The organism is Marinobacter oulmenensis, assembly GCF_014201735.1.
Taxonomy (GTDB): Bacteria; Pseudomonadota; Gammaproteobacteria; order Pseudomonadales; family Oleiphilaceae; genus Marinobacter; species Marinobacter oulmenensis.
Genome location: NZ_JACHFE010000004.1, coordinates 110,883 through 226,225, shown reverse-complemented (window position 1 = coordinate 226,225; position 115,343 = coordinate 110,883). Strand labels below are relative to the sequence as shown.

Here is a 115,343-nt window from a genome sequence, read left to right as displayed (position 1 = left end):
GGCTCAGGGCGACCACTTCGCGGGTCTGTGCCGGGTCGATGACACCGTCGTCCCAGAGCCGGCCACTGGCGTAGTAGGGGTGGCCCTGGTGCTCGTATTTCTCGGTGATCGGTTTCTTGAATTCGGCCTCTTCCTCTTCGCTCCAGGTCTGGCCTTTACGTTCCATGCCTTCGCGGCGTACCTGTGCCAGTACGCCGGCGGCCTGCTCGCCCCCCATCACGGAGATGCGGGCGTTGGGCCACATCCACAGGAAGTCCGGGCTGTAGGCCCGGCCACACATGCCATAGTTGCCGGCACCGTAACTGCCACCGATCAGTACGGTGATCTTCGGTACCTCGGCGCAGGCTACAGCCATGACCATTTTGGCACCGTGCTTGGCGATGCCTTCGGCCTCGTGTTTCTGGCCGACCATGAAACCGGTGATGTTCTGCAGGAACAGCAGTGGAATGTTGCGCTGGCAGCACAGTTCTATGAAGTGCGCGCCTTTCTGGGCGGACTCGCTGAACAGGATGCCGTTGTTGGCAATGATACCGACCGGGTAGCCGTGGATATGGGCAAAGCCGGTGACCAGGGTCTGGCCGTAGTAGCGTTTGAATTCGTCGAACTCGGAACCATCGACGATGCGGGCAATGACGTCACGCACATCGAACTGTTTGCGCAGGTCGGTGCCGACGATGCCGTAGATTTCTTCACTGTCATACAGGGGGGCTTTGGGCTTCTGGACCTCAACCGGCACGGGTTTGCGGCGGTTGAGGTTGGCTACGCTGCGCCGGGCGATCTCCAGGGCGTGGGCGTCGTTTTCCGCGTAATGGTCGGCGACACCGGAGACCTTGCAGTGGACGTCAGCGCCCCCCAGGTCCTCGGCACTGACTACTTCGCCGGTGGCGGCTTTCACCAGGGGCGGGCCGGCCAGGAAGATGGTGCCCTGGTTGCGCACAATGATGGATTCGTCGGCCATGGCCGGAACGTAAGCACCGCCGGCGGTGCACAGGCCCATGACCACGGCAATCTGCGGAATGTCGTCGGCGGACATGCGGGCCTGGTTGTAGAAGATGCGACCGAAGTGGTCCCGGTCCGGGAAGACTTCGTCCTGCTGGGGCAGGTTGGCGCCGCCGGAATCGACCAGGTAGATGCACGGCAGGCGGTTAGCCATGGCGATTTCCTGGGCCCGCAGGTGCTTCTTGACCGTCAGCGGGTAGTAAGTGCCGCCTTTAACCGTGGCGTCGTTGGCAATGATCATGCATTCGGTGCCACTGACGCGACCGATTCCGGCGACCACGCCGGCGGCCGGCACTTCTTCGTCATAGACGTTGTAGGCGGCAAACTGACCGATTTCGAGGAAGGGGGAGCCTTCGTCGAGCAGTCGGTTGATGCGTTCACGGGGCAGCAGCTTGCCCCGGTCAGTGTGGCGCTTCTGGTAGGAAGGGCCGCCGCCCTGATGGATCTTGTCGACTTTTTCCCGGAGGTCTTTGACCGCGTCCGCCATGGCCTGGTGGTTAACCTGGAATTCGTCGGACCTCGGGTTGATTTTGCTTTGGAGTATGGTCATTTTCCCTGCCTTCTATTCGGGGGCATTCGGGGCGCTCGGTTCTGGTGGGGGCGCGCTTTCCGGGAGACGCTACGAGCACATCCCTGTGCGCTTGACTGTGGCCGTCCATGGCCACAGACACTCCCGGAAAGAGCACCCCCACCAGCCCCTCGTCATACATTGGGTGCTGGTTTCCGCGCTTCAGCGTCTTACTTGTTCAGGAACAGCTCGCGCCCGATCAGCATGCGGCGGATTTCGGACGTGCCCGCACCGATTTCGTAGAGCTTGGCGTCCCGCAGCAGGCGGCCGGTCGGGTACTCGTTGATGTAGCCGTTGCCGCCCAGCAGCTGGATGGCATCCAGGGCCAGCTTGGTGGCCATTTCGGCCGAGTAGAGGATGGCGCCGGCGGCGTCCTTGCGGGTGGTTTCGCCCCGGTCGGCGGACTGGGCCACCATATAGACGTAGGATTTGGCGGTGTTCATCCAGGTGTACATGTCTGCCACTTTGCCCTGGACCAGTTCGAACTCGCCGATGGCCTGGCCGAACTGTTTGCGTTCGCGGATGTAGGGAACCACCACGTCCATGGCGGCCTGCATGATGCCCAGCGGGCCACCGGAGAGCACCAGGCGTTCGTAGTCCAGGCCGCTCATCAGTACGCGAGCGCCATTGCCTACGCCGCCCAGGACGTTCTCCTTGGGCACCTTGCAGTCCTCGAACACCAGCTCACAGGTGTTGGAGCCGCGCATACCCAGCTTGTCGAGTTTCTGGTGGCGGCTGAAGCCGGGGTAGTCACGCTCGACAATAAACGCGGTAACGCCCTTGGAATCGGCGGAGGTGTCGGTCTTGGCGTAGATCACATAGGTGTTGGCATCCGGACCGTTGGTAATCCACATCTTGTTGCCGTTGAGCAGGTAGTGGTCACCGGCGTCTTTGGCGGTCAGTTTCATGGAGATGACGTCGGAGCCGGCGTTGGGCTCGGACATGGCCAGGGCACCCACGTGCTCGCCGCTGACGAGTTTTGGCAGGTACTTCTGTTTCTGTTCCTCGGAGCCGTTGCGGTGAATCTGGTTCACGCACAGGTTGGAGTGGGCACCGTAGGACAGGCCAACGGAGGCGGAGGCCCGGCTGATTTCTTCCATGGCGATTACGTGCGCCAGGTAGCCCATGTCGGATCCGCCGTATTCTTCTTTCACGGTAATACCCAGCAGGCCCATATCGCCCATTTTCCGCCAGAGGTCCATGGGGAACTCGTTGTTGCGGTCGATTTCCTCGGCGCGGGGGGCGATTTCCGATGCGGCGAAGCTGTTGATCTGCTCTCGCAGCATGTCCAGGGTTTCGCCCAGTCCGAAATTGAGCTCTGAGTATTGTGATTTCATTGTTGGCTACCTTTTTTCTCGGAACTTGGTTGTCTGGTGGTCGTCAGCCCTCGCCGACGACCTCTCCGTCTTTTGTCGCTGCCTGCCGACGCTGTTTCTTGCGTTCCAGTTCGGCCAGGGCTTCACGGCAGCGGGCCTCGGCGGTGTCCATTTCCATCTCCGCCTGGGCAATGTCGTTTTTCTGCTGCTCCAGTTGCTGGCGCCGGTCCGTGAGGATCTCGAGCATTTTCAGCAGCTGTTTCTCGTTACCGGTCGGGGTTTCATCCCACAGGTCGAAAAGCTCCTTGGTCTCGGCCAGGGTGAAGCCCATGCGCTTGCCCCGGAGGATGAGCTTCAGGCGTACCCGGTCCTTGGTGCTGAAAATCCGGGTCTGTCCACGCCGGGTGGGGCGCAGCAGTCCCTGATCCTCGTAGAAGCGAATGCTCCGGGTGGTGACGTCGAACTCCTGAGCCAGTTCGCTGATTGTGAATGTGCGTTTTTCGACCATGACCCTATCCTTTTTGCTCAAGGTTAGATGAAGTTTACGTAAACGTAAAGGGTGTTTTGTTCCAAGAATCGTAAAAGGTAACGGATATGGTAACAGAGGCGATGTGCCGGCGTTGGCGGTAAGGTGAGATCGGTGACGGGGCGGCTCCTCCCGCCGGAGCAGGACGCTACGGCGGGAGGGCAGGCTCAGGCTTCAGAGTGTGGGAAGGCCTGGCGCAGTTTGCGCTTGAGCAGTTTGCCGGCGCTGTTCTTGGGAAGCGCCTCGATGAACTGGATGTGCTTGGGCACCTTGAAGGCGGCCAGCCGGGTGCGGGCGTGTTCCAGGAGCTCGTTGGCATCCTGGGGGTGCCCGTCTCTGACGACCACGACGGCGCAGATGGCCTCGATCCATTTCTCGTCGGGCACACCGATGACGGCAACTTCTGCCACGGCGGGGTGCTGATACAGTGCTTCCTCCACATCCCGGCTGGCCACCAGAACGCCGCCGGTGTTCACGACGTCCTTGATCCGGTCGACGATGTAGAGGTAACCGGCTTCATCCTGGTAACCCAGATCGCCGGAGTGGAACCAGCCGTTCCGGAAGGCTTCGTCAGTGGCACCGGGTTTGTCCCAGTAGCCCACCATGAGCTGTGGCGATCGGTGCACCAGTTCGCCCTGTTCACCGGGTGGACAGTCCTCGCCGCTGACGGGATCGACGATGCGGGTCTGCACTGTTTGCAGTGGCCGGCCAGCCGAGGTGGGGCGGTCCCGATGCTCCTCAGGTCGCAGGACGGTGGCCAGCGGCCCAATTTCACTCTGGCCATAGCAGTTGTAGAGGCCGGCGTTGGGTAGCTGTTCGCTCAGTTGCTGTACCACCTGGCCGGGCATGATGGAGGCCCCGTAGTAGATTTTGGTCAGGTGCTGGAGTCTTTCCGGAGCAAACTCCGGGTAGTGCAACAGGGAGATCCAGACCGTCGGGGGTGCGAAGGAGGCATTGAGCTGTTCGCTGGTCAGCAGGCCGAGTATCGCCTCGGGTGTCGGGGTGCTGATCAGGCGGGTGTAACCGCCGGTCAGCAGCATGGGCATCATGAATACGTGCATCTGTGCCGAATGGTACAGCGGCAATGCTGCCAGGCAGCGGTCCGTCGGCAGGATATCCAGGTGATACTGGGCAGCGGCGTATTCGGTCAGCAGGGAGCGGTGGGTGTGCATCGCGCCCTTCGGGTCGGAAGTGGTGCCGGAGGTGTAAAGGATCTGCACCACGTCGGTGTCGGCCAGTTCCAGTTCCGGTGGCGTGTCATCGCCCTCGGCCCGGGCCATGGTCAGTATGTCGGTCTGGTGGGCTTCGCCGTGCAGCGGCACGCGGATGTCAAAGCAGACCTGGTCGGCCACGGCGTCCACCTGCGAGGTGAGCCCGGTATCGTAAAACAGCGCGCTGGCGCCGGACTGGTTCAGTACATAGGCCAGTTCGTGTTCGACCAGTGCGTAGTTCACCGGAACATGGATCAGGCCGGCTTTCGCGCAGGCCAGCCAGAGCAGGATGTAGGCATCGGAGTTTTTGCCATAGGCTGCGACCCTGTCACCCGGGGTCAGGCCAAGGTCCAGCAGGCGGTGAGCAAGCCGGTTGCTCGCCTGCTCGATCCCGGCAAAGCTCCATTCCCGGTCGGCGAAGGCCAGGGCCGTCTGCTCACCATGGGTTGCGGCCGATCGGGCCATGGCATCGCCAATGGTGTTTCTTCTGGCCCGCTGAATGCCGGCACTGGCCGTGAGTCCAGCTTGGCGTGCTGAGTCTGGCATGGGTCACCTCGTCTGTTTGTTGTTATTTCCCTGTGCCAGTCATTAATGCAGAGCCTGAGGATTGACGGGAATGACCGGTCCGGTCGAAAAAATTGTCTCAAACCGCCAGGGCGGTGCCCCGGGTTAGTGGTTTCGGCTCTGGAGCCAGCGGGCAGGGGAGGTGCCGGTCCAGCGCTTGAACGCCCGGCAGAAGGAAGCCGTTTCCGCAAAACCTACGCGCTCACCCACGTCGGCGATGCTGAGGTTTTCCCGTACCAGCAGGCGCAGGGCGTGTTCCCGGCGCAGGGATTCCTTGATCCGCCGCAGGGAGGTGCCTTCTTCCTGGAGTTTCCGGCCGATGCTGCGCGGGGTCATGTGAAGCTGGTCACCCAGGGCGTCCAGCCCGGGCATATCCCGGTAGTCGTAGCGGGCGAGCAACGACCGCACGCGGGTGCGCAGGGTCTCGTCCTGGCTGGGCCGGTGCAGGATGTAAGCCGGTGCCGCCTGCAGGAACTGCGTCAGTTCTTCTTCGCTGCGCACGATGGGCAACTGCAGATACCGCCGGTGCATGTAAAAGCCGCATACCGGGGCTTCGAAGTCGAGTTCGCCGGGGTACATGGCCCGGTATTCCCGGGCGTGGGACGGAGGGGCGTAATTGAACTGGGTGCGGGCGAAGGGGATCTGCTGGTCCACCAGCCAGCATGCCAGCCGCTCCCACATCAGCAGCAGGAATTCCTGTAGCAGGTGATCGGTGTCGTTGCAGGCGTCCCGGAGGTTGAGCCGGAAAAAGACCAGTCGATCACTGTCAGCCGGCTCCTCAAGCTCAATGTCCAGGTTTGCGCAGATAATCCGGTAGAAGCGGGCACTTTTGCGCAGCACCGCGCCAAGCGTGGCGGAATCCAGGCAGTACTCGCACATGAGCGCAAAGGTGCCGTTGCGGCAGGGGCTGGAGGATAGCCCCAGAAACTCGTCGCGGGTGGCTCGCCAGACCGCTTTGACCAGTGCGGTCAGTTGCGCCTCGGTGATCAGTTGGCCAGGGCGGTTCAGCCAGTTTTCGGGAATGTCCGCCCGGGCCAGCAGTTCACTGGCCCGGTGACCCTGGCGCTCAGCACCACGAACGGTGGCCTGCAGGTAGTGGTTGGCGATGTGGGCCTTGGCCATGACGGGTCCGGGCAGATGCGTAAAGGGTCAATTATTTCGGCAGGAAGGGTCATTCCCGCCCCGAAAAGTAAGGGGTCTAATGATGGTCCATCTTACTCAGTGAATTCAATTGCGAGGCCATAAATGTCAGTCGAGCAGCCGGATATTGACCTGTTCCAGACCATGATCAACCGGGCGCTGGAGCAGGAAGTGGCACCCTGGTATGAGCAGTGGGAGGAAGCCGGGGAAATTCCCAGACAGCTATGGAACATTCTGGGGCAGGCCGGCATGCTCGGCATCGATATGCCAGAGGCCTATGGCGGGGCCGGGGCAGCGTTCGAGATTTCTCAACTGGCTATCGAGGAAATTGCACGTCAGGGGTATGGCGGGCTGGCCTCCGGGTACAACATTCACGCCAACATCGTCATGCCTTATATTCTGCATCTGGGATCCGAGGCGCAGAAGCAGCGTTACCTGCCGGCCATGGCCTCCGGGGAGGTGCTGGGTGCCATCGCGATGACCGAGCCTGGCGCAGGCAGTGACCTGGCGGCCATGCGCACATCCGCGGAAAAGGTGCCCGGGGGCTGGCGGATCAATGGTGCCAAGGTCTTCATCACCAACGGCCTGCATGCCGATCTGGTTATCGTCTGCGCCAAGACCGACCCCAAAGCCGGTGCCCGGGGCGTTTCCCTGTTCCTGGTGGACGCATCGTTACCCGGGTTCAGTCGTGGTAAAGGCATAGCCAAGATCGGCCAGCACGCCAGCGACACCGCCGAACTGTTTTTCCAGGACCTGGTTGTGCCGGAAGAGTTGTTGCTGGGTGAAGCGGGCAGGGGGTTCGCCTACCTGATGCAGGAGTTGCCCCGGGAGCGCCTGGGGGTGGGGGCCCAGGCTGTGGGTGCCAGCGAGGGAGCCCTGGCGCTGACCCTGGAGTATGTCCAGGAGCGTCGGGCGTTTGGTCAGCGGGTGGCGGATTTCCAGAACACCCGTTTCAAGCTGGCCGAGGCCCGGGCCCGCCTGGATATGGCACGGGCCTACCTGAACCAGTGCATGGACCGGTATCACCGGGGCGACATGACAGCCACGGACGCGGCCGTCCTGAAGCTGATGCTGACGGAAATGCAGTGCGACATTGCCAATGACTGCCTGCAGTTGTTTGGCGGCTATGGCTACACTCGCGAATACCCGATTTCGAGGTTCTTTGTGGACGCCCGTGTACAGACCATCTATGCGGGCACGTCGGAAATCATGAAAGAGGTCATTGCCCGCTCCATGCTGGGCAAGGCCTGAAGCTTTAACACGATCGTTGCAAGAGGACAGGAATATGAGCATTAAAGACGTTGTCATTCTGGACGGCGCCCGCACCGCCATCGGTGGTTTTGGCGGCTCTCTGAGCAGTCTGGCCCCGGCGGATCTGGGCACCTGCGCGGCGGCCGAGGCGATCCGCCGCTCCGGCGTGGCGCCGGAGGACCTGGATCACTCCGTGTTTGGCCACATCATCACCACCGGCCCGCAGGACGCCTATGTTGCCCGCCATATTGCGTTGAACGTCGGCATGAAGCCGGGGTCTGCCGCATTCAACGTCAACCGGCTGTGTGGCTCCGGCGTCCAGTCGGTGATCAGTGCCGCGCAGATGATCGCCATGGGCGACAGTCGCCTGGCGCTGGCCGGCGGCGCCGAGAGCATGAGTCAGGGCGCCTATGTGTTGCCCAACGTCCGAAAGGGGCTGCGCATGGGGGATGGCCGGGCGGTGGACCTGACCCTGGGTATCCTGAGTGATCCCTTTGGCAGTGGCCATATGGGCATGACCGCCGAGCGGGTGGCCCAGCGCAACGGGTTTACCCGCCAGGAGCTGGATGCGTTTTCCGCAGAAAGTCACCGGCGTGCCGCCCGGGCCATCGAGCAGGGCCATTTTGATAGCCAGATCGTGCCGGTCACCGTCAGGCAGGGGCGCAAGGAGCTTGTGGTCGAGCGCGATGAGCATGTGCGGGCAGACACCACGGCCGAAAGTCTGGCCAGCCTCAAGCCGGCGTTCGACCCGAACGGCATTGTCACGGCCGGTAACGCCTCGGGCATTAACGATGGCGCAGCCGCCATGGTGCTGACCAGTGCCCGGGAGGCTCAGAATCGGGGCCTGAAGGCCAGGGGGCGCCTGCTGGGTTACGCCTTCGCCGGTGTTGATCCGGAGGTCATGGGTCTGGGGCCGATTCCTGCCGTACGCCGGGTGCTTGAGCAGACCGGCCTGTCGGTTGCGGACCTGGACGTGATTGAATCCAATGAAGCCTTTGCCGCCCAGGCGATGGCGGTCTCGCGGGAACTGGGGCTGCCGGAGGACAAGGTAAATCCGAACGGTGGCGCTGTCGCCCTTGGCCATCCGGTGGGTGCTACCGGTTCCATCCTGATTATCAAGACCCTGGCAGAGCTGGAGCGGACCGGTGGCCGCCATGGCCTGGTCACCATGTGTATCGGGGGCGGTCAGGGGATTGCCCTGCTGGTCGAGCGCCTGGACTGATTTGCTGCCGGTTTCCCTTTTTGATAGGAATTGGTTAAAGTTTACGTAAACGTAAAAGTTAACACCTGAGGGCCCTGTGGTGCAGGGCCCGTTATTGGGAGAGAAATCGATGGAATTCAAAGAGGTGCCCGCCATTGTCTCAGGTGGGGCGTCCGGTCTGGGCGAGGCTGTTGCCCGGAAGCTGGCCACGTCAGGTTGCAAGGTGGCCATTCTGGACATGAACGCCGAGCAGGGTGAGAAAGTGGCCGGAGAGATTGGCGGCCTGTTTCTGTATTGTGACGTCAGTTCCGCCGACAGCGCCGATGAGGCGGTGAGTGCCGCGCGTAAGGCTCATGGCCCCTGTGGGATCGCCGTGAACTGCGCCGGTATTGCGCCGGCCGGAAAGATTCTGGGTCGTGAAGGCGTTATGCCGCTGGAGAAATTCAGCAAGGTGGTCGAGGTCAACCTGATTGGCAGTTTCAACATTCTGCGTCTGGCGGCCGCCGACATGGCCGAACGCGAGCCCAACGCCGATGGTGAGCGGGGCGTCATCATCAATACGGCCTCCATCGCCGCCTATGAAGGACAGATTGGTCAGGCGGCCTACAGTGCCTCCAAGGGTGGCATTGTCTCGCTGACCCTTCAGGCTGCCCGGGAACTGGCCCGGCAGGGTATCCGGGTGAACACCATCGCACCGGGCATTTTCATGACACCGATGATGGCCGGCATGCCGGATGAAGTGCAGGAGAGCCTGGCCGCCACGCTGCCGTTCCCGAGCCGGATGGGCAAACCTGACGAGTTCGCCATGATGGTCGATCAGATGGTCAGCAACCCGGTGCTCAATGGTGAGGTTGTCCGTCTCGACTGTGCCCTGCGCATGGCCCCCCGATAACCCGAACAACAGCCATGAGGTGGTAATCATGAGTGAGCCTGTTGATCAGGAAGAACTGTCACTGTTCCGGGATTCGGTGATCCGCGCCCTGGAGACAGAAGTGGCTCCGCACTATGAGGCCTGGGAGCAGGAGGGGATCGTGCCCCGGCAGCTCTGGCAGACTCTGGGCCAGGCCGGCATGCTCTGTGTGGATGTGCCGGAGGAGTGTGGCGGCTGTGGTGCGCCTTTCCAGTACTCGGTGGTGGTGAGCGAGGAAATGTCGCGGATGGGGTTTGGTGCCCTGTCCACCAACGTCATGGTGCATTCGGACATCGTGGCGCCTTACATCAGCCATCTGGCCAACGAGGAACAGAAGCAGCGCTGGTTGCCGGGAATGGTCTCCGGTGATCTGGTTGGCGCCATCGCCATGACCGAGCCGGGTGCCGGCAGCGACCTGCAGGCCATGCGGACCAGTGCGGTAAAAGACGGCGGGGATTACATCCTCAACGGATCGAAAACCTTCATCACCAATGGCCAGCACGCGGATATGGTGATCGTGGCAGCCAGGACCGATCCGGCAGCCGGTGCCCGGGGCATCAGCCTATTCCTGGTCGATACCACACTGCCCGGATTCAGCCGGGGTCGGAATCTGGACAAGATCGGTCAGCACAGCGGCGATACCTCCGAGCTTTTCTTCTCGGACATGCGCGTTCCGTCTTCGGCTCTGTTGGGTGAGGAAGGCCAGGGCTTTGTTTACCTGATGCAGGAGTTGCCCCGGGAACGGCTGGTTATCGGGGCCCTGGGCGTTGCCGCCGCGCGCGGTTCCCTGGATATGACCATCGCCTATGCCCAGGAGCGGGAGCTTTTCGGGCAGAAACTCGCCCAGTTGCAGAATACCCGGTTCGAGATTGCCCGGATGGAAACCGACTACCGGGTCAACAAGGCTTTCGTGGATCAGTGCATCCGGCAGTATGAAGCGGGTGAACTGGATGCCCCCACCGCCTCCATGGCCAAGTACAGCGCCACCGAGATGCAGTGCCGGGTGGCCGACGGCTGCCTGCAGCTGTTCGGCGGCTACGGCTATACCTCCGAGTACCCGATCTCCCGGAACTTTGTGGATGCTCGTGTACAGCGGATCTACGGCGGTACGTCCGAAGTGATGAAGGAAATCATCGCCCGCTCCGTGCTGGGCAAGGTCTGAAGCGGATAAGCAAACTCACAACTGGATAGCCGAGTGGCGGATGGTCTCCCGGGACCGTCCAAAACAGGGATGTTTTGGTCGAGCGTACAGGGACGTATTCACCGCGTGTCCCGGGAGACCATCCGCCGCTCGGCTGGCACCGAGATTTGAGAGGACATTAAGATGAGTAACAACGACGTCGTTATCGCAGGTTCCGCCCGGACGCCCATGGGCGGCATGATGGGCTCACTGAGTTCGGTACGTTCCCCGGAACTGGGCGCCACCTCCATTCGGGCGGCCATTGAGCGGGCAGGACTGCAACCGGCGGATGTGCAGGAAGTGATCATGGGCTGTGTACTGCCGGCCGGGCTGGGCCAGGCACCGGCCCGTCAGGCCTCCCGCAGTGCCGGTATTCCCGATGGTTCCGGTTGTACCACCGTCAACAAGATGTGTGGCTCGGGCATGCAGGCGGTGATCATGGCTCATGACCAGATCAAGGCGGGCACCAACAACATCATGATTGCCGGCGGCATGGAAAACATGAGCCAGGCGCCTTATCTGCTGCCCAAAGCCCGGGGCGGCATGCGGATGGGGCACGGCCAGGTGCTGGACAGCATGTTCCTGGACGGCCTGGAAGACGCCTATGAGGGCGGCCTGATGGGCGTATTCGCCCAGCGCACGGCCGACAAGGAAAACATCAGCCGCCAGGCCATGGACGATTTTGCCATTCGTTCCCTGGCGCGCGCCAACGAGGCCATCAAGGCAGGCTGGTTTGATGCAGAGGTGACGCCGGTGACCGTCTCCGGCCGTGGTGGCGACACCCTGGTGGAGATTGACGAGCAACCGGGCAATGCCCGGCCTGACAAGATCCCCAACCTGAAGCCGGCGTTCGCCAAGGATGGCAGCGTGACCGCGGCCAACTCCAGTTCCATCAGTGACGGTGCCTCTGCCCTGGTGCTGGCATCGGCTGCGGAGGCGGAAGCAAGAGGGCTTCAGCCCCAGGCCCGGATTGTTGCCCATGCTACCCACGCCCGCTTGCCGTCGGAATTTACGCTGGCACCCATCGGGGCGATCGAAAAGGTACTGGAAAAAGCCAACTGGTCGGTCAGTGACGTGGATCTTTTCGAGATCAACGAGGCGTTTGCCGTGGTGACACTGGCGGCCATGAATGCGCTGGACCTGCCGGCTGACAAGGTCAATGTCTATGGCGGCGCCTGTGCCCTCGGGCACCCGATTGGTTCCTCTGGCTCGCGCATCATGGTCACTCTGATCAATGCGCTGAAGCAGCGCGGGCTCAAGCGCGGTGTGGCGTCTCTGTGCATCGGCGGCGGCGAAGGTACTGCGGTGGCCATTGAATTGCTTTAACCCCTGTCTTCAGGGCTCTGGCCAGGAATGCCGGATATCAGAGGTGTCAGGGAGTCGCCCCTGACACTCTCAGGTAGGCTCGCAAACAGGCGTCTCATGCACTCCGGGTCTGAGACGCCCCTTCATCAAGAACAACCCCCGCTACCGAATGCAACTTTTCCAGTTGTGACTGCAACATCCCGATAGGACGCGAGCCCTCCAACGTGAGGGCTATGTCCAGTTGCCCGTCCGTGCTTTGCAGGTTCATTCGGGTGATCCGGAAGCCGCGAATGCGTACCACCTGACACAGCCGTTCCAGCGCCGCAGCCTCGTGAGCCATGCGACAGGTCAGGGTATAACCGGGCAGTGAGGTTTGGGTCTTGGGTTTCATGCAACGTGTTCCTTTTGGGCGGTGGTGCGTTTGGGTTCATCCATCATTTCGTGGTTGCTGGCTCCAGGTTTGACGATCGGCCAGACGTTTTCCTCGCGGCTGATCGAGACATGCAGCAGCATCGGGCCGGCGTAGGCCAGGATGGTTTCGATACCCCGGCGGATCTGGTCGGTGCGCTCAATGTGCAGGGACGGGATATCGAAGGCCCGGGCCATGGCCATGAAATCCGGGTTGTCGTCCAGATCAATCTGGCTTTCCCGGTTCTGGTAGAAAAGCTCCTGTTGCTGGCGGACCATGCCCAGGCACTGGTTGTCGAGAATGATGATCTTCACCGGCAGCCGGTAGCGGCGGATGGTGGCCAGTTCCTGGGCGTTCATCATGAAGGAACCATCGCCGGCAACATTGATGACTGTGGTGCCGGGGTCGCTGAACTGGGCGCCAATGGCCGCTGGCAGTCCGTAACCCATGGTGCCCAGTCCGCCGCTGGTCAGGTGATGGCGGGGATGATCAAAGTGGTAATGCTGGGCCACCCACATCTGGTGCTGGCCCACATCACAGGCAATGACTGTGTTGTCGGCGGTGATTCGGGAGAGCTGGCGGATAAAGACAGGGCCGGTAATTGGGGCCAAGGGTTCTTCGTTATCGGCAGCCTGGAAGCCTCCGGTGGTGCGCCAGGTCTGGCATTGGCTCCACCAATCGTCGATGGTCAGTGGTTGTCGTTCCAGTTCGCGGGTGAAGGCGGCCAGAATGCCGTTCAGGTTACCGCGCAGGGCCACATCTGCTGCCCGCAGTTTGCTGATTTCCGCCGCATCTGTGTCGATGTGGATGGTGCGTGCATTGGGCGCGAAACCGTCCAGTTTCCCGGTGGCGCGGTCGTCCAGGCGTGCGCCGACAATAAACAGCAGGTCGCACTCTTCAACGGCCCGGTTGGCAGCCCGGGAGCCGTGCATCCCGAGCATGCCCAGGTCGTTCGGGTTGTGCTTGCCGGCATTGCCGATGCCCTTGAGCGTGGCCACGCCGGGCATGGCCGAAGCATTGGCAAAGGCGCGGAAACGGTCTTCGGCATTGGCCAGGGACACCCCTCCGCCGCTATAGAGCAGGGGGCGTCTGGCTTCTCGCAGCATGGCCAGGGCTTCGGCGATGTCCGGAGTGCCGGGTTCCGGTGTTGAGCTCTGTGACGGCGCCAGGGCTTTTACCTCGGTTAACAGGATGTCCTTGGGGATGTCGATCCAGACCGGACCGGGCCGCCCGCTGGTAGCCAGTGCCATGGCCTCCTCCATGATCTGAGGCAGGGCCTCCGCGTCATCCACCAGGTAACTGTGTTTGACGATGCCCAGCGTCATTCCCAGAACGTCGGTCTCCTGGAAGGCATCGGTGCCGATCATGCCCGACGCCACCTGGCCGGTGATTACCAGCATGGGGATGGAATCCCGGTGGGCGTTGGCAACGCCGGTGATCAGGTTGGTAGCGCCGGGGCCGGAGGTGGCGATGCACACACCCAGCTTGCCGCTGGCACGGGCGTAGCCATCGGCCGCCAGGGCGCAGGCCTGTTCATGGCGGCACAGCACGTGGTCCACACCGACATCGTCCACCAGGGCATCGTATAGCGGCATGATGCAGCCGCCGGGATAGCCGAATACGGTACCAATGTTGTGGCGGTGGAACGCGTCAAGGATGTGCTGTGCGCCGTTCATGGTCGTTTTCCCTTTTTCTTCGGTGCAAAAAAAAGCCCCCGGGACCTTTCGGTGCCGGGGGCTTCTGGTGTCTTGTCAGGTTGTCGCTATCTCACCCGTTCATCCACGCAAAAGCCCCCGGTTGGCACCACGACCACCAGGACAAGCTTCACAAGGACGACTACCGCGTTGAGATTCATAAATTCGAGATGCTGCTCTGCATGAATTCGGACAATGTGTAAAATCTACCCCACGTCCTGATAAGGATGCAACCTTTTTGATCGGGCCGGCTGTCAGCCGGAGCCAACCAGTGAGCAGTCGACAACGGACAGGCAATGACAAAAGCAAGGTGGAGTTCCCTCGGATTATCTCTTCTGGTCATCGTGATTCTGGTGATCTGGATGGCAACCGGTGAGGTCAAGGAAGCGAGGGAGCAGGCGCCGGAGGAATCCACTGCCGCTGAGACGTCACCAACGCACGTTCAGGTGCGGGCACTGGCGGCCGAAACCTATCAGCCGATGCTGCGTTTGCAGGGACAGCTCGAACCCTGGCAGTCGGTCGATGTGGGTGCCAGAGTGGCGGGCACGGTGGAGCAATTGCATGTGGCTCTCGGGGACCGGATAGAGGCGGGGCAGCCACTGCTGACCCTGTCGACGGACGGGCGTGATTCCGTGGTCACCCAACGGCGGGCCCGTGTCCGGAAACTGGCAGCTGATCTGGACGCTGCCCGTAGCCTGGGGTCCCGGAACCTGGCCGCAAAAACCGACATCCTCGGTCTGGAAAGCGATCTGGCCGCCGCCCGGGCGGAGCTGGAGGCGGCGGAGCTGGCTCTGTCGCATCTGGAGCCGGGAGCGCCGATTGCCGGCATGATCAACCGCCGGGAAGTGGATGAGGGCACTCTGGTCCAGGTGGGCACGCCGCTGTTTGAGATTGTCCAGGTGGCCCGGCTAAAAGCGACCGGGCACATTCCCCAGCAGGAGGTGGCGCAGGTGGCGGTTGGCCAGACCGTGACGGTGACCCTGCTCGATGGCACCGAGCTTGCGGGACAGGTGAGTTTTGTGGCCAGCGCCGCTGACAGCAGTACCCGTACCTTTGCCGTGGAAGTGGATGTCGACAACCCTGAACGCCACCGCACGGCGGGCGCCTCGGCAACCCTGAACATCCACCTGCCGGAGCGTCAGGCCATGTTTGTGTCACCTGCCTATCTGGCCCTGGACGATGCCGGACGGCCCGGCCTGAAATACGTGAACAGTGAGGATCGGGTGGTGTTCGGCCGGGTCCGCCTGCTCAATGTGTCCAGTGAGGGCGCCTGGGTGACCGGTCTTCCGGATGAAGTCCGGTTGATTACCCGGGGCGCCGGGTTTGTGTCCGAGGGCGACACCGTCGTCGCCGTTGATGCCACCGACGGGCAGGGCTGAATCATGAGGGCGCTGATTGCTGCGGCGATGGACCGCAGTCGCACCACGCTGCTGACGTTCGCGTTCCTGATTCTGGGTGGTCTGGCCGCTTACCAGGCCATCCCCAAGGAATCGAATCCGGATGTCACCATCCCGATGATCTATATCTCCATGACCCTGGAGGGCGTGAGCCCGGAAGACGGGGAGCGTCTGCTGATCCGGCCCATGGAACAGGAACTGCGCTCCCTTGAGGGCATCAAGGAAATGCGCAGTACCGCCTCGGAAGGGCATGCCTCGGTGATGCTGGAGTTCGATGCCGGTTTTGATCCGGACAAAGCCCTGCAGGATGTTCGGGAAAAAGTGGACACCGCCCGCACCAAGCTGCCCTCGGAAGCGGATGAACCCAGCGTCAACGAAATCAATGTCTCCCTGTTTCCGGTGCTTTCGGTGGGCCTGTCCGGCCCGCTCTCGGAGCGGGAGCTGATCACCATTGCCCGGCGCCTGCAGGATGAGATCGAGGCGATCCCCGAGGTACTGGAAGTGGAGATCGGGGGCGACCGGGAAGACCTGCTGGAAATCGTTGCTGATCCCCAGGTGCTGGAGAGTTACGGACTGGATTTCGACCAGCTCGCGTCCCTGGTGAGCCGGAACAACCAGTTGGTGGCGGCTGGCTCCCTGGATACCGGCAATGGCCGGATGGCGCTGAAAGTGCCGGGCGTGATTGAAAACATCGAAGACGTGATGGCCATGCCGGTGAAAGTGGACGACGACACGGTGGTGACCTTCGGCGATGTCGCCATCCTGCAGCGGACCTTCAAGGATCCCACCGGCTTTGCCCGCATCAATGGCGAGCCGGCGGTGGTGCTGGAAGTTTCCAAGCGCTCCGGGGCCAACATCCTCGAAACCGTGGAGCAGGTGAGGGCTCTGATTGACCGGGCCAGTGGGCACCTCCCGGACACCCTGGATATCCGCTACATCATGGATCAGTCTGATGAGGTCCGGGATATCCTGTACGACCTGCTCAACAACGTACTGACAGCCATCGTACTGGTGATCATCGTAGTGATTGCCGCCATGGGGCCCCGATCCGCCCTGCTGGTGGGACTGACCATCCCTGGCGCCTTCCTGACCGGCATTCTGGTGATCTGGAGCATGGGGGTGACCCTCAACATCGTGGTGCTGTTCAGCCTCATTCTGGTCGCCGGCATGCTGGTGGACGGTGCCATCGTGGTGTCCGAGCTGGCGGACCGGAACCTGAATGAGGGCCAGCCGGTCCGTACCGCCTGGGTGGAGGCCGCGTCACGCATGGCCTGGCCGGTGATTGCCTCCACCGCCACCACGCTCTCGGTGTTTGTGCCCCTGCTGTTCTGGCCCGGGGTGGTGGGTGAATTCATGCAATACCTGCCGATGACGGTACTGATCTGCCTGCTGGCATCCCTGGCCATGGCGCTGATCTTTCTGCCTGTGCTGGGCAGTGTCAGTGGCGGGCGACGGACCCGGCTGCCTTCGGAAGGTGGGCGCTTTATGGCTCTGTACCGAAAGGTGCTATCGGCCCTGCTCGCCAGGCCGGTGCTGACCCTGTTGGGCGCACTGGTGGTGATTGCGCTGATCTACGCCGCTTACGGCCGGTTCAATCACGGGGTTGAGTTCTTTCCCAGTGTCGAGCCGGATTCCGCCCAGGTCCAGGTGCGCGCCCGTGGCGATCTGTCCGTCTACGAACGGGATGCCATTGTCCGGGAGGTGGAGCGTCGTCTTCAGGGCATGGCCGAGGTCAAGGCGCTCTATGCCCGTTCAATGCTGACCACCAGTAGCCAGATGGCGCCGGATGTGATCGGGGTTCTGCAGTTCCAGTTCAATGACTGGTTCACCCGGCGGCCTGCGAGCGCGATCCTGTCCGATTTCCGGCAACGCACGGCGGATATTCCCGGTATCGAACTGGAATTCCGTGAGCAGGAGGGTGGGCCCAATACGGGTAAGCCGGTGGAAATACTGGTCAGCAGTCTGGACAGTCGCCTGATAGACAGTCATGTGGAGCAGATCGAGCAGGCCATGCGTGACATGGGGGGCTTTGTCGATATCGAGGATGACCGCAGTCTGCCCGGTATTGAATGGCGCCTGGAAGTGGACCGGGAGGCCGCCGCGCGGTTTGGAACCGATGTTCTGAGCATCGGCAGCGCGGTACGGCTGGTCACCAACGGCCTGATACTGGCGACCTATCGACCGGAGGATGTCCGCGACGAGGTGGACATTGCCGTGCGCGTGCCACGGGATTGGCGGGAACTGGACCAACTGGAACGCCAGACCATCAGCACCAGCCGGGGCCAGGTGCCCCTGTCCCAGTTTGTGAGCCTGGAGCCTGGCGACAAGACGGCCACCATTGTGCGGGTGGATGGTCAGCGTACCGTCACCATCAAATCCGACGTGGGCCCCGGTGAACAGGTGACCCAGTTGCTGCAGTCGCTTCAGCAACAGATGCCAGAGGTCCCGGAAGGCGTAACAGTGCGTCTGGCTGGTGAGAACGAAGACCAGCAGCAGGCCGCAACCTTCCTGATGACCGCGTTCGTGGTGGCCCTGGGCTTGATGTTGCTGATCCTGCTGACCCAGTTCAACTCGTTCTACCAGACCCTGCTGGTGCTTTCGGCCATCGTACTGTCCACGGCTGGCGTGCTGCTGGGGCTGCTGTTCAATGGCCAGCCCTTCGGCGTGGTCATGGTGGGGATGGGGGTGATTGCCCTGGCCGGAATTGTGGTGAACAACAACATCATCCTGATTGATACCTTCAACCAGATGAAACAGGACGGGCTGGGCGCGTTTGAGGCGGCGCTGGAGACCGGCTGCGTGCGGTTCCGGCCGGTACTGCTGACCGCCGTGACCACGGTGCTGGGGCTGCTGCCCATGGTGTTGGGAATCAACGTGGATCTGCTGTCGCCGTCGTTCGGGCTGGGAGCGCCGTCCACCCAGTGGTGGACCCAGCTTTCCAGCGCCATTGCCGGCGGACTGACCTTTGCCACCCTGCTGACGCTGCTGGTAACACCGGCCCTGCTGGTGCTGGGGGACAGAGCCGGACAACGCCTGAAGGCCTTATCCGGCTCCGGTGAGGATCACTGACGGATACGGCCGGCCAGTTTCTGGGCTTTCTGGGCCATATCCTCCAGTTCCGGCACGGTGCGCCGGTTGTCCTCGGCGGCCTTGTGCATGGCTTCGGAGATATCCGCCACCTCGGTGACGTTGCGGTTGATGTCCTCGCTGACGCTGGTCTGTTCCTCGGCGGCGGTGGCCACCTGGGTGGTGGCGTCGTTGATGGCGACCATACGTTCGGTGATCGCCTCCAGGGTGTGCCGGACCGTGTTGACGATATCGCTGCTATCCCTGGCCACAATCTCGGAGGCCCCCATGAATTCGGTGGCGTCCCGGGAACCGGTCTGGATGCTGGCGATGATCTCGTCAATCTCGACCGTGGCTTCCTGGGTCTTGGCGGCCAGGTTACGGACTTCATCAGCCACCACCGCAAAGCCGCGGCCTGCGTCGCCGGCCCGGGCCGCTTCAATGGCGGCGTTCAGGGCCAGCAGGTTGGTCTGATCGGCGATTTCCCGAATCACTTTCATGACATCACTGACCCGCATACCGCTTTCGGCGAGTCCCTTGACGGTTTCGGATGAACTGCGGATCTGGTCGGTCAGACGATCCATGCTTTCAACCGCCTGGTGGATCTGGTTGTCTGCCTCACGGGTCTGATTGGTGGTGTCATCCACCTGGCCCGCCACCGATGAGGCGTGCTGGGCGACCTCCTGGGCGGTCGCGGACATTTCATTCATCGCCGTTGCAATCTGGTCGATGCGCTCGTGGGCCTGGTCCGACTGCCCGGACACCGTGTCGGCGTTGTCGCGGATGGTGGCGCCCATGCGGCCCAGTTGCTCGGCGTCATTTTTCATCATGGTGCCGGTTTCACTGAGGAAGGCGTGCAGGGCCCGGGCGGTATCGGCCAGTTGTCCCAGCTCATCGGAGCGCTCCATGGTGACCGGATCGGTCAGGTCGCCCTCGCCAATCTTGCGCAGCTTGGCAATCAGCTCCTTGGCGGGAGTGATCACCGATTTGATCAGCACCAGCACACAGGCCAGCGTGCCCAGGGCAATGGCGGCCAGCAGCAGTGCGCCCATGAAAGCGGTATTGGCCGTTGCGCTTTCTTTAAGGCCGGTGGACCGCTCGGTGGCGTGGTTCCGGATCAATGCCGAGGCTTCCTCGATAAGCTGAGCCGGTTCCCGGTCAATACCCGCCACCGCCTGATCGCCGGCGCTGTGTTCGTAGCCGGAAGCGACGAAAGCCCGGAAACCTTCGCGGTAGGCCTTACCCATCCGGTTGTGTGCTTTCTGAAAACGGGTCATCAGGTCGATAGCATCCCGTGCGACCAACCGTGGAATGAGCGCATCCAACTGGTCCTGGATAGCCGCTTCGGTGGCCTGAAACCGTTGCCAGTATTTTTCCCTCTGATCGTCATCCGACCCCCGGATCAGGACGTTTTTCCATTCCTGGACCTGAGTCTTGAACTGGACCAGAATCTCCTGGGCTTCCAGAGCATGCGCCACCCGTTTTGACACCAGTTCGTCGTACTGCTCCTGGGTGCCGAGGGAGTTGCTGAAGTAGGTGCCGGCAACCACTGCAATCAGCAGATTGACGACAACAATGATTGTGAGAATGCGGTTGAGGATGCTTTTGGTGTACCAGCGCATGAAGTGCACCTGTCTGAAACGGTCATCGGAATGTATGATTCAGGATCCTGACGGCTGGCCGCCCGGAATCCTTATACCTGTCTATCGGCCGGGATGATTGATGCTGAACCCCCTGACCACTCTCTATTACGATGATTACTTACTGGCGGTCCACAAACCGGCCGGATTGCTTGTTCATCGCAGCCCCATCGACCGACACGAAACCGAGTTCGCGCTGCAGTACGCCCGGGCACTGAATGGCGGGAAGCATGTCTATCCGGTACACCGCCTGGACCGCCCGACCTCGGGGGTGCTGCTGTTTGCCCTGGACCCGGACACCGCGCGACGGCTGGGGCAGGCCATGATGGCCGGGCTCATGGCCAAGACCTATCAGGCGGTGGTGCGGGGCTGGCCGCCGGAATCCGGTGTGATTGACCACCCGCTGCGGGAAGAGCCGGAAGACCGGCGCCGGAAACACGAGGAACAGCCGGTCCGCGAGGCGCTGACCCGGTATCGCCGTCTTGCGACCACCGAAATTCCCGTCGCGATTGAGCGCTACCCGACGAGTCGCTACAGCCTGGTGGAGCTGTTTCCGGCAACCGGCCGGAAGCACCAGCTCCGCCGTCATATGAAGCACATCAGCCATCCCATCATCGGGGATGCCAATCACGGCCGTGGCCGCCACAACCGGTATTTCGCCGAGCGTTTTGGTGAGGGTCGCCTGATGCTGGCGGCAACCCGGCTTGAGCTGATTCACCCGGTGACCGGCGATCCCCTGATTCTGGAGGCGGAACCCGAGGCAAGTTTTCAGCGGGTGCTGTCGATCTTCCCCGGGATGGGGAATGATTGAGCCACATCACTTTCAATGCCGCCGGGGGCGCACTAAGCTGAAGTTCAACTCCTTGAACTGGAATGGGTAATGGACATCGTGGAGCCCGTCGTCCGCGTTTTTCTTGGTATATTTTTCCTGATGATCGGCCTGCAGTTTACGGCCCGCGCCCTGGGGTTATACGCCCGCCTGGGCTTTTCCCACATTCACTATGGTGCCCGTGGCCAGGCGACCTGGTGGCACCGGCACATCTTCAATCTTTTCCGGGCGGCCATACTGCTGGTGTGCGTGGTTCGGATCGGTGTGGACATAGACCCGTGGCTGGGGCAGTTCCCGGCACTTTACCAATGGCCGGTGCTCGCAGTGGGAGCCCTCTTGCTGCTGCTGTCATTTACCCTAGTGAACTATGTGCAGGCCTATATGCATGCCAACTGGCGCTCGGGCATTGATCGGCAAGAGAGGGAAGGCGAATTGCTGACTTCGGGCCCCTTTGGCCGGAGCCGGAACCCTGCATTCCTGGCGGTGATGATGGGCCAGTTGGGATTTTTCCTGGCACTGCCCAGTGTTTTTTCGCTGGTGTGTCTGCTGGTTGGTGTCGGGGTGATTGTGCGCCAGGCCAGGGAGGAGGAAAAAGCTCTGACCGAACGCTTTGGTGAGCCGTATCAACAATACTGCCAGCGGGTGCCCCGCTGGCTATAGCGTCCCACCCTGAGGATTCCCGGCGGGACGCCGTTCACGTTACTGGGATTGTTTGCGTGCGTCCTTGATGACGTCGTAGGCGTGGCTGATTTCCCGGGTCCGTTCCTCCGCCATTTCCCGCATGCTTTCCGGCATACCCCGTCCGGCCAGCTTGTCCGGGTGATTCTCGCTCATCAGCTTGCGGTAAGTCTTCTTGATCTCTGCGTCTGAGGCGTCTGAAGATACGCCCAGTACCTTGTAGGCGTCATCCAGTTGTTGCCCTGTGGTATAGCCGCCTGCACCACCGGCCTGGCCGGCATGGGCGCCCCGGAGCATGGCTTCGAGCTGGTCCACCTGGCTTTCCGGCAATCCCAGGCGGCGGGCGATGCGCACCAGCATTTCATGCTCGGCCGGATGCACCTGGCCATCGGCCGCTACCGCAGACACCTGAACCTGCAGGAACATCTGCAGGAAGGCTGGCTGGCGGCCGCATCGGCGCAGGAAGTCATCAAGCTCGGCGTCCAGGTCGAAGTCCGGGGCTTTGCCACGATTGAAGGCGGCCTTGGCGGTGGCTTTCTGGGTTTCGTTCAGCCGGAAGCGGGCAAACATGGCCTCGGCCATGTCGATCTCGTCCTGGCTGACCACACCGTCGGACTTGCACAGGGCACCCATGACGGCGAACACCGATTCGATAAACCCGTTCTGGACATCCTGTAGCCGATTGATCAGTCGGCTTTTGAGGCGATTGAACAGAAAGGCGCCAATGGCTGCGCCGATCAGAAACCCGGGAAAGCGGCCAAAGGCATAGCCGATCAGGCCACCGATAAAGATTGCGAACAGCATTCAGAGATCCTTGGCTAAAACATCAGTCCGTGAACTATACGGTTTTTTGCTCAGGGCTGCATGAACAGGCTTTCATCCACGGTATCGATCTGCTCCGGCCGCAGGTGCTGTTCGGCATAGCGCCGGTAGGTGCCGGAGCGGACGAACAGTTCAAAGACCGAGCGGTCAATGTGTCCCCTCCGTACCATGTCGTGCATCAGTCCGAGGGCTTCACTGAGCGTTTTGCCCCGCTTGTAGGGGCGGTCAACGGCGGTCAGCGCCTCGAACACATCCGCCACTGCCATGATTCTTTCGGGGATGCTCATCTCTTCTCCCGGCAGTCGCCGGGGGTAACCCTGGCCGTCCATTCGTTCGTGGTGGGTGCCGGCCAGTCTTGGCACATTGGTGAGATGGTCAGGCAGGGGCAGGGCATCGAGCATACAGATGGTCTGGACGATGTGTTCCTGAATACGGAAACGTTCTTCCGGTGTCAGGGTGCCGTAGCGGATCGTCAGGTTATGCAGTTCGCCCCGGTTGTAGGCGTGGGCTGGTGGTTCCATGTCAAAGCCCCAGCGGTTGGCCGGGTTGTCCCGCTGCACTGGCGGTTTCTGGTTACCCCATTCCCGGCGATGTTCCGGCCGGTCTGCCAGCAGTGGCTCAGGCGTCGGTAGTGACGGCTCCGTCTGACCGGCGATGGCCTGGCGTTCGTCTTCGGACAGCCCCAGGCGGTCGCTGAAATGTCGCAACCAGCTCTGGGCGCCGATCTGGCGGATTCGCTCGGCTGCGTCATCGGGCATGCGTTCGCTGCCTTCGTTGTGTTTGGCCAGAAAAGCGAACTGTTCCTGTAGTTCCCGATGTCTGCGCTGGCGTTCATCGGCGGCCAGGTGTTCGTTTTCCCCTGCCAGGCAGGCCGTGAGATAGCGAATGTCCGCATCGCGATGCAACACCTCAAATCGGGTGCGTATTTCGTGGATCCGGTTGTGAATGGTCTCGAGTTTGACGGCCTTGTCCACGACGTATTCGGGAGTGGTGATTTTGCCGCAGTCATGGAGCCAGGCGGCCAGATGGAACTCATAGCGCTCGTCCTCTGTCATCCGGAAGTTGCGGAACAGTCCTTCCCGGGACTTCTCGGCCTCGTCGGTCAGCATCTGGGCGAGCCGGGGCACCCGTTCGCAGTGGCCTCCTGTATAGGGGGATTTGGCATCAATGGCGTTGGCGACCAGGTGAATGATGCCCTCCAGAAGAGCCTGCTGGCTTTCAATAAGCTCCCGGGTTTCGATCGCCACCGCGGCAGACCCGGCGATCTTGTCCACGAATACGATCAGGTCATTGCTGAGGCCGGTCTGCTCACCTTTTTCCATTTCTATGAGCAGGACGCCGATCAGTTTGCGACTACGGTTGCGCAGGACAGCAAAGACCGGATGCCCGTCAACGTGGCGGCGCAGTTCCCGGATCAGTCCATTGTCGTCCATGCCCGCGCTGACAGTGGTTATGGTGGTGGGACAGTCCAGTTCCTGGGCGACAGCAAGCTTCAGTTGACTTTCGTGCTGGCTGAACAGGTAAATTGCGCCACGTTCCTGGCCGACAATGCGAATCAGTTGGCTGAGAATGTCGCGTAGCAGTTGATGCAGATCCTGTCCCCGGTTAAGGGCTGTCGCGATGTTCTGGAAGCTTTCAATCGTGTGGGCCATATCATCCAGGGCGATGCTGAGCCTGGAGGCTTCCCGGATACGGGAATCGGTACGAATCCGGGTGTCGAAGCGGAACCGGGAAAGCCGGCTGACGCGCTCTGCGAGCTGCTCCAGTGGTTTCCCCACCTGGCGGCTGACAAACCAGCCGAACACCAGGAGCACCAGAGCAATCAGGCCAGCGACCAGGGTCTGGCGCGCAAGGACCGACCAGACATCCGCCAGCAGCTCGTCGGAGGGAATGCCAATAACCGCATACAACTGCTGGTTGGGCAGGGCATCAAGCGGTGCGGAAAACCCGTACCAGTCTTTCCCGTTGCTTTCGAGCTGGACGACGGCGCCACTGTCGCGCTTGTCCAGAACCCGGAACAGAATAGTGTTGTCGGACTCCTTCGCCAGTGAGCTGGCCAGGACATCCCCCTGACGGTTAATGATGGCCAGACGGCTGCCCGGGGTCTGGTTCAGATCAGCGAGCTGGTCGTCCAGGTCATCCATGGTGACATCAATACCCAGAACGGTTCCGGGTTGGTTCTTCGCGCGCCAGGAAAGGGTTAGCCCGGTTTCACCAGTGGAAAAGAACACATAGGGTGAGGACAGCTGCATACCCCCAATTTTATTGGCGGCCTGGTACCAGGGGCGTTGTCTGGGGTCGTAGTTGTAGTCTGGCAGGGGCCGGTTTTCCAGGAGGCGAAGCTGGCGGTCATAAAAGCGCCAGAGACCAACCGGCTGGCCTTTCTTCCAGACCAGGCTCTGAAGCAGGTAGCGGCTGCCCTCGGGGACATCCGGGAACCGTCGGCTACTGTCGCCGGTAATCTTGCGCAGCAGGAAAAAGTCGCCGTCGTCATATCCGGCGTAGACAGCACTGACGATCTCGCTGCTGTCCAGAACATCTGCGATAACCGGCAGTCGCTCCAGGCGATCAGGCAGTGTTTGGGCCTTGGTGAGTGGCCCATGGCGGAGCACCGCCAGGGCTGTCGCCGGTGGCTGGGTGATGGAATTTATCCGGTCATTGACGCTGATGACCAGTTGGTGGACGGTGGTCCTTGCCGCAGTGACCCTGGCCTGTTCCATGCCATGAAAACTCTGCCCCAACAGAACGCCGGTAAGGATCACCATACCCAGGGTGATAGTGGCGGCAATCAGAAAGGCTAGGGATACTTGAGCGGACTGGCGATTGAAATCCATGGAGCGCCTTGTTGTAGAATTTGCGGTCTCCGTAATGTGAGTGTAGCCGCTTGAGGCGGGTTTGCCTGAGTTTGTCGGCAGAGCAGGGGGAACGGTATTGGAACTTTTTGATACAGCTGGCGAATCGCCATGGCTGGAACCGATTGCGGATGGTCTGGTGGTACTGCGTCGCCACGCGCTGGAGCCGGCTCAGGCGCTACTGTCGGCTATTGACCGGGTGACGGCGGAGGCTCCTCTGGTTCATCGGATGACGCCGGGTGGCCATCCGATGTCGGTGGCCATGACCTGCTGTGGCGAGTTTGGCTGGGTGACTGACCGACAGGGGTATCGATACCAGAGAACCAGCCCGGAAACGGACTTTCCCTGGCCTCCCATGCCCGCTGTATTCCGACAACTGGCGCAGAACGCTGCCGTCGAGGCCGGTTACCCCGGTTTTGATCCGGATGCCTGCCTGATCAACCGCTACGCCCGCGGTGCAAAAATGGGCCTGCATCAGGACCGGGATGAACAGGACTTTCGCTGGCCTATTGTCTCGGTGTCACTGGGGTTGCCCATCAACTTCCAGTTTGGCGGTCGGCAACGCAATGAGCGGCCCCGGAAGATCCTGCTGGAGCACGGCGATGTCGTGGTCTGGGGTGGCGAATCCCGGCTTAACTATCATGGCGTGCTGACGCTGAAAGCCGGAGAGCACCCCTTGACCGGCCCCTACCGTTATAACCTGACCTTCCGTCGCGCCCGCTAGCCTTCGCCCCCGCCGTTACTGTAGCCAGGCGACCAGTAGACCGGCGGCCAGTGACAGCACCATGGGGCCTGCCACCATCACACCCGCCTGCCGGGTGCCGATCCCCCAGGCCATGCCCGACTTGACTAGGTTGTTGACCGCCGCTGCGAGAACGATGCCAATCACCGCAGTGCCCATGGCCAGGCTGTCGTTCGACATGCGGGTCAGTGACAGGGTAATGGCGTCCACATCGGCCACCCCTGAGGTGGCAGCCAGCGCGTAGATGCCGGCATCGCCAAACGCCCCCTTGAGAAACTGGCCCAGTAACAGGATGGCGGTCAGCAGGGCGCCGAATATCAGGGCCGAGGACAGATCAAGCGGGTTCTGGGACAGGTTGGGCTGGCTCACGGTAAAGGCCCGGGAATGCTTCTGCCAGATGTAGAGGGCCGGGCCGTAGAGCAGCAGCGTCATGACCACCACGGGCCAGACCAGGTGCGGCAGCAGGTCGGCATTGATGATCAGGCAGTAAACCAGAATGCGCGGGAACATGGTGCCACAGGCAATCAGGATGCCGGCGGCAAACTGAGGGCTGAACTGGGGGTTGTTCCGGGCCTGACGGGCGAAATGCAGGGTCAGTGCGGTGGACGAGCTGAGTCCCGCAAACAGGCTGGTGAACAGTATCCCCTTGCGGGCGCCGGCTACACGGATAGCAAAGTACCCGACGAAAGAGATGGAGGCGATCATCACGACCATCCACCAGATCTCCCGGGGGTTCAGTGCACCTTCAGGCCCCATCCGCTCATTCGGCAACAGGGGCAGCATCACCACGGAAATCAGCAGCAGCTTGAGGGCGGCATCCAGTTCATTGGCCTGGAGTTTATGGACCAGGCCATGAATCTCGGCTTTGTTGTCCAGAATAATGGCGGTCACTACCGCGGCTGCCGTGGCCATGACCGGGTCCACGGCGACGGCAAGGGCGCCGAAGCAGAAGGTGAGCAGCATGCCGACCATGCCGGTGATGCTGAAATTGCGGATGTGCTCCATGCGCTCGCTGTAGGCCACCAGGCCCATGGCACCGACACTCACCAATAATACCGGAAACGCCCAGACGGTGATTTCCCGGGACAGCACCGCCGACACGCCGCCGAGCAGACCGATCAGGGCGAAGGTCCGGATGCCGGCAATACGCTCGCCGGCTTTCTGCTCCCGGGCGTCCCAGCCCCGCTCCAGACCGATAATCGCCCCCAGTAACAGGGCCACCGCCAGGTTAACGGTGGTCTGGTTGGCGGCCAGGAACTGGCTGGCGACATCATCCATGGGCAGTATTCTCCGATACGGGTTGGGCCGGCCGGTTATGCCGGATAGACTGCATGGGGGGCTACCTATCGCGGCAGGCCCGACAATCCGGCATTATAGGGGAGTGAAAACTCCAAATGAAAATACCCGTATCGCCAGAGCGTCCCTGCTGCCGCTGTTGTGGTTGCTGCTCGTGCCACTGATGGCTGGCTGTTCCGCCAGTCTGCCGCCGGTCGACCATGGGCCTGATCGGATGACGCCCGTCACGGACTCAACGGCTCTGTCTGAGCTGAGTGATCAGCAGTTGGGCGCTGATAGCGGCCAGCCCGGCTTTTTGATGCTCGATTCCGGGCGGGATGCGCTGCTGGCCCGTGCGGCCCTGATTGAAATGGCCGATGAGCGGCTGGACGCCCAGTATTATATCTGGGACGACGACCATAGCGGCCGGTATCTGGCCTCCCGGCTGGTGGCCGCGGCCAACCGGGGCGTGCAGGTACGCCTGTTGCTGGATGACATCAACGTCTCCGGCAAGGAATCCCTGTTCTCTGTTCTGGATGCCCACCCACGGATCAACGTGCGCATATTCAATCCGGCCAAATCCCGCGATGGCGTTGGCCGCTGGCTTTCCTACATTACCGAATTCGACCGCATTAACCGCCGGATGCATAACAAGACTTTCGTGGTGGACGGGGCTTTTGGTATCACCGGCGGGCGCAATATCGGGGATGGTTATTTCGACGAGCATCCGGCCATCAACTTCCGTGACCGGGACATGCTGGTGCTGGGCTCTCTGGTTTCCGACATGACTGGCAATTTTGAGGCCTACTGGCACAGTCGCTGGTCTTATCCTCTGGAGCAGTTGTACCCGCAGCCGAAGACTCCGGAAACTGCCCGGGCCGAGCTGGTGCAGGCGCATCGCCAGGCCAGTGGGCTCCGGGCCAGCCCGCCACTCGACCGGGCCTCTGCCCGGGCCCTGCTGGAAAAGTCGCTGGCTGGACTGGTCCGGGCTCCGGGCCGGCTGGTGTTTGATCCGCCGCCGGAAGACCCGGAAGCGCCGGCCGATAACGTCAGTGCGACTGCTCGGGCCCTGTTTGAGGTTGTGGAGTCGGCCGAGTCGGAAGTTCTGATTGAATCGGCTTACCTGATCCTGGCCGATGACCAGTTAATGAAACTGGACACCATTGGCAGCCCGGACGTGAAAGTGGCAGCCCTGACCAACTCCCTGGCCACCAATGATCTGGTCACCAACCATTCCGGGTATGTCCGCTGGCGCCGGGAAATGCTGGAGCATGGGATGGAACTGTACGAACTCCGCCCGGACGCTCCGGCCTGTCAGCGCTGGGTGGAAAACGCCCCAGCCTGCAGCAACGGGGCTGTCAGCCTGCATTCCAAGGCGGTGGTGGTGGATTCAGAAACCCTGTTTGTCGGCTCTTTCAACGTGAATCAGCGTTCCATGTACCTGAACGGTGAAACGGTGCTGATCATACAGAGCCCGGAGTTAGCCAGTGCTGTTGCCCGGGACCTGCGCCGGGCCATGAAGCCGGAAAACAGTTGGCAGGTAACCATTGATGAGGGGGGCGACCTTAAATGGAATGGTGGCGATCAGGTTAGCTCCCACGAACCGGAAACCGGATTCTGGCGCCGGGCCATGGCCAGGGTGCTGTCCTGGCTGCCGATTGAGAAGTATCTCTAGGGGCTCAGGCGACGTTCCCTGCCGCCACACCGGAGGCCCAGGCCCACTGGAAGTTGTGGCCGCCCAGATGGCCGGTCACATCCACCACCTCGCCGATGAAAAAGATATCCGGGCGGTCTGCCACAGCCATGGTTTTGGATGACAACTGGCGGGTATCCACACCGCCCAGGGTGACTTCCGCCGTTCGGTAGCCCTCGGTGCCGCCGGGCTTGACCCGCCAGCCTTCCAGTACCTCTGCCACCTGCTCGATATCACTGTTGCGATAGCCCTGGAGCGGGCCCTGCCAGCCTTGCAGGTCATTGAATGCCTGGGCGAACCGGCGCGGCAGGTGCTGGTTCAGGTAATGCGCGACGGTAGCCTGGGGCCGCTCGTCCCTGAGTGCCATCAGGTCGTTGAGAATGCTCTGGCCTGGCAGCAGGTTAATGGCCAGGGTATCGCCCGGGTGCCAGTAACTGGAAATCTGCAGCATGGCCGGCCCGCTCAGGCCCCGGTGGGTGACCAGCATGGGCTCGCGGAAGGACTGGCCGTTGCACTGGGCCTCTACCGGATAGCTGACACCGGACAGTGGCGCCAGTTGCTCTTTCAGGGGCTGGGGCAGGGTGAAGGGCACCAGTCCGGCCCGGGTGGGCAGCACCTGCAGCCCGAACTGCCGGGCGATGTCATAGCCGAAACCGGTGGCACCCATGGTGGGAATGGACAGACCGCCGGTGGCGATAACCAGGGACTGGCATCTCAGGGGGCCGGCATTGGTGGTGATCCGGTAGCCGGGGTGGGCCTCCTCCACGGCCGTGACGGTGGTCTTCAGGCGAATCTCAGCGCCTGACCAGTCGCATTCGGTAAGCAGCACATCCAGAATATCTTTGGCGCTGTGCTGGCAGAACAACTGGCCCGGTGCCTTTTCTTCGTATTCCACGCCGTGACGGTCCACCAGGTCCAGAAAGTCCTGGGGCGTGTACCGCTTGAGGGCCGAAATGCAGTAATGGGGGTTGTCGGACAGGAAATTGGCGGGGGTGCTGTTCATGTTGGTGAAGTTGCACCGGCCGCCGCCGGACATGAGGATTTTCCGGCCTGGTTTCTTGGCGTGGTCCAGCACCAGAACCCGCCGGCCCCGGTAGCCGGCGGTGGCGGCGCACATGAGGCCCGCCGCGCCTGCGCCGATGATGATGACGTCGTAGTCTGATGCCGGATCTGCCATGCCTGTTCCACTGCCTGAACAAAAGCCGGCAGTATACCAGCGTCAGGGCAGTTGTACGGAACCTTCCATGAAGAACGCCGCCTGCCCGGCGATGGCTACCCGGTCACCGCGCAGTTCGCAACGCAACTCGCCACCCCTCTCTGACAACTGGCGGGCTTCCAGTCGATCGCTGCCGAGGATCGAGGCCCAGTAGGGCACCATGACACTGTGTATGGAGCCGGTGACCGGGTCCTCATCGATACCGGAGCCCGGGGCGAAATAACGGCTGACAAAGTCGCAGTCGTTCCCGGGCGCGGTGATGATCAGGCCCTGATTGCCCAGCGCCGCCAGTTTGCGCAGATCCGGATCGGCCTGGCGAACGTCGTTCTCGGAATCCAGAACCACCATATAGTTAGGATCTCGGGAGACGAAGAATGCCTGGTCCGGCACGCCGGGAAGCGCCTCCTTCACCAGTGTCGGTGTCTGGCAGGGCGCAGCCGGCAGGTTAGGGAAGTCCAGTTCCAGCCAGCCATCGTCCAGGCGTTCAACCGCGAGTGGGCCGCTTTGTGACTGCAGGCGAATAGACTGGCCTGGCCATCCCAGTTTGTTGAAGAGTACCCAGGCTGACGCCAGGGTGGCATGGCCACACAGGGGAGCCTCGACCGTGGGGGTAAACCAGCGGATTCGGAAGTCGCCGTCTTCGTCGTTTTCAAGTGGAACCAGAAAGGCCGTCTCTGCCAGTTGGTTTTCCCGGGCGATGGCCTGCAGCAGGTCATCCGGCAGCCAACGTTCGAGCGGCATGACGGCCGCGGGGTTGCCACCGAACAGTTGGCTGGTAAAGGCATCAACCTGGTAGATCGGGGTATTCATGGCGTTCCTCCGGTTGTGTCATGCCGTAGTGCCGGCCTTTGAGGCGGGCAAAGCGAATGATTTCGCGTTCACTGTAGCAATGAATCTCGGGCAGCGGTGACTGGCTGCGAATGATCCAGTGTCCCGGCCCGCGTTGGTGAATGGCCAGGCCAAAAGCAGCCAGCTGGTCGATGGCCTGGCTGAACCCGGTCGGTCCCAGTGGCCGGTCGTCTGACAGTCCGAACAGGTCCTGGCGGGTGCTGGCCACAACGGCACAGGCGTGCCGGGTGGCGTGATCGGTCAGTGCGGTACCCATGGTGAAACTCCTTCGTCCTGAGTGGTTATCCATTGTCATAAACCACGGCGAGCCATAACAGAATCAGTTAATCTCTTATTGAAACGGTACAGTTGTTCGGGATTGGTAACTGTGATGCTTACAAACCGGGGCATCTGTACTGCTGTCAGGACACCGATCTCTGGTGCAATGGCTGACAGGTTTGCTGACAGACGGGGATGGCCATGGGGGTTCTTTACAATCAGGTGGCGGATCAGCTGCAGGAACTGATCCAGGACGGCGTCTACCGCCAGGGTGAGCGATTGCCCGGTGTTCGGGCACTGGCCCGCCAGTTCAGTGTGAGTATCTCGACGATACTGCAGGCGCACCAGACCCTGGAGGCTCGGGGTTTCCTGCAGGCCCGGGAGCGCAGCGGCTACTTTGTGCGCCTGCCGGCAGCCGATGTGCCCGAGCCGCGTATGTCGGAACAGCGCAGCCGGCCACTACCGGTGTCGGCCCGGGAGATGACGCTGGATCTGTGCGCCGATGAGCAGAAACGCATGGTGCCGCTGGCGACCGCCATTCCACACGCCGACTACCTGCCGCTTCGACAGATACAGCAGAGCACCCTGTGGGCGGCCCGGCGGGGTCTGGAAACCCTGGATTATGCCTTTCCCGGCAAGGAGTCATTCCGGCGCCAGATCGCCCAGCGCATGGCGACGCTCGGGGTGCCCGTGGCGCCGGACGATGTGCTGGCAACCAACGGTGCCCAGGAAGCGATCATTCTGGCACTGCGGGCGGTCACCCAGCCCGGGGATATTGTGGCGGTGGAGTCACCGTCATTTCCCGGGATTCTCCAGGCGCTGGAGGTGGTGGGCCTTCGGGTGATTGAAATCCCCACCCATCCTTCCGAGGGGCTCAGCCTGGAAGGGCTGCAACTGGCGCTGGAGCAGTGGCCGCTGAAGGCCTGTGTGGTGGTGCCCAATCACAGCAATCCGATGGGGGCGCAGATGTCGGATCTGCGCAAGCAGCAACTGGTTTCCATGCTGGCCGCGGCGGATGTGCCCCTGATCGAGGATGATATCTACGGGGATCTGTTTCACACCGGTGAACGCCCGCGGCCCGCCAAGGCCTTCGACCACGCCGACAACGTGATCTACTGCAGTTCATTTTCCAAGACCATTTCCCCGGGATTGCGGCTGGGCTGGATGATTCCCGGCCGGCACATGGCCAGTGCCCGGCAGCACAAGTATTTCGTGAATCTGGCCACCTCCTCCATTCCGCAGCTTGCGGTGGCCCATTTTCTGGAGCAGGGCGGCTATGACCGTTATCTGCGGGGCGCTCGCCAGCATTATCGGGAGGCCACCGCCCGGCTGCGGTCGGCCGTGGCCCGGGCCTTCCCGAAAGGGACGGCAGTCAGTCGGCCTCAGGGCGGGTTTGTTCTCTGGGTACAACTGCCGGACGGGGTGTCCGGCACCGAGCTGTTCCGCCGGGCCCGCAGTGAAAATATCAACGTGGCGCCCGGGCTGATGTTCTCAACCACACGCAAGTTCGAGAACTGCCTGCGCCTGAACGGGGGCAACCCGTGGACCGAACGGATCGACCGGGCGGTTATCCGGCTGGGCGCGCTTGCCCACGAACTGCAGCAGGCGGATTAGTCCCCGTCCCTGAGTGACAGTGGATCCAGCAACCCCGCAGCAATTGCCACACCGGTGACATCTGGCAGCCGCTGCACGCCCAGGCGCTTCATGACCCGTGCCCGGTACAGGTCGATGGTTTTAACGCTGACATTGAGCTGGCTGGCAATTTCGCGGCTGGTATAACCCTGGGCCAGAGGCAGGAAGACATCCCGCTCCCGCCGGGTGAGGGTGTCCAGACGGGCATCCGGATGGCTGGGGGCAGGAGCCCCGGTTTCCTCTGCCGGGGTTTCCTGCAGGGCCTGCTGGACGCTGTCCAGCAACAGCTGCTCATTGAAGGGCTTCTCGATGAAGTCGAAGGCGCCGGACTTGAAGGCACGGACCACAATCGGGACGTCGGCGTGGCCGGAGACGAAGATGATCGGCATGTCCAGCTGGCGTTTCTGCAGCTCTTCCTGAACGTTCAGCCCGCCCAGGCCGGGCATCCGGATATCCAGTACCACACAGCCGGGTTGCTGATCGCTCAGCGCTTCCAGAAACTGGCGGCCATCGCTGAAGGCTTCAACCTGCAGGCCTACGGATTCCAGCAGCCATTGCGTGGATTCCAGCATGCCGGCGTCATCGTCCACGACATAAACGGTGTTGGAGCGGGAGTGGGGCTGATCGGATTGCAAAACTTACTCCTGGCTGGTCGGTTGTCCGACACGGTTGTTGTTGGGCGGGAAGCGGCAGGTCAGGGTCAGGCCTCCGGTCTCGGCACGGGAGGCATCCAGAAAACCGCCAAATCCCTCAATGATGGAACGGCTCATGGACAGTCCCAGTCCCAGCCCTTTGCTCTTGCTGGTGTAGAACGGCTGGAACATCTGGCGGATGCCCTCATCGTCCAGTCCCGGCCCCTGGTCTGTCACGCTGAGCAGGGTTTCGTCCCGGGCGCTGGTGTGGGTGCGGATCACAATCTCTGATGCCGGCGCGTTCGGGCTGTCCGGGCTGGCCTCGGCATTGGCTTCGATGGCATTTCGGATGAGGTTGATCAGCACCTGTTCAAGCAGAACCGGGTCCGCCGTGAGCGTGGGCAGGTGATGCGCCAGTTCGGTGTTCAACTGGACGTTGTTCTTCTCGGCCTCCCACTGACACAGGCGAATGACGTCATCAATCACGGTATTGAGGGCAATGGGCGCAGATCGTTTCTGGCCTTTGCCCAGAAACGCCCGCAGCCTGCGTATGACCTCGGAGGCCCGGTTGGCGTGATGAATGATTTTCTGCAGCCCGTCGTCCACCCGCGACAGTCGGTCCGGGTGGTCTCCGGCCTCCCGGAGAAAGCGCTGGCTGGCACTGGCGAAGTTCACGATGGACGCCAGCGGCTGGTTCATTTCATGGGCGATGCTTGAGGTCAGCTCACCCAGGGTGGCCAGTCGGGCGGCGTGGGCGAGTTCATCGGCCAGGCGCCGGTTCTGGGCTTCGGATTCCACCCGGGCGGTGATGTCCCGGGACACGCTAACCACTTCCACCACGGTGCCGGTATAGGTCTCGCGGATGGCACGGCTGGAAATCTCGAACCAGCGGCGGCTGCCATTGCGGTGGCGGATTTCCAGGGTCAGTGTGGCATAGCCTTCGTCCTGCAGCCGCTCCCGGGCCAGGGCCAGCTGGGTTGTGACGTTCTGGCCTTCAAATACCTCTTCCAGTGGCTTGCCCCGCAGCTCTTCCGGCCAGTAGCCCAGCAGTCGCCAGGACGCTGGCGTGGCATCAATAAAGCGGCCGTCCGGCGCATGCCGGGAGATCAGGTCGGTGGTGTTCTCGGTAATCAGCCGGTAGAGCCGGCTGGAGCGGATCGCCTCATCCCGGGCCCGAGTGTCGCCGGTGGCGTCCCGGCCCCGGATAAGCACCTGACCGGCGGGGGTGTCGGGTACAAAGCACCACAGCAGGATGGTGTCCGCCAGGCGCGATTCGACGTCGCTGATTGGCCGGTCCTGCTCGAGTGCCGAGCGGATAAGCGCCGGGGTGTTGACGGGCAGCAACTGCGCCGCATGAACCAGAGCGTGGTCCTGCATCAACCGGTGACAGGCAGCATTGGTTTCAATCACATCCAGTTCTGCCGAGACGATCAGCGTTGGCTGTGGGTCGCCTGGGAGAAGGCGAGGTGTGCGGGCCGGCGCGTCAGGGCTGGTCATAAAATATAGTGGATACCCTATAATACAATGGTGTAATTTATGGTAGTTTTACCATTCTCTACGATGCTTGCCAGACAGGAGTATGGCTACTATAGCGATTCTCCAGAAGCAGCTACAACAAAAACACCCGTTAATGAGGGGCACAACAATGACGTCTATCTTTGATCAGGGCCTGGACCCGCGCGATGCCAACTACGCGGTGCAATCGCCCATCGATTTCATCGAGCGCACAGCCAGCGTCTATCCGGATTTTCCTTCCATCATCCACGGTGAAGTCCGCTATAACTGGGCACAGACCTACCAGCGCTGCCGTCGCCTGGCGTCAGCCCTGAAAGGCCGTGGTATCGGCCGGGGCGACACCGTGGCCGTTATGCTGCCGAACATCCCGGCCATGGTGGAATGCCACTTTGGCGTGCCCATGATCGGCGCGGTACTGAACACCCTGAACGTGCGTCTGGATGCCGAGGCCATAGCCTTCATGCTGGAGCACGGCGAAGCCAGTGTGGTAATTGCGGACCGTGAGTTTGGCCAGGTGGTCAATGATGCGGTGCGTCACCTGGAGCACAAGCCGCTGGTGATCGACGTGGACGACCCGGAATACGGTGAGGGCGTGCAGGTCAGCGATCTGGATTACGAAGCCTTTCTGCAGGAAGGGGATCCGGCGTTTGAATGGAGCTTCCCGGCCAACGAATGGGACGCCATTTCCCTGAACTATACCTCCGGTACCACCGGCAATCCGAAAGGCGTGGTCTACCACCACCGCGGCGCCTACATCAATTCTCTGGGTAACCAGGCGGTGTGGTCCATGGACATGCACCCGGTGTACCTGTGGACGCTGCCGATGTTCCACTGTAACGGCTGGTGCTTCCCCTGGACTATCACGGCCATGGCGGGCACCCATGTCTGCCTGCGCCGGGTGGACCCGGAAAAAATCCTGCAATTGATCCGCGATCACCAGGTCACGCATATGTGTGGCGCGCCGATTGTCCTCAACGCGCTGCTGAACGCTTCCCCCGAGGCAAAAGCCGGCATTGACCATGAAGTGAAGTCCATGACTGCCGGTGCGGCGCCCCCGGCGCAGGTGATCGGAGCCATCGAGGAAATGGGCATTCGCGTCACTCACGTTTATGGCCTGACGGAAGTCTACGGCCCGGTGACGGTCTGTGCCTGGAAGGCGGAGTGGGATGAGCTGCCCCTGCAGGAGCGGGCCAAGCTGAAGGCGCGTCAGGGGGTGCGCTACCACACCCTCGCCGGCACCATGGTGGCTGACCCCAACACCATGAAACCGGTGCCCAGGGACGGCAAGACCATGGGTGAGATCTTCCTGCGTGGCAATACCGTGATGAAAGGCTACCTGAAGAATCCGTCGGCGACGGAAGACGCTTTCCGGGGTGGCTGGTTCCATACCGGTGACCTCGCGGTGTGGCACGAGGATGGCTACATGGAGATCAAGGACCGTCTCAAGGACATCATTATTTCCGGTGGCGAGAACATCTCCACGATTGAAGTGGAAGACACGCTCTACCGTCATCCGGCGGTTCTGGAAGCAGCCGTAGTGGCAAGGCCGGACGAGAAATGGGGCGAAACACCCTGTGCGTTCGTGACTCTCAAGCCGGAAGCCGATGACGTGTCCGAAGAAGACATCATCAGCTTCTGCCGCGAGCATCTGGCCCGTTTCAAGGTGCCCAAGACGGTGGTCTTCTCTGAACTGCCAAAAACCTCCACGGGCAAAATCCAGAAGTTTGTCCTGCGGGATCAGGCCAAAGGCATGAACTGATCCCACAACCCCGGCTGCGCCGGCCGGCGCAGCCGTTTTCCTGAACAAAAACAAAACATGCGGCACCTGAAAGACGTGTGCCTATAGGTCCCCTTTATGCAAATGTTCCACAGAAAGAACGGAGAAGAACAACCTTACTGGCCGGCCGGCCCCTTCAAGATCCGGTTGCCTTTTGTGCATTATCGCTGGGAATTCGCGGAGATGGTGCAGGCGTTGATCATGTTCGTCGTCAGCCTCGCCATGATCCCGCTGCTGGAAAAATACCTGGGCGTGCCCTACGACGTGGCCCTGGCCTATGTCGTGATCTGCGGTATCGGTTTCATGCTGCCAGCCCTTCTGGGCGTGCCACTGGTGCCGGGCTGGATTACCCCGGGTATCCCGGTTGTGTTGCTGTTTCTTTCGGATTATGAGCCCGGGCCGGAGGCCATTCAGGCGCTGTTCGCGCTTCAGTTCCTGGTGTTCCTGATTTTCCTGATTCTCGGGGTCACCCGCCTGGGCAGCAAGCTGGTGAACCTGATTCCCCGGTCCATGAAGGGCGGCATCATCATCGGGGCCGGTATTGCGGCTCTGATGGGGGAAATCGAAGCCGGCGGCCGTCTGGCCAACACGCCCATCTCCCTGATTGTTGGTGGGCTGGTCTGCCTGTACCTGATGTTCTCCATGTCGTTCAAGGGCTTCGTGGACCGTAACGTACTGGCCCGCAAGATCGCCAACTACGGCATGGTGCCGGGTATGGTTGTGGCCATTCTGGTGGGTTTTGCCACCGGTGAGTACGCAGTCCCGGATGTGGAGTGGGGCATCACCCGACCGGCGTTTGACCAGTTGTGGAACTACCTGCCGTTCACCGTCGGTTTCCCGGATATGGAAATCTTCCTGTACGCCATTCCGACTGCGGTTATTGCCTACGTCATCGCGTTCGGAGACATCGTGGTGGGGCAGTCGCTGATGAGCCGGGTGGATCATCTGCGCAAGGACGAAGACATTGATAACAGTGTGGACCGCGTGCACCTGGTCACCGCCATCCGTAACGGTGGCCATGCTTTCTTCGCACCCTATCCGGGTCTGGCCGGTCCGATCTGGACCGCGGTAACCGCCACCATGGCCGAACGTTACAAGTATGGCCGCAATGCCATGGATTCCATCTACAGCGGTGGTGGCACCTTCTGGATTACCGGTTTTATCGCCCTGTTTGTGCTGCCGCTGGTGAGCTTCTTCCAGCCGGTATTGCCGATCGCCCTGTCCCTGACCCTGCTGCTGACCGGCTATATCTGTCTGATGGTGGGGCTGGAGCAACTGGAGAACAACACCGAGCGCGGCATTGCCGGCACCATGGGTGTAGTGCTGGCGGTCTACGGCGCAGGCTGGGGCCTGGCGACGGGGGCTGTGCTGTATTTTCTTATCGAGCGCACCCACATTCTCGGGTTCACTCCTGATCCGGAAGCGCCGGGCGCAGATCCGGTCCGGGAAAACTGATTCCGGGGCCTCCGTTTGGGGAGGCCCCGACCCCTGTGTGTCCTTGGGAGGCTGCGTGCCTCCCTTTTTTATGATGCTGCCTGAGGCTGTTCTCTGGCGGTATGCGCGCCATACCGATAGAATGAAACCCGTTTCAGTTTATGTAAGACTACCGAGTCTGAACAACGACAATAACGAGGGCGCCCCGGTTGAGGGCCGCCCCGCATCCGGAGATTTTCAGTATGCGAGTTGGTCTGATCGTGGATTCCGCCTGCGACCTTCCCCATGAGTTCGCCAAAAAGCACGACCTGTTCGTGTTGCCGGTAACGGCCATCGTTGATGGCCAGACCTATACCGATACCCATGACCCCGCCCTGACCGAGCAGTTTTACCAGAGCGGCTTCATGGACAAGGGCCGACAGGCCGAGACCCGGGCCTATACCGCCGAACAGATTCATGACCTGTTCATGGAAAAGATCGTCAACGAGTATGACGTGGCAATCTGTGAAACGGTGACCCGCAGCCGCAGCCTGATCTACGAGAACGCTGCCGAGGCCATGAATACCATCATGGCCAAGGCTGAAGAAGCCCGTAAGGCCGCCGGGAAGGGCGGGCGATTCTCCATGCGGGTGATCGACAGCAAGCAGATTTTCTCCGGCCAGGGCCTGTTGGCGGCCCACACTCTGCGGCTGATTGATCAGGGTGCGTCCAAGAATGCCCTGCGTCACGAAGTGGAGGCATTCACTGACAAGATCTACACCTGCGTTATTCCCCGGGACCTTCACTACATCCGGGAGCGGGCCCGTCGCCGCGGTGACAAGAGCGTATCGGCCGTGGCCGCGTTCCTGAGCAAGACGCTGAACATGATTCCGGTGATTTTCGGCCCTGCAGAGAATGCCAAGGCGGTTGCCAAGACCCGCAGCTTTGATGCGGCGGTGGAAAAAGTCATGGATTACGCCATTGGCCGGGTCGAAGCCGGGGTGCTGACGCCTTACCTCAGTATTTCCTGCGGCATGAGCTGGAGTGAGATTGAGGCCTTGCCGGGCCTGGACCGGTTGCGTGATGCCTGTGAGCGTAACGGTGTGGAGCTTCTGCTGTCCCAGATGGGCATCACCAGTTCCATTTATGTGGGCCCCGGGGCCATCTGCCTGGCGGTTGCCGCCGAGCCGCACGCGTTCAGCGACTTTCAATGACACAAAAAAGGCCGGACGGGTTGCCCCTCCGGCCTTTTCCTTCCCCCGGCGCTTAGCGCTCCAGGTACTGCAGCTTGTCCGGCTTGCCATCCCACTCTTCAGCGTCCGGCAGCGGATCTTTCTTCTCGGTGATGTTGGGCCACTTGCCCGCCAGGTCGGCGTTGATCTCAACGAACTGTTCCTGGCCTGCCGGCAGCTCATCTTCGGAGAAAATCGCTTCGGCCGGGCATTCAGGCTCGCACAGGGCGCAGTCGATACACTCGTCCGGATCAATCACCAGAAAGTTGGGGCCTTCGTAGAAGCAGTCCACCGGGCAGACTTCCACGCAGTCGGTGTATTTGCACTTGATGCAGTTATCAGTAACGATAAACGCCATAGTCAGATCCCTGGTTGGTAAACTCTCAATCTCATCAGGAGCCCGGAAACACGGCCCCAGCTATAATTTTGTGCGCGATATTGTAGGGAGCGGGCCCCGCAGCCGCAAGCATTGGCGCGCTATATCCATATTACACAGATCAAGTCTGGCGCATTTCTCCCTCAATTCCCCAGCATCCCCTTGAGCTCGTATAGCCGATCCAGGGCTTCCCTCGGGGTCAGTCCGTCCGGGTCCAGCTTGTCCAGGGCCTGTTCAATCCGGCTGGGCTCCAGGCTGGCAAACATATCGCCCTGAAGCACGGTTTCCCGGTTCTCCGTGGCTTTGGTTTTGCCTGTTGCGCTGGCCGGTGCGGCGCTGGCGGGCACCTCGGTTTCCACCGCCCGGGCCGGCCTGCCTTCCAGTTGCGCCAGCTGGGTTTTGGCATTGCGGATCACGTCCTGGGGTACGCCGGCGAGCTTGGCTACCTGCAGGCCGTAGCTCTGGCTGGCCGGGCCGTCGTGGACGTTATGCAGAAACACGATGCTGTCGTCGTGTTCGGTCGCCGTCAGATGCACGTTGACGGCGTGTTCCAGATCCTCGGCCAGTTGCGTCAGCTCAAAGTAGTGGGTGGCAAACAGGGTGTAGCAGCGAATGTCCCGAGCCAGGTGTTCCGCGGTTGCCCAGGCCAGGGACAGGCCGTCGAAGGTGCTGGTTCCCCGGCCCACTTCGTCCATCAACACCAGGCTGTGTTCGGTGGCGTTGTGCAGGATATTGGCGGTTTCGGTCATTTCCACCATGAAGGTGGAGCGGCCGCCGGCGATATCATCGGAGGACCCCATGCGGGTGAAAATCCGGTCGACCGGGCCAAGCACGGCCCGATTGGCCGGGACGAAACTGCCGGTGTAGGCCAGCAGGGCAATCAGGGCCGCCTGGCGCATGTAGGTGGACTTACCGCCCATGTTGGGGCCGGTGATCACCAGCATCCGCCGTTTGTTGTCCATCAGCAGGTTGTTGGGGACAAAGGGCTCGTCCATCAGCTGTTCCACCACCGGATGGCGGCCTTCATCGACATCGAAACCGGGCTGATCGGAGAATTCCGGCGCGCTCAGGCGCAGGCTGGTGGCGCGCTCGGCGAAGTTGCTGAGCACGTCCAGTTCCGCCAGGGACTGGGCGGCGTCCTGCAGGGGCGCCAACTGTTCGGCAACGGATTCGAGCACCTGATCGTACAGGCCTTTTTCACGGGCCAGGGCGCGGCTTTTGGCGCTCAGGGCCTTGTCCTCGAATTCCTTGAGTTCCGGCGTGATGAAGCGTTCGGCGTTTTTCAGGGTCTGCCGGCGAATGTAGTCCACCGGTGCCTGATCGGCCTGGGCCCGGCTGATTTCGATGTAGTAGCCGTGGACCCGGTTGTAGCCCACTTTCAGGGTGCTGATTCCGGTGCGCTCTTTTTCGCGGGTCTCCACATCCAGCAGGAACTGGCCGGCGTTTTCGCTGATGTTGCGCAGGTCATCGAGTTCTTCATCAAAGCCCTCGCGGATCACGCCGCCGTCACGGACCACCACCGGCGGGTTGTCGATGATGGCGCGCTCCAGCAGATCCGCCAGTTCCGGGTATTCGCCGATGGTGGTGGCCAGTTTGACCACATGGTGGGAGTTGACCGGCTTCAGGGCTTCCTGGAGTTCCGGAAGGGTCTGGAATGCATCCCGCAGGCGGGCCAGGTCCCGGGGCCGGGCTGAGCGCAGAGCGACCCTCGCCAGGATGCGTTCAATGTCGCCCACGCGTTTGAGCAGGTCGTGTACCGGCTCATAGTGAAAACCCTCCAGCAAGGCGGATACGGCCTGTTGGCGCTGCTTGACGGTGTCCACGTTGCGTAGCGGGCGGTTGAGCCAGCGCCGCAGTTCCCGGGCACCCATGGCGGTGGCGGTGCGGTCCATGACCCAGGCCAGGGTGTACTGGCTGCCGCCGGTCAGGTTGGTGTCGATTTCCAGGTTGCGGCGGCTGGTGGCATCCAGAATCACCGCGTCTTCCCGCCGTTCCCGGCTCAGCTTGCGGATGTGGGGCAGGGCAGTGCGCTGGGTTTCCCGGGCATACTGCAGCAGGCAGCCGGCGGCACAGATGGCCAGATGCAGGTCTTCGCAACCGAACCCGGTCAGGTCCTTGACCTGCAATTGCTGGGTAATGATCCGGTGCGCGGAATCCGACTCGAACAGCCACGGCCCCTGGCGCCGGACACCGGTAAAGCCTTCGAGAATCTCACCGTAGGGAAAATCCTCGCTGATCAGGATTTCCGCCGGCCGCAGGCGCTGGAGTTCGCCCTGCAGCGCTTCCAGGTTGTCCAGTTCGGACACGGCAAAACGGCCACTGGAGATGTCCAGTGAGGCGAAGCCGAACTGTTCCCGGTGGCTGTGAATGGCGACCAGCAGGTTGTCCCGGCGGTCTTCCAGAAAGGCTTCATCACTGAGAGTGCCGGGGGTGACAATGCGCACCACCTGCCGCTCCACCGGCCCCTTGCTGGTGGCCGGATCACCGATCTGCTCACAAATGGCCAGAGAATGCCCACCGCGTACCAGGCGGGCAATGTAGTTCTCGGCCGAATGGTAGGGAATGCCCGCCATGGGTATCGGGTTACCACCGGACTGGCCCCGGGCCGTCAGGGTAATGTCGAGCAGCTCCGCGGCTTTCTTGGCATCGTCATAGAACAGCTCGTAGAAATCGCCCATGCGGTAGAACACCAGCTCGTTGGGGTGTTCACCCTTGATCTTCAGGTACTGCTGCATCATCGGGGTGTGCTTGGACAGATCGGTCTGAGCTGCTGGCATTGGTGTATCCGGTCAGGTAAAGCATTGGGTTGAAGGGCGGAATTGTAAGAAAATACCGCGTAGGATGAAACGTAGCTTTTCCCGGAGGTGTCTGTGCAGGCAAATGATGAGCAGTTGAATCTGGCCGGTGAACAGTTGGCAGCGGAACTTGAGCAGCAGGGGCGGACCATCGCGACCGCCGAAAGCTGTACCGGCGGCTGGATCGCCAAGGTGCTGACGGACCGTCCGGGCTCCTCGGCCTATGTGCAGGCGGGGCTGGTCACCTACAGTAACCGCGCCAAGCAGTCTGTGCTTGGGGTTGATCCGGCGACCCTTGAAACCTGCGGCGCGGTTAGCGAGCCCGTGGTGCAGGAAATGGTGATCGGCGCCCTGCGGGCCGGCGAAGCCGATGTTGCCGTGGCCACCAGTGGCGTTGCCGGCCCCGGCGGTGGCAGTGCGGACAAACCGGTTGGTACGGTCTGGATGGCCTGGGGGACCGGGCCGGATCACCTGGAAACCGCCATCTGCCATTTTGAAGGCGACCGGGAACAGGTGCGTAGGCAGACGGTTCTTTATGTGCTTCAGGGAGTTACCCGTTTCCTGCAGGGGCGCTAGTACTTTTCAACCCGGTGGGGGTTGGTCTGAGACCTCTGCTGTGATTTAATACTGTTCAAATATACAGGAAAGCTGGGTTCCGGCTTTTCAGGCATTCCGCTACTGGCATCCGGGACGTTCCAGTGGCCAGGTGACGAGGGTTTTGATAATGGAAGACAATCGCAAAAAAGCACTCAACGCGGCGCTGAGCCAGATTGAGCGTCAGTTCGGCAAGGGCGCGGTCATGAAAATGGGGGATCAGCCCCGCGAGGCGATTCCCGCCGTATCCACTGGCTCCCTTGGCCTTGATGTGGCGCTGGGCATCGGCGGCCTGCCTTACGGTCGGATCGTGGAAATCTACGGGCCGGAAAGTTCCGGTAAAACCACACTGACGCTGCAGGTGGTGGCGGAAGCCCAGAAACAGGGTAAAACCTGTGCCTTTGTGGACGCCGAACACGCTCTGGATCCGGTCTATGCCGAAAAACTGGGGGTTAACGTGGACGAACTGCTGGTGTCCCAGCCGGACACCGGTGAGCAGGCACTGGAAATCGCCGATATGCTGGTCCGCTCCAATGCTGTTGACGTCATCATCGTGGACTCGGTTGCCGCATTGACGCCGAAAGCGGAAATCGAGGGCGAGATGGGCGACAGTCACGTGGGCCTTCAGGCCCGTCTGATGTCCCAGGCTCTGCGTAAGCTGACCGCCAACGTCAAGCACGCCAACTGCATGATGGTCTTCATCAACCAGATCCGGATGAAGATCGGTGTCATGTTCGGCAGCCCGGAGACCACCACCGGTGGTAACGCACTGAAATTCTATTCCTCGGTGCGCCTGGATATCCGTCGTATCGGTTCCATCAAGGACGGCGACGAGGTCGTGGGTAATGAAACCCGCGTCAAGGTGGTCAAGAACAAGGTCTCCCCACCGTTCAAGCAGGCGGAATTCCAGATCATGTATGGCAAGGGCATTTACCACATGGCCGAAGTGCTGGACATGGGCGTGAAGGAAGGCTTTGTCGAAAAATCCGGCGCCTGGTACTCCTACAACGGGGACAAGATCGGGCAGGGCAAGGCCAACGCCTGCAAGTTCCTGGAAGAGAACATGGAGATCGCCAATGAAATCGAAGCGGGTATCCGTGACAAGCTGATGCCCAAGCCGGTGAAGAAGGACGAAGAAGCACCGGCCGAAGCCAACGGCGAATTGCTGTAACCGGGCGTTTTTTGCCTGTGTCCGCTGGTGCTCTGGCATGGCGGGCGCAGGCTGAAAACCGGGCATAGCCGGCAGTCGCCATATCGGGAGGGGACATGACAGGCAAGAAGCGGTTGCTCGTTGTAGCCCACGCCCCCTCGGACAACACCGCAAAACTCCGGGATGCGGTGATGGCCGGCGCCCGCCATCCGGATGTTGATGGAGTGGACGTAACCCTTCGGACGCCCCTTGATACCGGGCCCGAGGACGTCCTTGCCTGTGACGCCCTGATTCTGGGAACCACGGAAAACCTGGCCTATATGGCCGGGTTGACCAAAGACTTTTTCGACCGCTGTTACTACCCCTGCCTGGAGCAGACCCAGGGCCTGCCTTTTGCTTTTTACCTTCGCGCCGGTCACGATGGCACCGGCACCGAACGCGCCATTCGCAGCATTACCACCGGCCTGCGCTGGAAACTCGTGCAGGACCCTCTGATCTGCCGTGGCTCCTACGACACCCGGTTCGAGGAACAGTGTCGGGAACTGGGCCTGTACGTGGCCGCCAGCCTGGATGCGGGCGTGATCTGACAAAACCCCGTGGATAGGCGACAGGCCGGCTGTCAGGCACTACAATGGCCGACTTATTGCCCCTTGCAACAGAACTCGACGGGAACCGAATTTGAAGTCACTGCCGCTGCAACAGTTGTACAAATCCTGCGTCCTGAAGGACCTGCCCTTTAAAACCACGCGACAGCTGGAGCCGCTGGCCGAGATTGTTGGCCAGAATCGCGCCCAGGAAGCCGTCCGGTTTGCCCTCGCCATGCCCCACGGCGGTTATAACGTCTATGCGGTTGGCCGTAACGGTCTGGGCAAGCGCACCATGATGCTGCGCTACCTTGAACATCACGTGGATACCGAGCACCAGAGCCACGACTGGTGTTATGTGGCCAATTTCGAGGAGCCGCGCAACCCCCGTCTCCTGAAGTTGCCCGGCGGCGATGGCACCCAGCTCAAGCAGGATATGGAAAAGCTGATGAGCCGCCTGATGAAAGTGATTCCCCAGACCTTCGAGGGGGACAGCTTTCTGGAGCGGGCCGAGCAGTTGAAGAATGAGTACGCCAAAAAGCAGGAAGACGAGCTGGAGAAGGTTGCGGCCCAGGCGCGGCGCAAGAAAGTCAGTCTGACGGTGACCACTCCTGGCGGCTACCGGCTGGTGGCCATGAACGGCGAGGAGCCTCATACGGCGGAAACCTTCGAGGCCCTTTCCGAGGATAAGCGGGAGAAGTTCGAGGAAGACATCAACAAGCTGGAGAAAAAGCTGCGTCAGGCCCTGCGCAAACTCGCCGACTGGGAACAGGAATACGCCGAAAAACAGGAAGCCCTGAACAAGGAAACCCTGGAAGGCATCGCCGGTCACCAGATTGATGAATTGATCGCGAAATATTCGGCGCTGCCGGATGTCGTGAGTTATCTGGAGGCGGTACGGGAAGACCTGGCTGAAAACCTGGACATCTTCCTGGACGACGAGGACGAGCAGGTTGCCATCGCCTACGCCTCCCTGGACAAGAAAATGCCCCGCCGGTATCTGGTCAACCTGCTGGTGCACCAGAAAACCAATGAAGTGCCGGTGGTAGTGGAAGATAACCCCACGTATCACAACCTGTTCGGTTACGTGGAGAATGTGACATACAAGGGCACGGTGTTCACCGATTTCTCGCTGATCCGGCCGGGCAGCCTGCACCGGGCTAATGGCGGCTACCTGTTGATGGATGCCATCAAGGTGCTGGAGCAGCCGTTTGTCTGGGACGGGCTGAAACGCGCCCTGCGTTCACGATCCATCCAGATCAATTCCCTGGAGCGGGAAATGACGCTCTCTGGCGCCATCTCCATCGAGCCGGAAGCGGTGCCGCTGGACGTAAAACTGGTGCTGTTCGGTGATCGGGAAACCTGGATGCTGCTGCAGGAATACGATGCCGAGTTTGCCGAATTGTTCCGGGTGACGGCGGATTTTGAAAACGAGATGTACCGCTCCGATGCCAGCCAACTGATGTACGCCAAGTTTATTGCCAGCCTGGTGGTGGACAAGAAGCTGCTGCACTGTGACCGTAAGGCCGTGGCGCGTATCATTGAATACAGCGCCCGGATTGCCGAGCATCAGGACCGTCTGTCGCTGCATGCCGCGGATATTGCCAATCTGTTGCGGGAGTCTGATTTCTGGGCTCGCCAGGCCCAGGCGAAGCTGATCACCGATGTCCATGTGGAGCGGGCCCTGGAAAGCGCCCGGTACCGCAGCAGCCGTATCCGCGATCAGTTCTATGACTCCATCCGTGACGGTAGCACCCTGGTAACAACCACCGGCAGCTGTGTTGGCCAGGTCAACGCGCTGTCTGTATTGTCCACCGGCGGCTTCGAATTCGGATTGTCCAACCGCGTTACGGCCAGTTGCTACTATGGCGACGGGGCCGTGATGGATATCGAGCGGGATGTAAAGCTGGGCGGCAACCTGCACTCCAAGGGGGTGATGATCCTCAGCTCCTGGCTGGCTTCGCACTTTGCCGTGAATGATCCGATGCATCTGTCTGCCAGCCTGACCTTTGAGCAGAATTACGGGGAAGTGGATGGCGACAGTGCCTCCCTGGCAGAACTGTGTGCCCTGGTATCGTCCCTGTCGGGGCTGCCGGTGCGACAGGATCTGGCCATCACCGGCTCGGTCAACCAGTTTGGCGAGGTCCAGCCCATTGGCGGGGTAAACGAGAAGGTGGAGGGTTTCTTCACAACCTGTGAACTCAAGGGCGGACTGAGTGGTACCCAGGGCGTCATTATCCCGACCACCAACGTTCAGAACCTGATGCTGGACAGTGAAGTGGTCAAGGCGGCCCGGGCAGGGGACTTTTCTGTTTATGCGGTTGCCAGGGTGGAAGAGGCCATTACACTGTTATTGGGCAAGCCCGCCGGAAAAGCCGATGACAAAGGGCGGTACCCCAGGCAGAGTGTTTTTGGCATTATCCAGCAACGACTTGAAAAAATGCGTGAGCACGAGCGCCAGGAACATGCCCGGGACGAGCCCTCCAAGGACCCGTCCATTCACTGACTGGCCCGATAATAAAACGGACAGGAGATTGCACATCCATGACTGACATCCAGCAGACTGTATATGTGGTAGAGGACGACGAGGCCGTTCGTGACTCACTGGAACTATTGCTGAAATCCGATGGCAAACCGGTGAAAACCTACGAGAGTGCCAATGGGTTCCTCCAGGATTACTCTGACGAGATGGCCGGCTGCATCGTGCTGGATATCCGCATGCCGGGTATGGATGGCATGGAGCTGCAGAAAGCCCTGAATGAAAAACACTCCATCCTGCCTATCATCTTTGTGACTGGTCATGGCGATGTGCCCATGGCGGTGGATGCCATGAAGGAGGGCGCGGTCGATTTCATCCAGAAACCGTACCGTGAGGAAGCGCTCCTGGAGAAGATCGAAGCGGCCCTGGAGCAGGATCGTGAGCAGCGCCAGTCCCTTACCGAAAAGCAGGAAATCATCCGTCGGGTGAACAGTCTGACTCCCCGTGAGCGGGAAATCATGGACCGGATGATTGCCGGCCAGGCCAACAAGGTCATCGCCATCGAACTCGAGATCAGTCAGCGTACCGTGGAGATCCACCGGTCGCGGGTGATGCACAAGATGGGGACCCACTCACTGGCACACCTTGTGCGTATGGTACTGTCCGTAAAGGACCTTATCGACTAGGTCGCTGGTTAACGCCATTATTGCATGACGTTTTCAAACGACCGTACTTCTATGACTGAACTTGTCAGTGACAACGCCGAGGTGACGGTTCTGCTGGTGGACGACAACCCGCAGAACCTGAAAGTCCTCTATGAGACCCTCAAGGACAAAGGCTACCGGCTGCTGATCGCCAACGAAGGCGAAAAAGCGCTGGACCTGGCCCACCGTCATCGCCCTGAAGTGATCCTGCTGGACATCATGATGCCGGAGATGGACGGCTATGAGGTGTGTGAGCGCCTGAAAGCCGACCCGGAGACGTCGGATTGTGCGGTCGTGTTCCTGTCGGCACTGGACGACCTGCAGGCCAAGGTGAAGGGCTTTAACCTTGGGGGCGCAGATTACATCTCCAAGCCGTTCCAGTCCCAGGAAGTTATCGCCCGGGTCAGGACCCATGCGCGGGTCATCCGTCTGGAGCGCGAGCTGCAGGCACGTAATCGCGAGCTTCAGGGTGATCAGACGCGGATTCTCAATGCCATTGATGAAGGCATCTACGGTCTGGACGAGGCCGGTATCATCGAATTTGCCAACCCGGCGGCGGCGGCCATCATGGGCTGTCCGGTGGAGGACCTGGTTGGCCGGAACTTTTTTGATCTGCATTTCTCAACCGCCTCGGCAGCCCGGGACAACCTGCCGGTGATGGCGACCTGCCGCCAGGGCGTGGCAGAAAACCAGCGCAACATCCGGATGCTTCGGGCTGACGGTTCCGGCTTTCCTGCCGAGTACCGCTCTACGCCGAAACTGGAGGACGATGAGCTGCATGGTGCGGTGGTGGTGTTCTGGGACATAACCGTGGAACTGCAGAACGAGCAGGCGCTGGAAGATGCCCAGGCGCTGGTACAGGAGCAGCGTGACCAGTTGGCCCACACCTCCCGCCTGACCACCATGGGTGAGATGGCGGCCGGGTTTGCCCATGAGGTCAACCAGCCGCTGACGGCGATTACCAATTACGCCCGGGTTTCAAAGCGCATGATTGCCGGCGAGACGCCGGACCTGGATCTGCTCCGTGAGACGCTGGACAAGATCGAGGCCCAGTCCCATCGGGCCAGTGAAATCATCCGCCGGATCCGCCGGTTCGTCAAAAAGCCGGCCACTGGCAAGGAAGTGCTCTCGGTGTCGGTACTGCTTGAGGATACCCGCCAGTTCGCGGAAGTCGATATGCGCAACAATGAGGGCGGTATCCAGCTGGATGTGGCCGAAGACCTCCCGGAGGTCGCTGCAGACCCGATCCAGGTCCAGCAGGTGGCCCTCAATCTGATTCGTAATGCCCTGGAGTCCAGCCGGGCCGCGGCGGCCTCGGAGCCTGTCCGGGTCACTGCCAGTCGCTGTGGCGACAAGTGTGTGCGGGTTGCTGTGGTGGATCACGGGGTGGGAGTGCCTGAAGAGGCCGAGGAAAAGCTGTTTCATCCGTTCTTCACCACCAAGGACGATGGCATGGGAATCGGTCTGGCAACCTGCCGGTCACTGATCCAGGCCCAGGGCGGCGATATTGGTTATGAGCGCCCTGAAGCTGGCGGTGCCTGCTTCTTTTTCACGCTGCCGGTCGCGGGTGTGGAAGGGCAGCCCTGCACCGAGGAACCGGCTTGATCGGCGGGAGAGAACTCCCTTCAAATCATCGGGTTCGAAACAAATTCGAAAAACTTTTTAAAAACCGTTGACATGTGTGAGGGCGTCTATATAATGCGCCCTCGTTGTCACCAAGCAGTCACGCACTGCTCGGTAAGACTACGCGGAGCGGTAGTTCAGTTGGTTAGAATACCGGCCTGTCACGCCGGGGGTCGCGGGTTCGAGTCCCGTCCGCTCCGCCACTTTTTCCTCCCTTTCGGTGTTTCCTGTTTTTCCTTTTCTGACAAAGCTTTCGATGTTCTCCCGGACTGATGCCGTGCCATCTCTGGTAGGCCCGATGAAACGCCGGTGGATTCGCAAAGCCCAGTAGCCAGGCAATTTCCGACAGCGAACTTTCCGTTTCCCGCAGGTAGTCGGTGGCCAGGGCCTTTCGGGTCTCGTCCAGCAGTTGCCTGAACCCCGTCCCTTCCTCCGCAAGGTGTCGTTGCAGTGTCCAGGGCGTGGTGCCCATGCGTTCCGCCAGGGTCTCCAGGCTCGGGGTTGTGCCCCGCAGCAGCGGGGTCATCAGGTGCCTGGCCCGATCTGCCACGCGCCAGCCACGGTGAATTCGGCCCAATTCCTGTTCGCATACCTCCAGCAGTTTGCCGTGCATGCCTTCGTGGGCCTGCATGGGCCGTTGTTGCCAGATTGTCTCCCGGAAACGTACCCGGTTCTCGCGTGCACCAAATTCCACGGGACACCGGAACCAGCTCTCGAACAGGTCATCCAGGCCGATGGATGGGTATTCGATCCAGACCCGGTCCAGTACGTCGTAGTGGCCGGTAAGTTGCCGTGCCATCTGGGTCCAGGCCGCCAGAACCGAGTCCACCACAAAGTAGTTGTAGGCGTTATAGGGGCTGATGGAATAGAAGCAGAGGCTGCGCTGTTCCGGCTGGGCCGATGGCTCCCCCCGGGAGTTCCGGCTGGTGAGCAGGGAAAAGCGGGGCAGCAGGCTTAGGCCATGGCCCACACGGTCTGCCGTTTCCGCAGCCAGGCCGGCAAACCCCGCGTCTACCGGCCGGCTGATGGCGCCCATACGCAGACCGAGGGCCGGATTGCCGGTCTCTGCGATGGCGGCCTGTCCCAGGCGCATGAACCGGGGGATGCTGATTCTCACATCCGGTGAGGCCAGCGCCTTCTGGCTCAGGTTGAAACGATGGCGAAGGGCATGGACATCGCCCCCCTCTGCCTCGACGGCTCGCAGCAGAACCGAGACATAAAGCAGGCTGATGTCGCCCAGTGAATTGTCGGGCTGTTGGTTGGTATTGGTCATACCATTATTATGCGTGTTGTTCAGGGGTAATAAAATGTCATTAAGGGGTATTGTTGGCTGGCGCTATGCTGGCTACTGTTGTCGCATAACAATCGCGGGTAATGATCCCGGTAGCAAGAATTCGATGAGGAGCAAAGCGATGACCAACACAGCGGCTGCCAGCCAGTATCCGAACCTTCTGAAACCTCTGGATCTGGGGTTCACGACCTTGCGCAACCGGGCTCTGATGGGCTCGATGCACACCGGCCTTGAAGAGGTGAAGGGCGGGTTTGACCGCCTGGCGGCATTTTATGCAGAACGGGCCCGCGGCGGTGTTGGTCTTATTGTCACCGGCGGGATCGGGCCGAACACGGAAGGCGCGGTGTTCCAGCACGCGGCCAAAATGAGCACCGAGGAAGAATCGGATCGGCACCGGGTCATTACCAACGCCGTGCATGCGGCCGAGGGCAAGATCTGTATGCAGATCCTGCATGCCGGCCGCTATGCCTACTCCCCGGAACTGGTGGCGCCGTCGGCCATCCAGGCTCCGATTAATCCGTTCAAACCCAAAGAGCTGGACGAGGAAGGCATCGAGAAGCAGATCGAGGACTACGTGAACTGCGCCGCACTCGCCCAGAGGGCCGGTTACGACGGCGTCGAAATCATGGGGTCCGAGGGCTATTTCATTAACCAGTTCATCGTCGCCCGGACCAACCACCGGACCGACCGCTGGGGTGGCAGCTACGAGAACCGGATTCGCCTGCCGCTGGAAATCGTCCGCCGTGTACGGGAGCGGGTTGGCGATGAGTTCATCATCATTTACCGGCTTTCGATGCTGGACCTGGTCGAGGAGGGCAGCACCTGGGACGAGGTGGTGCATCTGGGCCGTGAAATCGAGAAAGCCGGTGCCACCATCATCAATACCGGCATTGGCTGGCACGAGGCCAGGGTGCCGACCATCGCCACCTCGGTGCCCCGGGCCGCCTTTACGGAAGTCACCGCCCGCATGAAGCGGGAAGTCAGCATCCCGCTGGTAACCACCAACCGCATCAACATGCCAGACGTGGCCGAGAAGGTGCTCGCAGAGGGGCAGGCAGACATGGTTTCCATGGCCCGGCCGTTCCTGGCGGACGGTGAACTGGTTCGCAAGGCCGCCGAGAACCGTGCGGATGAAATCAATACCTGTATCGGCTGCAACCAGGCCTGTCTGGATCACACTTTCAGTGGCAAGCTCACCTCCTGTCTGGTCAATCCCAGAGCCTGTCACGAGACCGAGCTGACCTACGTGAAAACGGCCCGGCCGAAATCCCTCGCGGTGGTTGGCGCCGGCCCCGCTGGCCTGGCATTCGCCACCGTTGCTGCCAGCCGTGGTCACCGGGTTACCCTGTTTGACGCCGGCAGTGAGATCGGCGGGCAGTTCAATGTCGCCAAGCGCATTCCCGGCAAGGAAGAGTTCCACGAAACCCTGCGCTATTACCGGGTCATGCTTGACAAACTGGCGGTGGATGTCCGCCTGAATACCCGGGTGTCAGCTGAAGATCTCAGGGCCGGCGGCTTCGACGAAGTGATCCTGGCCACCGGCGTGTCCCCCCGGACACCGGACATCGAGGGTATCGATCATCCCAAGGTTATTGGTTATCTGGATGCCCTGCTTGAGCGCAAGCCGGTTGGCCAGAAGGTGGCGGTGATCGGCGCCGGCGGCATCGGCTTCGACGTGTCCGAGTTCATTGTTCACAAAGGGGAATCCCCCTCCCTGGATACCGGCCACTTCATGGAGGAATGGGGTGTTGACCTGACCGTTTCCCATCGGGGTGGTATTGAAGGCGTCGAACCCCAGGTGCCGGCCCCGGCCCGCGATGTCTTCCTGCTGCAGCGCAAAACCTCGAAAGTGGGTAAAAACCTGGGCAAGACCACCGGTTGGATCCACCGCACCTCACTGCGCCATCGCAATGTGCAGATGATTCCCGGGGTGACTTACCGGAAGATCGACGACGAAGGGCTGCACGTTACCATCACCCCCAAGGACGCCGAGCAGGGCGAGGACCGGGTACTGCCGGTGGATACCATCATTATCTGTGCCGGCCAGGAGCCGCTGCGGGAGCTGCAGAGCGATCTGGAAGCCAGTGGGCTGCCGGTGCATCTGATCGGAGGCGCGGACGTGGCGGCCGAGCTGGACGCCAAGCGGGCCATCGATCAGGGCAGCCGTCTGGCGGCGGAGTTGTAGTTTCAAACTTTGCGGTTATTCTCTGTGTTTTGAATCGTGTGAGACTAGACTGGGGGCAGGGGCATCGGTTAGCGGTGGCCCTGCCCCTGGTGCCCCGGATCAAGACCGGACGGGGTGCCCAGTCACAGGCTTTTGAAGCATGGAGTTCCCTGATGGTTGAAGCCGGTCAGGCAGCCGAAGGCCATTCGGCGATTTTTTTTATGGAGGGCGGTGGTGTGGCCCGGCAGATGCGACTGTCGGAGTTCGGTGCCTTTCTGGATGGTTATGTCGGGCTGACCGACCTTGCCGAGACCGATGTTCATGCCGTACTGGTGAACCTGGGGCCGGACCTCGGGATTACCTCGCTGGTGTTTTTCCGCATCTGGTTTGACGACGAAGGGCGCGCCGACACCCACTGGAACGTACCGGTGGAGTCACTTGCAGGCAAAGGTGCCAAGGGGCCGGACCTGGGCGCCGGTCCGATCCGCCTGGTCTGCCGCAGCCAGTGCCCGGACCCGGATTACGCCAGCGAGCTCTGGGATCCGGACATGACCCCCGGCAGCAACCACTTCCAGGCGATCCGTAAAGCCGTTGAAGCTAACAGCCTGCGCTTCCGGAAGGCGGAGCCGGCGGAAGAAGATATCCCGACCCTGAAAGCGACTCCGGTCGCACCGGAACAGGACGAATCCGGTAACAGGGCGAGGGTGGCCCAGTTGCTTCGTGAGCAACGGCTGAGGATCAAGACGCTGCAGGGGGCGCATCGGGAGGCCATGGCCGAACTGCAGCGGGAGCATCGGCTTGAGATGCAGGCGCTGCGTGGCCAGTTGACGGATCTTGAACAGAAGCATGAACGCCTGCGCATTGCCAATGAGCAGATCAAACAGCGTCTGTCCCGTCGCAATGAGCAATATCTGGCCCTCCAGGACAAACTGGCTGACGATGACAGCCAGGGGCGGGATGACGCCAATGCCGGTGCGGAAACGGTCCTTCTGCGCGAACAGCTTGAGCGCAAGCAGCGGGAACTGGAATTGCGCGAAGAGCGTATCCAGTCTCTGGAGTCGGAAAACCGGGATCTCCAACAGCAGGAACCGGCGGAAGGCTCGCTGCTGGAGCAGTTGAGGGATCAGGCGGTCTTCCTGGTGGCCTACCATCCGGGCGTCGGTCATATCACGCTGCCTTACGGCGAGCTGGACACCTACTTTGCCAACCCGGTGGCCTACGCGGCTGAGCGCTGCGGCCTCAATGAACCCGCCTACCGGCAGTGGCTGGCCCACTATGAGCACCCGGTCTGCAATCATGTCGATGAATCCGGGGAAGCCTGCGCCGAGCCGATCCTGAGAATCACCCAGCCCGCGGATTTCCGTGCCGGGGGCGATGACCGCTGCGAGCAGCACCAGGCCCGCTGACCGGCTGTTTTCCGTATCCGCTCAAGTTTCGTTAAACTGTCGGCCTGTTGCCTGCCGTGCGCGCAGCGCAAAGGTCGGCATCGCGTCATTCAGACACCACGGGATATTGCATGGACCAGTTCAGGAATATCGGAATCGTTGGGCGGATGGGCAGCGTCAAGGTGGTTGAGACCCTGAGGCTGCTCAAACAGTATCTGGCCGCCAACGACTATCAGGTCATTATCGAGGAAGGCACGTCCACCATGATCCCGGGGCACGGGCTACAGGTGGCCAGCAAAAAGCTGCTGGGTGAGATCTGTGATCTGGTCATTGTCGTGGGTGGTGATGGCAGTCTGTTGGGCGCAGCCCGGGAACTGGCCAAATCGAAGATCCCCATCCTCGGCGTCAACCGGGGGCGGCTGGGGTTCCTCACGGACATTTCCCCCTCGGACCTGGAAGAGCGCCTGGCCGAGGTGCTGGCAGGCAATTACATCGAGGAGTCCCGTTTCCTGCTGGATGGCAGTGTCGAGCGCAACGGGCAGCCGGTGGGGTTCGGTTCGGCGCTGAACGACGTAGTGCTCCATCCGGGGAAGTCCACCCGTATGATTGGCTTCGATCTGTTTATCGACGGTCACTTTGTCTATAGCCAGCGCTCGGACGGCCTGATTGTCTCCACCCCGACCGGCTCCACGGCCTACGCACTGTCTGCCGGTGGCCCGATTATGCACCCGAAGCTGGATGCTATCGCGCTGGTGCCCATGTTCCCGCACACTCTCAGTAGCCGCCCGATCGTGGTGGATGGCAAGAGCGAGATCAAACTGGTCATCGGCGAGACCAACTCGACCTATCCCCAGGTGAGTTTCGATGGCCAGATGAACATTTCCTGTGCGCCCGGCGACATCATCCGTATCACCAAAAAACCGTTCAAGATCCGTCTGATTCACCCGACTGATCACAATTTTTATGCCACCTGCCGCGACAAGCTGGGGTGGGCAAGCGAAATCTCAGCGAGTTGATCATGGTGGCAAAGACTTCAGTCGCGCATCGCGGTTACGACATCATCGGCGATATCCACGGATGCGCCCACACGCTCGAACGCCTGCTGGACCAGATGGGCTATCGCAAGGTCGCCGGTGTCTACCAGCATCCGCGCCGGCAGGCCATTTTTATCGGTGACATCATCGATCGTGGTCCTCGTATCCGTGAAGCCCTGCATCTGGTGCGGGACATGGTTGAACACGGATCGGCCCGGATTGTCATGGGCAACCATGAATACAATGCCCTGGGCTACTGCACCCGGGCCCGTCCGGGTAGTGGCAAGACCTTCCTGCGGGAGCATAACGCCCGGCACGACCGGCTGATCCGGGAAACCCTGGAGCAGTTCGAGCCCTATCCCCATGAGTGGAACGAGTTTCTGGAGTGGTTCTACACCATTCCGCTGTTCATTGAAGACGAGGATTTCCGGGTGGTGCATGCCTGCTGGGATCAGGACCTGATCGACAAATTCCGGGACATCCGCCCGGATGGCTGTATTGATGATGATTTCATGCACGCCTCCGCGGCCATTGAGTCCTTCGCCGGCCAGGTGATGGACACTCTGCTGAGGGGAACGGACCTGCGACTGCCCGAGGGCATGTCGATTACCGGCCGGGACGGTTACGTACGGGAGTTTTTCCGCACCAAGTTCTGGGCGGACAATCCCCGGACCTATGCCGACGTGGTGTTCCAGCCGGACCCGCTGCCGCCAGAGGTGGCCCGCATGGAACTTTCCGAACAAGAGCGCGCCCAACTGATCATCTACCCATCCGACGCACCGCCGGTGTTCGTAGGTCATTACTGGATGGAGGGCCGCCCGGCCCCGCGCAAACACAACGTGGCCTGCATCGATTACAGCGCCGTCAAATACGGCAAGCTGGTGGCTTACCGGATGGACGGCGAAAAAGTGCTGTCGCCGGACAAGTTTGTGTGGATTGATGTCGAGCGGCCGGAGCAGCCGACCTCCCCGGGTAGCGAAGACAGCCTGGCCCGATAGTCCTTTCAGCGAGGTAGAATTGGATACTCAGACCCCTTCACCGATCACCCCGGGTGGCCGATGGCAGCCCACTCCCCGCCATGCGCCGTTTGTAATCGGGATCATCGCGGTGGCGGTGGTGCTGGTGTGGTTCACCGGCATGGGGCAGAACGCCTTCGCCGCCGGCCTGATGATGGTCGATCCCCGGGCCTTCTCCTGGGACGCGTTCAGTACCCTGGCCGGGCGCATTGAAGCGCTGTCTGCGACCCTGGCAGGCGGTCAGTTCTGGCGTCTGATCACGCCGGATTTCCTGCATTTCAGCTGGAGCCACATCATCTTCAACTCGGTCATGCTCTGGTTTCTGGGCAGCCAGGTGGAGTGGATGGACGGGCGAGGGCGGTTGCTGGTGCTTTTTGTGGCCACCAGCCTGGTGTCCAATGTTCTTCAGTACCTTGTGTCGGGGCCGCTGTTTGGTGGTCTGTCCGGCCTGGTGTACGGGATTCTGGCCTATTGCTGGCTTAGCCAGAGACGCCGGCCACGCTTTCAGTTTCCACCGGCACTGGTGACCTTTGCGGTGATCTGGATCGTGATTGGCTTTACGTCGATTCCGGAGTTGATCGGGGTGGGGCGAATGGCGAACGCGGCCCATCTCGGTGGTTTTTTGGCGGGTGCGCTGGTTGCGGTAATTATGCCGCCGGGCAGGGCAGCCGGATAAAAAAAAGCCCCATCGAAAGATGGGGCATAAATGAGCTTATAGCTCCTGATGAGAGAGACCAAATGATACGACCGTCGTCATTTGGTGAGTTAATGATAAGCGTTATCATTTTCAATTGTCAAACGGATTTGCCGTTTTTTGTGAATTTTTACGGGAGAGCATCCTATGACCTACCAAGAACTGATCGAGCGGCTGGATCCGGAGGTTTATCAGAACCTCAAGCGTGCCATTGAGCTGGGTAAATGGCCCGATGGCCGGGCCATAACCCCGGAGCAACGGGAAATCAGCCTGGAGGCGGTGATTTATTACGAGGATCGCCATAACATCCCGGAGGACCAGCGCGTGGGCTACCTGGACCGTGGCGAGAAGGCCGGCACGGCCTGCGACCCGACAGTCAGACGCCAGCAGAACAACCAGGCAACACCGGACCAGTTTACCGAGGTCAAGGTTTGACGGGTACGGTTGACGTCACGGGCCGGTTGCGCAAGATGCCGGCCGAGGCGGCCAACCCGGTGGCCTATAACCTGGCCGTAGGGGACACCCGCATCCCCATGAATGAACTGGTTGGCCACCGACTGCGTTTTGACTTTGACGGAGTCATCCGGTGCATTCATTGTGACCGGAAGACCAAAAAGAGCTTCAATCAGGGCTTCTGTTATCCCTGTTTCCGCAAGCTGGCGGCCTGCGACAGCTGCATCATGAGTCCCGAGAAATGCCACTATCACCTGGGCACCTGCCGGGAACCGGAGTGGGGCGAGCGCCACTGCATGGTGGAGCATGTGGTCTATCTGGCGAATTCCAGCGGTCTGAAAGTGGGGATTACCCGGGGCACCCAGGTACCGACCCGCTGGATTGATCAGGGCGCGGTGGATGCCGTGCCCATGCTGCGGGTGGCCACCCGTTATCTGGCCGGCCTGGTGGAAGTGGCCTGCAAGCAGCACGTGGCCGACCGGACCAACTGGCGGGCCATGCTCAAGGGGGATGTGCCGGAGCTGGACCTGGTCACTGAACGCAGCCGGATACTGGCACTGATCGAGGATGACCTGACCGGGCTGCGACAGCAGCACGGCGATGACAGCCTGCGGGTGGTGGATGAGGCGGCCCTCGGGCTGGCATATCCGGTCGAGACCTGGCCTGCCAAAGTGAAACCCCATAATCTGGACAAAACACCGGAGGTCGAGGGACGGCTGGAAGGGATCAAGGGACAGTACCTGATGCTGGATACCGGCGTTATCAATATCCGCAAATTTACCGGTTACGAAGTCCGGTTCCGGGTCCTTGACTGACCGGCCCGGAAAGCAGCTTTCTGGAGAACTTCATGCGAACCAATCAACCGCAAACCATCTATCTGAGCGAATACACCGTACCGGCCTACCTGGTCGATCACGTGGATCTGCGTTTTGAACTGTTTGAAGACGGGGCGAGGGTGCATAGTACCCTGACCATCCGGCGCAATCCGCAAGGCTCGGAGCTGGCCCAGCCACTGGTTCTGGACGGCGACAGCCTGACTCTGGAGGCGGTGCATCTGAATGGCGATGAGCTGGCACCGGATGCCTACGAGGAGCACGATGGCCAGCTTGTTGTTGCCAATGTTCCCGAGGCCTTCACGCTGGGCGTGGTCACCTGGATTGAGCCCCAGAACAACACCCGGCTGGAAGGTCTGTACAAGTCTTCCGGGATGTTCTGTACCCAGTGTGAGGCGGAAGGGTTCCGCTGCATCACCTACTACCCGGATCGTCCCGATGTGATGGCCCGGTTCCGCACCCGCATTGAGGCGGACCGCTCCGCCTACCCGGTGCTGCTGTCCAACGGCAACCCGGTAGAGCAGGGGGCGCTGGAGGACGGTCGCCATTTTGTGACCTGGGAAGACCCGTTCCCGAAACCCTGTTACCTGTTCGCCCTGGTTGCCGGCGACTTGGTGGAGAAACGGGACAGCTTCACCACCGTGTCCGGCCGGAACATCGACCTGCGCATGTATGTGGAGCCACGCAATGCCGAGAAGTGCGACTTTGCGATGGATTCGCTCAAACGCGCCATGCGCTGGGACGAAGAGGTCTTTGGCCGGGAATACGACCTGGACATCTTCATGATTGTCGCGGTGGATGACTTCAACATGGGGGCCATGGAAAACAAGGGCCTGAATATCTTCAACTCATCATGTGTCCTGGCCAGCCAGGACACGGCTACGGATGCTGCATTCCAGCGCATTGAAGCCATCGTTGCCCACGAGTATTTCCACAACTGGTCCGGTAACCGTGTGACTTGCCGTGACTGGTTCCAGTTGAGCCTGAAAGAAGGTTTCACGGTATTCCGTGATGCCCGCTTCTCGGAAGACATGGGATCGCCCACGGTCAAGCGGATCGAGGATGCCACGCTGCTGCGTACCGCGCAGTTCGCCGAGGACGCCGGCCCCATGGCGCACCCGATCCGCCCGGCGTCGTACATGGAAATTTCCAACTTCTACACCCTGACCATCTATGAGAAGGGGGCGGAAGTCGTCCGCATGATCTACAACCTGCTGGGCCCGGCAGCCTTCCGTGAGGGCAGCGATCTGTATTTCCAGCGCCACGATGGCCAGGCTGTGACCACGGACGATTTTGTCCAGGCCATGGAGGATGCCTCCGGCGTGGATCTCGGTCAGTTCCGCCTGTGGTACGAGCAGGCGGGCACGCCGGTGCTGACGGTATCGGACGACTTTGACGAGGCACGGGGTATCTATCGGCTGACCGTTGAGCAGGCCATCCCGGATACACCGGGACAGACCGACAAGAAGCCCCAGCATATTCCGTTCGCGCTCGGACTGCTGGGCGCCGGGGGCGAGTCGCTGCCGTTGCGCCTGAGTGCCGACGATGAAGCCCCGCAGACCGAGCGGGTACTGGATCTGCGGGAGCCGACGCAGTCCTTCGAGTTCCATGGTCTGTCGGAGAAACCGGTGCCGTCCCTGCTGCGTCATTTCTCCGCGCCGGTGAGGGTTAACTACCCGTGGACCCGGGAGCAGTTGTTGTTCCTGATGAGCCATGATCCGGACGGATTCAACCGCTGGGATGCCGGCCAGCGCCTGGCCGTTGATGTTATCCAGTCGCTCATCGGGCAGCCCGACAGTGCGGAAATTGAACCCCGGCTGGTGGATGCCTACCGGCACCTGCTCAACGATACCGACCTGGATCAGGCGCTGGTGGCGAAGATGCTGCAACTGCCCTCGGAAGCCTACCTGGTGGAGTTGTCGGAAAGTGCCGATGTGCCGGCCATTCATCACGCCCGCGAGCGGGTGCTGAATCACCTGGCCGTGGCTCTGCGGGACGATCTGCTCGCCTGCTACGAGCGCAACCAGGGCGGTGGAGATTACCAGCTCACGCCGACCGCGATTGCCAGTCGCAGCCTGCGCAACACGGCACTGGCGTGGCTGCTGCACATTGATGATGAGCGGGGCCGTGAACTGGCCAACAGCCAGTTTGAGCAGGCCGATAACATGACCGATCGTCTGGGCGCCCTGCGGGCGCTGGTGAATTCCGGTTTTGACGAGGATCGCACACGCGCCCTTGATGCCTTCTATGAGCGGTTCAGTGACGACCCCCAGGTGGTGGAACTCTGGTTCTCGGTGCAGGCGTCCAGTAGCAAGGCGGGACAGCTGCCGCAGATCCACCGTCTGCTGGAGCACCCGGCCTTTGACTGGAAAAACCCGAACAAGGTGCGCTCGGTGGTTGCCGTGTTCGCTGGCCAGAACCTGCCGGCGTTCCACAACCCGGATGGCAGCGGCTACAACTTCCTGGCGGAACAGGTACGTCGTCTGGATGACAGCAACCCGCAGATTGCCGCACGTCTGGTGACGCCGCTGACGCGCTGGCGGAAATTTGCACCGACCTACGGGCAGCAGATGAAGGCGGCCCTCGAAGGTATCCGGGACAAGCAGTCGCTGTCGCGTGATGTCTATGAGGTGGTGCACAAGAGTCTGGCGGACTGAGCGCCAACGGACTGATTCCCGGCAAAATCGCACTTTCGGTCGATAGACATTGTTGCCGGGTTGGCTAATCTGGAAGTAAGTTTGCCGGGGCACCGGGCCATAACAAGAACACCGGGCCCCGGCGATCAACCACTTCCGCAGTCAACCATAATAAAGGCAACCTGAATGGCTAGACGGTTCATGTGCGAGACGTTGGTGTGTGCCTGTCTGGGTCTGAGCATGACGATGCTGGCTCCGGCGGCAGGCGCGGTTACCGATGTCCTGGAAACCCCGGCAAGGGCCACCGAGCTGGCTCCTCAATCCCTCCTGAATGACGCAACCCGCACCGGCGACCGCATTGTGGCGGTTGGTGAACGGGGCCATATCATTTACTCCGATGACCAGGGTGAAACCTGGACCCAGGCGGATGTGCCGGTATCCGTCACCCTCAATGCTGTTGACTTCGGGACTGAGCAGCATGGCTGGGTGGTTGGCCACAGCGGCGCCGTTCTGCATTCCTCCGATGCCGGCGAGACCTGGCAGTTGCAGTTTGATGGCCTCGACGCCGGTGAGCTGATCATCGAGAGCAGGCAGCAACAGATCGCCGATATGGAGGCCCGCATTGAGCAGGCCCCCGAGGAAGAAAAGGGCGACCTGGAATGGGCTCTGGATGACCTGCTGTTTGCCCTGGAAAACGCCCAGGCGGACCTGGATATTGGCCCGGTCAATCCGTTTCTGGATGTCTGGTTTGAAGACGACAGTCACGGCTTTGTGGTCGGCGCCTACGGCATGATTTTCCAGACCCGTGATGGTGGTGAGACCTGGCAGGACTGGGCTCCCAGACTCGATAATCCCTGGAATCTTCACTACAACGCCATTACCCGGATCGAAGGGGGCGCGCTGGTGCTGGTGGGTGAATCCGGCCAGATCCATGTCTCCGAGGACAATGGCAATACCTGGACGCGCCGTGAGAGCCCCTATGACGGTTCGTTTTTCGGGGTGACGGGTACCGGCCAGCCGGACGAGATCTACGCCTTTGGCCTGCGTGGCACCATTCTTCACTCCGCCGATCTGGGCCAGAGCTGGGCCCGCATCTCCGGCAACAGTAACGCTACCCTCAACAGCGCCTCCCTGGCCGGCGATGACCGTCTGGTGCTGGTCGGTAATGCCGGCGCAGTACTGGTGAGCAACGACGGTGGTGACACCTTCAGTGCCAGTTTCCGCAATGACCGGCAGGGGGTGATGGCGGCCATTCCGCTGGCGAACGAGCATCTGCTGCTGGTTGGTGAGGGCGGGGTCAAGCACGCCGGCCCCGCCGGTAAAAACACGGACTAACGCCCTGTTGTGGCATCAACGAGTGAATGGGAGCGAGGTTTTTCATGTCTGACCCGATGCATGACAGGGGCGAACACTACCTGACAACCCCCAAGGCGGAGCCGTTTCTGGAACGCCTGATTTTCAACAACCGGGCCCTGATTCTGGTGGCCTTTCTGATTCTGACGGTTTTCCTGGGCTACAACGCGGTGCGTATCCAGCCGGATGCCAGTTTCGAACGAATGATTCCGCTCGAGCACCCCTACATCCAGAACATGCTGGAGAACCGGGAAGACTTGGCGAACCTGGGGAATTTCGTCCGTATCGCGGTGGAGTCGGAAGAGGGCGATATTTTCAACGCCGAGTATATGGAGACCCTCAAGCAGATCACCGACGAGGTTTTCTATCTCAATGGCGTCGACCGTTCCGGGCTGAAATCCCTGTGGACACCGAACGTGCGCTGGGTGGAGGTTACCGAGCAGGGCTTTCAGGGCGGCACGGTGATCCCCGAGGATTATGATGGGTCCGAGAAGAGCCTTGAGCAACTGCGCCAGAATGTGCTGCGCTCCAATGAGGTCGGGCGCCTGGTCTCGGACAATTTCCAGTCCGCGATCATTTACGCGCCCCTGTATGAAAACAATCCGGAAACCGGCGAAGCGCTGGACTACGCGGCCTTCTCCAGTCAGCTGGAGCAGCAGATCCGGGACAAATACGAGGCCCAGAATCCGGATATCGACATCCACATAGTCGGCTTTGCCAAGAAAGTCGGGGATCTGATCGAAGGCATCGGCTCCATTGCCTGGTTCGCCGGCATCACCATTGTGCTGACGACCCTGCTGCTGTTCTGGTACTCGCGGTGCATTGCCGGCACCCTGGTGCCGATCATTACCTCCATTATCGCCGTGTTCTGGCAGTTGGGTGCACTGCGCCTGCTGGGCTATGGTCTGGACCCGTACTCTGTGCTGGTGCCGTTCCTGGTGTTCGCCATTGGTATCTCCCACGGCGTGCAGATTGTCAACGCCATGGCGGTGGAGGCTGCCAAGGGCTTTGATGCCACCACGTCCGCCCGGCTGGCGTTCCGGTCACTGTATATCCCGGGCATGCTGGCACTGATTTCCGACGCCGTGGGTTTCCTGACCCTGATCTTTATCGACATCGACGTGATCCGGGATCTGGCCGTGGCCGCCGGTCTGGGGGTTGCCTTTGTCATCATCACCAATCTGGTGCTGCATGTGCTGATCATGTCCTACATCGGCATATCGAAAGGTGGCGTTCGCCATGTCCAGAACCATGGCGAGAAGCAGGACCGCAAGTGGCACCTGATGTCGCGTCTCTCCAGCCCGGCTGTGGCACCGGTGTCGCTGCTGATCGCCGCCATCGGCCTGAGCGTGGGGCTGTACCTCAAGCAGGACCTGAAAGTGGGGGACCTGGATCAGGGGGCGCCCGAGCTGCGGGCCGATTCCCGGTACAACCAGGATAATGCGTTCATTATCGACAACTACTCCACCAGTGCCGACGTTCTGGTGGTGATGGTGGAGACTCCCGAAGAGCAGTGCACCCAGTACAGCGTGCTGCGTGCCATGGACCGGTTGCAGTGGGAGCTGCAGAACACCCCGGGGGTGCAGAGTTCCGCCTCCCTGGCGGATGTCTCCAAGATGGTTACCAAGGCCCTGAACGAGGGCAACTGGAAGTGGTATGAGATTTCCCGCAACCAGACCATCATCAATGCGTCGATCCGGGATGCGCCGTCCGGGCTGATCAACACCAACTGTGACCTGACCCCGGTGCTGGTTTTCCTGGAGGATCACAAGGCAGAGACTCTGCGCACCGTGGTTGAAAGGGTGGAGCAGTTTGCCGATGTCAACAGCAATGAAGACCACACCTTCCTGCTGGCGGCGGGCAACGCCGGCATTGAGGCGGCCACCAACGAGGTGATTTCGAACGCCAAGGACATCATGCTGATGCTGGTCTACAGCGTGGTCAGTATCCTGTGCTTCCTGACCTTCCGCTCGATCCGGGCGGTGGCCTGTATTGTCATCCCTCTGGGCCTGACCTCGGTTCTGTGTGAGGCGATCATGACGGTCTCCGGGATCGGCATCAAGGTGGCCACCCTGCCTGTTATCGCCCTGGGTGTCGGTATTGGTGTGGACTATGGCATCTACATCTACACCAAACTGGAGAAGTACCTGCTCGAGGGAATGTCGCTGCAGGACGCCTACTATGAAACGCTCCGGTCCACCGGCAAGGCCGTGGTATTCACCGGCGTAACCCTGGGGATTGGTGTGGTGACCTGGATCTTCTCGCCGATCAAATTCCAGGCGGATATGGGATTGCTGTTGTTCTTCATGTTCCTGTGGAATATGGTAGGCGCCATCTGGCTGCTGCCAGCTCTGGCCCGTTTCCTGCTGCGGCCGGAAACCATGCTGGCCAGGGCGCGAGCCGCCAAGTCCAAGTAACGGCGGATGCCCGGAAAAGCCCGCAGAACGCGGGCTTTTTTTGTTGGCATCTCAGCCGTTTAGCGAACCGATCCCGGCTTTATTTATGCCGGTAAGTGTTCTATGTTCTAAGACGAACCGGATGTTTGTCGGACACTGCGTCCGGGCATTCAACGATAATGATCACGATAAAGAGGAAGAGCACACATGACACTGAAACTCAAAGCATCCGCCTTTGCCGTTGCCGCCGCTGTCAGCCTGGGTGCAGCGTCGTCTGCGGTTTCCGCCCAGGAGCAGCAATTTGTCACCATCGGTACCGGTGGCGTAACCGGTGTTTACTATCCGGCTGGTGGTGCCATCTGTCGTCTGGTGAACATGGACCGCAAGGAGCACGGCATCCGCTGTTCCGTTGAAAGTACCGGTGGCTCTGTCTACAACCTGAATGCCATCCGTCAGGGCGAGTTGGACCTGGCCGTGGCCCAGTCCGACTGGCAGTACCATGCCTATAATGGCACCAGCCAGTTTGAAGACGACGGCGCCAACGAGGACCTGCGGGCGGTCTTCTCCCTGCATCCGGAACCGTTCACAGTAGTAGCCAGCAAGAGCTCCGGCATCAAGAACTTCGAGGATCTCGAAGGCAAGCGTGTGTCCGTGGGTAACCCGGGCTCTGGCCAGCGCGCCACCGCCGAGGTACTGATGGACGAAATGGGCTGGACCATGGACAAGTTTGCCCTGGCGGCCGAAATCAAGGCGGCTGAGCAGTCCCAGGCCCTGTGCGATGGCAATATCGACGCCTTCTTCTACACCGTTGGTCACCCGTCCGGCGCCATCAAGGAAGCCACCACTTCCTGTGACAGCGTGATCGTGAATGTGGACAACGACGCCACCGAGACCCTGATCAAAGAAAACCCGTACTACCGTGAAGCGGTTATCCCGGGCGGCATGTACCGTGGCACTGATGAAGACACCACCACCTTCGGTGTGGCCGCAACCTTCGTGACCTCCACTGACGTCCCGGAAGATGTGGTGTACCAGGTGGTCAAGGCTGTGTTCGAGAACTTCGACAGCTTCAAGCGCCTGCACCCGGCCTTCGCCAACCTGAAAAAAGAAGAAATGGTCTCTGACGCCCTGAGTGCTCCGCTGCACCCGGGTGCGGCCAAGTACTATCGTGAAGCCGGCCTGATCGACTGATCGGTCGCGTTGAGGAGCAGGAGCGGGCAGAATTGCCCGCTCCTTTGGTTCTGGTAAGAGAGTTTTTTACTACAGGTACAGTCTATGGCGAAGAATGAATCCGGCGCCGATGCAGGCGTGGACCCATCGAAGGTCCAGGAGCTACTGCAGACGGAAACCGGAGGTCGGGCGCTGACCGGACCTGCGTCTGTCATCCTGTTTATCGTCCCCGTTTGTTGGTCGCTGTTTCAGATCTGGATTGCATCGCCTCTGCCGTTCATTCTGGATTTCGGCATCTTCAATTCCACCGAGGCGCGCTCCATTCACCTCGCGTTTGCGGTTTTCCTGGCCTATTCCGCCTTCCCCATGATCAAGGGTGTTCATGCCGACAAGGTTCCGTTGTATGACTGGATACTGGCGTTGGCGGCGGCATTCACGGCCTCCTATCTCTATGTGTTCTATGACCAGCTCGCCCAGCGACCGGGTGCGCCCATCACCATGGATCTTTGGGTGGCCCTGTGCGGGCTGGTGCTGTTGCTGGAAGCCACCCGGCGGGCGCTGGGGCTGCCCCTGACCATTGTGGCCGCGGTGTTTATCACCTATTCCCTGGCCGGGCCTTACATGCCCGATGTGATTTCGCACAAGGGCACCAGCCTGAACAAACTGGCGTCACACCAATGGCTGGGTACTGAGGGCGTCTTCGGGGTTGCTCTCGGGGTTTCGACCAGTTTCGTCTTCCTGTTTGTGCTGTTCGGTGCGCTGCTTGAGCGAGCCGGGGCCGGCAACTACTTCATCCAGGTGGCCTACGCCATGCTGGGGCATATGCGGGGTGGTCCGGCCAAGGCGGCCGTTGTGTCCAGTGGCCTTAGCGGTGTGGTCTCGGGCTCCTCGATTGCCAACGTGGTTACCACCGGTACCTTCACCATTCCGCTGATGAAGCGGGTGGGCTTTCCGGCCACCAAGGCCGGTGCGGTTGAAGTCGCCGCTTCCACCAATGGCCAGCTGACGCCACCCATCATGGGCGCGGCGGCGTTCCTGATGGTGGAATACGTGGGTATTTCCTATCTGGAAGTGATCAAGCACGCGATCCTGCCGGCGATGATTTCCTACGTGGCGCTGATCTATATCGTGCACCTGGAAGCCTGCAAGCTGAACATGAAAGGCATTGAACGGCTCAATCGGCCGACCCTGGCTCAGCGTATGCTGAACTGGGTGGTTGTCCTGCTTGGACTGTGTGTGCTGACTCTGGCTGTCTACTACGGTGTCGGCTGGCTCAAGGGCGCGCTCGGAAGCGCGGCTCCCTGGGTGCTGACGCCATTGCTGATCGCCGCCTACGTGGCTTTGGTGGGCTACGCGACCCGGTTCCCCGAGCTGGAGGAGGATAACGCCGACAGCGAGATGGATCAGTTGCCGGAAGTGGGCCCCACGGTCAAGACCGGTCTGTATTTCCTGTTGCCTGTGGTGGTGCTGGTCTGGTGTCTGACGGTCGAGCGGTTCTCGCCGCAACTGTCGGCTTTCTGGGCGACGTTGTTCATGATCTTTATCGTGATCACCCAGCGCCCGCTGAAAGCGTTTTTCCGCAAGCACGGCCATCTGGCATCCGAGCTCAAGGGTGGGGTGGTTGACCTGTTCCACTCACTGGCCACCGGCGCCCGCAATATGGTCGGCATCGGCGTTGCGACGGCAACCGCCGGCATTGTCGTGGGCACGGTAACGCTCACCGGTATCGGTCTGGTGATGACCCAGTTCGTGGAATTCCTGTCCGGCGGCAATCTGCTGCTGATGTTGCTGTTTACGGCGCTTATCAGCCTGATTCTCGGTATGGGGCTGCCAACCACGGCGAACTACATTGTGGTTTCCACGCTGATGGCGCCGGTGATCGTGAATCTGGGCGCGGAGAATGGCCTGATTGTACCGCTGATTGCGGTGCACCTGTTCGTGTTCTACTTCGGCATCCTGGCGGATGATACGCCACCGGTGGGGCTGGCGGCCTATGCCGCCGCGGCCATATCCGGGGGCGATCCGATACGAACGGGCGTGCAGGGTTTCACCTACGATATCCGCACGGCCATCCTGCCGTTCATGTTCATCTTCAACACCCAGTTGCTGCTTATCGGCCTGACCGGCTGGTTTGACCTGCTGGTGACGGTGTTCAGTGCGGTGACGGCCATGCTGGTGTTCTCGGCGGCGACCCAGGGCTACTGGTTTACCCGGACCCGCTGGTGGGAAACCGTATTCCTGCTGCTGATCACCTTTACCATGTTCCGGCCTGGTTTCTGGTGGGACATGGTGTACCCGCCAACCCAGGATCGTCCGGCCTCGGAGTTGTTCCAGTACGTGGAGGATATTCCGGCGGATGGTGCGATTGTGGTACAGGCATCGGGCATGTCGATTGATGGTGATGAGGTATCCAAGTACCTGCGCCTGGATCTTCCAGCCGGTGAAACGCCGGAACAGCGCGTTGCCCAGTCGGGTCTGGAAATGTCGCCCCAGGGGGACAGGATGGTGGTCGATTTTGTCGACTTCGGCAGCATTGCCGAGCAGGCCGGCATCAGCTTTGGCTGGACCATCGATACGGTTCTGGTGCCACAGGACCGTCCGCCCAAGGAGCTGATGTTTATCCCGGCACTGCTTCTGCTTGCTGCTCTGGCTTATGGCCAGTTGCGACGACGAGCCCGGGAGCAGCTCGAAACGTCGCCTGCCTGAGGGCGGCGTTTCGCCAAGTGCCTATAAAACCCGGCGTTGCTGCCGGGTTTTTTTCTGTTAGACTCGCCCTCACACCGGATCGCGGTTTGTATCGCGGTGCCCGGCCACCATGTGATCTCTGGTATAGATCACCGCTGAACGTTCCATGAGGAGTTTATCCATGCCCGTCGTAACCCTGCCGGATGGCAGCCATCGCAGTTTTTCCGAAGCCGTTACCGTTCATGACGTTGCCGCCGATATCGGCGCTGGTCTGGCCAAGGCCGCCCTGGCCGGCAAGGTCAATGGTCAACTGGTTGACACCAGCTACCGCATTGAAAAGGACGTTGATCTCGCCATCATCACCGACCGTGACGACGAGGGCGTGGATGTTATTCGCCACTCCACCGCGCACCTGATGGCCATGGCCGTGCAGGAGCTGTTCCCGGAAGCCCAGGTTACGATTGGACCGGTCATTGATAACGGCTTCTACTACGACTTCAAGTATGAGCGGCCGTTCACCAACGAAGACATGGCCAAGATTGAGAAGCGCATGGAGGAACTGGCCAAGCAGGACATTCCGGTGTCCCGCTCTGTCATGTCCCGTGAGGATGCCATCAAACTGTTCGAGGACATGGGCGAGGAATACAAGGTCCGGATCATCGAGGACATCCCGGGCGATGAGGATCTGTCCTTTTACCGCCAGGGTGACTTCATCGACCTGTGCCGCGGCCCGCACGTGCCCAGTACCGGCAAGCTCAAGGCCTTCAAACTGACCAAAGTGGCCGGCGCATACTGGCGTGGGGACACCAGCAATGAACAGCTGCAGCGTATCTATGGCACAGCCTGGGGTAACAAGAAGGACCTCAAGGCCTATCTGCATCGCCTGGAAGAAGCCGAGAAACGGGATCACCGCAAGATCGGCAAGAAGCTGAACCTGTTCCATATGCAGGAAGAAGCGCCGGGCATGGTGTTCTGGCACCCGGATGGCTGGTCACTGTACCAGGAGATCGAGCAGTACATGCGGGGCATACTGCACAAGCATGGCTACCGCGAGATCAAAACACCGCAGGTGGTGTCCCGTACCCTGTGGGAGCAGTCCGGGCACTGGGACAAGTTCCAGGACGACATGTTCACCACCGAGTCCGAGAAGCACGATTACGCCATCAAACCGATGAACTGTCCCTGTCACGTGCAGGTGTTCAACCAGGGCCTGAAGAGCTACAAGGATTTGCCGCTGCGACTGGCGGAGTTTGGCTCCTGCCACCGCAACGAGGCTTCCGGTGCGCTGCACGGGCTGATGCGGGTGCGTGGCTTCACCCAGGATGACGCCCATATCTTCTGTGAGGAGGATGCCATCCAGGAGGAGGTCTCCGCCTTCATCGATCTGCTGCACGAGGTGTACCAGGATTTCGGCTTTACCGACATTCTGTACAAACTGTCCACCCGTCCGGAAAAGCGGGTGGGTTCCGACGAAGTCTGGGACAAGGCGGAAGCCGCTCTGGAGGAAGCTCTGAATCGGGAAGGTGTGGACTGGGAGCTGCTGCCGGGTGAAGGTGCCTTCTACGGGCCCAAGATCGAGTTCTCTCTGAAAGACTGCCTGGGACGGGTCTGGCAGTGCGGCACCATGCAGGTGGACTTCTCCATGCCCGGTCGCCTGGGCGCCCAGTATGTCGCCGACAATTCCGAGCGCAAGACGCCGGTTATGCTGCACCGGGCGGTTCTGGGCTCCTTTGAGCGGTTCATTGGTATACTGATTGAGGAGTATGAAGGGGCGTTCCCGTCCTGGCTGGCACCAACCCAGGTGGCGGTGCTCAATATCACGGATAAACAGGGCGAATACTGCCAGAATCTGGCGAAAAAGCTCGATTCTTCCGGTTATCGGGTAAATGCTGACTTGAGAAACGAGAAGATCGGCTTTAAAATCCGCGAGCATACCTTGAACAAGGTTCCCTATCTGGTCGTTGTTGGCGACAAAGAAGTCGAAAACAACGCCGTCGCTGTAAGGACTCGCAAGGGCGAAGATCTGGGAACCCTGTCGGTCGACGAGTTTGAACAACTGTTAGCAAAAGACGTCGAACGAAAAGGCAGAACCAAAACGGAGATCTGACTATCAAACAGCGAACGAATCGGGGTGGGCGTGCGCCCAAAGCGCCTATTAATGGCAACATTGACGCAACTGAAGTCCGTCTGATTGACGCCGAAGGCAATCAGGTGGGGGTCGTTCCCATTGAGGAAGCGCTGAAACACGCAGAAGAAGCGTCTCTTGACCTGGTTCAGGTTACGGATTCCGATCCGATCGTCTGTAAGATAATGGACTACGGCAAGAAGGTCTTCGACGAGAAAAAGGCCAAGGCGGCTGCCAAGAAGAAGCAGAAGCAGACGCAGGTTAAAGAAGTCAAGTTCCGTCCAGGAACTGAAGAAGGGGATTATCAGGTCAAACTACGCAACCTGGTACGTTTCCTTGAGAATGGGGACCGCGGCAAGGTCACTATCCGCTTCCGGGGCCGTGAGATGGCACACCAGGAAATTGGTATGAAGCTCATGAACCGGGTTGAGGAAGATGTGGCCGAGCTGGCCCAGGTAGAACAGCGGCCGAAAATGGAAGGCCGCCAGATGACCATGGTTGTGGCTCCCCGCAAGAAGAAGTGAACCTGATCCAATGACGGGTCCCCCGCAATGGCGGGGGATTTGTCGTTCAGGGGCACATTTGTTTTTAAAAATAGAATGCGGAGTTTTAAAAAATGTCCAAGATGAAAAGCAAAAGCGGAGCCACCAAGCGGTTCAAGAAGACCGCCAACGGCTTCAAGCACAAGCAGTCCTTCACCAGTCATATCTTGACCAAGAAGAGCCCCAAGCGTAAGCGTCAGTTGCGTGGCACCAAGCTGGTTGCCAAGTCTGATGTGGCCTCCATCAAGCGTATGATCGCCAACTAAGCACTCACTGGTTAAGAAGGATTGAAGTATGGCTCGTGTTAAGCGTGGCGTAATCGCCCGTCGTCGTCACAAGAAAATCATGGATCAGGCCAAGGGTTACTACGGTGCCCGCAGCCGTGTTTTCCGGGTTGCCAAGCAGGCGGTTATCAAGGCTGGTCAGTATGCCTACCGTGACCGTCGCAACCGCAAGCGTGCGTTCCGTGCGCTGTGGATCTCCCGGATCAACGCCGGCGCCCGCGCCAACGGTCTGTCTTACAGCCGTCTGATCGCTGGCCTGAAAAAGGCAAACGTTGAAATCGATCGCAAGGTTCTGGCCGATCTGGCCATGAACGAGCAGCAGGCGTTTTCTGCTGTTGTAGAGAAAGCCAAAGCGTCCCTGTGATCGCTTAAGATCTCTCAATCGATTGCTGATCGATCCGGCGTCCCGTGGCATCATGGTGACGCCTCCTGATAGGGGAAGGGCACGCTCTTCCCCTATTTTTGTTTTAACACCCCCATTTCTGGTTTGGAGCAGGGTCAATGGAAAACCTGGAGCAACTGGTTCAGGAAGGGCTCAAGGCGGTTGAAAGCGCCGACAGCCTGCAAGCGCTTGATCAAATTCGTGTGGAGTATCTTGGCAAGAAGGGAACGATTACCCAGCAGGCCAAGACCCTGGGCAAGCTGTCGCCCGAGGAGCGCCCCGCTGCAGGCCAGAAAATCAACGAGGCCAAAGGTCAGGTAGAGCAGGCCATCAACGCCCGCCGGGATGATCTGGAGAAAGCGGCCATCGAAGCGAAGCTGGCCAGCGAATCCATTGACGTGACCCTGCCGGGCCGAGGCCAGGATCTGGGCGGTCTGCATCCGGTGACCCGTACCCGCCAGCGTATCGAGGATATCTTCTCCCGGGCAGGCTACAGCGTCGAGCAGGGCCCAGAGATCGAAGATGATTACCACAACTTCGAGGCGCTCAATATTCCGGGGCATCACCCGGCGCGCGCCATGCACGATACCTTCTATTTTGACCCCGGTACCCTGCTGCGCACCCACACCTCACCGGTCCAGATCCGTACCATGGAAAAGGGCAAGCCGCCGTTCCGCATGATCTGCCCGGGCCGGGTTTACCGCTGTGACTCCGACATGACCCACACCCCCATGTTCCACCAGGTTGAAGGCCTGCTGGTGGAAGAAAACGTCAGCTTCGCGGATCTTAAGAGTACCGTCGAGGAGTTCCTGCGGGTGTTTTTCGAGCGTGACCTGAAGGTGCGGTTCCGCCCTTCCTATTTCCCGTTCACCGAGCCGTCCGCGGAAGTCGACATCGAGTGGGGCCGGGAGGCCGACGGCAGCATCAAATGGCTGGAGATTATGGGTTGCGGCATGGTGCACCCGAAAGTATTTGAACACTGCGGGATTGATGCCGAGAAATACCGTGGCTTTGCTTTTGGCCTTGGCGTTGAACGCATGGCGATGCTTCGCTACGGCGTGAACGACCTGCGGATGTTTTTCGAGAACGACCTGCGCTTTTTGCGCCAGTTCCGTTAAGCACTCCGAACACGCATTACGGCAATCAATCAACAGGCAAACCGCATCAGGACAAGGCATAAACCATGAAATTCAGTGAACAGTGGCTGCGCGAGTGGGTAAACCCGAACATTGGCTCCCAGGAATTGATGGACCAGATCACCATGGCCGGGCTGGAAGTGGACGGCTTTGAACCCGTTGCCGGCGAATTCAGTGGTGTGGTGGTCGGTGAGGTGGTGTCCGTGGAACCACACCCGGATGCTGACAAACTGCGGGTCTGTCAGGTCAGCGATGGCCGGGAAGCTGTGCAGGTGGTGTGCGGTGCACCTAATGTCCGTGAAGGACTGAAAGTGCCTTTTGCCGTGGTCGGCGCTGTCCTGCCTGGGGATTTCAGAATCAAGAAGGCCAAGCTGCGTGGTCAGCCGTCCCAGGGCATGCTCTGTTCGGAATCGGAACTGGCCCTGTCCGAGAATCACGATGGCCTGATGGAGCTGCCCGAGGATGCGCCGGTGGGGCAGGACATGGCCGAATACCTGAAGCTCAACGACATCACCATTGATGTGGACCTGACCCCGAACCGCAGCGACTGCCTGTCCCTGAAGGGCCTGGCGCGGGAAGTAGGCGTGCTGAACAGCGAAAAAGTGACCGCTCCGGCAATTAAGCCGGTCGAGGCGGTTCACTCAGAGGTGCCGGATATCCGGGTAGAGGCGCCGGAAGGCTGCCCCCGCTATCTGGGCCGCATCCTGCGCAATGTGAACCTCAGCGCGGCCACGCCGCTGTGGATGCAGGAGCGCCTGCGCCGGTCCGGTATCCGTTCCATAGATCCGGCCGTGGATGTGACCAACTACGTGATGCTGGAGCAGGGCCAGCCCATGCATGCGTTCGACCGTGACGAAATCAGTGGTGGTATTCTGGTGCGCTGGGCAAAATCGGCCGAGAAGCTGGTGTTGCTGGATGGCCAGGAAGTGGAACTGACCGAGGATACGCTGGTAATCGCCGATCACGACAAGCCCATCGCCATTGCCGGCGTGATGGGTGGGGAGCATTCCGGGGTCAGTGAGAAAACCCGCGACCTGGTTCTGGAAGCGGCCTATTTCGAGCCGATCGGGTTGGCCGGCAAGGCCCGGCACTACGGTTTGCACACCGATGCCTCCCACCGCTTCGAGCGGGGCGTGGACTATAACCTGGCCCGGGACACCATGGAGCGTGCCACACGGCTGCTGATGGACATTGTCGGCGGTGAGCCCGGAGAGATTGTTGAGGTGGCTTCCGACGCCCACCTGCCCACCGCGCCTGTGATCGAGTTGCGGGCCCAGCGTCTGAATGACGTTCTGGGTCTGGACATCGACCGGGAGACCGTTGAAGAGATTCTGACCCGACTGGGTCTGGGCATCGATAAACTCCACAAGGATGGCTGGCAGGTTGGCGTGCCCAGCTTCCGCCCGGACCTGGCGATTGAAGAGGACCTGATCGAGGAAGTCGGGCGCATCTATGGTTACAACAATCTGCCGGTCACCGAACCGGTGGGTTCGCTTGGACTGAGCGTTCGGGAGGAGGCGACACGCCCGGTATCAGCGATCTGCAACTACTTTGTGGGCCAGGGTTATCAGGAAGCCATTACCTACAGCTTCGTGGACCCGAAGGTTCAGGAACTGGTGGACCCGGAGCATGAGGGCATTGCTCTGGCCAATCCGATTTCCTCGGACCTGTCGGTTATGCGCACGTCGTTGTGGAGTGGTCTGCTGAAAACTGTGAACCACAACCAGAATCGTCAGCAACCGCGTATCCGTCTGTTCGAGACCGGCCTGCGTTTCGAGCAGACCAACGAAGGCATCGACCAGCAGCCAATGCTGGCAGGTGTGGTTGTTGGTAATCAGAATCCGGAAAACTGGGTAAACGGTCGCAGAACCTCGGATTTCTTTGATGTAAAAGGGGAACTGGAAAGCCTGTTCCGTCTGCTTGGTATTGAAGTGGATTTCATTGCCAGCGCCCACCCGGCACTGCACCCGGGGCAGACGGCGGAACTGATGCGCGATGGCGAGCATGTCGGCTGGTTGGGCACTCTGCATCCGCAAGTTCAGAAAAAGCTTGAACTTAATGGCACGATCCTGATGTTTGAGCTATTCTTGAATTCGATCGTTACCGGATATGTGCCTAATTTCAAAGCTATTTCGAAATTCCCGGAAGTTCGCCGGGATTTGGCTATCATTATCGGGAGCGATGTGGCGTTCGCGCAGGTTGAGCATGTAGCGCGCAAGCATGCTGGCGAACATCTCACGGCGCTACGTGTGTTTGATGTCTACGAGGGCGAAAATCTGGGTGAGGGCAATCGCAGCCTGGCGCTCAGTCTGTTCTGGCAGCATCCGGAACGCACACTTGGCGAAGACGAAGTGCATGAACGATTCAACGGGGTAATCGACGCCCTGGGTGAAGAGCTCGGAGCAACACTGAGGAGTTGAGACATGGCGGCTTTGACGAAAGCGGACATGGCAGAGCGCCTGTATGAGGAATTGGGCCTCAACAAGCGCGAGGCAAAGGAGATGGTGGAAGCTTTCTTCGACGAGATCCGGGGAGCCCTGAGTCATAACGAACAGGTCAAACTGTCCGGGTTTGGCAATTTTGATCTGCGCGACAAGAAACAGCGTCCCGGGCGGAATCCGAAGACCGGTGAGGAAATCCCCATCAGCGCCCGGCGCGTGGTGACCTTCCGGCCCGGTCAGAAACTGAAACAGAAAGTGGAAACCTATGCTGGAACCCAGTCATAACAACGAGCTGCCTGCGATCCCGGGTAAGCGTTATTTCACCATCGGTGAAGTGGCGGATCTGTGCGCGGTCAAGGCTCACGTGTTGCGGTACTGGGAGCAGGAGTTTCCCCAGTTGTCGCCGGTCAAACGCCGCGGAAACCGCCGCTACTACCAGCGGGCGGACGTGATCACCATCCGCCAGATCCGCAGCCTGCTGTATGACCAGGGTTATACCATTGGTGGTGCCAAGCAGAAGCTGAGCAGTACCGAAGTCAAAGACGATACGTCCCAGTACAAGCAACTGATCCGACAGATGATCACCGAACTGGAGGATGTCCTGGAAGTACTCAATACGCCATCCAGGTGATGTGAGGGGACGTGGAAATAAAAAAAGCCGGGGTGGAAAACACCCCGGCTTTTTTTGTGCCAGTTGGCCGACGACGCCGGTTTACTGGCCTTTCTTGCAGGTCTTGATGCCCAGAAGGCTGTAGGCCGGGCAGATGCCAACCAGCGCTGTTACCAGCGGGATAACACCTATCCAGCCCCAGGGTGTTTGCGGGCCGACAAACACCAGAGCAATCAGCACAACCCCCACGATGGCGCGAATGCCCCTGTCCACTGAACCCATATTGACTGTCATTGATGAACCTCCTTTCCCATGTAAGGTATGGTGGTACTTTAACCCGCCAGATTCGCGGCTTCAGTGATAAAGTCACAGAGCCCATGGCAGATATTCCAAGTAATGGTGTTTTCAGGATAACCAACATGGCCACTCACAGTATTTTCGATACCCTGGGCGACAGCCTGAAACAGGAGGCGCTGTCCGGTATCGGCGTCATGCAGTTTCCTGCCGGACAGGTGCTGTTCAGTGCCGGCGACCACTGTCGGGGGCTGCCTCTGGTTCTGAGGGGAACTGTGAAGGTTCAGATGACCGGCGTTTCCGGCCACAGTATTGTCCTGTACCGCATGGGGGCGGACGATATCTGCACGCTCTCGATTGGCTGCCTGATGACCGGGCGCGGGTACCGGGCGGAAGCCGTGGTCGAAGAAGACGCTGAGGCGGCCATGATTCCCCGGCCGCTGTTTGATGAACTGATGGGGCAGTCGGCCCGGTTCCGGCTAGCCATCATGGAATCCTACGGCCGTCGGCTCGACGATCTGATGCTGCTGGTGGAAGAGGTGGCGTTCCGGCGCATGGACGAGCGTCTGGAAGAATGGCTTCTGGCCCGTGCTGCGAAAGGTCAGCGAGTACTGACTGTGACTCATCAGGACGTGGGGGTTGAGCTGGGAACAGCCCGGGAGGTGGTCAGCCGCCTGCTCAAGGAGTTGGAGCGTCGACATCTCGTGCGACTCGCCCGGGGGCGAATTGAGCTGACCGGATTGATCGAGCGGTCAGTCACCTTGTAAGCCGTGCGTCGGGTGTGGTGACAATGCGCACTCGGTCCTCCCGACGATCACTGGGGGCGGGATTACAGGCCCCGGTCCTTGACGCTTTCCATGACCACGAAGGTGCTGGTCTGAAGAACATGGGGCAGGCTCGATATCTGTTCACCCAGTACCTGCCGGTATTCTGCCATGTTCCGTGTCCGAATTTTCAGCAGGTAATCGAAGTTCGCGGCCATCATATGGCACTGTTCAACTGCGGATATCCGGTTAACGGCTTCATTGAACGCGGTTAGCGCTTTGCTGCTGGTGTCGTTCAGGGTTACCTGCGCGAACGCAACGTGGGACAGGCCCAGCTTGGTCTGGTTGACCATGGCAGTATAGCCGGTGATGTAGCCCTGTTCCTCCAGGCGCCGCATCCGGACCTGACAGGGCGTTTTGGACAGGCCCACTTTGGACGCCAGGTCCGTCACCGTGATCCGGGCATTTCTCTGCAGTTCCCGGATGATGGAAAGGTCAATTCTGTCCAGCTCTGCCATGGCTGCTATCCTTTAGGGGTAGTCGGTCTGATTCTTTTTTTTCAGGAAATTTATCCAATTTTATAGAAATCACAGCCACATTGATATTTGGTTTTCTGAAAATAAAGGAAAATTGGTAATCCTATAGCTCGTTAAGAGGAAAAAGGTATAGGAGGGCTTGGCTAGAATGTGTCGGATATTCCAACAATCAGGAGGGTAGACCCATGACTCTGCACCCGTCTTCGGTACCGGAGCTTCAGGACCTGCGACAGGCCATTCGTGATAACTACCTGGCGGATGAGCATGACACCATCCATCGGCTGATTGCCGAGGCCCAGCTGTCCGAAGAAAAGCGCAAGGCGATTTCCGCCACGGCTGCAGAGCTGGTCCGCAGCGTTCGCGAGAACGCAAAACCCACGATTATGGAAAAGTTTCTTGCCGAATACGGCCTGACCACCAAAGAAGGGGTCGCCCTCATGTGTCTGGCCGAAGCGCTTCTTCGTGTGCCAGATAACCTGACAATCCATGACCTGATTGAAGACAAGATCACCTCCGGAAGCTGGGGGGATCACGTCGGTAAGGCCAAGTCCGGCCTGATCAATTCCGCCACGGTGGCCCTGCTGATGACCAGCAACCTGCTCAAGGACTCCGAGCGCCAGAGCGTGGGTGATACCCTGCGCAAGATGGTCAAGCGCATGGGCGAACCGGTGGTGCGCACAGTCGCTGGCCAGGCCATGAAGGAAATGGGCCGCCAGTTCGTGCTCGGCCGCACCATTGAAGAGGCCCAGGAGCGGGGCAAGGCCCAGGAAGAGCGGGGCTACACCTATTCCTACGATATGCTGGGCGAGGCCGCCCGGACAGACGCGGATGCCGTTCGTTACTTCGAGGCCTATTCCGAGGCCATCGACAAGATCGCCAAACGCTGCGAGGGCGATGTCCGCACCAATCCGGGCATCTCGGTGAAACTGTCAGCCCTGCTGGCCCGTTACGAGTATGGCCAGAAAGAGCGGGTAATGAACGAGCTGATGCCCCGCGCCCTGAAACTGGCGAAGAAGGCGGCGGCAGCCAACATGGGCTTCAATATTGACGCCGAGGAACAGGATCGCCTGGATATCTCGCTGGACGTGATTGAGGCCATCCTCAAGGATCCGGAGCTCGCCAACTGGGACGGTTTCGGCGTAGTGGTCCAGGCCTTCGGTAAGCGTGCCTCTGAGACCCTGGACTGGCTCTATGCGCTGGCTGAGAACCTGGATCGTCGCCTGATGGTGCGGCTGGTAAAAGGTGCCTACTGGGATGCCGAGATCAAGCGCGCCCAGGTCATGGGCCTGACTGACTTCCCGGTATTCACCCGCAAGGTCTGCAGTGATGTGTCCTACCTCAGCTGCGCCCGCAAGCTGCTGGCCATGACCGACCGCATCTATCCGCAGTTCGCCACCCACAACGCCCACTCGGTGTCGGCGGTGCTGGAACTGGCGTCCCATCTGGATCGGTCCCAGTTCGAGTTCCAGCGTCTGCATGGTATGGGTGAATCCCTGCACGATCAGGTGATTGAGGACAGCGGTGTGCCCTGCCGGATCTACGCGCCGGTGGGGGCCCACAAGGATCTGCTGGCCTATCTGGTGCGTCGCCTTCTGGAGAACGGAGCCAACAGTTCCTTCGTGAATCAGATTGTTGATACCAGCATTACCCCGGAGGAAATTGCCCGCGATCCCATCAATGCCGTGGTGGAGTTGGGCGATAACCTGTCCAGCAAGGCGATCGTGCCGCCGGCGCAGATTTTTGGCGAGCAGCGTCGTAATTCCAAGGGCTGGGATATTACCGACCCGGTCACCATCGCCGAAATCAACGAGGGCCGCGATCGCTATCGCAACCACCAGTGGCAGGGCGGCCCCGTTATGGCCGTGGATTCGGTCAGTGACCAGACCCTTGAAGTTCGCAATCCGGCCAACCCTGACGACCTGGTGGGGCGCATTACCCACGCCTCTGAAAAGGATGTGGATGCCGCGCTGGATGCCGCCCAGGACGGTTTCCGGGAGTGGTCGGTCATGCCGGCGGAAGAGCGCGCCCGGATTATTCGTCGGGTGGGCGACCTTTATGAAGCCAACGCCCACGAGTTGTTTGCCCTGACCACCCGTGAGGCGGGCAAGTCCCTGCTGGATGCGGTTGCCGAGATCCGCGAGGCAGTGGACTTCGCCATGTACTACGCGAACGAGGGTATCCGCTACAGGGATGCCGGCGAAGCCTATGGCGTGATGTGCTGTATCTCTCCATGGAACTTCCCGCTGGCCATCTTTACCGGACAGATCCTGGCCAACCTGGCGGCGGGTAACGCGGTGGTGGCCAAACCGGCCGAGCAGACCTCCCTGCTGGCGGTTCGCGCGGCCGAGCTGATGCACGAAGCGGGCGTACCCAGGGCCGCCATGCAACTGCTGCCGGGTGACGGCGGCACCGTTGGCGCAAGGCTTACCTCGGATTCCCGGGTGGCCGGCGTCTGCTTCACCGGCGGTACCGATACCGCCCAGATCATCAACCGTTCCATGGCGGAAAACATGGAACCGGACGCGCCCCTGGTGGCGGAAACCGGCGGCATGAACGCCATGATTGTCGATTCCACCGCGCTGCCTGAGCAGGTGGTCCGGGATGTGTTGGCCTCCTCGTTCCAGAGTGCCGGCCAGCGCTGTTCTGCCCTGCGCATGCTGTACGTGCAGAAAGACATTGCCGACGGGCTGCTGGAGATGCTGTTTGGTGCCATGGAAGAGCTGGGCATTGGTGATCCCTGGGAGCTGTCCACGGATGTTGGCCCGGTGATTGATGAGGAGGCGCATCGGAAGATCACTGAGCACTGCGAGAAATACGAACAGCAGGGCAAACTGCTGAAGAAAATCGACGTTCCGGGGGAAGGCCTGTTTGTCTCGCCGGCGGCACTGAAGGTGTCCGGCATTGAGGAAATGCAGGAGGAAATCTTCGGTCCGGTACTGCACATCGCCACCTTTGAGGCGAAGGACATCGACAAGGTGATCGACGACATCAACAACAAGGGCTATGGGCTGACCTTTGGCCTGCACAGCCGTGTTGACCGTCGGATCGAGCACATCTGCAGTCGTATCAAGGTGGGCAATGCCTACGTCAACCGTAACCAGATCGGTGCCATTGTCGGTTCCCAGCCGTTTGGCGGTGAGGGGCTCTCGGGCACCGGTCCCAAAGCGGGCGGCCCGCAATACGTGCGCCGCTTCATGAAAGGCGACCGTGTCGAGAAGCCGGCCCAGTCCAGCGACCAGGTGCTGAGTGCCGACAAGGCACAGACACTGATTGATCAGGTGGCCGGTATTGCCGCACCGGAGGCCGGCAATCGCAAGGAGTTGCTGGAGCAGTACTTCGGCCCCGTGCCTGATCCGCTGGATGAGGGCTACGAGGCGATGCCCGGACCGACCGGTGAGCAGAATCACCTGTCCTGCCATGCCCGTGGCGTGGTGCTGTGCCTGGGACCGGATGTGGATGCTGCCCTTGAACAGGCGGGCACGGCGTTGTCCCAGGGCAACCAGGTGGTTGTCATGGCGCCTGGGGCAGAAAAAGCCCTGGCGGCTGCCAGCAAGGCCGGCCTGCCGGTCGCTGCTGCCGATGGCGTGCTGGACCCGGACGCCCTGGCCACGCTTTCGGGCTTCACCGCCGTAGTCAGTGTGGCTGAAAAGCCCCTGCTGCGTCAGTACCGTCAGGCCCTGGCCAAGCGGGATGGTGCTCTGCTGCCGATCATCACTGAAGCCACACTGGATCAGCGCTTTGTGATTGAGCGTCATCTGTGTATCGACACCACCGCCGCCGGTGGTAATGCGAGCCTGATCGCTTCCGCGGAATAACGCGGGCCAGGCTTGAAAAGGGCGCCTTCGGGCGCCCTTTTTTTTTCAGGTTCAGGAAAACTGAACAAAGTCTGCGAAAACCTTCGTTTTCTTTTTCGTGAGCCTGGGGATAGAGTAAATGCACTTTCCAGAACACAGGGCATTGGGTCCCTGTGGCGAGAGTTCAGGACAGCCAGAGAGGATGCCAGACCATGTCGCTGAAGCTTCAGACCGTTATCTGCAGTACCCGGCCGGGAAGGATCGGCCCTTCCATCGCGCAGTGGTTTCATGACTACGCCACAGAGCAGGGCGGTTTTGACACCGAACTGGTCGACCTGGCGGATTTCCACCTGCCGGTGTTCGATGAGGCCAACCACCCACGTGCCCAGCAGTACGAGCATGACCATACCAAGGCATGGTCGCGGAGCGTGGACAGCGCTGATGCCTACGTATTCGTGATCCCGGAATACAATTTCTGCCCACCGCCCTCGTTCGTAAACGCCCTGAACTATGTCTACTTCGAGTGGAACTACAAGCCCTGTGCGTTCGTGAGTTATGGCGGTGTCTCCGGTGGTCTTCGTTCGGCCCAGACGGCCAAGCAGTTGGTCACTACGCTGAAAATGATGCCCATGGTCGAGGGGGTGATGGTTCAGATGCCGTGGAATCTGATGGACGACAACGGCCGGTTCCAGCCTGAAGGTGTACACACAGAGTCAGCTGACGGGACGCTCAAGGAGTTGGCCAAGTGGGCCGACGCGCTTAAAGCCATGCGTTAAACGCTGCATTCCGAACGTTCCCCAAAAAAGCCCGGGCCGAAAGGTCCGGGCTTTTTTTGTTCAGGCGATTGCCCTGGACTATGGTCGGCATAAAAAAGATATTACAGATGGGTATATGGTTATTCCCTAAAGTATGGTGTAGTGCATCTCCAATCAGCAAAGGCCACCTGTGGTGGCTTAATTCAAAGCAGGAGACGCATCATGTCCATCAAACTTGGTTCCACCGCACCGGATTTCAAAGTCGATACCACAAAAGGGGAGATCAGCTTCCATGACTGGATCGGCGATTCCTGGGTGTTCTTTTTCAGTCATCCCGCGGACTTTACCCCGGTCTGCACCACTGAAATGGGCCGCACTGCCCAGTTGGCCGAGGAGTTTGCCAAGCGGAATGTGAAGCCGTTGGGGTTGTCCACGGATTCCGTTGACGAGCACCTGAAATGGATCGACGACGTCAACGATACACAGCACTGTGACCTGCAGTTTCCGATCATTGCAGATCCGGATTTCAAGGTTGCCGGGCTGTACGAAATGATCCACGAAGGCGAGAGTGATTCCGCGGCGGTGCGCAGCGTATTCATCATCGACCCGAACAAAAAGGTGCGACTGACCATGACCTATCCGATGGCGGTTGGCCGCAACTTTGACGAAATCCTGCGGGCCATCGATGCGCTGCAGACGGGAGATGAAAACAGCTGCGCCCTGCCAGCGGACTGGCGCAAGGGCGGGGATGTGATTATCCCGCCATCCATCTCCGACGAAGAGGCCAAGGGTATGTTCCCGAATGGATGGGAAGAACTGCGCCCTTACCTGAGAATGACCCGGATCTGATCCGTTGTTCCCGCCCCGGCCAGCATGGCCGGGGTTTTTTATGCCGTTCCATGTGCCGGCCGGTTGCGGACAAACAGCAGTATCACCGCGCAGCCCACGGCGGCCATCGTGGCGTAGCCGCAAAGTATCTGCACCAGACTGAAGGTCTCGGACAGTTGACCGGCGATCAGTGTGGGCACTGCCGCCCCGGTATAGGAGGTGGCGTAGATCAGCCCCAGCACGTTTGCCCTCTGCTCGGCCGACACCCGGGAAACCACCGACTGGATGCTGCTGCTGAGAACCGCCCCCTGGGAAATCCCGGCACAGACACTGGCGACCAGGAACGGCACCAGCAGGCCCATGCTCAGCGTGATCACGATCCCGGTGACGGACAGGGTAAACGCAATCATGCCAACCCGCTGGCCATTGGCGGTGGAAAGCCGGCCCGCTAGATAGGCTCCGATGGGGCTGGGAGCCATGGTGGACGCAAATACAAGTGCGGCGGCAACGGCACTGGGGGAATTCAGGTATTCCATGGCCATGACCGGCCCGAAAGCCTGGTAGAAGCCGCCGATCCCCCAGGTGGGTACGAAGGTGAACACGCCCAGGCGGAAGGCGCGCCGGGCGGTCTGCGGCAGGCCGATTCTCGGTTTCAGGGAAGACAGTACGCCGGGCTTGGATGGAACGGTTTCCATACTCCGAACACACAATGCCAGACATACTGCAAGTACCCCCATGATCGCCAGATACGGTACCAGGCGGGGGTGGTTGCTCAGTTCAACCAGGGTGCCGGAGGTGAGCCCACCCAGGGTCAGCCCGGTCATGGGGCCGCAGCTGAGTATGGCAGGGGCTACCCAGGCGGGACGTTTTGGCTCGGTGTCGACCACCCAGGCTGCCAGAGCGGTTGACGCCAGGCCGCACGAAAGCCCCTGAAGCAGGCGGCCGATTAGTAGCGGCATAGCGCTGTGTATGGTCATGAACGATGCGGCGGCGAGCACCATCAGAGAAATGGTGAGGACGGCGCCGACCCGCCGGCCCAGATGGTCTGAGATGCGCCCGAAGAACAGCAGCGACGACACGGCACCGACGAAGTAAACCACCGAACTCAGGGACAGGTCCGTATAGGTCAGCCCATCCGCCGTGCGGTAAAGGCCGTACAGGGGAATAGGGGTGGCGGAGGCTGCATAGACGGCAATCAGCGAAACGGCCGCTGCGACAAAGGCTCCGGTTCTGCCAAAACGCTTCAACGGGGCGACTCCTGTCAGGGTTCGGTATGGAATGTGTCTGTCTGGACTGATGTGAAGATTGCTATATTGAAGCGACAGGCAGGGTAAACGGTAGAATAAACCTGCCTGTTTATTGCCTGATGCTATAGGTTTGGCGTTTTTCGAGTGATCCGGCGTGCCAGTGCTTAATCTGCCAGCGCCAGCACCGGACCGTTAAGCAGCGCCATAAGGTCGCCGAAATAGCCTGCTGACCGAGCGGGGCGTTCGGGATCGGAGGTGATCGCCACCGCCAGGTTGCGTTGGGGATGGGCGGCAATCACCTGACCTCCGTAACCACGGGCCAGCACGTAGCCGCTGTCGGTGATAAACCAGCCATAACCATAGCCCATGCCGGAATAGGGTGATTCTCCGCGGGGCACTATGGAGGCTTTTACCCAATCCTCGGGAATGATCTGTTCATCTCCATAACGACCCTGGTCCCGCATCATGACCGCCAGTGACAACATGGCCCGGGGCGTCAGTGCCATGCCGTTGCCTCCGAGATAGTACCCCTGTGGATCCCGGACCCAGGGCGGAACACGAAAGCCCAGTGGTTCGCCCAGTCTCTGGCGTGTCAGTTTCAGCAGGCTCAGTCCTGACGCCTCTGTAATGGCCGCACCCAGGACATGAGTCGTTCCGGTGGAATAGATCATGCGGCCACCGGGATCGGCAACCATCGGGCGGGTCAGTGCGTCTGCCACCCAGTTGGATGAGTTGACCCAGGCGCCGTAACGTTGGCCGGACGTGCTTTCAAGGCCCGCCTGGAGGGTGACCAGGTCCTGCATGGTCAGTTCGCCTACCCGGTCGGTGGCATCAGAGGGCACAATAGACGGCGCGACATCGACCAGGCGGCTGTGGACGGAATTGATTTCGCCCCTGGCAATGCAGGTGCCCAGTAATAGCCCGACCAGACTCTTGGAGCAGGACTTGATGTAGGCCAGCTCGTCCAGTCCCGGGCCGCGCGGGGCCTGCGCGGCCAGCGTCCGATCACCGAGCTGAACCTGGATCGAGTGCAACTGGCCAAATGACGTCAGTGCCCGCTCAATGGTCAGATCGCGCTGTGCTAGCGAGAAGGGCGCAAACGGAACAGCCAGGCCGGCAAGGGCCAGTCGGGTGAAGGAACGGCGGTTCATCATTGGGGCGATACCTGTCCGGTTTGAATACTGGGGTGGAGGGGAGCCAACGAGGGCAAGCCCCCACCGCTGATCACATCATCAATGGTGGCAGGCGTTGCTTCAAGTCCCGGGAAAGGCGCGGGACCGAGAGTATTGACGTTCGGTCTGCTATGTTGGAGCTTTGTGAGTCGTACCCAAGGTGTTGGAGCGGTCATCCATTGGATAATTACCTCCGGAAAATTCTGAATGGTGTGCCCATCAACTATGAGGCTTTCCTAAAGAGGCTGCCCAAGCGATTCAGGAACCGGCAGAGGGATATCTTTACCGCCTGCAAGGTTAGCGCCAATCGGTGGGTTGTAACCATTGACGACGAATCCGCCTTTGCTGATTTGTTGCATCTCGCTGAGGCACCGGTTGATCGGGTGGACGCAGCCAAGAAGGGGAACTCCCACCGCCAGGGTACGGGTGTGAGCTTTGTCCTGGCGTACCATCGAAGGCTCCGTTCGCCTCGACCGGATGTAGTGGTGATCACTGGTGAGTCAGTGGATATAGGGTTTCAGCCAGCATCACGGGTACTTGTTGTCGAGAATGAGCAGAACTTCTATCGGTACGTCCAAACACTGACGTATGTCAGCCGGATGCTTGGTCAGCATCTAAATTTGACTGATTGTGATGTGGTTTTTGGCGCCGGCAACCGAATCACCAGGGGGGTGGTTCTCGACTGGCTGGCAGGTTACCAGGAAGTACTGTGCGCTTTTGATTACGATGCCGGCGGATTACAGATGTTCAGCACGATCTCGGCCAGGCTCGGTGAGTCGGCTCACTTTGTTCAGCCGGACGATTGGAGCCCCTGGCTGGAGAGTTTTCTCAGGGTTCCCGATTCCACGGATCGGTACGTAACTGCTTTGCGCCTCGCTGATAGCCTTGGTTTTGTTAATCTGGCAAAGGCTTTTCGCAGTACGGGAAAATTTATGGAGCAGGAGGTGCTACTGGCGAACTGACGGTGGTTCTGGATGCCTGGATACAAAAAAGCCAACCCCGAAGGATTGGCTTTTTCGTTTTCTGATTGGTCGGGACGGCAGGATTTGAACCTGCGACCCTCTGCACCCCATGCAGATGCGCTACCAAGCTGCGCTACGCCCCGTCAACTCGCTAACCACCGGGAAAACAGGTTTGTCTCAGTGGCTTAGCGGGAGCGAAGTCTACACGAGCCCACCGTAAAAATAAACAGGCCAGTGGTGTTTTTGCGCTGAAAATCAGCGCAGCTTGGTCTCCCGCAGGTTAAGGATGAACTCGGGCGGATTGAAGCTGCCGGGTTCCGCGTCGTGCCAGTACTTGTCGTAAAGGTCCAGGCCGGTTTTTCCCTCCAGCAGGGCGCCCGGTTCCAGGAACGGGAACAGGTCCATGTAGGAGTGCACTTCGGTTTTCGAGACCCGGCGGATGATGTGTTCCGGGCCCAGTTCCGAGGGGTGTTTCAGCCCGGAGGCCTGCAGCAGGTTCTGCAGGGCATCAAGGGTGTTGCGGTGGAAGTTGTAGACCCGCTCGCTTTTCAGCGGTACGTCGAGCTTCTCGCCCCGGCGCGGATCCTGGGTGGCGACGCCACTGGGGCATCGGCCGGTGTGGCAGTTCATGGCCTGGATGCAGCCCAGGGCAAACATGTAGCCGCGAGCCGCGTTGCACCAGTCCGCGCCGAGGGCCAGGGTGCGGGCAATGTTGAAAGCGGAGGTGATCTTGCCCGCAGCGCCAATGGCGATGTCTTCACGCAGGTGCGTGCCCACCAGGGTATTGTGTACCAGTACCAGCGCTTCGGTCATGGGCATGCCCAGGCGGTTGATGAATTCCAGGGGGGCGGCCCCGGTGCCGCCTTCGCCGCCGTCGACAACGATGAAGTCCGGTTTGCGACCGGTTTTCAGCATCGCCTTGACGATGGCGAACCACTCCCAGGGATGGCCGATGGCCAGCTTGAAGCCGACGGGCTTGCCGCCCGAGAGATCCCGCAGGCGGTCAATGAACTCAAGCATTTCAATCGGCGTGGAGAATGCGGAATGGCTGGCCGGGGAGACGCAGTCCTCTCCCGCGTCGACGCCCCGGGCCTCCGCGATTTCCGGTGTTACTTTGGCACCGGGCAGAATCCCCCCATGCCCCGGTTTGGCGCCCTGGGACAGTTTGAGCTCTATCATTTTTACCTGGTCGAGGGTCGCATTCGCCTGGAAACGCTCGGGATTGAAACTGCCATCGGGGTTGCGGCAGCCGAAATAGCCGGAGCCGATTTCCCAGACCAGGTCACCGCCGGGCTGGCGGTGGTAGCGGGAGATAGAGCCTTCGCCGGTATCATGGTAGAAGCCACCTTTTCTGGCTCCGGTGTTCAGCGACAGGATGGCATTGGCCGACAGGGAGCCGAAACTCATGGCAGAAATGTTGAAGACGCTGGCCTTGTACGGTTTTTCACAGTTCCGGCCGATTTCGATTCGGAAGTCGCTGTCCTGAATATCAGTGGGCGCCAGGGAATGGTTGATCCATTCAAAACCTTCTTCATACATCTGCAGCTGTGAGCCGAAAGGGCGCTTGTCCAGAACATCTTTGGCTCGCTGGTAAACAATGGAGCGTTGCTCCCGGGAGAACGGGCGCTCTTCGGTGTCGGACTGAATGAAGTATTGTCGGATTTCCGGCCCGACGGCTTCGAACAGATAACGGAAGTTGGCCATGATCGGGTAGTTACGTCTGACCGTGTGCGGTCTTTGAAACAGGTCCCAGGTGCCCAGCGCAACAAGGGCGGCAAAGATCAGCGGGAGGGCGTACCAGCCGTCAAGCCAGAGGGCGAGTGGCAGTGTCACTAACAGCCCGGCAATGCTGATGACGTAGGCAGTGTAGCGAAGGGGAACGGTGGTGGTCTTGGCCATGTGCACTCCTGTGCCGTTGGTCGTACTCGATATTGTCAGGGCGCCAGTATAACCGCCAGAACCGGCCAGGTGACCACCCGTCGGATTTTCCGGAAATTTCCCAATTCCCTAAACTTGGCTATCTTGTCTTTTGAGAATGATATCTCTAATCAACTTTGATGTTTTGAGGTCAAAGCAATAGACTAACGCGTTCTTAACGTTGGAATTTGCGTTAAAAAGTCCTAAATCCGAATCCGTATTCGGCGAAATGAGTCGAAATCACACCATAATGGAGGCGCCAAACGTGGGCGAGGTAGTGAAAGACGAATATCAGACGGATTACGTCGCAGGGCAGGATAATATCCAGGTTCTGGGTATGGACCTGCACAACTGGGTGTTCCCGGTGTCGGCATTGATCGTCATTGCCTTTGTCATCGGTACCCTGATTTTCCCGGGGCAGTCCAAAGAACTGCTCGACGGTGCGAAATGGGACATCATTGCCACTTTTGACTGGTTCTTCCTGATCAGTGCCAACATCTTCGTGGTGGTCTGTCTGGCCCTGATTTTTATGCCGGTGGGCAAGATTCGCCTGGGCGGCCAGGATGCCAAGCCGGAGTTCTCCACCATGTCGTGGTTCGCGATGTTGTTCGCGGCGGGTATGGGTATCGGCCTGATGTTCTGGGCAGTTGCAGAGCCGACCGCCTACTATACCGGCTGGTACAAGACGCCTTTCAATGTTGCGGCTAATTCGCCGGAAGCGGCGGACCTGGCCATGGGTGCAACCATGTACCACTGGGGTCTGCATCCCTGGGCGATCTATGCTGTGGTTGCTCTGTCACTGGCGTTCTTTGCCTTCAACAAGAACATGCCGCTGACCATCCGCTCAGCCTTCTTCCCACTGCTGAAAGACAAGGTCTGGGGCTGGCCGGGACACATCATTGATGTGCTGGCGGTTGTGGCGACCATTTTCGGTCTGGCGACCTCTCTGGGCTTTGGTGCCCAACAGGCGGCTTCCGGTCTGGATTACCTGTTTGGTGTTGGCTCCGGCATCAATGTGCAGATGGGTATCATCGTGGGTGTGACCGCGGTTGCCCTGATCTCGGTGGTTCGCGGCCTGGACGGCGGCGTCAAGATTCTCAGTAACATCAACATGTCCGTGGCAGCCATTCTGTTGCTGTTCGTGGTGTTTGCCGGGCCAACCATGTCCATTCTGGAAACCCTGTGGGTGACGTCCTCCAGCTATGTGACTAATGTTCTGCCACTGAGTAACCCGTTCGGTCGTGAAGACGAGGCCTGGTTCCAGGGCTGGACTGTCTTCTACTGGGCCTGGTGGATTTCCTGGTCACCGTTCGTTGGCATGTTTATCGCCCGGGTTTCCCGTGGCCGTACCGTTCGCGAATTCATCACTGCTGTTCTGGTTATCCCGACTGTGATCACCGTGGTGTGGATGAGCACCTTTGGCGGTACTGCTCTTGAGCAGATTCAGGATGGTATCGGTGCGCTGGCCGAGGAAGGTCTGACAGACGTTTCCCTGGCCATGTTCCAGATGTTCGCCAACCTGCCGCTGACTGGCATCATCTCGTTCGTCGCGATCGTGCTGGTCATGGTGTTCTTCGTGACGTCTTCTGACTCCGGCTCTCTGGTGATCGACAGCATCACCGCTGGTGGCAAGACGGACGCACCGACTACCCAGCGTGTGTTCTGGGCGGTGATGGAAGGTGCGATTGCCGCGACACTGATCTTTGGCGGTGGTTCTGATGCCCTGGGGGCGATTCAGGCCACGGCTATCAGTGCAGGGCTGCCGTTTACGGCCATCCTGCTGGTCATGACCTGGGGGCTGCTCAAGGGCCTGAGTCATGAGCGTCGCCTGCTGCTCGCCAGAGGCGAGATGAGCTAAGGCAAAATGCCATGATTGGCAAAAAAACCGGGGCTTCGGCCCCGGTTTTTTTATGGCTGAAGATTGCCCTCGGAGGCGGCAAAGGTGCTCATGGCGTAGCGCACCCGTTCCATGGGGCTGAAGTGAGGGCGCTTGAGGGATTCGATGTTTTTCAGTCGCGGCAGCAGGCCGCGGCCGTTGGCCATCTGGATGGCCAGCCCGGGCCGGGCATTGAGTTCCAGCAGCAGCGGCCCCTCATTTGCGTCCACCACCAGGTCCACCCCCATGTAGCCCAGGCCTGTTGCTTCGTAACAGCGGGAGGCCATTTCCAGCATCTGCTCCCAGGCGTCAATGTGGATGTTATCCAGCGGCAGCCCGGTGTCCGGGTGCAGTGTCGCCGGGCGGTTGAACTGGACAGCATTCAGGCTCTTGCCGGTGCCGATATCCAGGCCCACGCCGACCGCCCCCTGGTGCAGGTTGGCCTTGCCGTCGGAGTCGGTGGTAGCCAGTCGGAGCATGGCCATCACCGGGTACCCCTGAAATACCACAATCCGGATGTCCGGTACGCCCTGGTGGGAATACCGGGCCAGGTCCGGAGAGGACTGGACCAGGCTTTCGACAATGGCTACATCGGGTGAACCGGCGAGTGAATACAGGCCGGCCAGAATGTTGGTCAGATGGCGTTCCAGAACGGAAACGCCAACCCTGGCGCCCGACGCTTTGACGTAGTCTTCGTTTTCCCGGCCGGTAACCACGGTGATGCCCTTGCCGCCGGAACCCTTGGCCGGCTTGATGGCAAAGCCGGGCATGCCCTCGACAATCTGGCGGAAGTGGGAAATTTCATGCTGCTGGCGAACCACCTGCAGCAGCTTGGGCGTGGTGACGCCGTATTCGCGGACCACCAGCCGTGTCTTCAGCTTGTTATCCACCAATGGATACGAGGAACGGTCGTTGTACCGGGCAATGTAATCAACATTGCGCCGGTTCATGTTGAGCATACCCAGACGTTTCAGCTTGCGTGGAGAGATCCAGTCCATGTCAGTCGTAGGCCTTCATGGGAGTGAAACGGTGCAGCTCGCTCAACTTGTAGCCGGTGTACTGGCCCATCAGCAGAATCAGCCCCAACACCACCAGGTGCAGCTCGGGGAAGTTGAACGTCAGGTGGCCAGCCAGTGGCGCACTCATGACCAGGTAGGCACAGATGGCCACGAACAGGCTGCCAGAGCCCTGCACGAGTACCTCGCGGGCCCCTTCCTCTTCCCAGAGGATGGACATGCGCTCAATGGTCCAGGCAATGATGACCATCGGGAAGAAGGTGACCGTCATGCCGGTGTTAAAGCCCATCTGGTAGCCGATGATGCTCAGCCCGGCGGTGATGAAGATCACCAGTATGATCAACGCCGATATTCGCGATACCAGCAACAGGTTCAGACTGGACAGATAACCACGCAGCAGCAGCCCGATGGCCACCACGGACAGGAAAGCGATCAGGCCCGGGACCAGGGTTGTCTGGACAAAGGCAATGGCAATCAGCACCGGCATGAAGGTGCCGGAGGTCCGGATGCCAATGACAATGCGCATGAAGGCCACGATCAGCGCCCCCAGAGGCAACAGCAGAAGCATCCGGAACATGCTCTGTTCTTCTATGGGCAGTTGATAGAAGCCCAGGACGCCCAGGCCATTGCTGCTGGCTTCCAGGGTGGCCAGCTGCAGCGCCGGTACGGTCTGACGCATCATCGAGAAACTGACCCGGGAGTTGTCACCCCCGACGACGTCCAGCAGGGATTCCGAACCCTGGCGCCAGAGCAGCAGGTTTTCCGGCACACCCTGCTCACCGGTACGGGGATTGAAGGTCAGCCAGCGGTCGCCATTGTAGATCTGCAGGAAGGGCACCAGTTGCTGGCGGCGGCGGGCATCCTCCAGTCTCAGGGCATCGGCGGTCCGGGCCGCAATACCGGCGTGATTGAGCATGCGAACGAGAAGGGTCAGGTAGTTTCCTTCCGATACCAGCAGAGTGGTGTTCTGGACGCTGCTGTCGGGCTGCATCAGTCGAATCAGTTCGCGGGTCATGCTCTCCGGGGTGCTCGATCGATCCCGTGCGCGGGCCAATAATTCGTCCACCGCCGTGGCTTCGGGTTCTTCCCAGAACTCGGTCCTCGGTTGCGGCTCGGTATCCGGACGGTGCTCCATCGAGCTGTCGTCCGGCACGAACTGGGCCTTGAAATACAGGGTCTGGGGACCGGATACTTCCCGTTTGGTCCATTCCGCCCGACGGGTGCCGGACTCTTCGACGATCGAAAAGCCATAACCGGGGGAGGCGGCCTGTTCGGTCAGGATACGGAAGCCGGGTGGTTGCTCGGGAATGTGCAGGCTGGCCATGGCCGACTCGCCAAGCCCATCAAAGTCAAGACGTGCCTCAATCATCCAGACTGGTCGCTGCTCGCCGGTCAGCCACGGGGTGCCCAGAGCCATGTGCCGCCAGGTGGCGACGGCAATGCCGGCTGCGATCAACAGCAGGACGAAACCGTAGAACGGAATCCGGGATGGCTTGCTCATTGGCCCTCTCCGTCAGCGGCTTGCTTACGGGTATAGGACTCCGGGAGTTCCGTGGCAAACTCCTTGCCCACGTCAATTAGCATGACATCCCTTAGGATGTTGCGGCCAACCAGGGCGTCGTAGGTCAGGTTTTCCCGGTCTGCCAGTGTGAATTCGGCGGTTTGATGGTGGTCACCGATGGCAAACTGCAGATCCACCACGAAACGGCTCTCGCCCTCGTCAGTGCTGGCCTGAATGATTCGGACCCGGCGAGCGACTTCTTTTTCCATGGGTACCCATTCCTCGCCTTCGGTACCCGGCACGGGCACTTCAAAGCGTACCCAGCTGTTGCCGTCGCGTTCGAACTCCTTGATGTCGCGGGCGTGCATGGAGGAGGTTTCGGCGCCACTGTCTATCCTGGCGTTATATACCAGCCCCGGCCCCGCCAGATAGAATTTCTCCAGTTCTCCCACGATCAGCTTGCCTTTGAGGCGGTCGGCCCGGCCCTTGTCGGTTTCCTGAGCCGGGCATTTCGGGGCCGCCTCCGGTGGTGGGCAGTTGGGCTTGGTAACTTTTGTCTCGATGGCCTCAAGGATGGTCTGGGTGGAGGCCCGGTTGTTGGAGAGAATCTGGTTATGGCGAAGGGTGGCATTGTTCTCCATGGTCACCAGCGTTGCGCGCTGGGAATCCACAGAAGATTCGACGCTTTTCAGGTCTTTCTTGGGCACCATGAAGTAGCGATCCGCTGTGCAGCCGGACAGTGCAATCAGCGACAGTGTGATGGCCGTCAGCAAAACCGGACGGGCCCGCGACAGACAGTTATCCATGAACATCCCCTGGCCTGGCCTGTGAGAGTGAATCCCCGCAGACCTTTGTATGTGTAGTGAAAGCAGGCGGGGAGTATACTACAGCGCTATCTTTGATGACTTTACAGATGGTTAAGGAGTTCTGAAACGTGATGGAGGCAATAAGCCAGGCAATGACGACCCGCCCGGACTGGATGGCAGGCTGGTTTCTGGCGCTGGTGGGCGTCGGTATTCTGGTGCTGGCGGCTCTGGTCCGGACCCTGGTTATGCTTCGCCGCGAGCGCCAGGGCCATGAAAGTCTGGCTAATGCCCGGGCAGAGACAGAGCAGCGTCTGGGCGAGCTCCAGCGCCAGCAGGCTCTCCATGATCAGCATGTGGAGCATCTGGACCAGCAATTGCTGGATCGCAGTGAGCGGGTTGAACAGCTGGAGACGGCCATCGAGGATTGGCGCCAGAAAGCCGCTGGCCTGGAGAATCGTCTGGCAGGGGCAGAGGCCGACCTGGCAGGACGGCGGGAGCGCATCCAGGGGCTGGAACAGGAGAACGGACAGTATCGCCACCGGGTGGACCAGCTCACCTCAGAGCTGGGTCAACTGCAGGTGGAGCTTCGGGAACAGCAGGTGACCCTGGACAAGGAACGGCGCAATGCCGCCGAGAAACTGGAGTTGCTGGAGCGCAACCGGGATTCCCTCAAGCAGGAATTCGAGAATCTGGCGAACCGTATTTTTGAACAGAAAAACGAGCGCTTTACCCAGCAGACCCGCACCAGCCTGGATTCACTGCTCAATCCCTTCCGGGACCAACTGCAGGACTTCCGCAAGCGGGTGGAGGATGTCTACACCAATGAAACCCGGGACCGGCAGGCGCTGCGCAGTGAGATCAAATCCCTGCAGGACCTTAACAAGCAGATCACCGAAGAGGCGGCCAGCCTGACCCGTGCGCTCAAGGGCGACAAGAAAGTGCAGGGCAACTGGGGCGAGCTGATCCTTGAGCGGGTGCTGGAGCGTTCCGGCCTGCGCAAGGGGGTGGAGTACGAGACCCAGGGCAGTTACCGCGACAGCGATAACCAGTTGCTACGCCCGGACGTGATTGTGCATCTGCCGGATCAGCGTAATCTGATCATCGACTCCAAGGTGTCGCTGGTGGCCTATCAGGAGTGGGTCAATGCTGAGGAAGATGAGGCCAGGGCCGAGGCGCTCAAACAGCATGTGGAAGCCGTCCGGAATCATATCCGGAGTCTGAGTGAAAAGGATTACAGTCAGCTCAATGGCCTGCACTCGCCCGACTTCGTTCTGTTGTTCATGCCGATTGAACCGGCCTTTGTGGCAGCCTTTCAACAGGACGAGAACCTGTTCGCTGAAGCCTTCGAGCGAAAGATTATTGTGGTGACGCCGACCACCCTGCTGGCAACGCTGCGCACCATCGAGAACATCTGGCGTTATGAACGCCAGAGCCAGAACGCGCGGCGCATCGCGGACCGGGCCGGGGCCGTGTACGACAAGCTGCGGGTATTCGTGGAAGCCATGGAACGCCTGGGCAGCCAGTTGCACACCGCCCAGGGCACCTACGATAACGCCATGAATACCCTGACCCGCGGGCGTGGTAACCTGATCTCCCAGGCCAACCGGTTCGTTGAACTGGGGGTTCGGGTGAAGAAAGAGCTGCCCAAATCCATTGTCGATCAGGCCGAAGTGGATGCGGATGATACCGATGATGATGGCGCCGGCCGGGATCGGGAACTGACTGAAACAAAGGACGACCGGGATGAATAGACACTGTTTTGCGTTGCTGTTGGTGCTTGGGGGCACCTTTCCCGGACTGGCCCAGGCGCTCGAGCCTGAGCATGAAATCCGGCGCCTGATGCTGGCAGCGGAAGAAGCCGTAGCGGCCGAACAATGGGGCAAAGCCGGTGAGTACCTGAACCGGTTACAGGCCATGGAGGGTGAAAAACCGCCGACCTATTTCTATTACCGCGGCCGTGCCATGCTCCATGCCGGGCATGGTCACCAGGCTCGCGCCTCCCTGGAGCGCTATGTCGATCTGGCCGGTGCTGACGGACAATACTACCAGCAGTCCCTGAAGCTCATCACCGAAATCGAACAGCAGACCAGTTCCAGCCTGAAGTCACTGGCTGAAGGCGAGGACAGCGGCAGTAACGAGCCGGTGGCAGTCATTCGCCCCGCTGATGAACAGGGCATGCAGGACCTGCGGAAGCTCTACCTGGCCGATTCCGATCAGCAGGCCCTGAATATTCATCTGAATGCACTGTTGGAAACAGCTGGTTGGCGCCGGGACAGCACCGTCGTCCGGCTGGATCGACCTGCGGATATCCGGTACCGCGTGGAGCCGGAGAAGGGGCGCCTGAATATTCAGGAGATTCGGCGTCAGCCGGACGGAGCCTTGCTTCGAACCACTCAGTACCTGCCGGTGTTTGGGGTGAATCCCCGGTTCCGGTCGGACTGTGAGCCGGTTGTTGGTGCCTGCTGGGTGTATGATCCCCGGGACGGTTCCCGGCTGTTTCAGTTGGCGCCCGACGCACAGCAGGCCACGGAAGTGGCTCGCACCCTGGGCCGGCTGGTCCGGGAGCTGCAGAAGGTGGAACCGGCCCAGTGAGGCCGGTCGAGCTTCGCCTTCTGTCTCATCACCCGCGGGTGTGAATTTCTGGTAAACTCACGGCTCTTTGATTTCCCATAATCAGAAAGCTGATGAGGCGACTATGACCACCGTTATCCGCCAGGACGACCTGATCGAGAGCGTAGCCGACGCGCTGCAGTTCATCTCCTATTACCATCCAAAAGACTTCATCGACGCCGTGCACGAGGCCTACCAGAGGGAAGAATCCCAGGCCGCGAAAGATGCCATGGCCCAGATCCTGATCAACTCGCGTATGTGTGCCCAGGGTCATCGCCCGATCTGTCAGGACACCGGCATCGTGACCGTGTTCGTGACCATCGGTATGGATGTGAAATTCGAGTGCGATCAGCCGCTGGATGACGTGATCAACGAAGGCGTACGTCGCGCCTACACCCACCCGGACAACGTACTGCGTGCGTCTGTGCTGGCCGATCCGGACGGCAAGCGCCAGAACACCAAGGACAACACGCCGGCCATCATTCATTACAAGATGGTGCCGGGTAACACCGTGGAAGTACACGTGGCGGCCAAGGGCGGCGGCTCCGAAGCCAAATCCAAGTTCGCCATGCTGAACCCGTCCGACGACGTGGTGGAGTGGGTACTGAAGATGGTGCCGCAGATGGGTGCTGGCTGGTGTCCGCCGGGCATGCTGGGCATTGGTATCGGTGGCACCGCTGAGAAGGCGATGGAACTGGCCAAGGAATCCCTGCTGGACCCGATCGATATCCACGACCTGCAGGCCCGTGGCGCCTCCAACCGCGCCGAAGAACTGCGTCTGGAGCTGTTCGAGAAGGTGAACGAGCTGGGCATCGGCGCCCAGGGCCTGGGCGGCCTGACTACCGTTCTGGATGTGAAGGTCAAAGACTACCCGACCCACGCCGCTAACAAGCCGGTTGCGATCATCCCGAACTGCGCCGCGACCCGTCACGCGCACTTCACCCTGGATGGCACAGGTCCGTCCCTGCAGACTCCGCCAAGCATTGAAGACTGGCCGGAAATCACCTGGGAAGTGGGCGAGAACGTGCGCCGCGTGAACCTGGACACCGTCACCCCGGAAGACGTGAAAGACTGGCAGCCGGGTGAAACCGTTCTGCTGTCCGGCAAGATGCTCACTGGCCGTGACGCGGCCCACAAGAAAATGGTCGACATGATCCAGAACGGTGAAGAGCTGCCGGTGGATCTGACTGGCCGCTTCATCTACTACGTGGGCCCGGTTGATCCGGTGCGCGAAGAAGTGGTTGGCCCGGCTGGCCCCACCACCGCCACCCGCATGGACAAGTTTACTCACACCATGCTCGAGAAGACCGGCCTGACCGGCATGATCGGTAAGGCCGAACGTGGCCAGGTGGCCATCGATTCCATCAAGGAATTCGGTGCGGTGTACCTGATGGCCGTGGGCGGTGCTGCGTACCTGGTGTCCAAAGCCATCAAGGACGCCAAGGTTGTGGCCTTTGAAGAGCTGGGTATGGAAGCCATCTACGAGTTTGAAGTAGAGGACATGCCGGTGACCGTGGCCGTGGATTCCCGTGGCAGCTCCGTGCACCAGACCGGCCCGGTCGAGTGGCACGACAAGATCATCGCCGCCAAGGCCGTCTGACGAGGACTGGCCGTCATTTTTCAGTGGCCGCTCTGGGTGTTCCTGCTCAGGGTCGCCATTGGAAGGTTCTCATCGATACCCTCCCGTTGTTGACCTCCACGCCCTCGAGGCGAAGCTTCTCCGTCTGTGTACGCCTGGCTTCTGTGGCTTCCGGAAAAGCGATCTGGCCATTACTGCGAAGCACGCGGTGCCAGGGGATGTCGTGGCCCGCAGGCAGTCGTCCCAGGGCCCTGCCCACGAAGCGTGCCTGCCGACCCAGACCGGCCATGGCCGCAACCTGGCCGTAGCTGGCCACGGTTCCCTGTGGAATCGCGGCCACTACCTGCCAGATTTTCTGTTCTCTGGTCGGCTCCTGGTTGTCGGTCACTTACAGCCTCAGGGCGCCGTCCACTTCGATCATCCGGCCCGAGACGTAGTCGTTTTCAAAGATGAAAGCGGCAGCGGAGGCGATTTCTTCGGGCTTGCCCATACGCTTGAGGGGAATGCCGGCCGTCATCTTTTCCAGCGCCTCGGGTTTCATGGACGCGGTCATCTCGGTTTCGATGAAGCCCGGCGCAATGCCCATGCAACGAATGCCATAACGGGCCAGCTCTTTGGCCCAGACCGGGACCAGCGCAGATACACCGGCCTTGGCAGCGGAATAGTTGCTCTGGCCCATGTTGCCCGCCCGCGAAATGGAGGCGATGTTAATGATGGCACCCTGGTCGCCGTTTTCGATCATCCGGGTGGCCGCTTCACGGCCGCACAGGAATACGCCGGTCAGATTGACGTCGATGACGGACTGCCACTGGCTGAGCTCCATGCGCTTGTCGAGCTTGCCGTCCTTGAATTTGACCATCAGACCGTCGCGCAGGATACCGGCGTTGTTGATCAGGCCGTTGAGTTGGCCGAAATCGGCAATAATCGCCTGAAAGGTCCGTTCCACGTCCTCTTCTTTGGCGACGTTGCAGACGTAGGTTTTGGCTTCGCTGCCGGCAGCGCGGCAGGCTTCGGCTGATTCATCCAGCTTGTCCTGGGCCAGGTCGATCAGGGCGACACGGGCGCCTTTGGCCGCCAGATATTCGGACATGGCACGGCCCAGACCCTGGCCGCCACCGGTAATTGCAATCACGGAATCTTGAAGTTTCATGGTTTGCCCTTAACTAGTCTAACAATGGCGTTGTTGATTGGCTGTGTGTCCCTGCCGCCTTGATGGCGCTGCGAACCTGTTCATTCGCCTGGAATCGTTTTTAGAAGGCGCCGAGTATAGCAGACCTTCACAATTCACCTGTTAGTCCGAGGCCACCATGCCGGTTTTCTTTTTTCTTTTCATTGTTATGCCCATCGCCGAGATGGCCGTGCTGATCAAGGTCGGCGGCATTATTGGTGTTCTTAACACCGTCGGACTGGTCCTTCTGACCGCCGTCGTCGGTGCCTGGTTGCTGCGCCAGCAGGGGCTGGCAACCCTGCTGCGGGCCAATGAGCGTCTGAACAGCGGGGAACTGCCCGCCAGAGAAGTCGCTGAAGGCCTGATCCTGGCGGTTGGTGGTGCGCTGCTGCTGACGCCGGGCTTTATAACCGACACCTTCGGTTTTCTGTGTCTGTTGCCGGGGTCCCGGCACTGGCTGGCCGCCCAGGCGCTCAAGCGTATGACGTTGGCCGGGAAGAGCCGCAGTTTCTATTTCCGGGCAGGTGGTTCAGGCCCCTTTGGTGGCCCGAATCCGTTCGATCGGGATGGCGGTGATGTCTATGAAGGTGAGTACCAGGACCAGACGAAACACGACTCTGACCGGATCGAAAAAAAGTGAAAATTTTTCTTTCCGGGAGTTGAAAAGCAGTGGCTGAACCCCATTAATTTTGTCACAAGTTCGCTGCGGGCCTACGGGAACTGTTCGTCAGTTTCCGGGGGCTCCGGCAAATGGTCGGGCAGGATTTCCGGCCCGGCACTTTTAAACAAGCAATTGTCATTGCCACATTAATCTGACGACTGGAGAAACAGAGCAATGAAAATTCGTCCGCTACACGATCGTGTTGTCGTACGCCGTAAGGAAGAAGAAGAGAAAACTGCGGGTGGCATCGTGCTGCCGGGTAATGCCAAGGAAAAGCCGTCCCAGGGCGAAGTGATCGCCGTGGGCAATGGCCGCATCCTCGACAATGGTGAGACCCGTGCGCTGGCGGTCAAGGTGGGTGACACCGTGGTCTTCGGCCAGTTCGCCGGTAACACCGTCAAGGTGGATGGCGAAGAGCTGCTCATCATGAGCGAGAACGACATTTACGGCGTGCTTGAGTGATCGCGAAAGCGACAGGCACGAATGCTCATTAATCCGATTGAATCAACTTCGGTTTAAGGAACAGGAATAGAGAACATGGCAGCAAAAGACGTTAAATTCGGTGATAGCGCTCGCAAGCGCATGGTCGCAGGTGTCAACGTACTGGCGGACGCAGTCAAGGTCACTCTGGGCCCGAAAGGTCGTAATGTGGTTCTGGAGAAGTCCTTCGGTGCTCCGAACGTGACCAAGGACGGCGTGTCCGTGGCCAAAGAAATCGAACTGAAAGACAAGTTCGAGAACATGGGCGCGCAGATGGTCAAGGAAGTGGCTTCCCAGGCCAACGAAACCGCCGGTGACGGTACCACCACCGCTACTGTTCTGGCCCAGTCCATCGTCAACGAGGGCATCAAGGCTGTAACGGCCGGCATGAACCCGATGGACCTGAAGCGCGGCATCGACAAGGCCACCGCCGAAGCGGTCAAGGCCATCCGTGACATGGCAACCCCGTGTGACGACAGCCGCAACATTGCCCAGGTTGGCACCATCTCCGCCAACGGTGATGAAACCATTGGCAAGCTGATTGCCGACGCCATGGAGCGTGTTGGCAAGGAAGGCGTTATCACGGTTGAAGAAGGCCGCAGCCTGGAAGACGAGCTGGACGTGGTTGAAGGTATGCAGTTCGACCGCGGTTACCTGAGCCCGTACTTCATCAACAACCAGGACAGCATGACCGCCGAGCTGGATGACCCGTACATCCTGCTGGTCGACAAGAAGATTTCCAACATCCGCGAACTTCTGCCGGTGCTGGAATCCGTCGCGAAAGCCGGCAAGCCGCTGCAGATCATCGCCGAAGACATTGAAGGCGAAGCGCTGGCGACGCTGGTTGTGAACAACATGCGCGGCATCGTCAAGGTCAACGCTGTGAAAGCGCCTGGCTTTGGTGATCGTCGTAAAGAGATGCTGCAGGACATCGCCATCCTGACCGGTGGTACTGTGATCTCTGAAGAAGTGGGCCTGACCCTGGAGAACACCACTCTGGATGATCTGGGTACCGCCAAACGCGTCAATGTCACCAAGGAAAACACCACCATCATCGGCGGTGCCGGTGCTGAGTCTGACATCGAAGCGCGTGTCGAGCAGATCCGTAAGCAGATCGAGGAAAGCACCTCCGACTACGACAAGGAAAAGCTGCAGGAACGCGTTGCCAAGCTGGCCGGCGGTGTTGCCGTCATCAAGGTTGGCGCCGGTTCTGAAGTGGAAATGAAAGAGAAGAAGGCCCGTGTTGAAGACGCGCTGCACTCTACCCGTGCTGCCGTTGAGGAAGGCATCGTGGCCGGTGGTGGTGTCACCCTGATCCGCGCTATCGCAGCGCTGGACAAGGTCGAGGCCATCAACGAAGAACAGGCCGCTGGTGTCAACATCCTGCGCCGCGCCATGGAAGCACCTCTGCGTCAGATCGTGTTCAACGCCGGTGGCGAGTCCTCTGTGGTGGTTGCCAAGGTTCGCGAAGGCGAAGGCGCCTTTGGCTACAACGCTGCCACTGAAGGCTACGGCGACATGCTGGAGATGGGTATCCTGGATCCTGCCAAGGTAACCCGTTCCGCGCTGCAGGCCGCTGCTTCCGTTGCGTCCCTGATCATCACCACTGAGGCGATGGTTGCTGATGAGCCGGAAGAAGAAGGTGCCGCAGGCGGCGGTATGCCGGACATGGGTGGCATGGGCGGTATGGGAGGCATGGGCGGCATGATGTAATGCCGACCGGCTTCCTCCGGGGCCAGCATCATCAGGCCCCGGACCCAGCTGCTACGAAAACCCCGCATCGGGAAACCGGTGCGGGGTTTTCTTTTGCCGGGTGTGCAGGCAGGTGCATGACTCCGGTGCTATATTTCAGGGCGAAGGCCTGACGCCAGGAATGTCAGTAATGCTCCTGGCCTGCTGTATCCCAGGGCCAGCGTCGGTCGATGACTAAAGGATGGTTTCACCCGATGGTATGTTTCCAGGCGAGGCTTGCCCGCTTTTATCTGCTTTTTGTCCTGCTGTTCTCTCTGTCATCCGGAGCGTTTGCTCAGGAGGAAACCTGGCGTCTTAACCTCCGGGATGCCGATATTCGGGCATTCATCACCCAGGTGGCCGATATCACGGGCTACAGTTTTGTCGTTGATCCCAGGGTTGCTGGCAAGGTGACGGTGTTGTCCAGCACCCCCATGACCCGCGACGAAATCTACGATCTGTTTCTGGCGGTGCTGAATGTCCAGGGGTTTGTGGCCATACAGGGCGAGGACGTCATCAAGGTGATCCCCCAGGCCAATGCCCGTAAGTCCGGTGAGGCACTGGAGGGGCGATCGGATATCCCCTCGGAGCAGTTGATGACCCGGGTTATCCGGGTAGAGCACGCCAGCGCCACTGAACTGGTGCCCATTCTGCAGCCGCTGGTGGCAGAATACGGCCATGTAGCGGCGGCGGCCCGGGCCAATGCCCTGATCATCAGTGATCACCGGCTGAATATCGAAAGACTGGAACAGATTGTCCGTGAACTGGATGGGCCTGCCAGTTATCAGGTGGAGGTTGTGCCTCTGGAGGAAGCATGGGTGGGCGACCTGGTGACCCTGCTTCAGGAACTGGCGCCTGCGGAACTGGGGCCGGGTGGCGGTGACAACACCGCCCGAAAGTATGGCATCACCGCCGATGAACGCAGTAATCGCCTGGTGCTGCGTGGAGACCGAGCCTTCCGGGACAAGATGCGTAGTCTGATCCGCCAGTTGGACCAGCCGTCGGCCTCGGGCGGTACCACCAAGGTCATCCGCCTGCGTCATGCCGATGCAGCCCAACTGGTGGATATTCTCAAAGGCGTCATGGGACAGTTGGTGCGTGAAGCAAACGCCGGAGGGGACGGTGGCGGCAATCCGAATAGCCGCTTTGCCGTCTTTGCCGACGAGGGACTCAACGCCCTGATTATACGGGGCGAACCGTCACTGATGCAGGAGGCGGAGGAGATTGTCGCCCAGTTGGATGTGCGCCGTGCCCAGGTAATGATTGAGGCGGCGATTGTCGAAATCAGCGACGAACTGGGCGATCAGTTGGGGGTGCAACTGGCAGCAGGAGACGAGTCATCCGATGCCATGCCGGTGCTGGGGACCAACCTGACCAGCGGAGAGGGTATGATTGGGCTTAATGCCGTGATCAGCGCCCTGGTTGGGAACACCCTGCCGCAGCTTGGGGGTGGCATCACGCTGGGCGGCGGCGAGCGCAATCGGGACGGGGTCTCGTGGGGAGTGCTGATTCAGGCGCTGTCCACGTCCTCGGCAGCCAATCTGCTGTCCACGCCCAGCATCATTACCCTGGATAATCAGGAATCCGAGATCATTGTCGGCCAGAACGTGCCGTTCCGGACCGGTGAGTCCACGGTGGCCGGAGACGGCACGACCAACCCCTTTACCACCATTGAGCGCCGGGATGTGGGCCTTTCCCTGAAAGTGACCCCGACCATCAGTGCCGATGGTCTGGTGCGGCTGGTGGTGGAGCAGACCACCGAGAACATCTCTCCGACGGACGTGGCCGGGGCATCGGATATCATCACCAACAAGCGGGAGATCAAAACCACCGTTCTTGCCGACGACGGCGAAACCGTGGTCCTCGGTGGCCTGATCCGGGATGACTATCAGATTAACAAGAGCAAGGTGCCGCTGCTTGGGGACATCCCATTTGTAGGCCGGCTGTTTTCCTCGGAATCGGAAAGCCGGGTCAAGCGCAACCTGCTGGTTTTCCTGAGACCCACCATTATGCTGGACAAGGAGCAGGCGTCAGCGGCCACCACCGACAAGTTCAACCGCCTGTGGGAGGTGAATCTCGACGTCCGGGAAAGGCTCGGTTTGCCTGAACGCGATGACAGTCCCAATGTCGACATGCTCTTTGAGGGTAAGCGTCAGTGATCAGAGTGGCGGCATCGGGCTGTCGAGCTGATCGGCGACCAGGCGCATGAGTTCATATTCGCGCACATCAATCCTGCCGTCATGAGTCACACAGTGGGCGCAGGCGTCGATGACGGCGGGCTTGAGTAGCGGTGAGAGCCGGTTCAGCATCGCCAGTGCCTTGTGCAGGTCCTTCAGGGAAACCTCGCCCGGGGCACTGTCGGGGGCCTGCTCAAAACCGGCCATGGCTTCCTGGTACAGAGTACGGGCTTCTTCAGCCGAACCTGTGCCGGCCCTGGCGAAAAGGCTCATAAGCGATCTGAGCGCGGGCAATATGGCCTGGTAGGTGCGGTAGCGCACTGCGGGTGCCTGCTCGGCATCCTGCCCCAGATGGCGTTCCAGAAAGCTTGTCAGGGCGAACTCAAACAGGCTGATCCGTTTATCGGCCGCGACCAGTGCCCGGACATTGGCGATCAGCAGCGTTCTTTCTTCCGGATCCAGTTTGCGCAGCGCAGGCATGGCCAGCTCCAGCGAAGGGAAGCGGGCGCCTTCTCCCAGGGCTGCCAGTGCTGGCAGCAGCTTCTCCTGAATGGCCGGTTGGGGGCCGAGCAGCGGATGGGGTTCAATGAGCGCCATCCGCTGTTCCCGGGTCTCTCTGGAAAGACCGCAGACCGTCAGTGCATAACAGAACTGGACGGCGCCCGTGCGTGTGTACAACAGGTTGCGGAAAGTGGCCGGAAGCTGGTTCAGCCAGCGAATGGCAAAAGCTTCGCTCTGGCTGGAAATGGTGCCTACTTTGGCGGACAGCGGAGTGCCCGGGCGTGTTGCGGGCGCCGGATGCGGTTCCGCCGGAGCCGGCCCGGGCGCCGCGTGGGCGCCGGTATCCACATGGCCGTCGCCAGACAGGTTGCTGGCCAGACCGCTCAGGTTTCCTGTTGCACTGTCCTGGCCGGGTTGGAGGCGGTCAGAGGGCCGGGTGTCGCGCAGCCGGCTGCGCAGGCGCGTCATCAGGCCGGGCTGAATGGCATTGATGCGCTCTTCGATGGGCGGATGCGACGCCAACAGCGCGCTGAACTTCATTCGAGCAGACTCACCGAAGCACATGTGGTTCATGTCGCTGGCATGGCTGGTGGTGTCCAGGTAGCCGCCCTTGACGCCGATCTTGAACAGGGCGCCGCCAATGCCTTCCGGATTGCGGGTGAACTGGACCGACGAGGCATCTGCCAGGGATTCGCGCTGGCGGGAGACCGCGGCCTGGATCAGCCGGCCAAAGAACACTCCGATGTAGCCGATGACCATCAGCGCCAGGCCCAGCAGTCCCATGGCTGCCTGGGCCCGTCCGTCCCGGCGTGAGCGTCCGCTGCTGTAGAAGCCGGCACGAATCAGGAACTGGCCCACCTGTCCGATCATCAGAATGCCGGCGAGTAGAGCGATCAGGCGCACGTTGATGCGCATGTCGCCATTGAGTATGTGGCTGAACTCATGGGCCACCACCCCCTGAAGCTCGTCCCGGTTGAGCTGGGTAAGGGCACCATGGGTGACCACCATGACCGCTTCGCCCGCGGTGTAGCCTGCCACGAAGGCATTGATGCCTGCCTCCTGTTCCATCACGTAGAGTTCCGGCACCGGAACGCCGCTGGCAATGGACATTTCCTCGACGATATTGCGCAGTCGGCGTTCCTCGGGATCCCGCGTGTTCGGATCAATGGGGCGTGCGCCCACCATCTTGGCCACCCGGGTGCCGCCACCGGCAAGATCCGCCCAGCGGATCAGGGAACCGGCACCAACCAGCACCACCACTGCACCGGCCGTGATCAGGCCATGGCTGGACAGTAGCCAGTAATGGAAGGGCAGGTAAGACTGCTCGCCGCGAGTGACAAGATACCCCACCAGGCAGACGGAGAGGGTAATCAGGGCGACGGCGGTCAGGAACAGCAGGATCAGCAGGCCGGTGTTGCGCCGGGCGTTGGCCTGCCGCTCGAAGAAGCCGGGTGCTGCCATGGTTCAGAGCTCAGAAGCTGACTTTCGGCGCCTGTCGGGCCTCGGGACTTTCCAGTTGCAACTGGGCCGTGGGCCGGAAGGCGAACAGACCGGCCAGGATATTGTTGGGGAAGGATTCCCGGTAGATGTTGTAGCTCATTACCGTGTCGTTGTACGCCTGACGGGCGAAAGCAACTCTGTTTTCCGTGGTGGACAGCTCTTCCATCAGGTCCTGTATGGTCTGGTCGGCCTTCAGCTCGGGGTAATCTTCCACGACAGCATTAAAGTTGGCCAGGGCCTTGGTCAGCAGGTTTTCCGCACTGCCCAGGCGCTGGATCTTGTTGCCGTCTGCGGGGTCGCTGGCGGCGTCCTTCTGAGCGTTAACGGCGTTATTCCGGGCTTCCATGACCTGGGTGAGCGTGGATTTTTCGTGTTCCAGGTAGGCTTTGGCGGATTCAACCAGGTTCGGGACCAGGTCATGCCGGCGCTGCAACTGCACATCAATCTGGGCAAAGCCGTTCTTGAACTGATTGCGAAGGGATACCAGCCGGTTGTAAATGGCGATCAAATAGCCGATGACGACGGCAATCACCAAAAGGCCGATGATAGTGCTAACCATGACGACTCCTCAGGACTTGGGGTTCAGGAATGATCCTCCACGATCCGGTCGTGGAAGCTTTTCAGGAAGTGTTCAAAATCCCGCGCCGACAGTGGCTTGCTGAAGAAATAACCCTGGGCCAGCTGACAGCCCCGCTGGCTCAGGTAGTATTCCTGCTCAGCCGTTTCCACACCCTCGGCGATAACCGTCAGATTCAGGCTCTTGCCCAGGTCAATGATGGTGTTGGCGATCCGGGTGTCTTCCTCATTGATCAGCAGGTCACGAATGAACTGTTTGTCGATCTTCAGGTGCTGTACCGGCATCTTCTTGAGATAGGTCAGGGATGAATAGCCAGTGCCAAAGTCATCCACGGCAATGCTGATGCCGGCCCGATGCAACCGCTGGAGCTTGTCCACGGCATCATTCAGGTTGGTCATGAAACTGGTCTCCGTGACCTCCAGCTCCAGTCGACCTGCCGGCACCTTGTGACGCTCAAGGGTTTCCAGTACGTCTTCAACAATGGATTCCTGGCGCAACTGCACCGCCGAGAGGTTGACGGCAATACGCAGGGGCGTGCCCTCACTCGCCCATCGGGCAGCCTGCCAGCAGGCCTGATCCAGAACCCACTGGCCGATTTCGACAATGGTTCCGTTGGATTCGGCGATGGGGATAAACCGGTCAGGGGGAATCATGCCACGATCCGGGTGTTCCCAGCGCAACAGGGCTTCGGCTCCGATGATGCGGCGGCTGGTCAGATTAATCTGTGGCTGATAGACGAGATGGAACTGGTGGTAGGCGAGCGCCTGGGCCAGGTCTTTCTCAAGCTGTTTGCGCTCCCGGATTTCCTGGTCAATGCTGGCGACATAGAACTGGAAATGGTTACTGCCTGCCTGTTTGGCCAGCATCATGGTCTGTTCGGCACTTTGCAGCAGGCGTTCGGGATCATTGGCGTCGGATGGATAGAGCGCGATACCGATCGTGGATGTCATGGAGACCCGGTGTTTGCCCACGTTGATCGGTGTTGAAAAACAGGACAGGACCTTCTCGGCAGTTTCCGCCGCCTGGAAACCGTCCCGCAGTCGTTTTTCGACCACGGCGAACTGATCACTGCCCAGGCGAGCAACCAGAAAGCGTTCTGCCGAGAAATTGGCGGTGAGCCGATTGCCGATGGCCTGAAGAATGCTGTCACCGGTGCGAAACCCGAACTGTTCGTTGATGGATTTGAAATCGTCAATGCCGCACACCATCATCGACATGCTCATTGGCTGCTGGCCGTCGCTTTTCAGTTCGACCTGAAGCGTTTCCATGAAGGTCTCGCGGCTGGGCAGGTTGGTCAGTTGATCAAACCTCGCCAACTGGTTGACCCGATTCTCCGCTTCGCGATGTTTCTTCTGGGTGTCGCCGATCGCCACCAGCAGGTTGTTGGTGGCATTAACCCAAAGGCCCAGTTCATCAGTGCCATGCCCCTGGGGGATGGCGATCAGGCGGTCGTCGGGCCTGGCAGGGTCGACTTTCTTGACCGAGCGGACGATACGGAAGAGGGGGCGGGTGAGCAGCAGGTGGAACACAACGTAGAGTACCAGCCCTAGAATCAGGGCCAGGGCGATACCGGAGCTGAAGGTAACAATAGCTCGGTTGAGCCAGTTTTTGGCCGCCGGTGCTGTGTCATATTCGAGTTCAAGGTAGCCGTAGGTGGTTCCGGGGCTGATGGTTCGTTGCAGGCTTTCCTGGTATTCCCGTGACGAGCCGAAAATGGGGTCGGTGATTGGACGGAAAGGTTCGTTCTGCAGTGGGCGCATGCGTCCCCCCAATTCTTCGCCATCCGGGTGGGTGATGCGTGCCTTGTGCAGAGCCTCCAGGGCGAAGAGACCATCGACCACCTGCTGGGCCAGGTTGTCGTCAATACTGAACACGGCCTGGGTGGCCGATTCGCGGACCATGGTGATGGTCTGGTTTGCCTGTTTCTCCAGCTCCGAGGACACTCGCTGGGCATCCAGCGCGACTTGTACCGTGCTGACCAGGATGCCGCCGAGCAGGGCGATCAGCAGGACCCATCGAAGAATCCTGTAACCAAGGTGATGTTCTACGTCAAAAGCTCTATGCATCCCGCTGCTTCTTGGTCTGTCTTCCCGGAGTAACGTTTGGCGCAATCTGTAAGTATGCGACCAGTTCGAAAGACTAAGTATGGTTCAAGTCGGCCGCAACGTCATGGAGTATGGCTGATTTTTCCAGAATTCGTCCATCTCAGGTGTTTCGATTTGTTGCAGTTTCGTGGCCTGCGGATACAAAAACGCCCGCCAGGGTGGGTCCCGGGGCGGGCGTTCGGGGTGGCAGCCTTATGCGCTGCCACGGGGCGTCTGTCTATTGCCTGATCAAGCCAGGTTTTCGTTGACGAAATCCCAGTTAATCAGGTTCCAGAACGCTTCCAGGTAGTTCGGGCGGCTGTTCCGGTAATCGATGTAGTAGGCGTGCTCCCAGACATCGACAGTCAGAACCGGCTTGTCTTCGCCAGTCAGCGGGGTTTCCGCGTTGCTGGTGTTAACAATGGCAACGCTACCGTCGGCTTTTTTCACCAGCCAGGTCCAGCCGGAACCGAAGTTGTTGGCGGCCTTGTCGTTGAATTCTTTCTTGAAGTCTTCGAAAGAGCCGAAGGCGCTTTCGATGGCTTCCTTGGCAGCGCCGGTGGGCTCACCGCCGCCGTTCGGGCTCAGGCAGTGCCAGTAGAAGGTGTGGTTCCAGACCTGGGCCGCGTTGTTGAACAGCGGGCCACTGGCGCTCTTGATGATTTCCTCAAGAGGTTTGTCCGCGTTTTCCGTACCCTCGATCAGGCCGTTGAGCTTGGTCACATAGGTGTTGTGATGCTTGCCATAATGGTATTCCAGGGTTTCCTGGGAAATGTGCGGTTCCAGTGCGTTCTTTTCATAAGGCAGTGCGGGAAGTTCAAATGCCATGAGGTCGTACTCCCTGGTTCTCTCGTTTATGTGAATTGACACTTCTGCAATATAAGGGCGCTTTGAGTTAAATCAACCCTTTGCTGTTAGAGAGCTTATAAAATCGGGACAGCCGGGCAGGAACTCGGCGCAGTTTTTTACCCGCCATACCAACTCCTCGTAACTGTCCGCCAGTACATTGACATGCCCAAGCTTTCGGCCCGGGCGCTCTCCTTTATTATAGAGATGGAGATGAGCGTAGGGCAGTTCAAGGATGCGTTCGATATCGCCGTGTTCGCCGATGATGTTGATCATGCAGCTCAGCCCGCGTGCGCTGACGTTACCCAGAGGGTGCCCGCTGACGGCCCGCACGTGGTTCTCGAACTGACTGGTCATTGCCCCTTCGATGGTCCAGTGGCCGGAATTGTGAACCCGGGGCGCCATCTCATTGGCCATCAGTCCGTCTTTGGTCTCAAAGAGCTCAAGGGTCAGCACGCCCACGTAATTCAGTTCGTTCAGCAGGGCTTTGATGTAGCCTTCCGCATCGGCCTGGATGTGAGGCTGGAGATCCGGTGCCGGCGCGATGGAATAGCGCAGAATGCCTTCGTGATGGGTGTTCTCCGCCATTGGGTAGAAGGCAACGTCGCCATCCTCGCCACGCACCGCAATGATGGATACCTCGCGTCGGAAGTCGACAAACTTTTCCACGATGACCCGGGGATGGCCAATGGACTGCCAGGCCTGTTCCGCCTCTTCAGGGCTTCTGAGCACTGCCTGCCCCTTGCCGTCATAACCTTCGGTGATGGACTTGGCAACCACCGGGCAGCCAAGGCTCTTTGCTGCGGCTTTCAGTGTGGCGGCGTTGTCTGCAACCTGCCATTTCGGGGTGGGGATGCCCAGTTGGCCAAACAGGGTCTTTTCCGCTTCCCGGTTCTGACAGACTTCCAGGGCCCGGGGGCAGGGGTGTACAGGCTTGTGCTTTTCCAGTTCGCTGGCCACTTCTACCGGCAGGTGCTCAAACTCATAGGTGACGCGGTCGACCTGACTCAGAAAGTCGCCGAGGCGGGTGCCTTCGGGGTCGACAATGGTTTCGCCAATGCCGGCGCTGGGGTTGCCGGACATGTCGTAGAAGACGAAATCTTTGGCCAGTGGGTAGCCGGCCAGGGCTAACATGCGGCCGAGTTGGCCTGCGCCTAGTACGCCAATTTTCATTCGAGCTCTCCTGCCATTACTTCAGCTTTGGCTTCAGTGGTGCGAGCAGGCTGGGAGAGGGCTTTCCCAAACACGCTCCTTGCGGCACGTCCTTGTGTCGCTTGGGCTCCACCATCCATGGCTGCGCACAGTTTGGGAAAGCCCTCTCCCAGCCTGCTCATTCAGGTTGGGGAATAACACCCAAGAATAACTGTTTTAAACTCACTGATCCCGTGGATCAGGATTGTCCAGGACGCTTTGGGTCTGAGTTGCACGGAACTCATCAATGCGTTGTTGCAGATTTGCGTCAGCCGTTCCCAGGATCTGTGCAGCCAGCAGCCCGGCATTTTTGGCGCCGGAGTTGCCAATCGCCAGTGTACCCACGGCAACACCGCCTGGCATCTGGGCGATGGACAGGAGGGAATCCAGGCCGTTCAGTGCCTTGGACTGCACGGGAACACCCAGCACCGGGAGGGAAGTCTGGGAGGCCACCATGCCGGGCAGGTGGGCCGCGCCGCCAGCGCCGGCGATGATGACTTTCAGTCCGCGCTCGTTTGCGGTTTTGGCGTAATCGAACAGCAGGTCCGGGGTGCGGTGGGCAGAGACAACTTTGGTTTCGTAGGGCACGCCGAGTGTTTCGAGCATGGTGGCGGCGTGTTCCATGGTGGGCCAGTCGGATTTCGAGCCCATGATGAGTCCTACAAGCGGCTGCATAAGCAACAGTCCTGTGATAATTGGAAAGCCGACCATTTTAGGTGTCGGCTGCAGGCCATGCAACAGGCCCTGGCATGCCGCGACGGGGACCATGGCATAGGGGCGGTCGTCATTTTATCGTTCACGCCGGTAAGGGTATGATCACCAAGGAATCCCGATATCCGTTGACCAGGAGCTGTAATGGAACCGATTCGCCCAGAGGAAGACGAACTCAGAGCCGAGGGCCCGTCCGGGGGCGCCACGACCAAGGACCGGGCCGGCCAGGGGCCGGATGACGGAGCCTCCAAACCACCGAAGGCGTCCGCACGGAAGTCAGGCTCAGGGGGCGGCCAGGGCGGCGGTTCCCGGTTGCTCTGGGTGCTTGTGGTGCTGGTGGCCGGGGTTGGTGGTGCCGGCCTGTATTGGCAGAACGAGCGAATCAATGCCCTGGAAGGACAGCTTGAAGAAGCGGATTACTGGGCGCGCCAAAGCAAGCTGGCGCTGGCCCGTTTCGAGGGTGAATTGTCAGAAACCGGAGAGTCGCTGCAGGAACGCGGTGAGACCCTGAATGAGAAAATCGCCGCCAACGGGGAGCGGCTGGATACGGCGGATGAGGAAATCCGCAAGCTCTGGGGGGTGGCCGACGACCGTAACCGGAAACGCCTGGACAGCCACAAGGCAAGCCTTGATGAACACGGCCAGCGACTGGACGGTATGGATGACGAGTTGGCGGCCGCCGACAAAGCCGTGACAGATCTGGAAACCACGCTGGCCCAGGCCCGTTCGTCCCTGTCTGATGATCTGGCCCAGTTAAGGCAGCGCCTGGATGATGGCCTGGCATCGCTGGAACAGGCCGATAATGAGGCGGTGGCACGTATTGGTCAGCTTGAACAGCAGATGGCGGAGGTTGACCAGACCATTGAGAACCGGCTGCGCCGGTTTGAGCGCGAGCAGCGTCTGACCATGGACGGGGTCGAGAGCCGGTTGTCCGCCCTGGAGAACAAGGTCGGGAATGCGGCGGCTGCCGGTGAGCTGTCGGCCCTGAAACGGCAGGTGGCTGCCATGGAGGAAACGGTGGAGTCCATTGATGCTTCCCGGTCACAGGTAACCTCACGGCTGATCCGGTTGTCAGAAGAGCTGGATCAGCTCAGAGCGCAATAACCAAGCTGCTGATTTTGATTAAAAAATGCTCGCGTTAGCCGGGCAGGTGGAAATTCGATATTTTTGCCGAAAATGTTTGACACCGGCCCTGAAATGCTTAAAATGCGCACCTCGTTCGGTTGAGACAGCAACGCTGTATCAGCAAAGTGCCGGAAGGCGCGCCGGATGTTTGCCTCAGTCTGAAGAAGAGTAAGACCGTGAGCGGGTGGTTAGCTCAGTTGGGAGAGCATCGGCCTTACAAGCCGAGGGTCGCAGGTTCGATCCCTGCACCACCCACCATTCCAGAGGCAATGTGGAGCGGTAGTTCAGTTGGTTAGAATACCGGCCTGTCACGCCGGGGGTCGCGGGTTCGAGTCCCGTCCGCTCCGCCACTTTGGGTGGTTAGCTCAGTTGGGAGAGCATCGGCCTTACAAGCCGAGGGTCGCAGGTTCGATCCCTGCACCACCCACCAGATTCGAAAAAGCAGATCCTCCGGGGTCTGCTTTTTTTATGCCTGCCCGTTTTCGCCTGTCCTTTCGGGAAATTCACTTCTCCGGCATGGATTCTGCTGAGAGCCAACCGTTACACTCGGGGTTTGCCGTTCGGAATACCAGAGCCACCATGTTGCAGAGCCGTTTTCCCCGATACATCGCTGCTGTCCTGCTGCCTGCTTCTTTATGGGTGTGTCGTAGCGCACTGGCCAATCAGGTTGAGGTGGAAGTGCCCGGGGATTACGGGCGTTTGCAGGAGAACGCCCGCGTGTTTCTGGGGGAAGTGGAGGGCCGTACCGCCGATGGCCTGCGCCGTTACGCGCCAACGGCCGTGGAACAGGTTCGCGAGGCGGTGCGGGCGCTGGGGTATTACGATCCTGACATACGCTGGCAGGTGGAGCCCGCCGGTGGTGATCCCGCCCGCCTGAGGCTCACGGTTAACCCGGGCGAACCTGTGCGCATCCGGTCCCGGTCCGTCCATATTGTTGAAGCAGAGCCGTCGGTACAGGACGCGTTCCTTGCGGCGTTGCCTGAGCATCCCGCCGAGGGCGATACTCTCAACCACGGCCAGTACAATGTGCTCCGAGATACCCTGAGCAACCGGGCCAGCCGGCTCGGGTACTTTGATGGTGATTTCCTGACCCGCCGCCTGGAAGTCAATCCGGATGAAAAGGTGGCCGATATTCTGCTCGACTATCGGCCGGGTGAACGTTATCGCCTGGGTGACGTGACCTTCACTGGCGACCACGGTTTTGATGATGAGCTCCTGCAACAGTTCGTGCGCTTTGAGCCCGGCACGCCTTACAACGCTGATGACGTGGCGACGCTCAGCCAGGACCTGTCCAACAGTGGCTATTTTTCAGGTGTGGATGTGGATGCATCGCCGTCAGAGGCCAGCGATGGTGTTATCCCTGTGGATGTTGGCCTGACGCCGAGGCCGCCGCGGTCGGTGGCCGCGGGTGTTGGCTTTTCCACCGATGTGGGGCCCCGTTTCCGTGGTACCTGGCGCGAGCATTACATCAACGACCAGGGGCATCGCCGGGGTGCGGAGACGGAGCTGGCCAAACCCCGCCAGAATGTGACCGGCTGGTATGAGATACCGCTGGACCCGCCAATGTCCGATTCCCTTCGTTTTTCCACAGGCTACCAGCGGGAACATGTGGAAGATGTCCAGTCCCAGCGGCTCACCCTTGGCCAGCACTGGAGCCACAAACTGGATTCCGGGTGGATGCAGGTAGCCTCGCTGCGCTGGGAGGGGGAGAAGTACCGCATCGGCGATGAGCCTTCGAACACATCCACGCTATTACTGCCGGGCCTGAGCTACTCGAAACTCAGTGCCGATTCCCCGCTGGATCCCTCCCAGGGCTACCGCCTGCAACTGGATGTGAGTGGATCGCACCGGGCACTGTTGTCGGATGTGGACATACTGCATGTGAATCTGCTGGCCAAGGGACTGTATACCCTGGCCGATCGCCACCGGTTCCTGACCCGCTTCAATCTGGGCGGCGTTGCCACCAACCGCTTTTCGGACGTGCCGCCGTCTCTGCGTTTCTTTGCCGGTGGTGACCAGAGCGTTCGGGGTTATGGCTATGAGACCCTGTCGCCCGAGGATGAGGACGATGTGGCTATTGGCGGCCGGTACCTGGTAGTCGGCAGCATGGAGTACCAGTACGAATTCATCCAGGACTGGCGATTGGCCGCCTTTTACGATCGCGGTAATGCCGTGGAGGATCTGTTTGATCCGTTGGCCACCGGTGT

General features: G+C 60.2%; 90 protein-coding genes, 5 tRNA genes and 1 pseudogene (2 of these 96 cut by a window edge). 60 read left to right on the top strand and 36 right to left on the bottom strand.

Features of this window, described 5'->3' with window-relative positions; genetic code table 11:
• The 5 genes from HNR38_RS09325 to HNR38_RS09305 all read right to left on the bottom strand — a co-directional run.
• A protein-coding gene (locus HNR38_RS09325; RefSeq protein WP_183702715.1) for a carboxyl transferase domain-containing protein crosses the window boundary here: on the bottom strand, positions 1–1,549 show its 5' portion. The gene continues 59 nt to the left of window position 1, outside the view; 1,549 of the gene's 1,608 nt are visible here — the first part of the coding sequence; its start codon is at positions 1,547–1,549; its stop codon lies off the left edge, out of view.
• A 188-nt stretch (positions 1,550–1,737) separates the two neighbouring features.
• The gene (locus HNR38_RS09320) at positions 1,738–2,904 is read right to left on the bottom strand and encodes an isovaleryl-CoA dehydrogenase (protein ID WP_183702712.1); all 1,167 of its coding nucleotides are present in this window, start codon (positions 2,902–2,904) and stop codon (positions 1,738–1,740) included.
• A 43-nt stretch (positions 2,905–2,947) separates the two neighbouring features.
• Positions 2,948–3,391 carry a MerR family transcriptional regulator gene (locus tag HNR38_RS09315; protein ID WP_183702709.1) on the bottom strand — a complete coding sequence of 148 codons (444 nt, stop codon included), beginning with the start codon at positions 3,389–3,391 and terminating at the stop codon, positions 2,948–2,950.
• A gap of 185 nt (positions 3,392–3,576) precedes the next feature.
• The gene (locus tag HNR38_RS09310) at positions 3,577–5,166 is read right to left on the bottom strand and encodes a fatty acyl-CoA synthetase (RefSeq protein WP_183702706.1); all 1,590 of its coding nucleotides are present in this window, start codon (positions 5,164–5,166) and stop codon (positions 3,577–3,579) included.
• Between the two features lie 123 nt (positions 5,167–5,289).
• Complete coding sequence (locus HNR38_RS09305) at positions 5,290–6,306, bottom strand: AraC family transcriptional regulator (RefSeq protein ID WP_183702703.1); 1,017 nt, start codon at positions 6,304–6,306, stop codon at positions 5,290–5,292.
• Between the two features lie 123 nt (positions 6,307–6,429).
• On the opposite strand from HNR38_RS09305, the gene HNR38_RS09300 reads away from it, so the two are divergent.
• The 5 genes from HNR38_RS09300 (at position 6,430) to HNR38_RS09280 (ending at position 12,192) form a co-directional block, all read left to right on the top strand.
• Positions 6,430–7,575 (top strand): acyl-CoA dehydrogenase family protein, encoded by a 1,146-nt coding sequence (locus HNR38_RS09300; protein ID WP_183702701.1) that lies wholly within the window; start codon positions 6,430–6,432, stop codon positions 7,573–7,575.
• Between the two features lie 34 nt (positions 7,576–7,609).
• Positions 7,610–8,797, top strand: a complete 1,188-nt coding sequence (gene bktB / locus HNR38_RS09295; protein WP_183702698.1) for a beta-ketothiolase BktB — start codon at positions 7,610–7,612, stop codon at positions 8,795–8,797.
• A 109-nt stretch (positions 8,798–8,906) separates the two neighbouring features.
• A complete protein-coding gene (locus HNR38_RS09290; protein ID WP_183702695.1) occupies positions 8,907–9,668 on the top strand; it encodes an SDR family NAD(P)-dependent oxidoreductase in 762 nt (253 codons plus the stop codon).
• Between the two features lie 28 nt (positions 9,669–9,696).
• Positions 9,697–10,848 carry an acyl-CoA dehydrogenase family protein gene (locus HNR38_RS09285; RefSeq protein ID WP_183702692.1) on the top strand — a complete coding sequence of 384 codons (1,152 nt, stop codon included), beginning with the start codon at positions 9,697–9,699 and terminating at the stop codon, positions 10,846–10,848.
• A 162-nt stretch (positions 10,849–11,010) separates the two neighbouring features.
• Positions 11,011–12,192, top strand: coding sequence for an acetyl-CoA C-acyltransferase (locus tag HNR38_RS09280; protein ID WP_183702689.1), 1,182 nt, complete (start codon positions 11,011–11,013; stop codon positions 12,190–12,192).
• Between the two features lie 94 nt (positions 12,193–12,286).
• On the opposite strand, the gene HNR38_RS09275 is transcribed toward HNR38_RS09280, so the two are convergent.
• Together HNR38_RS09275 and ilvG are read right to left on the bottom strand one after the other, a co-directional pair.
• Positions 12,287–12,562 carry an ACT domain-containing protein gene (locus HNR38_RS09275; protein ID WP_183702685.1) on the bottom strand — a complete coding sequence of 92 codons (276 nt, stop codon included), beginning with the start codon at positions 12,560–12,562 and terminating at the stop codon, positions 12,287–12,289.
• Complete coding sequence (gene ilvG, locus HNR38_RS09270) at positions 12,559–14,256, bottom strand: acetolactate synthase 2 catalytic subunit (RefSeq protein WP_183702682.1); 1,698 nt, start codon at positions 14,254–14,256, stop codon at positions 12,559–12,561. The genes HNR38_RS09275 and ilvG overlap by 4 nt, the downstream gene beginning before the upstream one ends.
• 314 nt (positions 14,257–14,570) lie before the next feature.
• Between ilvG and HNR38_RS09265 the strand changes: the two genes are divergently transcribed.
• Together HNR38_RS09265 and HNR38_RS09260 are read left to right on the top strand one after the other, a co-directional pair.
• Positions 14,571–15,653 carry an efflux RND transporter periplasmic adaptor subunit gene (locus HNR38_RS09265; protein WP_183702680.1) on the top strand — a complete coding sequence of 361 codons (1,083 nt, stop codon included), beginning with the start codon at positions 14,571–14,573 and terminating at the stop codon, positions 15,651–15,653.
• A 3-nt stretch (positions 15,654–15,656) separates the two neighbouring features.
• On the top strand, positions 15,657–18,740 hold the full coding sequence (locus HNR38_RS09260) for an efflux RND transporter permease subunit (RefSeq protein WP_183702677.1): 3,084 nt from the start codon (positions 15,657–15,659) through the stop codon (positions 18,738–18,740).
• Here the strand turns inward: HNR38_RS09260 and HNR38_RS09255 are convergent.
• On the bottom strand, positions 18,734–20,359 hold the full coding sequence (locus HNR38_RS09255) for a methyl-accepting chemotaxis protein (protein WP_183702674.1): 1,626 nt from the start codon (positions 20,357–20,359) through the stop codon (positions 18,734–18,736). The genes HNR38_RS09260 and HNR38_RS09255 overlap by 7 nt on opposite strands.
• A gap of 100 nt (positions 20,360–20,459) precedes the next feature.
• Here HNR38_RS09255 and HNR38_RS09250 point away from each other — a divergent pair, with 100 nt between their 5' ends.
• Both HNR38_RS09250 and HNR38_RS09245 read left to right on the top strand, forming a co-directional pair.
• Positions 20,460–21,188, top strand: coding sequence for a pseudouridine synthase (locus tag HNR38_RS09250; protein ID WP_183702671.1), 729 nt, complete (start codon positions 20,460–20,462; stop codon positions 21,186–21,188).
• A gap of 69 nt (positions 21,189–21,257) precedes the next feature.
• Positions 21,258–21,866 carry a methyltransferase family protein gene (locus HNR38_RS09245; protein WP_183702668.1) on the top strand — a complete coding sequence of 203 codons (609 nt, stop codon included), beginning with the start codon at positions 21,258–21,260 and terminating at the stop codon, positions 21,864–21,866.
• Between the two features lie 39 nt (positions 21,867–21,905).
• Here the strand turns inward: HNR38_RS09245 and djlA are convergent, their stop codons facing one another.
• Both djlA and HNR38_RS09235 read right to left on the bottom strand, forming a co-directional pair.
• On the bottom strand, positions 21,906–22,688 hold the full coding sequence (djlA, locus tag HNR38_RS09240; protein ID WP_183702665.1) for a co-chaperone DjlA: 783 nt from the start codon (positions 22,686–22,688) through the stop codon (positions 21,906–21,908).
• A gap of 50 nt (positions 22,689–22,738) precedes the next feature.
• Positions 22,739–25,540 carry an HD domain-containing phosphohydrolase gene (locus tag HNR38_RS09235; protein ID WP_183702654.1) on the bottom strand — a complete coding sequence of 934 codons (2,802 nt, stop codon included), beginning with the start codon at positions 25,538–25,540 and terminating at the stop codon, positions 22,739–22,741.
• Positions 25,541–25,637: 97 nt separating this feature from the next.
• Here HNR38_RS09235 and alkB point away from each other — a divergent pair, with 97 nt between their 5' ends.
• A complete protein-coding gene (gene alkB, locus HNR38_RS09230; protein ID WP_183702651.1) occupies positions 25,638–26,282 on the top strand; it encodes a DNA oxidative demethylase AlkB in 645 nt (214 codons plus the stop codon).
• 15 nt (positions 26,283–26,297) lie between these two features.
• Here the strand turns inward: alkB and HNR38_RS09225 are convergent, their stop codons facing one another.
• The gene (locus HNR38_RS09225) at positions 26,298–27,578 is read right to left on the bottom strand and encodes an MgtC/SapB family protein (protein WP_183702647.1); all 1,281 of its coding nucleotides are present in this window, start codon (positions 27,576–27,578) and stop codon (positions 26,298–26,300) included.
• A gap of 103 nt (positions 27,579–27,681) precedes the next feature.
• On the opposite strand from HNR38_RS09225, the gene HNR38_RS09220 reads away from it, so the two are divergent.
• Positions 27,682–29,250: a phospholipase D family protein gene (locus tag HNR38_RS09220; RefSeq protein ID WP_343068271.1), complete on the top strand. Its 1,569-nt coding sequence runs from the start codon at positions 27,682–27,684 to the stop codon at positions 29,248–29,250.
• Positions 29,251–29,254: 4 nt separating this feature from the next.
• Here HNR38_RS09220 and HNR38_RS09215 read toward each other — a convergent pair whose 3' ends face one another.
• From HNR38_RS09215 to HNR38_RS09205, 3 genes are read right to left on the bottom strand one after another with little or no spacing between them, the layout of a single operon-like run.
• The gene (locus HNR38_RS09215; RefSeq protein ID WP_183702644.1) at positions 29,255–30,445 is read right to left on the bottom strand and encodes a BaiN/RdsA family NAD(P)/FAD-dependent oxidoreductase; all 1,191 of its coding nucleotides are present in this window, start codon (positions 30,443–30,445) and stop codon (positions 29,255–29,257) included.
• A 42-nt stretch (positions 30,446–30,487) separates the two neighbouring features.
• Positions 30,488–31,294, bottom strand: a complete 807-nt coding sequence (locus tag HNR38_RS09210) for a PhzF family phenazine biosynthesis protein (protein WP_183702641.1) — start codon at positions 31,292–31,294, stop codon at positions 30,488–30,490.
• Positions 31,269–31,589 carry a hypothetical protein gene (locus HNR38_RS09205; RefSeq protein WP_183702638.1) on the bottom strand — a complete coding sequence of 107 codons (321 nt, stop codon included), beginning with the start codon at positions 31,587–31,589 and terminating at the stop codon, positions 31,269–31,271. Before HNR38_RS09205 ends, HNR38_RS09210 begins: the two co-directional genes overlap by 26 nt.
• A 203-nt stretch (positions 31,590–31,792) precedes the next feature.
• Here HNR38_RS09205 and HNR38_RS09200 point away from each other — a divergent pair, with 203 nt between their 5' ends.
• Complete coding sequence (locus HNR38_RS09200; protein ID WP_183702635.1) at positions 31,793–33,205, top strand: aminotransferase-like domain-containing protein; 1,413 nt, start codon at positions 31,793–31,795, stop codon at positions 33,203–33,205.
• Here HNR38_RS09200 and HNR38_RS09195 read toward each other — a convergent pair.
• Both HNR38_RS09195 and HNR38_RS09190 read right to left on the bottom strand, forming a co-directional pair.
• Entirely contained in the window at positions 33,202–33,858 is a 657-nt protein-coding gene (locus HNR38_RS09195) for a response regulator transcription factor (protein ID WP_183702633.1), read from the bottom strand. The genes HNR38_RS09200 and HNR38_RS09195 overlap by 4 nt on opposite strands.
• 3 nt (positions 33,859–33,861) lie before the next feature.
• The gene (locus HNR38_RS09190) at positions 33,862–35,352 is read right to left on the bottom strand and encodes a sensor histidine kinase (RefSeq protein WP_183702631.1); all 1,491 of its coding nucleotides are present in this window, start codon (positions 35,350–35,352) and stop codon (positions 33,862–33,864) included.
• A gap of 148 nt (positions 35,353–35,500) precedes the next feature.
• Between HNR38_RS09190 and HNR38_RS09185 the strand changes: the two genes are divergently transcribed.
• From HNR38_RS09185 to HNR38_RS09175, 3 genes are all read left to right on the top strand, one after another.
• Positions 35,501–37,129 carry an acyl-CoA synthetase gene (locus HNR38_RS09185; protein WP_183702628.1) on the top strand — a complete coding sequence of 543 codons (1,629 nt, stop codon included), beginning with the start codon at positions 35,501–35,503 and terminating at the stop codon, positions 37,127–37,129.
• Positions 37,130–37,225: 96 nt separating this feature from the next.
• Complete coding sequence (locus HNR38_RS09180; RefSeq protein ID WP_183702625.1) at positions 37,226–38,602, top strand: solute carrier family 23 protein; 1,377 nt, start codon at positions 37,226–37,228, stop codon at positions 38,600–38,602.
• Positions 38,603–38,823: 221 nt separating this feature from the next.
• Entirely contained in the window at positions 38,824–39,774 is a 951-nt protein-coding gene (locus tag HNR38_RS09175) for a DegV family protein (protein ID WP_183702622.1), read from the top strand.
• Between the two features lie 52 nt (positions 39,775–39,826).
• Here HNR38_RS09175 and fdxA read toward each other — a convergent pair whose 3' ends face one another.
• Together fdxA and mutS are read right to left on the bottom strand one after the other, a co-directional pair.
• Positions 39,827–40,150 carry a ferredoxin FdxA gene (fdxA, locus tag HNR38_RS09170; RefSeq protein ID WP_183702618.1) on the bottom strand — a complete coding sequence of 108 codons (324 nt, stop codon included), beginning with the start codon at positions 40,148–40,150 and terminating at the stop codon, positions 39,827–39,829.
• Between the two features lie 161 nt (positions 40,151–40,311).
• Positions 40,312–42,945, bottom strand: coding sequence for a DNA mismatch repair protein MutS (mutS, locus tag HNR38_RS09165; protein ID WP_183702615.1), 2,634 nt, complete (start codon positions 42,943–42,945; stop codon positions 40,312–40,314).
• Between the two features lie 93 nt (positions 42,946–43,038).
• On the opposite strand from mutS, the gene HNR38_RS09160 reads away from it, so the two are divergent.
• The 7 genes from HNR38_RS09160 (at position 43,039) to HNR38_RS09130 (ending at position 50,300) form a co-directional block, all read left to right on the top strand.
• Entirely contained in the window at positions 43,039–43,539 is a 501-nt protein-coding gene (locus HNR38_RS09160) for a nicotinamide-nucleotide amidohydrolase family protein (RefSeq protein ID WP_183702612.1), read from the top strand.
• Between the two features lie 148 nt (positions 43,540–43,687).
• A complete protein-coding gene (gene recA / locus HNR38_RS09155; RefSeq protein WP_183702608.1) occupies positions 43,688–44,728 on the top strand; it encodes a recombinase RecA in 1,041 nt (346 codons plus the stop codon).
• A 95-nt stretch (positions 44,729–44,823) separates the two neighbouring features.
• Entirely contained in the window at positions 44,824–45,294 is a 471-nt protein-coding gene (locus HNR38_RS09150) for a flavodoxin family protein (protein WP_183702605.1), read from the top strand.
• Between the two features lie 91 nt (positions 45,295–45,385).
• Positions 45,386–47,797: a Lon protease family protein gene (locus HNR38_RS09145; RefSeq protein WP_183702602.1), complete on the top strand. Its 2,412-nt coding sequence runs from the start codon at positions 45,386–45,388 to the stop codon at positions 47,795–47,797.
• A 38-nt stretch (positions 47,798–47,835) separates the two neighbouring features.
• Positions 47,836–48,456: a response regulator FixJ gene (fixJ, locus tag HNR38_RS09140; protein WP_183702599.1), complete on the top strand. Its 621-nt coding sequence runs from the start codon at positions 47,836–47,838 to the stop codon at positions 48,454–48,456.
• 51 nt (positions 48,457–48,507) lie between these two features.
• Complete coding sequence (locus tag HNR38_RS09135; RefSeq protein WP_183702596.1) at positions 48,508–50,079, top strand: ATP-binding response regulator; 1,572 nt, start codon at positions 48,508–48,510, stop codon at positions 50,077–50,079.
• Positions 50,080–50,223: 144 nt separating this feature from the next.
• A tRNA-Asp gene (locus HNR38_RS09130) sits at positions 50,224–50,300 on the top strand.
• Between the two features lie 59 nt (positions 50,301–50,359).
• Here HNR38_RS09130 and HNR38_RS09125 read toward each other — a convergent pair.
• Positions 50,360–51,370 (bottom strand): annotated as a pseudogene (locus tag HNR38_RS09125) (AraC family transcriptional regulator); the annotation flags it as partial.
• 139 nt (positions 51,371–51,509) lie between these two features.
• Here HNR38_RS09125 and HNR38_RS09120 point away from each other — a divergent pair.
• From HNR38_RS09120 to HNR38_RS09025, 20 genes are all read left to right on the top strand, one after another.
• The gene (locus tag HNR38_RS09120) at positions 51,510–53,573 is read left to right on the top strand and encodes an oxidoreductase (RefSeq protein WP_183702593.1); all 2,064 of its coding nucleotides are present in this window, start codon (positions 51,510–51,512) and stop codon (positions 53,571–53,573) included.
• A 38-nt stretch (positions 53,574–53,611) separates the two neighbouring features.
• Positions 53,612–54,958, top strand: a complete 1,347-nt coding sequence (locus tag HNR38_RS09115; protein WP_343068282.1) for a DNA repair protein — start codon at positions 53,612–53,614, stop codon at positions 54,956–54,958.
• A gap of 110 nt (positions 54,959–55,068) precedes the next feature.
• On the top strand, positions 55,069–55,953 hold the full coding sequence (locus tag HNR38_RS09110; protein WP_183702590.1) for an NAD(+) kinase: 885 nt from the start codon (positions 55,069–55,071) through the stop codon (positions 55,951–55,953).
• Between the two features lie 2 nt (positions 55,954–55,955).
• Complete coding sequence (locus HNR38_RS09105) at positions 55,956–56,969, top strand: metallophosphoesterase (RefSeq protein ID WP_183702587.1); 1,014 nt, start codon at positions 55,956–55,958, stop codon at positions 56,967–56,969.
• Between the two features lie 19 nt (positions 56,970–56,988).
• Complete coding sequence (locus HNR38_RS09100) at positions 56,989–57,663, top strand: rhomboid family intramembrane serine protease (RefSeq protein WP_343068269.1); 675 nt, start codon at positions 56,989–56,991, stop codon at positions 57,661–57,663.
• A gap of 165 nt (positions 57,664–57,828) precedes the next feature.
• A complete protein-coding gene (locus HNR38_RS09095; protein ID WP_183702570.1) occupies positions 57,829–58,116 on the top strand; it encodes a YeaC family protein in 288 nt (95 codons plus the stop codon).
• A 35-nt stretch (positions 58,117–58,151) separates the two neighbouring features.
• Entirely contained in the window at positions 58,152–58,949 is a 798-nt protein-coding gene (locus HNR38_RS09090) for a DUF2797 domain-containing protein (protein ID WP_379919158.1), read from the top strand.
• Between the two features lie 32 nt (positions 58,950–58,981).
• Positions 58,982–61,624, top strand: a complete 2,643-nt coding sequence (gene pepN, locus HNR38_RS09085; RefSeq protein ID WP_183702564.1) for an aminopeptidase N — start codon at positions 58,982–58,984, stop codon at positions 61,622–61,624.
• Between the two features lie 165 nt (positions 61,625–61,789).
• Positions 61,790–62,938 carry a YCF48-related protein gene (locus HNR38_RS09080; RefSeq protein WP_246362577.1) on the top strand — a complete coding sequence of 383 codons (1,149 nt, stop codon included), beginning with the start codon at positions 61,790–61,792 and terminating at the stop codon, positions 62,936–62,938.
• Between the two features lie 44 nt (positions 62,939–62,982).
• Positions 62,983–65,373 carry an efflux RND transporter permease subunit gene (locus HNR38_RS09075; RefSeq protein WP_183702561.1) on the top strand — a complete coding sequence of 797 codons (2,391 nt, stop codon included), beginning with the start codon at positions 62,983–62,985 and terminating at the stop codon, positions 65,371–65,373.
• 186 nt (positions 65,374–65,559) lie between these two features.
• Positions 65,560–66,543, top strand: a complete 984-nt coding sequence (locus HNR38_RS09070; protein WP_183702558.1) for a TAXI family TRAP transporter solute-binding subunit — start codon at positions 65,560–65,562, stop codon at positions 66,541–66,543.
• Positions 66,544–66,627: 84 nt separating this feature from the next.
• Positions 66,628–69,228, top strand: coding sequence for a TRAP transporter permease (locus HNR38_RS09065; RefSeq protein ID WP_183702555.1), 2,601 nt, complete (start codon positions 66,628–66,630; stop codon positions 69,226–69,228).
• 160 nt (positions 69,229–69,388) lie between these two features.
• Positions 69,389–71,314 carry a threonine--tRNA ligase gene (gene thrS, locus HNR38_RS09060; RefSeq protein WP_183702552.1) on the top strand — a complete coding sequence of 642 codons (1,926 nt, stop codon included), beginning with the start codon at positions 69,389–69,391 and terminating at the stop codon, positions 71,312–71,314.
• Complete coding sequence (gene infC, locus HNR38_RS09055; RefSeq protein ID WP_183703343.1) at positions 71,311–71,856, top strand: translation initiation factor IF-3; 546 nt, start codon at positions 71,311–71,313, stop codon at positions 71,854–71,856. The genes thrS and infC overlap by 4 nt, the downstream gene beginning before the upstream one ends.
• A gap of 92 nt (positions 71,857–71,948) precedes the next feature.
• Positions 71,949–72,140 (top strand): 50S ribosomal protein L35, encoded by a 192-nt coding sequence (gene rpmI / locus HNR38_RS09050; RefSeq protein ID WP_091702036.1) that lies wholly within the window; start codon positions 71,949–71,951, stop codon positions 72,138–72,140.
• A gap of 28 nt (positions 72,141–72,168) precedes the next feature.
• Positions 72,169–72,522 carry a 50S ribosomal protein L20 gene (rplT, locus tag HNR38_RS09045; RefSeq protein ID WP_183702549.1) on the top strand — a complete coding sequence of 118 codons (354 nt, stop codon included), beginning with the start codon at positions 72,169–72,171 and terminating at the stop codon, positions 72,520–72,522.
• A gap of 137 nt (positions 72,523–72,659) precedes the next feature.
• Positions 72,660–73,658 carry a phenylalanine--tRNA ligase subunit alpha gene (gene pheS, locus HNR38_RS09040; protein WP_183702546.1) on the top strand — a complete coding sequence of 333 codons (999 nt, stop codon included), beginning with the start codon at positions 72,660–72,662 and terminating at the stop codon, positions 73,656–73,658.
• Between the two features lie 65 nt (positions 73,659–73,723).
• Positions 73,724–76,096 (top strand): phenylalanine--tRNA ligase subunit beta, encoded by a 2,373-nt coding sequence (gene pheT / locus HNR38_RS09035; protein WP_183702543.1) that lies wholly within the window; start codon positions 73,724–73,726, stop codon positions 76,094–76,096.
• A 3-nt stretch (positions 76,097–76,099) separates the two neighbouring features.
• The gene (gene ihfA / locus HNR38_RS09030; RefSeq protein WP_183702540.1) at positions 76,100–76,402 is read left to right on the top strand and encodes an integration host factor subunit alpha; all 303 of its coding nucleotides are present in this window, start codon (positions 76,100–76,102) and stop codon (positions 76,400–76,402) included.
• Positions 76,383–76,748 (top strand): MerR family transcriptional regulator, encoded by a 366-nt coding sequence (locus HNR38_RS09025; RefSeq protein ID WP_183702535.1) that lies wholly within the window; start codon positions 76,383–76,385, stop codon positions 76,746–76,748. The genes ihfA and HNR38_RS09025 overlap by 20 nt, the downstream gene beginning before the upstream one ends.
• An 81-nt stretch (positions 76,749–76,829) precedes the next feature.
• Here the strand turns inward: HNR38_RS09025 and HNR38_RS09020 are convergent, their stop codons facing one another.
• Positions 76,830–77,021 carry a YgaP family membrane protein gene (locus HNR38_RS09020; protein ID WP_183702533.1) on the bottom strand — a complete coding sequence of 64 codons (192 nt, stop codon included), beginning with the start codon at positions 77,019–77,021 and terminating at the stop codon, positions 76,830–76,832.
• A gap of 125 nt (positions 77,022–77,146) precedes the next feature.
• Between HNR38_RS09020 and HNR38_RS09015 the strand changes: the two genes are divergently transcribed.
• A complete protein-coding gene (locus HNR38_RS09015; protein WP_183702531.1) occupies positions 77,147–77,788 on the top strand; it encodes a Crp/Fnr family transcriptional regulator in 642 nt (213 codons plus the stop codon).
• Between the two features lie 62 nt (positions 77,789–77,850).
• Here the strand turns inward: HNR38_RS09015 and HNR38_RS09010 are convergent, their stop codons facing one another.
• Complete coding sequence (locus HNR38_RS09010; protein ID WP_183702528.1) at positions 77,851–78,303, bottom strand: Lrp/AsnC family transcriptional regulator; 453 nt, start codon at positions 78,301–78,303, stop codon at positions 77,851–77,853.
• A 203-nt stretch (positions 78,304–78,506) separates the two neighbouring features.
• Here HNR38_RS09010 and putA point away from each other — a divergent pair, with 203 nt between their 5' ends.
• The 3 genes from putA to HNR38_RS08995 all read left to right on the top strand — a co-directional run bounded on the left by putA (position 78,507) and on the right by HNR38_RS08995 (position 83,719).
• Complete coding sequence (gene putA, locus HNR38_RS09005) at positions 78,507–82,136, top strand: bifunctional proline dehydrogenase/L-glutamate gamma-semialdehyde dehydrogenase PutA (protein ID WP_183702525.1); 3,630 nt, start codon at positions 78,507–78,509, stop codon at positions 82,134–82,136.
• 191 nt (positions 82,137–82,327) lie between these two features.
• On the top strand, positions 82,328–82,891 hold the full coding sequence (locus HNR38_RS09000) for an NADPH-dependent FMN reductase (RefSeq protein ID WP_183702522.1): 564 nt from the start codon (positions 82,328–82,330) through the stop codon (positions 82,889–82,891).
• A gap of 201 nt (positions 82,892–83,092) precedes the next feature.
• Positions 83,093–83,719 carry a peroxiredoxin gene (locus HNR38_RS08995; RefSeq protein ID WP_183702519.1) on the top strand — a complete coding sequence of 209 codons (627 nt, stop codon included), beginning with the start codon at positions 83,093–83,095 and terminating at the stop codon, positions 83,717–83,719.
• A gap of 38 nt (positions 83,720–83,757) precedes the next feature.
• Here the strand turns inward: HNR38_RS08995 and HNR38_RS08990 are convergent, their stop codons facing one another.
• Together HNR38_RS08990 and HNR38_RS08985 are read right to left on the bottom strand one after the other, a co-directional pair.
• A complete protein-coding gene (locus HNR38_RS08990) occupies positions 83,758–84,945 on the bottom strand; it encodes an MFS transporter (RefSeq protein WP_183702516.1) in 1,188 nt (395 codons plus the stop codon).
• Positions 84,946–85,109: 164 nt separating this feature from the next.
• Positions 85,110–86,099: a serine hydrolase domain-containing protein gene (locus HNR38_RS08985; protein ID WP_183702513.1), complete on the bottom strand. Its 990-nt coding sequence runs from the start codon at positions 86,097–86,099 to the stop codon at positions 85,110–85,112.
• 197 nt (positions 86,100–86,296) lie between these two features.
• On the opposite strand from HNR38_RS08985, the gene HNR38_RS08980 reads away from it, so the two are divergent.
• Positions 86,297–87,079, top strand: a complete 783-nt coding sequence (locus tag HNR38_RS08980; protein ID WP_183702510.1) for a DUF2220 family protein — start codon at positions 86,297–86,299, stop codon at positions 87,077–87,079.
• Positions 87,080–87,145: 66 nt separating this feature from the next.
• Here the strand turns inward: HNR38_RS08980 and HNR38_RS08975 are convergent.
• Both HNR38_RS08975 and HNR38_RS08970 read right to left on the bottom strand, forming a co-directional pair.
• Positions 87,146–87,222 (bottom strand) — tRNA-Pro (locus tag HNR38_RS08975).
• 112 nt (positions 87,223–87,334) lie between these two features.
• Positions 87,335–88,978, bottom strand: a complete 1,644-nt coding sequence (locus HNR38_RS08970) for an FMN-binding glutamate synthase family protein (protein WP_183702507.1) — start codon at positions 88,976–88,978, stop codon at positions 87,335–87,337.
• 283 nt (positions 88,979–89,261) lie between these two features.
• Here HNR38_RS08970 and HNR38_RS08965 point away from each other — a divergent pair, with 283 nt between their 5' ends.
• Positions 89,262–90,854, top strand: a complete 1,593-nt coding sequence (locus HNR38_RS08965) for a BCCT family transporter (RefSeq protein ID WP_183702504.1) — start codon at positions 89,262–89,264, stop codon at positions 90,852–90,854.
• 50 nt (positions 90,855–90,904) lie between these two features.
• Here the strand turns inward: HNR38_RS08965 and HNR38_RS08960 are convergent, their stop codons facing one another.
• From HNR38_RS08960 to HNR38_RS08950, 3 genes are read right to left on the bottom strand one after another with little or no spacing between them, the layout of a single operon-like run.
• Positions 90,905–91,870 carry an alpha-L-glutamate ligase-like protein gene (locus HNR38_RS08960; RefSeq protein WP_183702501.1) on the bottom strand — a complete coding sequence of 322 codons (966 nt, stop codon included), beginning with the start codon at positions 91,868–91,870 and terminating at the stop codon, positions 90,905–90,907.
• 1 nt (position 91,871) lies between these two features.
• Positions 91,872–93,389, bottom strand: a complete 1,518-nt coding sequence (locus HNR38_RS08955) for an inactive transglutaminase family protein (RefSeq protein WP_183702497.1) — start codon at positions 93,387–93,389, stop codon at positions 91,872–91,874.
• Positions 93,386–94,195, bottom strand: a complete 810-nt coding sequence (locus HNR38_RS08950; RefSeq protein WP_183702494.1) for an ATP-dependent zinc protease family protein — start codon at positions 94,193–94,195, stop codon at positions 93,386–93,388. Before HNR38_RS08950 ends, HNR38_RS08955 begins: the two co-directional genes overlap by 4 nt.
• A gap of 131 nt (positions 94,196–94,326) precedes the next feature.
• On the opposite strand from HNR38_RS08950, the gene HNR38_RS08945 reads away from it, so the two are divergent.
• From HNR38_RS08945 to HNR38_RS08935, 3 genes are all read left to right on the top strand, one after another.
• Positions 94,327–95,946: a DNA recombination protein RmuC gene (locus HNR38_RS08945; RefSeq protein WP_246362594.1), complete on the top strand. Its 1,620-nt coding sequence runs from the start codon at positions 94,327–94,329 to the stop codon at positions 95,944–95,946.
• On the top strand, positions 95,939–96,787 hold the full coding sequence (locus tag HNR38_RS08940) for a hypothetical protein (protein WP_183702491.1): 849 nt from the start codon (positions 95,939–95,941) through the stop codon (positions 96,785–96,787). Before HNR38_RS08945 ends, HNR38_RS08940 begins: the two co-directional genes overlap by 8 nt.
• Positions 96,788–96,890: 103 nt before the next feature.
• Complete coding sequence (locus tag HNR38_RS08935; protein WP_183702488.1) at positions 96,891–98,405, top strand: fumarate hydratase; 1,515 nt, start codon at positions 96,891–96,893, stop codon at positions 98,403–98,405.
• Positions 98,406–98,451: 46 nt separating this feature from the next.
• Here the strand turns inward: HNR38_RS08935 and HNR38_RS08930 are convergent, their stop codons facing one another.
• Complete coding sequence (locus HNR38_RS08930) at positions 98,452–98,772, bottom strand: methylated-DNA--[protein]-cysteine S-methyltransferase (RefSeq protein WP_183702485.1); 321 nt, start codon at positions 98,770–98,772, stop codon at positions 98,452–98,454.
• Entirely contained in the window at positions 98,773–99,534 is a 762-nt protein-coding gene (locus HNR38_RS08925) for an SDR family oxidoreductase (protein ID WP_183702482.1), read from the bottom strand.
• A 157-nt stretch (positions 99,535–99,691) separates the two neighbouring features.
• On the opposite strand from HNR38_RS08925, the gene HNR38_RS08920 reads away from it, so the two are divergent.
• The 4 genes from HNR38_RS08920 to gspD all read left to right on the top strand — a co-directional run bounded on the left by HNR38_RS08920 (position 99,692) and on the right by gspD (position 104,583).
• Positions 99,692–100,192 carry an FxsA family protein gene (locus HNR38_RS08920; RefSeq protein ID WP_183702479.1) on the top strand — a complete coding sequence of 167 codons (501 nt, stop codon included), beginning with the start codon at positions 99,692–99,694 and terminating at the stop codon, positions 100,190–100,192.
• A 195-nt stretch (positions 100,193–100,387) separates the two neighbouring features.
• Positions 100,388–100,675, top strand: a complete 288-nt coding sequence (gene groES / locus HNR38_RS08915) for a co-chaperone GroES (protein ID WP_183702476.1) — start codon at positions 100,388–100,390, stop codon at positions 100,673–100,675.
• A gap of 75 nt (positions 100,676–100,750) precedes the next feature.
• Positions 100,751–102,406 carry a chaperonin GroEL gene (gene groL, locus HNR38_RS08910; RefSeq protein ID WP_183702473.1) on the top strand — a complete coding sequence of 552 codons (1,656 nt, stop codon included), beginning with the start codon at positions 100,751–100,753 and terminating at the stop codon, positions 102,404–102,406.
• Positions 102,407–102,639: 233 nt separating this feature from the next.
• Complete coding sequence (gene gspD, locus HNR38_RS08905) at positions 102,640–104,583, top strand: type II secretion system secretin GspD (protein WP_183702469.1); 1,944 nt, start codon at positions 102,640–102,642, stop codon at positions 104,581–104,583.
• On the opposite strand, the gene HNR38_RS08900 is transcribed toward gspD, so the two are convergent.
• The 6 genes from HNR38_RS08900 to purE all read right to left on the bottom strand — a co-directional run bounded on the left by HNR38_RS08900 (position 104,584) and on the right by purE (position 111,975).
• A complete protein-coding gene (locus HNR38_RS08900) occupies positions 104,584–106,563 on the bottom strand; it encodes a M48 family metallopeptidase (protein ID WP_183702466.1) in 1,980 nt (659 codons plus the stop codon).
• Positions 106,564–106,573: 10 nt separating this feature from the next.
• A complete protein-coding gene (locus HNR38_RS08895; protein ID WP_183702463.1) occupies positions 106,574–107,161 on the bottom strand; it encodes a LemA family protein in 588 nt (195 codons plus the stop codon).
• Positions 107,162–107,184: 23 nt separating this feature from the next.
• Complete coding sequence (locus HNR38_RS08890) at positions 107,185–109,245, bottom strand: putative bifunctional diguanylate cyclase/phosphodiesterase (RefSeq protein ID WP_183702460.1); 2,061 nt, start codon at positions 109,243–109,245, stop codon at positions 107,185–107,187.
• A gap of 267 nt (positions 109,246–109,512) precedes the next feature.
• Complete coding sequence (sodB, locus tag HNR38_RS08885) at positions 109,513–110,091, bottom strand: superoxide dismutase [Fe] (RefSeq protein ID WP_183702456.1); 579 nt, start codon at positions 110,089–110,091, stop codon at positions 109,513–109,515.
• A 72-nt stretch (positions 110,092–110,163) separates the two neighbouring features.
• The gene (locus HNR38_RS08880) at positions 110,164–111,282 is read right to left on the bottom strand and encodes a 5-(carboxyamino)imidazole ribonucleotide synthase (RefSeq protein WP_183702453.1); all 1,119 of its coding nucleotides are present in this window, start codon (positions 111,280–111,282) and stop codon (positions 110,164–110,166) included.
• Positions 111,283–111,483: 201 nt separating this feature from the next.
• Complete coding sequence (purE, locus tag HNR38_RS08875; RefSeq protein ID WP_183702450.1) at positions 111,484–111,975, bottom strand: 5-(carboxyamino)imidazole ribonucleotide mutase; 492 nt, start codon at positions 111,973–111,975, stop codon at positions 111,484–111,486.
• A gap of 180 nt (positions 111,976–112,155) precedes the next feature.
• Between purE and HNR38_RS08870 the strand changes: the two genes are divergently transcribed.
• The 5 genes from HNR38_RS08870 to HNR38_RS08850 form a co-directional block, all read left to right on the top strand.
• Positions 112,156–113,115, top strand: a complete 960-nt coding sequence (locus tag HNR38_RS08870; RefSeq protein WP_183702447.1) for a coiled-coil domain-containing protein — start codon at positions 112,156–112,158, stop codon at positions 113,113–113,115.
• Between the two features lie 203 nt (positions 113,116–113,318).
• Positions 113,319–113,394, top strand: a tRNA-Val gene (locus tag HNR38_RS08865).
• A 15-nt stretch (positions 113,395–113,409) separates the two neighbouring features.
• A tRNA-Asp gene (locus tag HNR38_RS08860) sits at positions 113,410–113,486 on the top strand.
• A gap of 4 nt (positions 113,487–113,490) precedes the next feature.
• Positions 113,491–113,566 (top strand) — tRNA-Val (locus HNR38_RS08855).
• A 149-nt stretch (positions 113,567–113,715) separates the two neighbouring features.
• Positions 113,716–115,343, top strand: the 5' portion of a protein-coding gene (locus HNR38_RS08850; RefSeq protein ID WP_183702443.1) for an autotransporter assembly complex protein TamA. It continues 121 nt past the right edge of the window; only the first 1,628 of its 1,749 coding nucleotides appear in the window; the start codon lies at positions 113,716–113,718; its stop codon lies beyond the right edge, outside the window.

Excerpts from the sequence above, each read along its gene's own strand:
- HNR38_RS08955 (WP_183702497.1), bottom strand. The coding sequence starts at position 93,389 with ATGAGCAAGCCATCCCGGATTCCGTTCTACGGTTTCGTCCTGCTGTTG.
- HNR38_RS08925 (WP_183702482.1), bottom strand. The coding sequence starts at position 99,534 with ATGAAACTTCAAGATTCCGTGATTGCAATTACCGGTGGCGGCCAGGGT.
- HNR38_RS09150 (WP_183702605.1), top strand. The coding sequence starts at position 44,824 with ATGACAGGCAAGAAGCGGTTGCTCGTTGTAGCCCACGCCCCCTCGGAC.
- HNR38_RS09320 (WP_183702712.1), bottom strand. The coding sequence starts at position 2,904 with ATGAAATCACAATACTCAGAGCTCAATTTCGGACTGGGCGAAACCCTG.
- ihfA (WP_183702540.1), top strand. The coding sequence starts at position 76,100 with ATGGCGGCTTTGACGAAAGCGGACATGGCAGAGCGCCTGTATGAGGAA.
- HNR38_RS09070 (WP_183702558.1), top strand. The coding sequence starts at position 65,560 with ATGACACTGAAACTCAAAGCATCCGCCTTTGCCGTTGCCGCCGCTGTC.
- HNR38_RS09310 (WP_183702706.1), bottom strand. The coding sequence starts at position 5,166 with ATGCCAGACTCAGCACGCCAAGCTGGACTCACGGCCAGTGCCGGCATT.
- bktB (WP_183702698.1), top strand. The coding sequence starts at position 7,610 with ATGAGCATTAAAGACGTTGTCATTCTGGACGGCGCCCGCACCGCCATC.
- putA (WP_183702525.1), top strand. The coding sequence starts at position 78,507 with ATGACTCTGCACCCGTCTTCGGTACCGGAGCTTCAGGACCTGCGACAG.
- HNR38_RS09315 (WP_183702709.1), bottom strand. The coding sequence starts at position 3,391 with ATGGTCGAAAAACGCACATTCACAATCAGCGAACTGGCTCAGGAGTTC.
- HNR38_RS09225 (WP_183702647.1), bottom strand. The coding sequence starts at position 27,578 with ATGGATGATGTCGCCAGCCAGTTCCTGGCCGCCAACCAGACCACCGTT.
- HNR38_RS09015 (WP_183702531.1), top strand. The coding sequence starts at position 77,147 with ATGGCCACTCACAGTATTTTCGATACCCTGGGCGACAGCCTGAAACAG.
- HNR38_RS09305 (WP_183702703.1), bottom strand. The coding sequence starts at position 6,306 with ATGGCCAAGGCCCACATCGCCAACCACTACCTGCAGGCCACCGTTCGT.
- fixJ (WP_183702599.1), top strand. The coding sequence starts at position 47,836 with ATGACTGACATCCAGCAGACTGTATATGTGGTAGAGGACGACGAGGCC.
- HNR38_RS09180 (WP_183702625.1), top strand. The coding sequence starts at position 37,226 with ATGCAAATGTTCCACAGAAAGAACGGAGAAGAACAACCTTACTGGCCG.
- pheS (WP_183702546.1), top strand. The coding sequence starts at position 72,660 with ATGGAAAACCTGGAGCAACTGGTTCAGGAAGGGCTCAAGGCGGTTGAA.
- fdxA (WP_183702618.1), bottom strand. The coding sequence starts at position 40,150 with ATGGCGTTTATCGTTACTGATAACTGCATCAAGTGCAAATACACCGAC.
- HNR38_RS09185 (WP_183702628.1), top strand. The coding sequence starts at position 35,501 with ATGACGTCTATCTTTGATCAGGGCCTGGACCCGCGCGATGCCAACTAC.
- HNR38_RS09205 (WP_183702638.1), bottom strand. The coding sequence starts at position 31,589 with ATGGGTACCGCACTGACCGATCACGCCACCCGGCACGCCTGTGCCGTT.
- HNR38_RS09000 (WP_183702522.1), top strand. The coding sequence starts at position 82,328 with ATGTCGCTGAAGCTTCAGACCGTTATCTGCAGTACCCGGCCGGGAAGG.
- HNR38_RS09260 (WP_183702677.1), top strand. The coding sequence starts at position 15,657 with ATGAGGGCGCTGATTGCTGCGGCGATGGACCGCAGTCGCACCACGCTG.
- HNR38_RS09265 (WP_183702680.1), top strand. The coding sequence starts at position 14,571 with ATGACAAAAGCAAGGTGGAGTTCCCTCGGATTATCTCTTCTGGTCATC.
- HNR38_RS09300 (WP_183702701.1), top strand. The coding sequence starts at position 6,430 with ATGTCAGTCGAGCAGCCGGATATTGACCTGTTCCAGACCATGATCAAC.
- HNR38_RS09215 (WP_183702644.1), bottom strand. The coding sequence starts at position 30,445 with ATGGCAGATCCGGCATCAGACTACGACGTCATCATCATCGGCGCAGGC.
- purE (WP_183702450.1), bottom strand. The coding sequence starts at position 111,975 with ATGCAGCCGCTTGTAGGACTCATCATGGGCTCGAAATCCGACTGGCCC.
- HNR38_RS09210 (WP_183702641.1), bottom strand. The coding sequence starts at position 31,294 with ATGAATACCCCGATCTACCAGGTTGATGCCTTTACCAGCCAACTGTTC.
- recA (WP_183702608.1), top strand. The coding sequence starts at position 43,688 with ATGGAAGACAATCGCAAAAAAGCACTCAACGCGGCGCTGAGCCAGATT.
- HNR38_RS09285 (WP_183702692.1), top strand. The coding sequence starts at position 9,697 with ATGAGTGAGCCTGTTGATCAGGAAGAACTGTCACTGTTCCGGGATTCG.
- HNR38_RS08985 (WP_183702513.1), bottom strand. The coding sequence starts at position 86,099 with ATGATGAACCGCCGTTCCTTCACCCGACTGGCCCTTGCCGGCCTGGCT.
- pheT (WP_183702543.1), top strand. The coding sequence starts at position 73,724 with ATGAAATTCAGTGAACAGTGGCTGCGCGAGTGGGTAAACCCGAACATT.
- HNR38_RS09190 (WP_183702631.1), bottom strand. The coding sequence starts at position 35,352 with ATGACCAGCCCTGACGCGCCGGCCCGCACACCTCGCCTTCTCCCAGGC.
- HNR38_RS09245 (WP_183702668.1), top strand. The coding sequence starts at position 21,258 with ATGGACATCGTGGAGCCCGTCGTCCGCGTTTTTCTTGGTATATTTTTC.
- HNR38_RS08920 (WP_183702479.1), top strand. The coding sequence starts at position 99,692 with ATGCCGGTTTTCTTTTTTCTTTTCATTGTTATGCCCATCGCCGAGATG.
- HNR38_RS09250 (WP_183702671.1), top strand. The coding sequence starts at position 20,460 with ATGCTGAACCCCCTGACCACTCTCTATTACGATGATTACTTACTGGCG.
- HNR38_RS09235 (WP_183702654.1), bottom strand. The coding sequence starts at position 25,540 with ATGGATTTCAATCGCCAGTCCGCTCAAGTATCCCTAGCCTTTCTGATT.
- groES (WP_183702476.1), top strand. The coding sequence starts at position 100,388 with ATGAAAATTCGTCCGCTACACGATCGTGTTGTCGTACGCCGTAAGGAA.
- HNR38_RS08945 (WP_246362594.1), top strand. The coding sequence starts at position 94,327 with ATGGAGGCAATAAGCCAGGCAATGACGACCCGCCCGGACTGGATGGCA.
- HNR38_RS08870 (WP_183702447.1), top strand. The coding sequence starts at position 112,156 with ATGGAACCGATTCGCCCAGAGGAAGACGAACTCAGAGCCGAGGGCCCG.
- gspD (WP_183702469.1), top strand. The coding sequence starts at position 102,640 with ATGGTATGTTTCCAGGCGAGGCTTGCCCGCTTTTATCTGCTTTTTGTC.
- HNR38_RS09255 (WP_183702674.1), bottom strand. The coding sequence starts at position 20,359 with ATGCGCTGGTACACCAAAAGCATCCTCAACCGCATTCTCACAATCATT.
- HNR38_RS08890 (WP_183702460.1), bottom strand. The coding sequence starts at position 109,245 with ATGCATAGAGCTTTTGACGTAGAACATCACCTTGGTTACAGGATTCTT.
- HNR38_RS09275 (WP_183702685.1), bottom strand. The coding sequence starts at position 12,562 with ATGAAACCCAAGACCCAAACCTCACTGCCCGGTTATACCCTGACCTGT.
- HNR38_RS08970 (WP_183702507.1), bottom strand. The coding sequence starts at position 88,978 with ATGGCCAAGACCACCACCGTTCCCCTTCGCTACACTGCCTACGTCATC.
- HNR38_RS09010 (WP_183702528.1), bottom strand. The coding sequence starts at position 78,303 with ATGGCAGAGCTGGACAGAATTGACCTTTCCATCATCCGGGAACTGCAG.
- HNR38_RS09120 (WP_183702593.1), top strand. The coding sequence starts at position 51,510 with ATGACCAACACAGCGGCTGCCAGCCAGTATCCGAACCTTCTGAAACCT.
- mutS (WP_183702615.1), bottom strand. The coding sequence starts at position 42,945 with ATGCCAGCAGCTCAGACCGATCTGTCCAAGCACACCCCGATGATGCAG.
- HNR38_RS08960 (WP_183702501.1), bottom strand. The coding sequence starts at position 91,870 with ATGGACTGGATCTCTCCACGCAAGCTGAAACGTCTGGGTATGCTCAAC.
- HNR38_RS09095 (WP_183702570.1), top strand. The coding sequence starts at position 57,829 with ATGACCTACCAAGAACTGATCGAGCGGCTGGATCCGGAGGTTTATCAG.
- thrS (WP_183702552.1), top strand. The coding sequence starts at position 69,389 with ATGCCCGTCGTAACCCTGCCGGATGGCAGCCATCGCAGTTTTTCCGAA.
- HNR38_RS08900 (WP_183702466.1), bottom strand. The coding sequence starts at position 106,563 with ATGGCAGCACCCGGCTTCTTCGAGCGGCAGGCCAACGCCCGGCGCAAC.
- HNR38_RS08935 (WP_183702488.1), top strand. The coding sequence starts at position 96,891 with ATGACCACCGTTATCCGCCAGGACGACCTGATCGAGAGCGTAGCCGAC.
- HNR38_RS09025 (WP_183702535.1), top strand. The coding sequence starts at position 76,383 with ATGCTGGAACCCAGTCATAACAACGAGCTGCCTGCGATCCCGGGTAAG.
- HNR38_RS09175 (WP_183702622.1), top strand. The coding sequence starts at position 38,824 with ATGCGAGTTGGTCTGATCGTGGATTCCGCCTGCGACCTTCCCCATGAG.
- HNR38_RS08880 (WP_183702453.1), bottom strand. The coding sequence starts at position 111,282 with ATGAAAATTGGCGTACTAGGCGCAGGCCAACTCGGCCGCATGTTAGCC.
- rplT (WP_183702549.1), top strand. The coding sequence starts at position 72,169 with ATGGCTCGTGTTAAGCGTGGCGTAATCGCCCGTCGTCGTCACAAGAAA.
- HNR38_RS09075 (WP_183702561.1), top strand. The coding sequence starts at position 62,983 with ATGTCTGACCCGATGCATGACAGGGGCGAACACTACCTGACAACCCCC.
- djlA (WP_183702665.1), bottom strand. The coding sequence starts at position 22,688 with ATGCTGTTCGCAATCTTTATCGGTGGCCTGATCGGCTATGCCTTTGGC.
- HNR38_RS09090 (WP_379919158.1), top strand. The coding sequence starts at position 58,152 with ATGCCGGCCGAGGCGGCCAACCCGGTGGCCTATAACCTGGCCGTAGGG.
- HNR38_RS09280 (WP_183702689.1), top strand. The coding sequence starts at position 11,011 with ATGAGTAACAACGACGTCGTTATCGCAGGTTCCGCCCGGACGCCCATG.
- HNR38_RS09200 (WP_183702635.1), top strand. The coding sequence starts at position 31,793 with ATGGGGGTTCTTTACAATCAGGTGGCGGATCAGCTGCAGGAACTGATC.
- sodB (WP_183702456.1), bottom strand. The coding sequence starts at position 110,091 with ATGGCATTTGAACTTCCCGCACTGCCTTATGAAAAGAACGCACTGGAA.
- groL (WP_183702473.1), top strand. The coding sequence starts at position 100,751 with ATGGCAGCAAAAGACGTTAAATTCGGTGATAGCGCTCGCAAGCGCATG.
- ilvG (WP_183702682.1), bottom strand. The coding sequence starts at position 14,256 with ATGAACGGCGCACAGCACATCCTTGACGCGTTCCACCGCCACAACATT.
- HNR38_RS08895 (WP_183702463.1), bottom strand. The coding sequence starts at position 107,161 with ATGGTTAGCACTATCATCGGCCTTTTGGTGATTGCCGTCGTCATCGGC.
- HNR38_RS08950 (WP_183702494.1), bottom strand. The coding sequence starts at position 94,195 with ATGGATAACTGTCTGTCGCGGGCCCGTCCGGTTTTGCTGACGGCCATC.
- HNR38_RS09065 (WP_183702555.1), top strand. The coding sequence starts at position 66,628 with ATGGCGAAGAATGAATCCGGCGCCGATGCAGGCGTGGACCCATCGAAG.
- HNR38_RS09020 (WP_183702533.1), bottom strand. The coding sequence starts at position 77,021 with ATGACAGTCAATATGGGTTCAGTGGACAGGGGCATTCGCGCCATCGTG.
- HNR38_RS09110 (WP_183702590.1), top strand. The coding sequence starts at position 55,069 with ATGGACCAGTTCAGGAATATCGGAATCGTTGGGCGGATGGGCAGCGTC.
- HNR38_RS08995 (WP_183702519.1), top strand. The coding sequence starts at position 83,093 with ATGTCCATCAAACTTGGTTCCACCGCACCGGATTTCAAAGTCGATACC.
- HNR38_RS09080 (WP_246362577.1), top strand. The coding sequence starts at position 61,790 with ATGGCTAGACGGTTCATGTGCGAGACGTTGGTGTGTGCCTGTCTGGGT.
- HNR38_RS08940 (WP_183702491.1), top strand. The coding sequence starts at position 95,939 with ATGAATAGACACTGTTTTGCGTTGCTGTTGGTGCTTGGGGGCACCTTT.
- rpmI (WP_091702036.1), top strand. The coding sequence starts at position 71,949 with ATGTCCAAGATGAAAAGCAAAAGCGGAGCCACCAAGCGGTTCAAGAAG.
- HNR38_RS09290 (WP_183702695.1), top strand. The coding sequence starts at position 8,907 with ATGGAATTCAAAGAGGTGCCCGCCATTGTCTCAGGTGGGGCGTCCGGT.
- HNR38_RS09135 (WP_183702596.1), top strand. The coding sequence starts at position 48,508 with ATGACTGAACTTGTCAGTGACAACGCCGAGGTGACGGTTCTGCTGGTG.
- pepN (WP_183702564.1), top strand. The coding sequence starts at position 58,982 with ATGCGAACCAATCAACCGCAAACCATCTATCTGAGCGAATACACCGTA.
- HNR38_RS09105 (WP_183702587.1), top strand. The coding sequence starts at position 55,956 with ATGGTGGCAAAGACTTCAGTCGCGCATCGCGGTTACGACATCATCGGC.